At 42.6% G+C, this 115,343-nt stretch carries 91 protein-coding genes and 1 tRNA gene (1 of these 92 only partly in view); 48 read left to right on the top strand and 44 right to left on the bottom strand.

Annotated features, from left to right (window positions below):
• From GO495_RS07105 to GO495_RS07080, 6 genes are all read right to left on the bottom strand, one after another.
• Positions 1–999, bottom strand: the 5' portion of a protein-coding gene (locus GO495_RS07105) for a Na+/H+ antiporter (protein WP_157298978.1). It extends 261 nt beyond the left edge of the window; the window shows 999 of its 1,260 coding nt (coding positions 1–999); it begins with the start codon at positions 997–999; its stop codon lies off the left edge, out of view.
• Positions 1,000–1,137: 138 nt separating this feature from the next.
• On the bottom strand, positions 1,138–2,439 hold the full coding sequence (locus GO495_RS07100) for a TolC family protein (RefSeq protein ID WP_157298977.1): 1,302 nt from the start codon (positions 2,437–2,439) through the stop codon (positions 1,138–1,140).
• Positions 2,426–5,485 carry an efflux RND transporter permease subunit gene (locus GO495_RS07095; RefSeq protein WP_157298976.1) on the bottom strand — a complete coding sequence of 1,020 codons (3,060 nt, stop codon included), beginning with the start codon at positions 5,483–5,485 and terminating at the stop codon, positions 2,426–2,428. Before GO495_RS07095 ends, GO495_RS07100 begins: the two co-directional genes overlap by 14 nt.
• A gap of 3 nt (positions 5,486–5,488) precedes the next feature.
• On the bottom strand, positions 5,489–6,511 hold the full coding sequence (locus GO495_RS07090) for an efflux RND transporter periplasmic adaptor subunit (protein ID WP_157298975.1): 1,023 nt from the start codon (positions 6,509–6,511) through the stop codon (positions 5,489–5,491).
• A 535-nt stretch (positions 6,512–7,046) separates the two neighbouring features.
• Positions 7,047–9,437, bottom strand: coding sequence for a phosphoketolase family protein (locus GO495_RS07085; protein WP_157298974.1), 2,391 nt, complete (start codon positions 9,435–9,437; stop codon positions 7,047–7,049).
• 9 nt (positions 9,438–9,446) lie between these two features.
• The gene (locus GO495_RS07080) at positions 9,447–10,556 is read right to left on the bottom strand and encodes an acetate/propionate family kinase (protein ID WP_157298973.1); all 1,110 of its coding nucleotides are present in this window, start codon (positions 10,554–10,556) and stop codon (positions 9,447–9,449) included.
• Positions 10,557–10,681: 125 nt separating this feature from the next.
• On the opposite strand from GO495_RS07080, the gene GO495_RS07075 reads away from it, so the two are divergent.
• The 3 genes from GO495_RS07075 (at position 10,682) to GO495_RS07065 (ending at position 12,546) form a co-directional block, all read left to right on the top strand.
• A complete protein-coding gene (locus tag GO495_RS07075; protein ID WP_157298972.1) occupies positions 10,682–11,398 on the top strand; it encodes a DUF899 domain-containing protein in 717 nt (238 codons plus the stop codon).
• Positions 11,398–11,715: a hypothetical protein gene (locus GO495_RS07070; RefSeq protein WP_157298971.1), complete on the top strand. Its 318-nt coding sequence runs from the start codon at positions 11,398–11,400 to the stop codon at positions 11,713–11,715. The genes GO495_RS07075 and GO495_RS07070 overlap by 1 nt, the downstream gene beginning before the upstream one ends.
• Positions 11,716–12,045: 330 nt before the next feature.
• Positions 12,046–12,546 (top strand): hypothetical protein, encoded by a 501-nt coding sequence (locus GO495_RS07065; protein WP_157298970.1) that lies wholly within the window; start codon positions 12,046–12,048, stop codon positions 12,544–12,546.
• On the opposite strand, the gene GO495_RS07060 is transcribed toward GO495_RS07065, so the two are convergent.
• Entirely contained in the window at positions 12,512–12,874 is a 363-nt protein-coding gene (locus GO495_RS07060; RefSeq protein ID WP_157298969.1) for a hypothetical protein, read from the bottom strand. The genes GO495_RS07065 and GO495_RS07060 overlap by 35 nt on opposite strands.
• 244 nt (positions 12,875–13,118) lie before the next feature.
• On the opposite strand from GO495_RS07060, the gene GO495_RS07055 reads away from it, so the two are divergent.
• Complete coding sequence (locus tag GO495_RS07055; RefSeq protein ID WP_157298968.1) at positions 13,119–14,024, top strand: helix-turn-helix domain-containing protein; 906 nt, start codon at positions 13,119–13,121, stop codon at positions 14,022–14,024.
• 80 nt (positions 14,025–14,104) lie between these two features.
• On the top strand, positions 14,105–14,944 hold the full coding sequence (locus tag GO495_RS07050) for an SDR family NAD(P)-dependent oxidoreductase (protein ID WP_157298967.1): 840 nt from the start codon (positions 14,105–14,107) through the stop codon (positions 14,942–14,944).
• Between the two features lie 98 nt (positions 14,945–15,042).
• On the opposite strand, the gene GO495_RS07045 is transcribed toward GO495_RS07050, so the two are convergent.
• Positions 15,043–15,408 carry a hypothetical protein gene (locus GO495_RS07045; protein ID WP_157298966.1) on the bottom strand — a complete coding sequence of 122 codons (366 nt, stop codon included), beginning with the start codon at positions 15,406–15,408 and terminating at the stop codon, positions 15,043–15,045.
• A gap of 378 nt (positions 15,409–15,786) precedes the next feature.
• Here GO495_RS07045 and GO495_RS07040 point away from each other — a divergent pair, with 378 nt between their 5' ends.
• Positions 15,787–16,914: a TlpA disulfide reductase family protein gene (locus tag GO495_RS07040; RefSeq protein ID WP_157298965.1), complete on the top strand. Its 1,128-nt coding sequence runs from the start codon at positions 15,787–15,789 to the stop codon at positions 16,912–16,914.
• 109 nt (positions 16,915–17,023) lie between these two features.
• The gene (ligD, locus tag GO495_RS07035) at positions 17,024–19,813 is read left to right on the top strand and encodes a DNA ligase D (protein ID WP_157298964.1); all 2,790 of its coding nucleotides are present in this window, start codon (positions 17,024–17,026) and stop codon (positions 19,811–19,813) included.
• 84 nt (positions 19,814–19,897) lie between these two features.
• On the opposite strand, the gene GO495_RS07030 is transcribed toward ligD, so the two are convergent.
• Positions 19,898–20,677, bottom strand: coding sequence for an Fpg/Nei family DNA glycosylase (locus tag GO495_RS07030; RefSeq protein WP_157298963.1), 780 nt, complete (start codon positions 20,675–20,677; stop codon positions 19,898–19,900).
• Positions 20,678–20,953: 276 nt separating this feature from the next.
• Here GO495_RS07030 and GO495_RS07025 point away from each other — a divergent pair, with 276 nt between their 5' ends.
• The 4 genes from GO495_RS07025 to GO495_RS07010 are packed head-to-tail and all read left to right on the top strand — an operon-like array spanning position 20,954 to position 25,263.
• Positions 20,954–21,427 carry a Dps family protein gene (locus GO495_RS07025; protein ID WP_157298962.1) on the top strand — a complete coding sequence of 158 codons (474 nt, stop codon included), beginning with the start codon at positions 20,954–20,956 and terminating at the stop codon, positions 21,425–21,427.
• 10 nt (positions 21,428–21,437) lie between these two features.
• Positions 21,438–23,660, top strand: coding sequence for a tetratricopeptide repeat-containing sensor histidine kinase (locus GO495_RS07020; RefSeq protein ID WP_170302639.1), 2,223 nt, complete (start codon positions 21,438–21,440; stop codon positions 23,658–23,660).
• On the top strand, positions 23,629–24,963 hold the full coding sequence (locus GO495_RS07015; protein ID WP_157298960.1) for a sigma-54-dependent transcriptional regulator: 1,335 nt from the start codon (positions 23,629–23,631) through the stop codon (positions 24,961–24,963). The genes GO495_RS07020 and GO495_RS07015 overlap by 32 nt, the downstream gene beginning before the upstream one ends.
• Before the next feature lie 9 nt (positions 24,964–24,972).
• Positions 24,973–25,263 carry a GNAT family N-acetyltransferase gene (locus tag GO495_RS07010; protein WP_205691209.1) on the top strand — a complete coding sequence of 97 codons (291 nt, stop codon included), beginning with the start codon at positions 24,973–24,975 and terminating at the stop codon, positions 25,261–25,263.
• Here the strand turns inward: GO495_RS07010 and GO495_RS07005 are convergent.
• Positions 25,248–26,843: a sigma-54-dependent Fis family transcriptional regulator gene (locus tag GO495_RS07005; RefSeq protein ID WP_157298958.1), complete on the bottom strand. Its 1,596-nt coding sequence runs from the start codon at positions 26,841–26,843 to the stop codon at positions 25,248–25,250. The two genes, GO495_RS07010 and GO495_RS07005, sit on opposite strands and share 16 nt — an antisense overlap.
• A 172-nt stretch (positions 26,844–27,015) precedes the next feature.
• Between GO495_RS07005 and GO495_RS07000 the strand changes: the two genes are divergently transcribed.
• From GO495_RS07000 to GO495_RS06990, 3 genes are read left to right on the top strand one after another with little or no spacing between them, the layout of a single operon-like run.
• Entirely contained in the window at positions 27,016–28,014 is a 999-nt protein-coding gene (locus GO495_RS07000; RefSeq protein WP_157298957.1) for an alpha/beta hydrolase, read from the top strand.
• 6 nt (positions 28,015–28,020) lie between these two features.
• On the top strand, positions 28,021–28,698 hold the full coding sequence (locus GO495_RS06995) for an alpha/beta hydrolase (protein WP_157298956.1): 678 nt from the start codon (positions 28,021–28,023) through the stop codon (positions 28,696–28,698).
• A 9-nt stretch (positions 28,699–28,707) separates the two neighbouring features.
• Positions 28,708–29,634 (top strand): alpha/beta fold hydrolase, encoded by a 927-nt coding sequence (locus GO495_RS06990; RefSeq protein ID WP_157298955.1) that lies wholly within the window; start codon positions 28,708–28,710, stop codon positions 29,632–29,634.
• A gap of 108 nt (positions 29,635–29,742) precedes the next feature.
• On the opposite strand, the gene GO495_RS06985 is transcribed toward GO495_RS06990, so the two are convergent.
• Entirely contained in the window at positions 29,743–30,366 is a 624-nt protein-coding gene (locus GO495_RS06985; protein WP_240915163.1) for a DUF1349 domain-containing protein, read from the bottom strand.
• A 133-nt stretch (positions 30,367–30,499) separates the two neighbouring features.
• On the opposite strand from GO495_RS06985, the gene GO495_RS06980 reads away from it, so the two are divergent.
• Positions 30,500–31,003 (top strand): DinB family protein, encoded by a 504-nt coding sequence (locus GO495_RS06980; RefSeq protein ID WP_157298954.1) that lies wholly within the window; start codon positions 30,500–30,502, stop codon positions 31,001–31,003.
• A gap of 50 nt (positions 31,004–31,053) precedes the next feature.
• Here GO495_RS06980 and GO495_RS06975 read toward each other — a convergent pair whose 3' ends face one another.
• From GO495_RS06975 to GO495_RS06945, 7 genes are all read right to left on the bottom strand, one after another.
• Positions 31,054–32,172, bottom strand: coding sequence for an efflux RND transporter periplasmic adaptor subunit (locus GO495_RS06975; RefSeq protein WP_157298953.1), 1,119 nt, complete (start codon positions 32,170–32,172; stop codon positions 31,054–31,056).
• Positions 32,173–32,188: 16 nt separating this feature from the next.
• Positions 32,189–36,508 carry a CusA/CzcA family heavy metal efflux RND transporter gene (locus GO495_RS06970; RefSeq protein ID WP_157298952.1) on the bottom strand — a complete coding sequence of 1,440 codons (4,320 nt, stop codon included), beginning with the start codon at positions 36,506–36,508 and terminating at the stop codon, positions 32,189–32,191.
• A 73-nt stretch (positions 36,509–36,581) separates the two neighbouring features.
• Positions 36,582–36,962 carry a hypothetical protein gene (locus tag GO495_RS06965; RefSeq protein ID WP_157298951.1) on the bottom strand — a complete coding sequence of 127 codons (381 nt, stop codon included), beginning with the start codon at positions 36,960–36,962 and terminating at the stop codon, positions 36,582–36,584.
• A gap of 30 nt (positions 36,963–36,992) precedes the next feature.
• A complete protein-coding gene (locus GO495_RS06960; RefSeq protein ID WP_157298950.1) occupies positions 36,993–38,141 on the bottom strand; it encodes an MFS transporter in 1,149 nt (382 codons plus the stop codon).
• 10 nt (positions 38,142–38,151) lie between these two features.
• On the bottom strand, positions 38,152–38,835 hold the full coding sequence (locus GO495_RS06955) for an HAD family hydrolase (RefSeq protein WP_157298949.1): 684 nt from the start codon (positions 38,833–38,835) through the stop codon (positions 38,152–38,154).
• Complete coding sequence (locus GO495_RS06950; RefSeq protein ID WP_157298948.1) at positions 38,832–39,857, bottom strand: zinc-dependent alcohol dehydrogenase; 1,026 nt, start codon at positions 39,855–39,857, stop codon at positions 38,832–38,834. The genes GO495_RS06955 and GO495_RS06950 overlap by 4 nt, the downstream gene beginning before the upstream one ends.
• A 10-nt stretch (positions 39,858–39,867) precedes the next feature.
• Positions 39,868–41,103, bottom strand: coding sequence for an aspartate aminotransferase family protein (locus GO495_RS06945; protein WP_157298947.1), 1,236 nt, complete (start codon positions 41,101–41,103; stop codon positions 39,868–39,870).
• Between the two features lie 416 nt (positions 41,104–41,519).
• Between GO495_RS06945 and GO495_RS06940 the strand changes: the two genes are divergently transcribed.
• The 10 genes from GO495_RS06940 to GO495_RS06895 all read left to right on the top strand — a co-directional run bounded on the left by GO495_RS06940 (position 41,520) and on the right by GO495_RS06895 (position 56,543).
• Positions 41,520–43,904 (top strand): ABC transporter permease, encoded by a 2,385-nt coding sequence (locus GO495_RS06940; RefSeq protein WP_157298946.1) that lies wholly within the window; start codon positions 41,520–41,522, stop codon positions 43,902–43,904.
• Between the two features lie 373 nt (positions 43,905–44,277).
• The gene (locus tag GO495_RS06935; RefSeq protein ID WP_157298945.1) at positions 44,278–44,868 is read left to right on the top strand and encodes a sigma-70 family RNA polymerase sigma factor; all 591 of its coding nucleotides are present in this window, start codon (positions 44,278–44,280) and stop codon (positions 44,866–44,868) included.
• A 77-nt stretch (positions 44,869–44,945) separates the two neighbouring features.
• Positions 44,946–46,109: a FecR family protein gene (locus GO495_RS06930; protein WP_157298943.1), complete on the top strand. Its 1,164-nt coding sequence runs from the start codon at positions 44,946–44,948 to the stop codon at positions 46,107–46,109.
• A gap of 110 nt (positions 46,110–46,219) precedes the next feature.
• Positions 46,220–49,894, top strand: coding sequence for a SusC/RagA family TonB-linked outer membrane protein (locus GO495_RS06925; RefSeq protein WP_157298942.1), 3,675 nt, complete (start codon positions 46,220–46,222; stop codon positions 49,892–49,894).
• Positions 49,895–49,906: 12 nt separating this feature from the next.
• Entirely contained in the window at positions 49,907–51,490 is a 1,584-nt protein-coding gene (locus GO495_RS06920; protein WP_157298941.1) for a RagB/SusD family nutrient uptake outer membrane protein, read from the top strand.
• Positions 51,491–51,500: 10 nt separating this feature from the next.
• On the top strand, positions 51,501–52,436 hold the full coding sequence (locus GO495_RS06915) for a hypothetical protein (RefSeq protein WP_157298939.1): 936 nt from the start codon (positions 51,501–51,503) through the stop codon (positions 52,434–52,436).
• Positions 52,437–52,488: 52 nt separating this feature from the next.
• Positions 52,489–53,835: a TlpA family protein disulfide reductase gene (locus GO495_RS06910; RefSeq protein ID WP_157298937.1), complete on the top strand. Its 1,347-nt coding sequence runs from the start codon at positions 52,489–52,491 to the stop codon at positions 53,833–53,835.
• A 14-nt stretch (positions 53,836–53,849) separates the two neighbouring features.
• Positions 53,850–54,944, top strand: coding sequence for a thioredoxin family protein (locus GO495_RS06905; protein WP_157298935.1), 1,095 nt, complete (start codon positions 53,850–53,852; stop codon positions 54,942–54,944).
• 104 nt (positions 54,945–55,048) lie between these two features.
• A complete protein-coding gene (locus tag GO495_RS06900; RefSeq protein WP_157298934.1) occupies positions 55,049–55,882 on the top strand; it encodes a S1 family peptidase in 834 nt (277 codons plus the stop codon).
• Positions 55,883–56,282: 400 nt separating this feature from the next.
• Positions 56,283–56,543: a DUF4342 domain-containing protein gene (locus GO495_RS06895; RefSeq protein WP_157298933.1), complete on the top strand. Its 261-nt coding sequence runs from the start codon at positions 56,283–56,285 to the stop codon at positions 56,541–56,543.
• Between the two features lie 36 nt (positions 56,544–56,579).
• Here the strand turns inward: GO495_RS06895 and GO495_RS06890 are convergent, their stop codons facing one another.
• Together GO495_RS06890 and GO495_RS06885 are read right to left on the bottom strand one after the other, a co-directional pair.
• Positions 56,580–57,227, bottom strand: a complete 648-nt coding sequence (locus GO495_RS06890; RefSeq protein WP_157298931.1) for an isochorismatase family protein — start codon at positions 57,225–57,227, stop codon at positions 56,580–56,582.
• A gap of 141 nt (positions 57,228–57,368) precedes the next feature.
• Positions 57,369–57,671 (bottom strand): DUF3175 domain-containing protein, encoded by a 303-nt coding sequence (locus GO495_RS06885; protein WP_157298930.1) that lies wholly within the window; start codon positions 57,669–57,671, stop codon positions 57,369–57,371.
• Positions 57,672–57,795: 124 nt separating this feature from the next.
• On the opposite strand from GO495_RS06885, the gene GO495_RS06880 reads away from it, so the two are divergent.
• The 3 genes from GO495_RS06880 (at position 57,796) to GO495_RS06870 (ending at position 60,904) form a co-directional block, all read left to right on the top strand.
• Positions 57,796–58,320, top strand: a complete 525-nt coding sequence (locus GO495_RS06880; protein WP_157298929.1) for a hypothetical protein — start codon at positions 57,796–57,798, stop codon at positions 58,318–58,320.
• Between the two features lie 442 nt (positions 58,321–58,762).
• Positions 58,763–59,812 carry a PDDEXK nuclease domain-containing protein gene (locus GO495_RS06875; RefSeq protein ID WP_157298927.1) on the top strand — a complete coding sequence of 350 codons (1,050 nt, stop codon included), beginning with the start codon at positions 58,763–58,765 and terminating at the stop codon, positions 59,810–59,812.
• Positions 59,813–60,493: 681 nt separating this feature from the next.
• Entirely contained in the window at positions 60,494–60,904 is a 411-nt protein-coding gene (locus GO495_RS06870) for a nuclear transport factor 2 family protein (protein WP_157298926.1), read from the top strand.
• A gap of 37 nt (positions 60,905–60,941) precedes the next feature.
• On the opposite strand, the gene GO495_RS06865 is transcribed toward GO495_RS06870, so the two are convergent.
• Entirely contained in the window at positions 60,942–62,705 is a 1,764-nt protein-coding gene (locus GO495_RS06865) for a DUF885 domain-containing protein (RefSeq protein WP_157298925.1), read from the bottom strand.
• A 102-nt stretch (positions 62,706–62,807) separates the two neighbouring features.
• Here GO495_RS06865 and GO495_RS06860 point away from each other — a divergent pair, with 102 nt between their 5' ends.
• On the top strand, positions 62,808–63,539 hold the full coding sequence (locus GO495_RS06860; RefSeq protein ID WP_157298924.1) for a 4'-phosphopantetheinyl transferase family protein: 732 nt from the start codon (positions 62,808–62,810) through the stop codon (positions 63,537–63,539).
• A gap of 56 nt (positions 63,540–63,595) precedes the next feature.
• Positions 63,596–65,485 (top strand): asparagine synthase-related protein, encoded by a 1,890-nt coding sequence (locus GO495_RS06855; protein WP_157298922.1) that lies wholly within the window; start codon positions 63,596–63,598, stop codon positions 65,483–65,485.
• A gap of 150 nt (positions 65,486–65,635) precedes the next feature.
• Here the strand turns inward: GO495_RS06855 and GO495_RS06850 are convergent, their stop codons facing one another.
• The 3 genes from GO495_RS06850 to GO495_RS06840 are packed head-to-tail and all read right to left on the bottom strand — an operon-like array spanning position 65,636 to position 67,379.
• Entirely contained in the window at positions 65,636–66,205 is a 570-nt protein-coding gene (locus GO495_RS06850; RefSeq protein ID WP_157298921.1) for a phage tail protein, read from the bottom strand.
• A 33-nt stretch (positions 66,206–66,238) separates the two neighbouring features.
• Positions 66,239–66,784 (bottom strand): phage tail protein, encoded by a 546-nt coding sequence (locus GO495_RS06845; RefSeq protein WP_157298919.1) that lies wholly within the window; start codon positions 66,782–66,784, stop codon positions 66,239–66,241.
• 37 nt (positions 66,785–66,821) lie between these two features.
• On the bottom strand, positions 66,822–67,379 hold the full coding sequence (locus GO495_RS06840; protein ID WP_157298918.1) for a phage tail protein: 558 nt from the start codon (positions 67,377–67,379) through the stop codon (positions 66,822–66,824).
• Between the two features lie 262 nt (positions 67,380–67,641).
• Between GO495_RS06840 and GO495_RS06835 the strand changes: the two genes are divergently transcribed.
• The 5 genes from GO495_RS06835 to GO495_RS06815 all read left to right on the top strand — a co-directional run bounded on the left by GO495_RS06835 (position 67,642) and on the right by GO495_RS06815 (position 71,368).
• Entirely contained in the window at positions 67,642–68,220 is a 579-nt protein-coding gene (locus GO495_RS06835) for a phosphatase PAP2 family protein (protein ID WP_157298916.1), read from the top strand.
• Between the two features lie 113 nt (positions 68,221–68,333).
• A tRNA-Lys gene (locus GO495_RS06830) sits at positions 68,334–68,406 on the top strand.
• 235 nt (positions 68,407–68,641) lie between these two features.
• The gene (locus GO495_RS06825) at positions 68,642–70,306 is read left to right on the top strand and encodes a site-specific integrase (RefSeq protein ID WP_157298915.1); all 1,665 of its coding nucleotides are present in this window, start codon (positions 68,642–68,644) and stop codon (positions 70,304–70,306) included.
• A 134-nt stretch (positions 70,307–70,440) separates the two neighbouring features.
• Complete coding sequence (locus GO495_RS06820) at positions 70,441–70,704, top strand: hypothetical protein (RefSeq protein ID WP_157298914.1); 264 nt, start codon at positions 70,441–70,443, stop codon at positions 70,702–70,704.
• Entirely contained in the window at positions 70,691–71,368 is a 678-nt protein-coding gene (locus GO495_RS06815) for an AAA family ATPase (RefSeq protein ID WP_157298913.1), read from the top strand. The genes GO495_RS06820 and GO495_RS06815 overlap by 14 nt, the downstream gene beginning before the upstream one ends.
• Here the strand turns inward: GO495_RS06815 and GO495_RS06810 are convergent.
• The 7 genes from GO495_RS06810 to GO495_RS06780 all read right to left on the bottom strand — a co-directional run bounded on the left by GO495_RS06810 (position 71,365) and on the right by GO495_RS06780 (position 82,367).
• The gene (locus GO495_RS06810; RefSeq protein ID WP_157298912.1) at positions 71,365–73,182 is read right to left on the bottom strand and encodes an O-antigen ligase family protein; all 1,818 of its coding nucleotides are present in this window, start codon (positions 73,180–73,182) and stop codon (positions 71,365–71,367) included. The genes GO495_RS06815 and GO495_RS06810 overlap by 4 nt on opposite strands.
• Positions 73,183–73,187: 5 nt before the next feature.
• Positions 73,188–74,636 carry a TolC family protein gene (locus tag GO495_RS06805; protein WP_170302638.1) on the bottom strand — a complete coding sequence of 483 codons (1,449 nt, stop codon included), beginning with the start codon at positions 74,634–74,636 and terminating at the stop codon, positions 73,188–73,190.
• Positions 74,633–77,695 carry an efflux RND transporter permease subunit gene (locus GO495_RS06800; RefSeq protein ID WP_170302637.1) on the bottom strand — a complete coding sequence of 1,021 codons (3,063 nt, stop codon included), beginning with the start codon at positions 77,693–77,695 and terminating at the stop codon, positions 74,633–74,635. Before GO495_RS06800 ends, GO495_RS06805 begins: the two co-directional genes overlap by 4 nt.
• On the bottom strand, positions 77,664–78,746 hold the full coding sequence (locus GO495_RS06795) for an efflux RND transporter periplasmic adaptor subunit (protein WP_157298909.1): 1,083 nt from the start codon (positions 78,744–78,746) through the stop codon (positions 77,664–77,666). Before GO495_RS06795 ends, GO495_RS06800 begins: the two co-directional genes overlap by 32 nt.
• Complete coding sequence (locus GO495_RS06790; protein WP_157298908.1) at positions 78,743–79,264, bottom strand: hypothetical protein; 522 nt, start codon at positions 79,262–79,264, stop codon at positions 78,743–78,745. Before GO495_RS06790 ends, GO495_RS06795 begins: the two co-directional genes overlap by 4 nt.
• A 1-nt stretch (position 79,265) precedes the next feature.
• Positions 79,266–80,456, bottom strand: coding sequence for a DUF4221 family protein (locus GO495_RS06785; protein ID WP_157298907.1), 1,191 nt, complete (start codon positions 80,454–80,456; stop codon positions 79,266–79,268).
• Positions 80,457–80,897: 441 nt separating this feature from the next.
• The gene (locus GO495_RS06780; RefSeq protein ID WP_157298906.1) at positions 80,898–82,367 is read right to left on the bottom strand and encodes a TlpA family protein disulfide reductase; all 1,470 of its coding nucleotides are present in this window, start codon (positions 82,365–82,367) and stop codon (positions 80,898–80,900) included.
• Between the two features lie 111 nt (positions 82,368–82,478).
• Here GO495_RS06780 and GO495_RS06775 point away from each other — a divergent pair, with 111 nt between their 5' ends.
• From GO495_RS06775 to GO495_RS06765, 3 genes are all read left to right on the top strand, one after another.
• Positions 82,479–86,477 (top strand): efflux RND transporter permease subunit, encoded by a 3,999-nt coding sequence (locus GO495_RS06775; protein ID WP_157298905.1) that lies wholly within the window; start codon positions 82,479–82,481, stop codon positions 86,475–86,477.
• Positions 86,478–86,555: 78 nt separating this feature from the next.
• Positions 86,556–88,103 (top strand): S9 family peptidase, encoded by a 1,548-nt coding sequence (locus GO495_RS06770; protein ID WP_170302636.1) that lies wholly within the window; start codon positions 86,556–86,558, stop codon positions 88,101–88,103.
• Positions 88,100–89,140 carry a site-specific integrase gene (locus GO495_RS06765; protein WP_157298903.1) on the top strand — a complete coding sequence of 347 codons (1,041 nt, stop codon included), beginning with the start codon at positions 88,100–88,102 and terminating at the stop codon, positions 89,138–89,140. Before GO495_RS06770 ends, GO495_RS06765 begins: the two co-directional genes overlap by 4 nt.
• Before the next feature lie 99 nt (positions 89,141–89,239).
• Here the strand turns inward: GO495_RS06765 and GO495_RS06760 are convergent, their stop codons facing one another.
• Complete coding sequence (locus tag GO495_RS06760; protein WP_157298902.1) at positions 89,240–90,436, bottom strand: hypothetical protein; 1,197 nt, start codon at positions 90,434–90,436, stop codon at positions 89,240–89,242.
• A gap of 244 nt (positions 90,437–90,680) precedes the next feature.
• Between GO495_RS06760 and GO495_RS06755 the strand changes: the two genes are divergently transcribed.
• From GO495_RS06755 to GO495_RS06735, 5 genes are all read left to right on the top strand, one after another.
• Positions 90,681–91,010, top strand: coding sequence for a helix-turn-helix domain-containing protein (locus tag GO495_RS06755; protein ID WP_157298901.1), 330 nt, complete (start codon positions 90,681–90,683; stop codon positions 91,008–91,010).
• 183 nt (positions 91,011–91,193) lie between these two features.
• Positions 91,194–91,679 (top strand): TlpA family protein disulfide reductase, encoded by a 486-nt coding sequence (locus GO495_RS06750; RefSeq protein ID WP_157298900.1) that lies wholly within the window; start codon positions 91,194–91,196, stop codon positions 91,677–91,679.
• Positions 91,680–91,690: 11 nt separating this feature from the next.
• Positions 91,691–92,122 (top strand): MauE/DoxX family redox-associated membrane protein, encoded by a 432-nt coding sequence (locus GO495_RS06745; protein ID WP_157298899.1) that lies wholly within the window; start codon positions 91,691–91,693, stop codon positions 92,120–92,122.
• The gene (locus GO495_RS06740; protein WP_157298898.1) at positions 92,107–93,438 is read left to right on the top strand and encodes a serine/threonine protein kinase; all 1,332 of its coding nucleotides are present in this window, start codon (positions 92,107–92,109) and stop codon (positions 93,436–93,438) included. The genes GO495_RS06745 and GO495_RS06740 overlap by 16 nt, the downstream gene beginning before the upstream one ends.
• 102 nt (positions 93,439–93,540) lie before the next feature.
• Positions 93,541–93,795, top strand: a complete 255-nt coding sequence (locus GO495_RS06735; RefSeq protein WP_157298897.1) for a DUF6520 family protein — start codon at positions 93,541–93,543, stop codon at positions 93,793–93,795.
• 60 nt (positions 93,796–93,855) lie between these two features.
• Here GO495_RS06735 and GO495_RS06730 read toward each other — a convergent pair whose 3' ends face one another.
• From GO495_RS06730 to GO495_RS06710, 5 genes are all read right to left on the bottom strand, one after another.
• Entirely contained in the window at positions 93,856–95,256 is a 1,401-nt protein-coding gene (locus GO495_RS06730; protein ID WP_157298896.1) for a thioredoxin-like domain-containing protein, read from the bottom strand.
• Positions 95,257–95,278: 22 nt separating this feature from the next.
• A complete protein-coding gene (locus GO495_RS06725; protein WP_170302635.1) occupies positions 95,279–96,712 on the bottom strand; it encodes a RagB/SusD family nutrient uptake outer membrane protein in 1,434 nt (477 codons plus the stop codon).
• A gap of 20 nt (positions 96,713–96,732) precedes the next feature.
• The gene (locus GO495_RS06720) at positions 96,733–99,987 is read right to left on the bottom strand and encodes a SusC/RagA family TonB-linked outer membrane protein (RefSeq protein WP_338075369.1); all 3,255 of its coding nucleotides are present in this window, start codon (positions 99,985–99,987) and stop codon (positions 96,733–96,735) included.
• Between the two features lie 226 nt (positions 99,988–100,213).
• Positions 100,214–101,368 carry a FecR family protein gene (locus GO495_RS06715; protein ID WP_157298893.1) on the bottom strand — a complete coding sequence of 385 codons (1,155 nt, stop codon included), beginning with the start codon at positions 101,366–101,368 and terminating at the stop codon, positions 100,214–100,216.
• Between the two features lie 133 nt (positions 101,369–101,501).
• Positions 101,502–102,059, bottom strand: coding sequence for an RNA polymerase sigma factor (locus GO495_RS06710; protein ID WP_157298892.1), 558 nt, complete (start codon positions 102,057–102,059; stop codon positions 101,502–101,504).
• A gap of 382 nt (positions 102,060–102,441) precedes the next feature.
• Here GO495_RS06710 and GO495_RS06705 point away from each other — a divergent pair, with 382 nt between their 5' ends.
• Complete coding sequence (locus tag GO495_RS06705) at positions 102,442–102,864, top strand: hypothetical protein (protein WP_157298891.1); 423 nt, start codon at positions 102,442–102,444, stop codon at positions 102,862–102,864.
• Positions 102,865–102,969: 105 nt separating this feature from the next.
• Here the strand turns inward: GO495_RS06705 and GO495_RS06700 are convergent, their stop codons facing one another.
• The gene (locus tag GO495_RS06700) at positions 102,970–103,446 is read right to left on the bottom strand and encodes a PD-(D/E)XK nuclease family transposase (protein ID WP_157298890.1); all 477 of its coding nucleotides are present in this window, start codon (positions 103,444–103,446) and stop codon (positions 102,970–102,972) included.
• Between the two features lie 276 nt (positions 103,447–103,722).
• On the opposite strand from GO495_RS06700, the gene GO495_RS06695 reads away from it, so the two are divergent.
• On the top strand, positions 103,723–104,202 hold the full coding sequence (locus GO495_RS06695; RefSeq protein WP_338075368.1) for a JAB domain-containing protein: 480 nt from the start codon (positions 103,723–103,725) through the stop codon (positions 104,200–104,202).
• Positions 104,203–104,278: 76 nt separating this feature from the next.
• On the opposite strand, the gene GO495_RS06690 is transcribed toward GO495_RS06695, so the two are convergent.
• Complete coding sequence (locus GO495_RS06690; RefSeq protein WP_157298888.1) at positions 104,279–104,767, bottom strand: hypothetical protein; 489 nt, start codon at positions 104,765–104,767, stop codon at positions 104,279–104,281.
• Between the two features lie 606 nt (positions 104,768–105,373).
• Positions 105,374–105,943 (bottom strand): hypothetical protein, encoded by a 570-nt coding sequence (locus GO495_RS06685; RefSeq protein WP_157298887.1) that lies wholly within the window; start codon positions 105,941–105,943, stop codon positions 105,374–105,376.
• Positions 105,944–106,223: 280 nt separating this feature from the next.
• Between GO495_RS06685 and GO495_RS06680 the strand changes: the two genes are divergently transcribed.
• Positions 106,224–106,865 carry a DUF6266 family protein gene (locus GO495_RS06680; protein WP_157298886.1) on the top strand — a complete coding sequence of 214 codons (642 nt, stop codon included), beginning with the start codon at positions 106,224–106,226 and terminating at the stop codon, positions 106,863–106,865.
• 73 nt (positions 106,866–106,938) lie between these two features.
• The gene (locus GO495_RS06675; protein WP_157298885.1) at positions 106,939–107,574 is read left to right on the top strand and encodes a DUF6266 family protein; all 636 of its coding nucleotides are present in this window, start codon (positions 106,939–106,941) and stop codon (positions 107,572–107,574) included.
• A gap of 76 nt (positions 107,575–107,650) precedes the next feature.
• On the opposite strand, the gene GO495_RS06670 is transcribed toward GO495_RS06675, so the two are convergent.
• Both GO495_RS06670 and GO495_RS06665 read right to left on the bottom strand, forming a co-directional pair.
• Positions 107,651–109,327 carry a hypothetical protein gene (locus tag GO495_RS06670; protein ID WP_157298884.1) on the bottom strand — a complete coding sequence of 559 codons (1,677 nt, stop codon included), beginning with the start codon at positions 109,325–109,327 and terminating at the stop codon, positions 107,651–107,653.
• Between the two features lie 309 nt (positions 109,328–109,636).
• Complete coding sequence (locus tag GO495_RS06665; RefSeq protein WP_157298883.1) at positions 109,637–110,983, bottom strand: hypothetical protein; 1,347 nt, start codon at positions 110,981–110,983, stop codon at positions 109,637–109,639.
• Positions 110,984–111,596: 613 nt separating this feature from the next.
• Between GO495_RS06665 and GO495_RS06660 the strand changes: the two genes are divergently transcribed.
• Entirely contained in the window at positions 111,597–111,845 is a 249-nt protein-coding gene (locus tag GO495_RS06660; RefSeq protein WP_157298882.1) for a hypothetical protein, read from the top strand.
• A 412-nt stretch (positions 111,846–112,257) separates the two neighbouring features.
• Here GO495_RS06660 and GO495_RS06650 read toward each other — a convergent pair whose 3' ends face one another.
• Both GO495_RS06650 and GO495_RS06645 read right to left on the bottom strand, forming a co-directional pair.
• Positions 112,258–114,888 carry an alpha/beta hydrolase family protein gene (locus GO495_RS06650; RefSeq protein ID WP_157298880.1) on the bottom strand — a complete coding sequence of 877 codons (2,631 nt, stop codon included), beginning with the start codon at positions 114,886–114,888 and terminating at the stop codon, positions 112,258–112,260.
• An 11-nt stretch (positions 114,889–114,899) separates the two neighbouring features.
• Positions 114,900–115,304 carry a helix-turn-helix domain-containing protein gene (locus GO495_RS06645; protein ID WP_157298879.1) on the bottom strand — a complete coding sequence of 135 codons (405 nt, stop codon included), beginning with the start codon at positions 115,302–115,304 and terminating at the stop codon, positions 114,900–114,902.
• Positions 115,305–115,343: the final 39 nt, after the last annotated feature.

Here is a 115,343-nt window from a genome sequence, read left to right as displayed (position 1 = left end):
CTGAAACGTTTTTTCGAGGTTCACCCGCTGCAGGAAGATCCTCAGCATGCGAATAGCCAATGCCAGCAGGCAAATCAGGAAACTGTAACCTATCAGGGGCCAGATCAGTGCCGCATCTATATTCCGGATAACATAAGGGAATTCTATTCCTATCAGGACGAAGATCAGTCCGTTCAATATGAATACGATGATTTCCCAGATCGATTTATAGGATGCTCTCGTCTCTCCCGCTAAATTCTTTACTCTGCTGAGTTTGGAGATCATGAACCCGATCACCACTACTGCAATAACGCCGGATACATGTAATTCTTCTGCCAACAGGTAAGCGATGAATGGCATTAATAAAGTGAAGCTGATGGCGACAACGCTTTTACGATGGGTATGTTTTAAGAGGAAGGTTAATATCACGCCTAATAGTAGTCCTACCAGGTATCCACCAACGATTAAGAATACGAATTGCACCCCCGCTTTCCATAATACGAAGGAAGAACCGGCTATTGCCGCAACTGCCAGGCGATAGGCAATCAGGCCGGAAGCATCGTTGATGAGACTTTCTCCTTCCAGGATGGTCATGGTTTTGTGTGACAGCCCTAATCCCCTGGTGATGCTCATAGCAGCTACGGCATCTGTCGCAGACAGGATAGCACCCAGGACAAATGAGAGCGGCCATGTCATACCAGGAATGAGGTAATGCACCATCACGGCTATACCAGTGGCTGTCATGAAGACCAGCGTAAAGGCCAGGGTCATGATGGTACTGATATTATTTTTGAATTCTTTAAGAGAGATGTTGAAGGCAGCATCGTAGAGCATAGGAGGCAGGAACAGCAGGAATACGATTGCCGGGTCCAGCTCTATTTTGGGCATACCGGGGATGAAACCCACACCAATGCCTGCTGCCACCAATAATATGGGGTATGGCAGTTTTATTTTTTCAGCAATTGCTGATAACCCGAGCATGATTGCGAGGAGTAATAAAATAATACCATATTGATCCATACTATTGAATTTTAGCTAATTGCTTCCGGTGAAGATAATGAGCAATCAGGATTTCTATTACAGGTATCAATATGATTAAGAATACCCATCGGATGCCTCCTGATACAATTTTTAAAACCTCTAAAATATACAAATTATCTAATAATCTAATGTATTAGCTAATAACTTCAATTGAATCTCTGAAGCCTTTGCAGCATAGGATAAATTCACCAGTATATAACCCGCGTTCTCGAAACTCTGCTGGGCGGTTTTTACATCTACAATGGTAGCCTGTCCTAACTGGAAACGTTGTAATACCAGGTTAAGGAGTTTGGAAGAGAGCTCATAATTATTACCGGAAGTCTCTATCTGTTGCAGGTTGTTGGTATATGACTGCCACAACTTGATGACGTTGGCGGTATAATCCCTTGTATAGATATCCCTTTCGATCTTTGCATTTTTTGTGTTGATAGCAGCCACCTGCGACTGCCGGCGGTATACTGTTCCATTGAAGATAGGGATTACCAGGCCGGCGCCTATATAAGGGCCATAGTTCTGGTTGAACAGTACGTTACCCGCCCCTGCTTCAGTACGGTTGTAGTTGAAACCCGTGTTCAGTGTTAAAGAAGGATAACGCTGTGCGGCGGTTTCCCTTTCCCTCAATTCGTTGATACGTATCTGTAAGTCTGCTGCCAGTAAACGGGGGTTCTTTGTTTCCATGTTCGCTAATACGCTATCCAGGGAAATGTTCTTATCGATGATGATCGTATCACTGACATGGATACTCGAATCTGCGTTTAAAGTAAGGAGACGGAGCAGGTCCGTTTTATCCTGATCGATGATCAGTTGTTGTGCCTGTAAGGTCTGATTTTGTGTATTAATATCTACCTGTGCCTGGAAGAGGTCTGCATCATTGGATAGTCCCAGTTCTCTCTTTGCTTTTACGATGTCTAACTTTTGCTGTGATACTGCAATAGATGTTTGCAGGGTACTGGCATAACTCTGCTGACGAACGATATCGAAGTATTTGAGTTGTACGTTAGCGACCACATTGATGATCATGGAATCCAGTTCACGTTGACTGAGTTTCTCTAATGTAGCCAGGCGTTGTTTGGTCGCCACTACCCTGCGCCCGTTAAACACCAGTACACTAGCGCCCAGTCCGGAGTTTAAGGTATTGGTGGTAGTACCATTGCGCTCTATCGTAACACCGGTATTCAGGCGCTGATTCACATCTGTGCTTTGCGAAGTTTGCGTACCCGAAGCAGTGATGAGCGGCAATCCACCGGCTACACCGTAGTTGTTGTAGATGGTGTTTGCTTCCAGGTTATTCTTCGACAGCTGGATATCCAGGCTGTTTTTCAACGCCAGGTTGATCGCTGCAGGCAGATCCAGCTTTTGCTGTGCCATCGCTAAAGATGGGAACAGTAATAATATATATTTCAGGCTACTTATGGTCATATTTATGTTTGCCGGAGATGAATGTATATACAGCAGGTATTACCAGCAGCGTGAGGATCAGTGAGAATAAGATCCCACCTACTACCACGATACCTAATGGAACGCGACTGGCAGCTGCTGCACCCAGACTTAATGCGATCGGTAATGCCCCGAGAGAGGTAGCGAGGCTGGTCATTAAGATGGGGCGTAAACGCTGTTGCGCCGCTTCTATGACTGCCTCCACCTTGTCCATGCCTGACTCTCTTTTCTGATTCGCGAATTCCACTATCAGGATACCGTTTTTGGTTACCAGTCCTATGAGCATGATCATCCCTATTTCAGAGAAGATATTCAGTGTTTGCCCGAATACCCAGAGACTGAGCAAAGCCCCTGCCAGTGCCAGTGGCACGGTGAGCATAATTGTCAGCGGATCGATGAAACTTTCGAACTGTGCCGCCAGTATCAGGTAGATTAAAACAAGCGCCAGCCCGAAAGCAAAAGCAGTATTCGAAGAACTTTCTGCATAGTCTCTCGAAGAACCGGCGAGAGAGGTATGGAAAGTAGGGTCCAGTACTTTTGCAGCGATAGCCTGCATGGCATTGATACCGTCGCCGATCGTATTACCGGGCGCCAGGGAAGCAGAAATAGTAGCGGACTTATACCTGTTGTAGTGATACAGGATAGAAGGGCTGCTGCTTTCCTGTAAATGGACCACGGCATCCAGTGGGATGTTACTGCCATTGCTGCTTCTTACATAGAGCTTTTCTATGTCGGAAGGTTTGCTACGGTCTTTGTGTTCCACCTGTCCTATTACCTGGTACTGGTAACCGTTCATGATAAAATACGCGAGCCTGCCGCCGCTGAAGGCAGATTGTGCCGCACCTATTACATCAGCAGTAGAAAGTCCCAGGTCTTTTACCTTGGTCCTGTCTACAGACAGTTGTACTTCAGGTTTATTGAATTTCAGGTCCACGTCCACGTTAGAGAACGTTTTATCATTACGTGCTTCTTCGAGGAATTTAGGAATGACTTCTTTTAGTTTATTGAGATCGAGGTTCTGCAACACGAATTGTACCGGCACTGACGATTTGGAACCGGAGCCTACGGAAATGGTTTGCTCCTGGATAGCGAAGATCCTGGCCTCGTTAAAGCGGCTCAGTTTCTTTTGCAGGTCTGTTGCGATATCATTCTGATTGCGATCACGGAATTCAGGATCTACGAGGCCGATCCTTGGCTGGGCAGCATTTACCGCACCAGCAGCGCCGCTGGGCGTTCTGCTGAACACGAAGTCCCTTTCAGGGACGGAATCGTAGAGGTAGTCGGACACTTTGTCGGTGATGGATTGCATGTGACCGAAGCTGGTACCTTCTGCTGCGGTGATGTTAAAACGGATACTGCTCCTATCTTCCAGCGGAGCGATCTCACTTCTTAAGCCTCCCATTGTTAGTACGATCAACACGCCACAGGCCGCGATGATCAGCCATGCCGTCCAGCGTAGTTTCATGAATTTTTCCAGCAGGCGTCTATACCCGTTCTCCATGCCTACGAAGAAAGGTTCTGTTTTCCTGTAGAACCAGCCGTGTTCAGCGTTTTTCCTGTTGAGGACAACGTTTAGCACAGGTGTGATGGTCAGTGATACAAAAGCCGATATCAGTACGGCAGCTGCCAGCACTACCCCGAATTCGCGGAACAGCCGGCCTACGAAGCCCTGTAAGAAGATCACCGGCAGGAACACGACTGCTAATGTGATAGAGGTAGAGATAACCGCAAAGAAGATCTCTTTACTACCTTCCAGTGCCGCTTCTTTGATAGACATTCCTTCTTCTATCTTCCTGAAAATATTTTCCGTGACAACGATACCATCATCCACCACTAACCCTGTTGCCAGTACGATACCTAATAATGTTAAGATATTTACGGTGAACCCTGCCATGTACATCACGAAGAAGGTAGCCACGAGTGATATCGGGATATCTATTAACGGTCTTATTGCAATGAGCCAGTTACGGAAGAACAGGAAGATAACGAGTACTACCAGGCCGAAGGCGATCAGTAGAGTTTCCTGTACTTCTTTTAAAGAGAGGCGGATGTTGCGTGTGTTATCTACCAGTACACGGAACTGGATATCATCTTTATTGGATTTTTCTATTTCTTTTAAGCGCTTGTTAAAGTCGTTCGCTATCTGGATGTTGTTAGCGCCCGGCTGCGGGATGATGGCTAATCCTACTGCGTTAACACCGTTGTATTTCCAGCTTTGCTCGTATTGCTCAGGACCGAGTTCTATTCTTGCCACATCTGAGAGGCGCACGATGCCGCTGCTATCTTCTCTTATTATCAGGTCGCTGAATTGTTTTTCAGTAGTGAGACGGCCCAGGGTGCGGATGGTCAACTCTGTGTTGTCACCATATATTTTACCGGGGGGCAGGTCTACGTTCTCATTGTTGAGAGAGGTACGGATATCGGTGAAGGCCACGTTGTACGTACTCATTTTATCAGGGTTCAGCCAGATGCGCATGGAGTAGCGTTTCTGACCGAGGATATTGATAGAGCTTACATTGTTGATGGTCTGGAACTGTTGCTGTAATACGTTCTCTGTGTAATCACTTAATTGCAGCAGGCTTTTAGTGCGGCTTTGCACGGCCATGATCACGATAAAGTCGGCATTGGCATCTGCTTTCGTTACTACCGGCGGCGCGTCAATATCCTGTGGCAGGTTACGGGTAGCCTGGCTAACCTTATCACGAACGTCACTGGCAGCCGCTTCCAGGTCTATACCCAGGTTGAACTCTACCGTGATGGTGCTGGCGCCCAGGGAACTGGAAGAGGTGATGGTCCTGATACCGGGAATACCATTGATCTGTTTTTCCAGTGGTTCGGTAATCTGACTTTCTATGATATCTGCGTTTGCACCGGTATAAGAAGTGGAAACTGTAATAATAGGCGGATCAATAGCGGGATAATCTCTTACGGCCAGGAAGGTGAATCCCACTACACCAAAAAGGATTAAAGCCAGGTTCATTACCGTTGCAAGCACCGGTCTTTTAAGCGACAACTCCGATATATTCATCTGCTAGTTCTTAACACTTAGTACTTTAATAACCGCGTCGGGTCTTGCAAACAATACCCCGGTAATCAACACAGAATCCCCTTCACTGATACCCTTTGTAATTTCCACATTGGACGCCTGTCTGATACCGGTCTCCACGTTTACGAATTTTGCTTTGCCATTCCTCAGTATCACCACCTGGTTATTCTGATCATTAGGGATGAGTACATTGGCAGGCAGCATGATGGCATGTTTATTTTCACCGGCATCTACATATACTTTTACGAAACTGCCGGGATGTGCTTTTGTGTTTTGCAAGGTAGCCCGCACTTTGAGATTACGGGTAGTGGTGTTGGCCTGTGGTTCAACAGCGATGATAGTCGCCTTTTGTTTTACAGTATCCTCCGTATCCATTTCTATGGTGACCACGTTGCCTTTATGCACAAGCGCCCCATATGATTCGGGGAGTGTAAAGTCTATTTTCAGTGTGTTTAACTGCTGGATAGAGGCGATTACATCTGCAGGTGTAACATATGCCCCTATACTTACCAGTCGCAAGCCCACTGTACCGGAGAAAGGCGCCTTTACCACGGTTTTATCGATGAGCGCCTGATAGTAGGCGATATCTGTTTTTATACTTTGTAACTGGTTGAGAGCGGAGTCGTAATCTGCCTGGTTGATACCATTGATGGCTAACAACTTTTTCAGGCGTTCTTCTGTTTTAATGGCCAGTTCCAACTGTACTTTTGATTTGCTGAGCTGCGCCTGTAAGTCGGCATCATTGATACGGGCGATGACAGTTCCCTGGTTTACGAACACGCCTTCCGGTACATTCAGATAAGTGATGCGTCCGCTGGCTTCCGGGTGTAACTGTACGAATTCATTGGCCACAACGGTACCATTAGCTTCTACAATATTACTGACGGATTGTGGCCTGGCGATCATGATATCGGCGGTTGGCGGAGCGCCGTTACGCTTATTGGCATCCGGTTTCTTACTATGACATGCACTCAAAATAATTAAAAGAAATAGTACGCTGCGCCCCATATTACGATAAATTTTAACAAAGCCTTACATTCCGAAAACCATAATTTTATCTCTCCGTTAAAGGTACTTTTCATAAAAGGTGAGACGGTTTTTAGTAGCCGGACGGGCAAAAAGAATCGTTAAATGAATGAAAATGGTCTTTTTAGGCGGTGGAACATGTATTAAAAAAAACAACTAGATAACTATGAAGGATAATCATAAGTCACCGCATATATTGAATGCGTCATCAAATTTGTTAGGACTTTGCTTTGTGGTGCTGACCTCTTTAAAATTACTTAACATTTCACAAAAAACGGCAATCGATGAGAGTACGACTGCCGCTATTGTTTTTTTTATGTCTAGTTGTATTCTTTCTTTTCTTTCTATCAGGGGCGATATCAGGAAATATGAGAATATTGCTGACTACCTGTTTTTAGGTGGTCTGTTCATTTTATTTATAACGACTATTCTTTTTGCATTGAATATTATTTCGTAGTCTTTGGTAGTTATGACAGCATAGATTGCCAGATATAATTGAGCATAAATAAAATTCAACCTACCCTTTTGACTGTCTCCATTGCCAGTTGCGGATCTCGGGCATATCTTCCCCGTAGGTGGTGACATATGCCCTGTGATCCAGCAGTTTATTGCGGATATATTGCTTGGTGTAGGCGCCCCGTGAGCCAAGGCCGGGGACCCGGTCTATGACTTCCCCTACCAGGTGGAACCTGTCCAGTTCATTTAATACTACCATATCAAAAGGTGTGGTAGTGGTCCCTTCGCCTATATAACCTTTTACGTGCAGGTTATCGTGATTTGTTCTGCGGTAAGTGAGGCGGTGGATCAGCAACGGGAAGCCGTGAAAGGCGAAGATGACGGGTTTGTCTTTTGTGAAGAGCGCATCAAATTCTTTATCGCTGAGGCCATGCGGATGTTCAGTTTTAGGCTGCAGGGTCATCAGGTCTACTACGTTGATCACGCGCACTTTTAGTTCCGGGAATTGCTGACGGAGTATTTCTACCGCGGCAATAGTTTCCAGGGTAGGCACATCTCCGGCGCAGGCCATGACAACATCCGGTTCCTGGCCCGCGTCATTGCTGGCCCATTCCCATATACCAAGTCCGGCGGTGCAGTGTTTCACAGCGGTTTCCATATCCAGCCATTGCAGTTCGGGTTGTTCGCCGGCGACAATTACATTGATATAATTACGGCTGCGGAGGCAATGGTCTGTAACGGATAACAATGTGTTGGCGTCTGGTGGCAGATAGATCCGTACGATTTCAGCTGTTTTGTTGACAACGATATCGAGGAAGCCGGGGTCCTGGTGACTGTTACCGTTGTGATCCTGTCGCCATACATGTGAAGTAAGCAGGTAGTTGAGTGAGGATACCGGCGCCCGCCAGGATATTTTATTAGCAGCCTGCAGCCATTTAGCGTGTTGATTGAACATGGAATCCACGATGTGGATGAATGCCTCGTAACAGGAGAAGAGTCCGTGCCTGCCGGTAAGCAGGTAACCTTCCAGCCATCCCTGGCAGAGGTTTTCGCTAAGGACTTCCATCACGCGGCCATCGGGGGAGATATGATCATCTGTTTCTTCTATTTCGCCGGTGAAGGTCCTGCCGGTGAGATCGAATAAATGAGAGAGGCGGTTGGAAGCGGTTTCGTCCGGACCAAAGACCCGGAAGTTGCGTTTTTTCCAGTTGAGTTTCATGACATCCCTGACGAATGCGCCCATGATTACGGTCGCCTCGCCGGTGACTTTCCCGGGTTTAGGAACATCTATAGCATATTTCCTGAATTCGGGCATGTTGAGATCGTGCATGAGGAGACCACCGTTAGCGTTGGGGTTAGCCCCCATACGGCGTTTATCTTTGGGCGCTAATGCAGCGAGTTCTTCATTGAAAGTCCCGTTTTCATCGAAGAGTTCTTCCGGTTTGTAACTCTTCATCCACTCTTCCAGGATCTTTACATGTTCCGGTTTTTCTCTCAGTTCTGCCAGTGGAACCTGGTGTGCCCTCCAGGTGCCTTCTATTTTCAGTCCATCTACTTCTTTGGGGCCTGTCCATCCTTTGGGAGTCACCATGATGATCATGGGCCATTGAGGGCGTTCTGTGAAGCCATTGCTGCGAGCGGATTCCTGGATGTTTTTTATTTCGTTGACGATAGTGTCCAAGGTTGCAGCCATCTGCCGGTGAACTTGTTCCGGGTCTTCCCCTTCCACGAAATATGGTTTGTAGCCATAGCCGTAAAAGAGTTGTTCCAGCTCTTCTCTGGGGATACGAGCCAGGATCGTTGGGTTGGCGATCTTATAGCCGTTGAGGTGCAGGATGGGCAGTACCGCACCATCATGTACGGGGTTCAGGAATTTATTGGAGTGCCAGCTGGCGGCCAGTGATCCGGTTTCCGCTTCACCGTCTCCTATTACGCAGGCAACGATGAGGCCCGGGTTATCGAAGACGGCACCGTAGGCGTGCAGTAAGGAGTACCCGAGTTCACCGCCTTCATTGATGGAGCCGGGAGTTTCCGGAGCGGCATGACTGGGGATACCACCCGGGAAGGAGAACTGTTTGAAGAGTCTTTTCATGCCCAGTGCATCTGCGGAGATGTTGGGGAAGAATTCACTGTAAGTACCTTCCAGGTAGGTGTTGGCCACCATGCCCGGGCCACCGTGTCCCGGACCGGCAATGTAGACCATATTAAGATCATACTGATTGATGATACGGTTGAGGTGAACATAGATGAAGTTGAGGCCGGGAGTTGTGCCCCAGTGACCTAAGAGCCGGGGTTTGATATGCTCCAGCGTTAAGGGTTTTTTAAGCAGAGGGTTATCCAACAGGTATATTTGTCCTACGGACAAATAATTTGCAGCCCGCCAGTAAGCGTGCATTTTCGTGAGTGTTTCAGCGGATAATTGATTCACTTGTTGCATGTCTTTTGTTTCCATAAAAATTTATTAATCTTCAAATGAGAAATCAGAAACCATCTTTGCTATCATTAATTCTTCGTTCGTGTGAATGACATAGACATTTGTTTTACCGGTAGATATGAGTCGTTCGTTATTTTCGTTTTTATCTTTGTCTAATTTTATTCCCAGGAACTCCAGGTTTTCACAGATCATTTCTCTTACTGCTGCAGCGTTCTCTCCTATTCCGCCTGCGAATACCAATGTGTCCAATCCTCCCAGGACAGCAGCATAGGCCCCTATCCATTTTCTTGTCTGGTAACAGAAGAATGCGATGGCTTCTTTTCCTTCTGTATGTTTGCTTAATTCCCGCATATCCGGGCTGATGCCCGAGATACCCAGCAAGCCGGATTCATGATTGATGAGGTGATTGAATTGTTTGGGTGTTAATTCTTCTTTATTCATCAGGTACCAGGCAACACCGGGGTCGAGGTCGCCCGTACGGGTACTCATGGGAAGTCCGGAGGTGGGGGTAAATCCCATTGTGGTGTCCACACTTTTCCCCTCTTTTATGGCAGCGAGGCTGGCACCATTCCCCAGATGAGCGAGAATGGTTTTATCACCGGCATCTTTGTCTAACTCCTGCATTAAATAAGCATATGAGAGGCCATGAAAACCGTATCGTTGTAAATTATATTTCTTTGGAATGGGTAATAACTTTGCGATGGCGGGCATACCTGCATGAAAGGAAGTATCGAAACAGGCGATCTGTGGGAGATTCAGTTTCATAAAGACTTCTATGAGTTTGATCTCACCTGGCATATGTTCGGGGTCTAACAGGCTGCTTTTCTTTAGTTCCCCTAATAATTGCGGGGTGATCCTTTCTGCTTTGGTATGTTGCAAACCGTATACCACTCTATGTCCTATGGCTTTTACCGCGGGAAAGTCGTCCTGCTTTTCCAGCCATGTCCTAAGGTATTCCGCAGCAGCGGTAAGGTCTTTTGCCGCTATGTTGATACGCTCTGTTTTGTTCCAGCTAAGTGTTGTACCTGCGATACCGATGCGTTCTATTTCCCCGTGCAGCAGTCTCTCCTGAGATTTGTACAAGGCAAACTTGATACTGGACGAGCCTCCGTTGATAGTTAGTATGCAATCCTTCATGGTTGATAAATGGCATCAACTTTCAGGCCATCAAATGTATTATTGTCTCAACTCCCCCCTTATAATGTCTCATTTACCCTGTATTTTATTTGCTATTCTATCGGAACTTTGTGAAAACACCTGTTATGATAAACACGCCCGTTGTTTCTGAAGAAAAATGGATTGCTGCACGTAAGCAACTCCTCGTTAAAGAGAAGGAATTCACACATCTGAAAGATGAGTTAAGTCAGCTGCGCCAGCAGTTACCCAGGGTGAAAGTAGAGAAAGAATACATTTTTGATACTACGGAAGGGAAACAGTCCCTATCTGATCTTTTTAAGGGTAACAGTCAGTTGTTTTTGCAGCATTTTATGCTGGGACCGGGATGGAAAGAAGGATGCCCCGGTTGTTCCTTTATGGCAGATCATCTTGATGGCACATTACCTCATCTGGAGCATCATGATGTGTCTGTAGTTGTTGTGTCCCGGGCAACGTTACCTGAAATACTTGCTTTTAAAAAGAGAATGGGATGGACCTTCAACTGGGTATCATCCAACGAAAATGATTTTAATTTTGATTATCATGTCTCTTTTGAGAAGGCCGACCAGGTAAATTATAATTATGACACAATCAAATGGACAGGAGAAGAATTACCGGGTATCAGTACTTTTTATAAAGATGAGGATGGCACTATTTATCATACCTATTCTTCTTTTGGAAGAGGAGTAGAGCAGGTGATCGGTACTTATGGTATTCTCGATCTGATGCCGAAGGGCAGGAATGAAGAAGGAGATATGGGCAGTTGGATGAAACATCATGATAAATATGAAGCCGCTCCTGCACAATCTTCCTGTTGTCACTAATGAACGGTTGCTGTCATATTAAACAGCCTTCTACTAAACGCTGGCTATTGCCGGGGATCGTACTGGTACTTATTCCCAAGTGCCCGTTATGCCTGGCAGCCTATGTGGCATTAGGCACAGGGATCGGATTGTCTGTGCCTGTTGCCACTTATCTGAGGTTATTTTTATTAGTACTTTGTGTGTCTTCCCTGTCTTATCTCACGGCGAGGTATATCTGTCTGAAAATTTATCCTTCGGGAGATCAGCTTATTAAGGCTAACCGGTTGACTCTTTTACTCACCGCCTTCACCGGAGGTGTCGTTTTATTTTTATTCTGATAAGATATAGAGATCTTACGTTCCTTAACGAAGGATGAGGCCCTGTCTTGCTTTTCCGTCTTTAAAAAGTGCGCGGTAAGAGCGAATCTATACCGGATATTATCCGTAAATTTAGAGAGATAAGGTAGTGACTTAGCGTAGATTACCAGTTGTTATTGATTATAAATACACTGGATCTGACTGTTTAGTTCTCTGATTTAGCTTTGGAATATGGGTTCAGGATTTGTTTTTCAATTTAACTTCACCTGATATTCACGTATTTATAATCAATAACAACTGGCGCGAAGATGATGTAATCAAACTGAAGTACTACCAAAAATAAAACTGTTTATGGCAAAGTGGGTAGGGAGTACTCCTCCCCCTTTTACGGGTACAAGAGATGGCCTTACTGTATATCAATTACAGGACGGGAATTACTATGTGCGGATGCAAAGCTCTATTACCGGTAAAAGGATTAAAAAAGACCGCGCTTTTAAGGGTTTCAGGGATAGTTCGATGCGATTAAAGATCGCAGCCGGGATTGCCTCTTTTGTGTACAGGCAGCTTCCTGTGAAGGTGTTTGCGTTATACAGGGAAATGACCGGGAAGGCCATTTTATGGCTGAAACAAGGGCTTTCTGCCGAAGATGTGAGAGAGAAGCTGACTAAAGAGTATCTGAAACCACCTGCTGAAACAGTTAAGCCTTTATTTAAAATACCCCTTATACGGCAAAGTGCGCGGTTAATACGGCGCAGATACGGCGCATCTATGCTTCAGGTATGCTTCAGACACGGAGCATCCATGCTGCCACTAACAGCTACTCCCATACATCCGCAATATGGATCAGGATAGTATAACGCCCAACGTCTGGCAAATCTTCTATATTCAGTTGCTTTTCGTTGAAAGGCGTCGTTAATTTATCTGCAAACTGCTGGTATACTTCCTGTAATACAGCAATTGCTTCGGGTTTGCTCTCCACTACCCAGGATTTTGACGCCTTATTGTTATCAAACAGTTTATTGAATTCCTTCCTGCTGACTTCCGCCTTTTCGTGCGGCACTACCTTTATGGTCCATACCTCTCCTATTTTCTCCTTTGGAGCAGGTGTATCCAGGTTTATTTTAAAACGTTCCAATCCCGACGGGTCTAAGGCCCGGATAATATCCATTGCTACTGACATAGGCTGCAAATTACGTTCTTATTAGCATTTTGCAGATAGTGTGTTATGACAGAGATGTTATTGATTAGTTCTCTGATGTAGCTTTGGAATATGGGTCCGGGATTTGTTTTTCAATTTAGCTTCACCTGATATTCACGTCAGATAAGGTGTATTTACCGATCAATAACATCGGGCACGAAGATCATGTAATCAAACTGAGACACTACCACTTTGCGGGCCTGTTTGATTTTTGTAACTTTATCGTATGGAGAAAATGCAATCTATCGAGGAATTTTATCAATCCAAGATGAACTGGATGCCGGATAACCTGCAAAAGGAAATGGGGCATTTCAATGTGTTCAGGATCGAGGATTTTGCCGCGCATACGGGAAGGCCGTTACCTTATAGCCGCAAGGATTTCTTTAAAATAAGCCTGATTATCGGGAAGACGAGGATTCATTATGCAGATAAGATAGTGGAAATCAATGAACGGGCCCTATTGTTTGCCAATCCGCATATTCCATATAACTGGGAACAACTGGAAGATACACAGTCCGGCGTTTTTTGCATTTTTACGGATGCGTTCTTTAGCCAGTTTGGGAATCTGAAAGAGTACCCGGTATTTAAGCCGGGCGGCAATCCTATTTTCGATCTGCCGGAGGAAGAGGCAATGCATATCAGGGATATTTTTGAAAGGATGTTCGTGGAGATCAACTCGGATTATACCTATAAATATGATGTATTGAGGAACCTGGTGTTTGAACTGGTACATAGCGCCCAGAAGATGCAACCGGCTACTGCTACCTTGTATACAAGTTCCAATGCCTCTACGAGGGTGGCTTCATTGTTTATGGAACTACTTGAAAGACAGTTCCCTATAGAATCCCCTATGCAGCAGGTGGGCTTCCGTTCCCCCACAGAGTTTGCCGGTCAGCTGGCGGTACATGTGAACCATTTAAACCGGGCTTTGAAAGAAGTGACCGGTAAAACGACCTCCCAGCTGATAGCGGAAAGGATCGTGCAGGAAGCCAGGGCATTACTGAAGCATACCGACTGGAATATTTCAGAGATTGCCTGGTGTCTGGGATTTGAGGAACTCCCCCACTTTATTAACTTCTTTAAAAAGAACACACAGATCACTCCCAAGTCGTTCAGAATGGCTATTGTTTGATTTTTACAGTTTTTCGTTTGGTTTGTACAATGATCAGGGCTTGCTTCCCATCTACCTTTGTATCATAATATTTAAAAATTATGAGCAACAAAGTATGGTTAGTTACAGGCGCATCCAAAGGCCTCGGACTTGCAATCACAAAGAAACTCCTTGCAACGGGATATAAGGTAGCAGCTACTTCAAGGACCGCTGATGCGTTAATCAAAGCAGTAGGTATTGCCGCTTCAGATAATTTCCTTCCGCTGGAAGTGAGTCTGACAGACGAGCAGAGCGTAAAGAAAGCAATTGATGATACGCTGGCGAAATTCGGCACCATTGACGTAGTGGTGAATAATGCCGGTTACGGACAACTGGGCGCCATTGAAGAAATGAGCGATGCTGAAGTGCGCAAGAACTTTGATATCAATGTATTCGGTTTGTTGAATGTGCTCCGCAATGTGATGCCACAGCTACGTGCGCAAATGTCCGGCAGGGTGTATAATATCTCTTCTGTAGGGGGATTCATCGGGAACTTCCCGGGATGGTCCAGTTATATTTCTTCAAAATTTGCGGTAGCAGGTTTGACGGAGTCTTTTGCTGCGGAAGCATTACCTTTTAATGTATATGGAACGGCAGTGTATCCCGGTTATTTCCGTACTGATTTCTTATCTCAGGATTCTTTGCTTTTATCTGCCAAACAGCTGGATGTTTATCAGACAGCCCGGGATTCACAGGCACTGCATCAGAATGAGATTAATGGTAATCAGCCCGGAGATCCTGAAAAAGCAGCGGAGCTTCTGATAAAAGTTGCGGAAGAGCCCAACCCGCCTGTACATCTGTTCTTAGGTACGGATGCTTATAAGCTGATAGATGTAAAGATAGATGCCGTGAAGAAGGATACGGAGAGATTGAGATCTCTGGCCACCGCTACTGATTTTTAGTTCATAGTGTGAAACATACCGGATATAAAAGAAGCGGGAGTCTCTATAGAGACTCCCGCTTCTTTTATATCTTATCGTTCAGAATATCGGGTAAATGATTAAGGTAAAATTCCGCCTTCTATTAATCCTTTCAGATCTTTAGAGACCAATTTATCTCCATCATAAAATGAAACAGTCACTTTGTTGTTGATAGTAAATTTCTGGGATTTCTGGAAAAGTACCGTACCGGAGAAATCGTCCAATGTCAGCACTTTACCATTAGTAACTTTCTGCACCTGCATATAGGTGATTGGATTCGGAGAAGCCTTTGACAGATCTGCGTAAAAAGTATAAAGGTAAGAGCCATCTTTCTGATAACCGATTTCAGTAACAGTTGGTGTAGCAGGTTTTTTCTGTAAAACAGTAAATGAAAAGAGCGTACATGCGACAGCGATGACAACCAGGGATAGTAATAGTTTCTTCATAGATTCTAATTGTATATTAATAATCTGCCTTCTTCATACAATTTAACATTTATTTAAATAATTACATAAAATATTTTCTATATAAGTGGAGTTATTGCCATTTATTTTAAGCAAGAAAAATTAAGTGATGGATTTTCAGTCATTTATCTCCCTCGGTAGCAAAACGGGAACTTGAGTAGTTTTTCGTCTAACCCGCTTTAGACCACGCTGTTGCCACATTTCTTATATCCCTAATATTTATGAGTACTAAACAGCCAAAATATATATGTTAGATTTTTTTTTAAAGCTTGTACGCATATCACATGTAAAAAGTTGTCTTATATACAAAGGGATTATTTTTCGAACAGTGAACAATAGTTTTTCTAAAGAGTAAATAGAATGATTAAAAGAAGTTTAACGGTTCTGGCGGTATGTTGTATGTCTTTGTCCGCTATTGCACAGGTGCCTTTCACTATCAAGGGAAAGTTAGGTAGTCTGAAAGCACCAGCTAAAGTTTACATCGGTTACAGTGTGGATGGTAAGGCTGTATATGATTCTGCAGACATTAACAATGGTACTTTCGAAATGGTGCACTACACTAATTATCCTGTATGTGCTATCTTTTCAGTAAGTAAGGACGGAGAACCAAAAAGTTTTTTTGACGGCAATAACATCGCGCGTTTGTATGTTGAACCAGGCGCAACTATCTGGTTAACATCTAATGAAGACATTGTCAATTTTGAATCAAGCGGATCTAAATCCCAGGAAGATTACAAGGTGTACCAGGCTTATATGGCCCCTGTAGAAGCTAAGTTAAATGCTTTAGCGCTGGAAGGTTCTTCCAGCAACGCGAAGAAAGATACGGCAGCACGCAGGAACTACATGGAGCGCTTCCGTGCGGCCATGGATGAGAAGAGAAAAATGATGAAGGAGTTTGTGCTGACGTACCGTGATATGTATATCAGTCTGGATATACTGGAAGAATACGCCGGTCATTTCATTGACTATCAGGATGTGGAACCTGCTTATGCTGCGTTGAGCGATCGTACACAGCAATCTGCAAGAGGGAAGCTTTTTCTGAAAAAGATGAATCAGTTCAAGACTACAGCAGTAGGTACTACAGCTCCTGATTTTACACAAAAAGATACAGATGGTAATAAAGTGTCGCTGTCTTCTTTCAAAGGTAAGTATGTGTTGCTTGTTTTCTGGGCCAGTTGGTCTCCTACATCCAGGGCAAATAACGTGGAAATGAAAGAGACGTTCAAACAGTTCAAAGGAAAGAATTTCACAGTGATCGGTATTGGAATGGAAGAGCGTAAAGATAGCTGGCTGGAAGCGATTCAGCAGGATGGTACCACCTGGTTGCAGTTAAGTGACCTGAAATATATGAAGAATGAGGTAGCCGGATTATATGATGTGACTTCAGTACCACAGAATGTGCTGATAGATCCTGCAGGAAATATCGTTGCCCGTAACTTAAAGGGTAGTGACCTGAAGGATAAATTAATAAGTGTTCTTGCTCAATAGTACATATTTTTAAGATTGTCAAGTGAGAAAAGGCTGCCATTTTTGGCGGCCTTTTTCGTTTTAGATGATTGCGGCATGAAATTTACGCAGTTATAGTAAATGTACTGCCATGACCCTTGCAAAATATAAACAAAAGCGGTCTTTTAGCGAAACGCCCGAACCTAAAGGGGGTAAGAGTAAGGATAATGATCTACGCTTTGTGGTACAGAAGCATCATGCATCGCATCTCCATTATGATTTCAGGCTGGAAATGAAGGGCGTACTCAAGAGCTGGGCCGTGCCTAAAGGCCCTTCTACGGACCCTTCTGTCAAGCGTCTGGCGATGATGGTGGAAGATCATCCTTATGATTACCGGAATTTTGAAGGGACCATCCCCGAAGGGAATTATGGGGCAGGGACGGTGATTGTGTGGGATGAGGGGACTTATACCTCTGCGGACGTGATTTCTGATGATAAAAAGGTACAGGAGAAAGAACTGCTGCAGCAGCTTTCGGAGGGGAAGTTGAAATTCACCTTGTACGGGAAGAAGCTGAAAGGCACCTGGGCGCTGGTAAAAGCTTCCGGTCGTGGGGAAAATAGCTGGTTGCTGATGAAGCTGAAAGATAAATATGCTTCTACTGAGGATATCACTAAAAAGGATAAGTCGGTGGTTTCGGGGAAAACGGTGGAGGAGGTAGCGGCCACTTCGGGGAATGTGTGGATGAGTGGAAAAAAGGCGGCAGTGAGTAAGGCCGCGATGAAGGCCGCGGCCAGTAAAAAGGCCGTAGTAAGTGCGACAAAGGCAGTGAGAGGTAAGAAAGCGTTGAAAGCCCCTTCGGATGATATTGAAGATGCTGATGATCCAGCCCCGCCGGTGAATGATTTACTTAAGAAAGGGAAACGCGCTAAAATGCCGGAGGCTGTAAAGCCTATGTTAGCTACGCTGACGGATAAGCCTTTTGATAATGATGACTGGATATATGAGATTAAGTGGGATGGGTACAGGGCGATCAGTTATCTATCTAATGGAAAAGTAAACCTGTTATCCAGGAAACTGATTTCTTTTAATACGAAATTCCCGGTGATCGTTGATGCCCTGAAAGACTGGAAAGTAAACGCAGTCGTAGACGGAGAGATCGTTGCGATCAATGATACTGGTAATCCCGACTTTCAGGCGCTGCAGAATTATGTAAAAAACGGGAAGCAGGCGAGATTAGTATATTATGTGTTCGATTTACTCTGGTATGATGGGAAAGATTATACCGATCTGCCATTAACAGAAAGGAAACAAATATTACAAAATATACTTCCTGAAGATAGTGAGGTGATTCATTTTAGTGATCATATTACCGGTAAAGGAACCGATTTCTTCCATGCTGCTACCGACAAAGGACTGGAAGGTGTGATGGCAAAGAGAGCTGATAGTACTTATGCTATTGATACCCGGTCACAAAGCTGGTTGAAGATCAAGAATAACCAGAAAATGGAAGCCATTATATGTGGTTATACGCAAGGACGGAATAGCCGGAAACATTTTGGCGCATTGATCCTGGGGAAATATAAAGGGAGTACGCTTACTTATATCGGGCATACGGGCGGGGGATTTAATGAACAAAGTCTGAAAGACCTGTACGACAGGTTTCAGGATTTAATTACGGATGAAAGTCCTTTTAAGAAGACGCCTAAGACGAATATGCCGGTCACCTGGTTGCGGCCAGCGCTGGTTTGTGAAGTGAAATTTGCAGAAGTAACCTCAGACGGGATTTTACGCCAGCCTATCTTTTTAGGATTAAGAGAGGATAAACAGGCCGCGAATGAAAAGAATGAAAAAGTAGTAAAAGCACCCAAGAATAAGAGTGCCGGGAGCGTAAATGCTAAAAAAAAAGCGACTCCTGAAAGCAAAAAACAAACAGCAAAAGCCGAAAGTAAACTTGCTAAAAAAGTAGCCATGAAAGCGCCTGCAAAGAAAAGCGGATCTTCTTCCTCTGAAAAACTACTTTCAGAAGATCAGAAGGAAATCACTCTCACCATTAACAGTAAACAATTAAAGTTTACCAATCTCGATAAAATATACTGGCCTAAAGAAAAGATCACGAAAAGGGATATGCTGAATTATTACGCAAATATTGCCGAATTCATCCTCCCCTATCTTAAAGACAGACCGCAGTCATTAAACCGGTATCCCAATGGGATCGATGGATTGAGCTTTTATCAGAAAGATGTGGAAGGGAAAGTAGCAGACTGGGTAGAGACGTTCTCTTATGTTAGTGAATCTGATGGGGAGACCAAACATTTTCTTGTATGTAAAGACGAAGCCTCTTTGTTGTATATGGCCAATCTTGGATGTATAGAAATGCATCCCTGGCACAGCCGGGTGCAAAAGCCGGATAATCCCGACTGGTGTGTCATTGACCTTGATCCGGACCAGAACCCTTTTGATCAGGTCATTGAAACTGCGTTAGTGATCAAAGATGTACTGGATAGCGCAGGCGCTACTTCTTATGTGAAAACTTCCGGTTCTACCGGTATGCATATTTTACTACCGCTTGGCGCGAAGTATAGTTATGATCAGTCACGTATGCTGGCAGAACTGATTGTGGGGATAGTGAATAAACAATTGCCCAAAACGACCAGTGTAGAAAGAAGTCCGGCTAAAAGAAAAGGATTGATCTATCTTGATTTCTTACAGAACCGGCAGATACAGACGATCGCCGCCCCTTATTCTTTACGTCCCAAACCCGGGGCCACAGCTTCTGCGCCGCTTGATTGGAGCGAAGTAAAGAAAGGACTTAAAATGTCCGATTTTAACATCTTTAATATGAGAGACCGGATAACAGAGACCGGGGATATTTTAAAGGGTGTATTGGGTAAAGGAATTGATTTAAATAAAATCCTTCCTAAGGTACAGGGTCTGCTATAAACACGTCGCTAACGAAATTGAAATTAAATCATCCTTCAATAGGATATATTTAATGCCTTACCTGTAAAGAGCGTATTGATTTTCCTACTCAAATAGTTCCTGCTCTTCAGTAAAATAGGTTTTCCTGCCACCAATAGTTTGATGTTGTATCTCTACTCCGGTAGGGCTTTTTTCCAGATGGGGGTTGTGGATCTCCATAAAGTCCCTTATCTCACCACTGATAATATCCGGGTTCTTCTTCTGGATTTTCGCTATCGCATCTGATAATACGGAGTAGATGGTACGCGCCAGCTTTTTAATTTTTGCAGGCGGGACCTTGTTGGAAATGGAGAAGGGGGAAAGACGTGCATGCCAGAGGATTTCATCTGCATAGGCATTGCCTATACCACGGATAATATGCTGATCGAGCAATAGCTTTTTGATAGTGGTACGGGTAGCGGACATTTTCTCTTCCAGGTAAGCAGCCGTAAGATCTTCTGACATCGCATCCGGCGCTTCATTCTTTGGAGGATTTACCGTGAGGGCCGCCATACGCTGGAAGTCGGTCAATGCAAGGCCGGTACCATCTGTAAAGTGTAATTCGGCAATGGTATGTTTGGCATCGTTATCATCTTTGAACAGGTGTAATTCTCCGTGTAACATCAGATGCATCCCCAGAATATTACCATTTTTGAATTCAAAACGAAGTTCTTTACCTTCCCTGTATACTTTGTACAACTTCTGCTGTTCAAATGCTTTTCTGAAAGTAGCCGCGTTAGCCACTATATTTTTTGCATTGGAAATGGTGATATGGTCTATTGTTTTCCTGGACAGTTTCTTATCGAGGTTATTACTGAAAACTTGTAAATCCGGTAATTCAGGCATGATCTTACGCTATTAGTACTGCGAATTTAGTCTAAAAATTATGCCGGACAGGAATGGGGTATTATCTATATTTCGGGGGCGGTTCGCAAATTAACGGTATATCGTAAATTTAGTTTTAGCAGAAATCGATGTAAAATAATAATAATCAATTAGTTAACCACATGGCATCTTTATTGACTATATACCCCCTTAAACTTACCATCATCAAACTATTCATTTTCTGCCTAGTTTTATCAGCAGCAGTAACATCATTTAATAATTAATAAATCTAAACACATGGAAGCAAAAATCGGTATTAAGCAGGAGCATCTTGCTGCAGTAGCACAATCACTGAGCAAAATACTGGCAGATGAATTTGTACTGTATACCAAAACACGCAAGGCGCACTGGAATGTTGTAGGCATAGACTTCCTGGCCAAGCATAAATTCTTTGAAGAACAGTACGGACAACTGGAACAGATCGTAGATGATGTTGCTGAAAGGATCAGAAGTCTGGGTCACTATGCACCCGCTTCTTTGAAAGAATACCTGGAGCTGACACATCTTTCCGAACAATCCAGGGAAAAGAACAACAGCGCCGGATTTATCAAGGAATTACTGGCAGATCATGAAAGTATCCTGATCCACCTGCGTGAGAATATCAATAACTATGTAACCGCACTGCATGATGCAGGTACCAGCGATTACATCACTGGTTTAATGGAGACTCACGAAAAGATGGCCTGGATGCTCAGAGCTCACTTAGAATAGTATGAACCAGATGAGCAATATATTTTTAAAACCACTGTTGTTCGCGGCAGTGGTTTTAATGCATGTATGTGTACATGCGCAGCCTATAGCCGATACGAACAGGGTGAAGCAACTGCAAACTAATAGCCGGTACTACCTGATGAAAGAGGGAGAGCTGAAGCGTGACCTTGACAGTGCATTACTGCTGAATGAAGAAGCCTTAAGAATAAGCGCAGCATTACAATACCGTGAAGGGACCGCTAAAGGGCTTTTGCTGGAGACCCAGATCTACCGGGAGCAGGGGGAATGGAAAAAAGCAGCGGACCAGTTGAAAGAGGCACTTGCCCTGTATACCACTTATGATTTAAAACATTTACTGGCTGAAGGTTACATCGAATCTGCACAATATCATCACAACGAAGGGAGCGATCTTGACCAACGCATCTTTTACTATAAAAAGGCCCTTCCGCTTTTTAAGGAAACCGGCGATTTAAAACAGGTAGCTATAACATTACAGGTACTGGGAGATTTCTACCATATTAAAGGAGATCTCGGTACCTCACTGAATTATCTCGGGGAAGCCCTTGTATACTCGAAAGCAGCAGGGTATAAAGATGTACAGGGGATATATGATCTGATGGGTAATGGCTATCAGGTGAAAGGCGACTTTAATCAGGCGTTAAAATACGGACTGCTCGCTGTAAAAACAGGTGAAACATTAAAAGACAGCAGTATACAAATGGGGACTATCTACAATCATATGGGACTCATTTATTATAATTTACGGGAATATCAGTCGGCCCGTGATTACTGGAGCAAAGCCCTGGCTGTATCCATAGCACATAAGGATACCGCATCTTATCAGATTATTACAGGCAATATTGCCTCGGGCTTATTCAGGATTAAAAAATACAAGGAAGCGCTGTCTTTACTGGATAATATGGTCAAAACATATCCCCCTACCTCCCTTGAAATAAGAATTACAGTACCATATATCTATTTCAATATCTATATGGACATGAAAAATTATAATAAGGCCAACATCTATTATAAAGAAATAGTAAAATTCCACAATGAACTCGATGCCAACAGTATTGCCCAGCATCAATTATGTCAGAGTATTATCAGGTATCTCATCGAAACCAAACAATACAAAGAAACCTATAAATACCTCGAAGAACTGGATAATACCTGTAAAGCATTGGGGGATAACCTGGCAAGGTCCAGGAACCAGCTCGACTGGTTTCGCGTAGATTCTGCACTGGGTAATTACATCTCAGCGATCCAGCATCAGCAGCTCTATAAATCTTTATCTGACTCTATCTTTAATATTGAAAAAAGTAAACAGTTTTCCAGTTTGCAGCTACAGTTTGAGACTGAAAAGAAAGACAAGGATATTCAATTGTTAACCCAGCAAAGTAAGCTGCAACATAACAGTTTACAAAAAGAAAGAACGATCAGGAATGTGATCATTGCCGGGGTGATCCTGTTGTCGTTGTTTTCCGGTCTGATCTATATGAGCTACCGTTCCAAAAAACGCAGTAATATGAAACTGGAGCTGCAGCAGAAAGAGATCAATCATCAGAATGAGTTATTAAAAAAGCTGCTGGGAGAAAAGGAATGGTTATTGAAAGAGATCCATCACCGGGTAAAAAACAACCTGCAGATCGTGATCAGTTTACTGAACACTCAATCTGCCTATTTAGATAATGAAGATGCATTAACAGCTATCCGTAACAGTCAGTACAGGATGCATGCCATGTCGCTTATTCATCAGAAACTTTACCAGTCGGATAACCTGGCCTGTATTGAGATGAGCTGGTACATACGAGAGCTGGTGAGTTATATGCAGGAATGCTTTCACACGCTAAGCAGGATCGTGTTCACCCTACAGATAGAACCGGTGGAAATGGATGTGGCAAGGGCTGTTCCGCTGGGACTGATACTGAATGAAGCGATCAGTAATGCCATCAAATATGCCTTCCCAGGTAACAGTACAGGAGAGGTGATCATATCGCTGAAAAAACTGCATGGTACAACTTACCAGTTAAACATATCGGACAATGGTGTGGGATTACCGGCCGACTTCCAGCTGGAAAACACCCACTCTCTGGGCATGAGCCTGATGCGCGGATTGAGCGAACAATTAGACGGGACATTCAATATAAAAAACGATAACGGATTAAAAATAGAGATTGTTTTTAATAATCATCAGTTAGTATATGAAAGAAAAAATACTGATCGTAGAAGATGAGTTTATAGTAGCAAATGACCTCAGGATAATCCTGGTAAAAGCGGGCTATAATGTGTGTGGGACAGCCTCTTCCGTTGATGCCGCAAAACTGTTGATAGCATCTAAAAAGCCCGACTGGGTATTACTGGATATCATACTGAGAGGTGAAGAGACAGGCATTGATCTTGCCTGGGAGCTGCGTGAAAAGAAAATACCCTTCCTGTATATCTCCGCAAATACGAATCAGAGCATACTGGAAGCAGTGAAGGAAACCCAGCCCTATGGCTTTATGGTAAAGCCTTTCCGGGAAAGGGACCTGCTGGTGATGCTGGACATTGCCCGTTACAGGTATACACTTGAAAATAAAGAGCCTGATACTATTCCTGAGGTGCTTCCCAATACCGAAGGCATCATAGGGCTTAAAGATGTACTGGAAAAGATCTATGTGGTAGCGCCCTCAGAAAGCGCGGTGCTGATACTAGGGGAAAGCGGTACCGGTAAAGAAAAAACAGCACATGCCATTCATCACCTTTCGGCGCGCAGGAACATGCCGCTTGTTACCATTAACTGCGCAGCCCTGCCAGCCTCACTGATCGAGTCGGAATTATTCGGGCATGAGAAAGGCGCGTTTACCGGCGCTAATAGCAAGCGCCTCGGCAAGTTTGAACAGGCCAGCAGGAGTACCATCTTCCTGGATGAAATAGGTGAACTGCCACTGGATTCACAGGCTAAATTATTAAGGGTATTACAGGAAAAGGAAATAGAGCGGCTGGGCAGTAATCAGACCCTGAAGATAGATGTGCGGGTGATAGCCGCTACTAACCGTAACCTGGAAAAAGAAGTAGCAGACGGGCGTTTCCGTTTAGATCTCTATTACCGGTTGAATATATTCCCGATAGAACTACCTCCCTTACGTAAGCATAAAGAAGACATTGAAGAACTGGCCAATTATTTCCTGCAGAAATATGCGCAGAAAGCCGGTAAAAAGGTAAACAGTATTTCTGAACAGGCAATGAAGCAGTTAATACAGTACAACTGGCCGGGGAATGTACGGGAGCTGGAGCACCTGATAGAAAGGAATGTGCTGATGGCCACGGGGAATGAAATCAACAGGATCGAGATGCCGGAAATGACTACTGTATATGAGGATGAGAGCCGTATCAAAACGATGGAAGAAATTGAAAGGGAGCATATCATGAAGGTACTGAAGACCTGTAATGGAAAAGTCTTTGGTCCGGGTGGTGCCGCAGAAATATTAAATTTGCCTGCAACGACCCTTTATTCCAAGATGAAGAAGTTAGGCATTAAACAGGGGTACGTATAAATTATGACTATGGAAGTTGTCAATAATGAGAAGGAACAGCAATTTGAGATTGAACAGGATGGAGAAAAGGCCTCTCTCACCTACCGGTTCTATAAAAAGGATATAGCCCTGATGCATACGACCGTTCCCAAAGCGATGGAAGGCAAGGGCGTGGCCAGTACCCTGGCGATAGCCGCTTTTGATTATGCAAAGCAGCATAACAAGCCGGTGATGGTGTATTGCCCGTTCGTAGCGAAGTTTCTCACCAAACATCCGGAGTATAATCATCAGCTGGACCCTGCATATCACAAAGGATCGTGAAAATGCTCCTTTTTAATGCCCAGTTTCTGCATTTTTGATATCAGGGTGGTAGATGGCAGCCCCAGTTTAACGGCTGCCCCAAAAGGGCCTGAAATACGTCCTTTACATACCTTCAATACCTTCAGGATATAAGTACGTTCCATTTCATCCAACGTGACTATTGTAAACTCACCGGCATTTGTTTCTTTCTGGTTACCGGCAGGCAGGTACATTTGCCTGATCGTTGTGCCGGTGGTAAGCAGAACACTCCTTTCTACCAGGTGTTCCAGCTCCCGTACATTCCCGGGCCAGGAGTAAGCCAGCAGGCTTTCCATTACTTTAGGGGATACCGTATTGATCTTTTTGCCGGCGCTTCTTGCATAACGGGCAACAAAGTGGTTCGTGAGGACTGGGATATCCTCCTTACGGTTACGCAGCGGAGGTAATGTAACAGGGAAAACATTCAGCCGGTAAAAGAGATCGCTTCTGAAACGGCCGGCATCCACTTCTTTCTGCAGACTACGGTTGGTAGCCGCGATGATACGCACGTTCACTTTTATACTGCCTCTTCCCCCTATACGCTCTATCTCTTTCTCCTGTAATACCCTTAATAATTTAGACTGTAATTCCATGGGGAGCTCTCCTACTTCATCCAGGAAAAGAGTACTGTTATTGGCGAGTTCAAACTTACCTATCCGGCGTTCTGTAGCGCCGGTAAAGCTTCCTTTCTCATGGCCGAACAGTTCACTTTCTATGAGGTTGGGTGGTAAGGTGGCACAATTAACCTTCACCATCAGTTTATCTTTATGGGGAGAACCATTATGGATAGCGCGTGCTATCAGTTCTTTACCTGTACCCGTTTCTCCCATCAGCAGCACGGTAGAGTCTGAAGGGGCCACCTGCGATATCAGGCGGAAGATCTTCTGCATTTCTGTACCTGCACCTATTATTTCCGAGAAGTTATATCCTTCATTCCTTTCTTCCTGTAAGTAGAGATTTTCTTCTTCTAATTGTTGTTTATAATGGCGGATCTCATTCAGTTGTTTTTCTATCTGTTCATTTGCGATGATATTGGCAATGGTGATAGCCAGCTGGTAAGATAATCCCTGTAATAAACGGAGTGCCTGCGGGGTGAAGGTATCCGGGTTTTTCAGCAGGAGAAAAAACGTACCTACTTTCCTTTTCTGATTATGTAAGGCGATGGCTATTACTTCGCGGATACCATCATTATAATGGTACTGGATGTATTGCGGTAACTCCATTTTAGTCAGGTCAAACCTTATGATTTCTTTTGACGCCAGCACCAGGTTATAAAAGCCATCCTCTACGGGGTAGCTTCCATTGATCACACGGTCATAGAGTTCATAATCTTTAGGTTTCTCCCGGAAGAAGTGGAAGAATGTTTTATGCATTTTTTGTGCCTCATCTACTGTGCAGATAACGAAATCATCGTACACGAACAACTCGCTCAGGCGTTCGTGTATGATCCTTGACAGTTCTTCTTTATCGCGGGCAGCGGAAAGGTCATTGCTGAAGGAGAGCAATACTTCCTGCTCCTTCTCTTTTTCCTGTAAACTCTCCCAAAGGTTTTCTTTTGTCATTGTACGCAAAGTTACATTGTTCCGTCAAATGACGGAGCGTAAAACCTATCATAAAATTACGATATGCCGTTAATTAATTTTATCTAGAATTGGATATAATAACATGATTTACAATTGATTATACGAATGGTACGAGCTTTGACAACTGGTACTTACAAATAAACCCATGATTATGAGTCAACATCAACAAACAGGTGAGATCATCATTCCACCTGTAGCAGAAGATCCGGCATTGTCCGCAGACACGAAAAAGTTTTTAGCAGCGCTTAATAGTGGTGGCGGCGCCCCGCTGGAATCCTTGCCTCCGGCAGCAGCCAGGGAAGTACTGGTAGGTGCACAGAACTCTGTGAAGGTAGATTACTCAGGTGTAGATTTTTCTGAGAAGACGATCACAGCGGATGGATTCACGATCAAGCTGGATATCGTTCGTCCTGCAGGGAATAACGAAGTGTTACCTGTGTTTATTTTCATCCATGGCGGTGGCTGGGTATTAGGAGATTTCCCTACGCACAAACGTATGATACGTGATCTTACGGTATTATCCGGTGCGGTGGGTGTATTTGTGAACTACACTCCTTCTCCGGAAGCGCAGTACCCACAGGCGGTGAATGAGATCTTTGCTGCTACCAAATGGGTGGCTGAACATGGTACGGAGATTAATGTGGACGGTAAAAGACTGGCAGTAATTGGTAACAGCGTTGGTGGTAACATGGCGGCTGTAACGGCGCTTAAAGCAAAAGAGAATAAAGGTCCTGAAATTAAATTACAGGTATTGCTCTGGCCTATCGTAGATGCCAACTTTGAGCATGATTCCTATAAACGTTTCGGGAAAGACAGGTTCCTGACAACGCCATTGATGAAATGGATGTATGATAACTATACAACAGATCCTAAACAACGTGCAGAGATCTATGCATCTCCTATTAATGCAACCCTGGAGCAATTAAAGGGTCTTCCTCCGGCATCGATACATGTAGCAGAAGCGGATATCCTCCGGGATGGCGGTGAAGCATATGGCCGTAAGCTGGATGAAGCAGGTGTAACAGTGACCACAGTTCGTTATAACGGAGCCATTCATGATTTCGGTTTGTTAAATCCTCTGGCAGAAACGCCTCAGTCTAAATCGGTATTTGTTCATGCAGCAGCAGAGTTAAGAAAATACTTAAAATAATAAATTATGACTAAGAACATTGTTATCGTACACGGAGCCTTTGCGGATGCTTCCGGTTGGGAGCCAGCTTATAAGATCCTGAAGGAAAAAGGGTATAATGTTACACTTGTACAGAACCCAACGACTACGCTGGAAGAGGATGTAGCAGCTACTGTAGCGGCTATTGACAGGCAGAAAGGTCCGGTTGTACTGGTAGGCCATTCCTGGGGCGGTACTGTCATTACAGAAGCTGGTGTACATCCAAATGTAGCCAGTCTGGTGTATGTAGCGGCTTTCGTTCCGGAGGTAGGAGAATCTACACTGGCGCTGGTGCAGTCCGAAGCGATACTGGAAGTGAACGGTATCCTGGCACCGGATGAAAAGGGCAATGTATATCTTGATAAGGCATTGTTCAATTCAACGTTCGCGGTGGGCCAGTCTGCCGAGAAGTCAGCTTTTATGTATGATTCTCAGATCCCGTTAACGGTGAAGTCTTTTGTAACGCCGGTTACACAGGCCGCCTGGAAAAGCAAACCTTCATTTGCTATTTTCCCTACGGATGACGGCACTATTAATCCTGCGCTGGAGCGTACCATGTATAAACGCGCAGGTTGCATTGTTACAGAAATGACCGGTGGGCATACTTTGTTCATGACAAAGCCTGCAGAAGTAGTGGATGTGATCATTAAAGCTTCAACCATTTAATTATAAAAAATGAAACTAACAGCTATTGCACTTATTGCATCTGGTATGCTTATTTCTTCCTGCGCCAATAAAGCCCCTGAAACAAAGCAGGTTGAAACGCAGGTTGAAAAACCAGGCGCCAGGGCAGAATACATAGAAGTAGAGCCGAATGTACGATTACATGTAACGGACCTGGGAGAAGGCAAACCGGTCGTGCTGATTCACGGATACCCCTTAAGTGATGCGATGTGGGAGTACCAGTACCATGCACTGATCAAAGCCGGTTACAGGGTTATAGGTATTACATTGAGAGGATTTGGTCAGTCGGACAAGCCTTACAGTAAATATAACTATGATGAGTTTGCAGCGGACATAAAAACAGTACTGGACAAACTGGATATCAAGGATGCCGTGATTGGCGGTCATTCTATGGGAGGCGCTATAGTACTGCATTATGTAGCTAAGTATAATGCAGCGCATATCAGCAAGATGGCCTTGTTCTCCGCAGCAGCCCCCTGTCATACCAAGAAGCCTGATTACCCTTATCCGCTCTTTACCAAAGAGGAGATCACACAATGGGTAGAACTGAACAATTCAAATCGTCCTGCATTGCTGGATGCGGTTGGTTCCAAGTTTACTTTAAATGCCACGACTATCACTCCTGGTATTGGCGCATGGCTGGGAGGTATTAACATGCAATCCTCTCCTTATGCTATGGAGCAGGCGTTGATCGCGTTGCGTGATGAGGACCTGAGAGGCGATTTACCTAAAATAAAAGTACCAACTCTCATCTTCAATGCAAAAGAAGATAAGATCGTTGCTTATGCTTTAGCAGAACAAATGAATAAAGCGATCGCCGGTTCTAAACTGGTAGCGTTTGATAAAAGCGGACATGCTTCATTTGTAGAAGAGAAAGATAAATTCAATGAGGAGCTGATCAAGTTTATCAAAGAATAATTTAACCTGCAATTACAGGGGGGATGGCCAGAGGTGTTCGGGAGAACTGCTGGCCGCCCCTTATATTTATAAATCCCCCTGTATGTATGTTACAGGGGGATTTTATTATTATTTCTTTTCTACGGGTTTTACTTCAAAGTCCTCAAACACCACAGGGAAACTCTTCTTACCGGGAGCAGCAGCTACTACACCTATCTGTGCTTTTACATTTGGCGGGAAGTATGCCAGTCGTAACATATCATACTTTACACCATCAAAAGAATATTTTATCTCTACGAAGTCTCCTTTCCTCAACAATTTGAGCCAAACAGACTCCGGACTATCATGGCGGGGAACCACTGACCAGTCAGATACTTCTCTTGTTACTACCGCGCTTACATTCTGTACACCATCCACATATTCAATCCCTGTTTTAATCCAGTTCTTGTTATCGATCCTTACCATCAATCCAGCCTGGTGGAAGAGTTCCTGGTAATGTCCGGTGATCTTTACACTCGCTTCAAAGTCGCCTTCCTGTTCCTGGAAATAAAAAGGGCCGTTGTCGCGGATAAAGCCATAATGTGTTACACGCCAGTAATCGGTGGCAGGGTCAACGGTTACATCCAGTTTCTTTGCGTTGCCGGTCCATTTGCCGGGTTCATTAAACCATTTCATAACAGGAGATTGATTTTGAGCATGCAGGTTACCAATACAAAAACTAAGTACGAAAACGAATAAAAGATTTTTTCTCATAAACGATTGATTTAAAAAGTAGGGCAAATGTAACAAAATTAATGTCCCAAATCCCCCCTAAAGAAGTCGTGAATACGCCCCCGGATTGTCCATTTTAGTATAGACATTTGGTTTATTAAAAACTGAGATCGTTATGGAATTTGAAAATACTGCTGCTGAGCTGATAAAGACCTTATCTTCATTCAGCGAAACCGAAATTAATGTGGTCCCTTTTGAAGGTAGCTGGACTGCCGGACAGGTAGGCGAACATATCTATAAATCCGTATCCGGCGTGTCCCAGGTGCTACAGGGCGCCGTAACGTCTACTGAAAGGAATCCCGGAGAAAAGATCAAAATTATAGGGGACCTGTTTTTGAACTTCAACGAGAAATTTAAATCTCCGGAGTTCATTATTCCTTCTGATCAGCCACATGATAAAAATTTACTGTTAAAGTCTCTGACATTAACATTGAATGAAGTAGGCGACAATATTAAAAAACAGGACCAAAGCCTTACCTGTCTCGAATTTGCTTTACCCGGATTTGGAGAATTGACGAGGATGGAATGGAATCATTTTATTGTAGTACATACACAAAGGCATATTCATCAATTGAAGAATATTGGTGAGCATGTGAAGAAAGGTGTAATTCAAAAGTGATACAGAGAGATTAAAAAAGGCTCCTGGCGGAGCCTTTTTAATATTGTTATTTATTCGTCCTCTCCCCCATTCTTCATTTTCATCAGTAATGCATAAGCGTTGCCTGTTACAATATCCTTATCCGGAATAGCGGTCTTTATCTCGATATAACCATCATTACTACTGCCTGTTTCTACCGGTGTCATTTCAAATTTGCCGGTCCCTTCTGCGAAGAAGATGTAGGTCTTATTTTCCCATTTCACCACTGCCTCTTCCGGAACAGCCTTTACATGGGCATTGTTCAGTTCAATCTCCGCATTCATGAACATACCAGGTAATAAGCGTTTGTCATATTTATCGAAGTGGCAATGTACTTCGCTGCTATGGTTTTCGTTGATGTTCCTGGTAATGAGATGAATCCTGGCCGTATACTTTTCATTATTATTGGCATAACAGATGACCTTCTGTCCCGGTTCCAGATTGATGACGTCCTTTTCAAATACGGTGAGACTGAGATGAAGATCTGAAGGGTCGATCAGTTCGAATAATACATCGGTAGGACTTACATACTTGCCAATGTTCACGTTCACCTTTGTTACAAATCCGCTGATAGGGGCATGAATGCTGATACTGCGGGAGATATTGCTTTCATTCAGTTTATCAGGACTGATACTGATCAGTTGCAATCTTTCACCTAATGATCTGAGAATTACTTTCTGGCTTTCAAAATCACTCTTTACCTGCTGAAATAATTTATCACTGTTCGCCTGTGCTTCATTCAGTCCCTTTTGCCTGGTGTAATCTGATTCCAGGTAGGCTAATCTGCTTTTAGCCACGAGGTAATCCTGCTGTAACTGGATGTACTGAGGATCTTCCAATATGGCCAGTACCTGGCCTTTGCTTACCTGCATTCCCGGCAGCAGTCGCATACTCTTTAAGTAGCCCCCTAAAGGAATACTGACAGACACAATGTTTTGTGGAGGTACATCTATCATACCATTTACTTTGAGTATGGTATGCATGTCCCTTGTTGCAGCCTTTTCTATTTTTATACCTGCGCTCTTCATCTGCTCAGGCGTCAGTTCAATGGTGTTTGTCTGCACGACCGTCTGTTGTTCAGTCGTTGCTGGCTTTTTCTCTTTGCAGGAAAACAGACAGATGATACCTGCTGTTATTATTATATTCCGCATGATCTTCTTTTTTGATTTAGTTAATGCCACTCAGTTTCTCTACTGTAAAAGCTGATTGATTCAGCTGATCTGCTACCGCAAAGTAATTACTGCGTAATTCCAGTGCCTGGTTTACCAGGATGACCCATTCCAGGTAACCTATTTCTCCGCTGGTCAGGCGTTTAGTAACACCGCTAATGATCACCCCTGCATTTTTCAGGATAGTAGCATTGTAGGTATCTATCAGTTGCCTGTTGCGGGTATAAGAGCGTATGGCATTCTGTAATTCGGTATTCAACTGCTGGCGGGTAGCCTCTATTTCCTGCTGACGTTGCTGAATGAGCATATTGGATGCTTTGATCCTGGAACGTTGTGCCGAAGCAAACAAAGGGATACCAATGCCTACATTCACAGAAGAGAAACGGTCTCCTCCCCCATAGTACTTTTCTTCTGTACCAATGCGTTGATAACCGATAATACTGGTATTGTTATACCCAAGATTAAATGAAGGAAGTAACCTGCTCTTTTCCAGTTTGTATTCCTGGGTACTGCGGAGCAACTCCTGTTGCCGTAGTTCAATTAAGGGTGTATGTTCTACGGTATTAGGAATGGCCGGTAACAGGTAAAGAATGCTGTCGTTAGCAGGTACTGCTCCCGGTGCATTTAAGAATACCTGGAAGCGGTTCAATTCCTGTTCATAATCTGTTTGCAGTAATGTCAGCTGGTTGGCAATTTGCAGTCGCTGGTTTTCTGCGGTGGCCTTTTCCAGTGCGTCTACATCCCCTGCTTTGTATTTCAGTTCCGCCTTTTGGAGGAAAGTTGTGTAGATACTGTCTGCCTCCTTTAATAAACGTTCTTTCTGCTGCATCACCAGCAACGCATAAAAGGATTGTTTCACCGCTGCTTTCAGATCGTTCTCTTTGAGTTTTGTGGTGTGTTCACTGATGGAGATATTGGTATTGTTGATACTCCGCTGGTGTTTGTACACAGAAGGGAACTGGATGCCCTGTGAGATACTGAAGCGGTTATCGTTAGCGACGCTGTTGATCTTACCATATTCAGCTACCACAGATGTTTTATCAATATCAAGATTGCTCTTTTTCAATGACCGGTAATACTGTTCACCCAGCCTCGAAGCTTTTAACTGCAGGTTGTTCTTCATCGCCATATCCAAAGATTGCTGCAATGAGACTTTATCCTGAGCTTTCAGTGTTGCAGGTAAGATCAGTATCAACAGCATAACAGCAGGCTTAAAGAACCTGAACCCTTTTTCAAAAAGAATGTATAATACAGGTAATACGAAGAGGGTAAGCATGGTAGAAACGATCAGTCCACCGATAACTACGGTAGCTAAAGGCTTTTGTACCTCTGCCCCTGCCCCGGTACTTACCGCCATAGGGATAAAGCCGAGGGATGGCACAAGCGCGGTCATTAATACCGCTCTGAGTTTTGTTTTGGTAGCATGTATCACCACTTTCCTGATATCGTCCCAGCCTTCATTTTTCAGCTTGTTAAATTCGGAGACCAGTAAGATACCGTTGAGCACTGCAACCCCGAATAAAGCAATGAAACCTACACCGGCGGAGATACTGAACGGCAGGTCCCTGATCCATAGGGCAAAAATGCCTCCGATAGCCGATAAGGGGATAGCGGTGTAGATAAGTAATCCCTGTTTTACAGATCCGAAGGCAAAGTATAACAGTAAAAATATCATGAGCAGCGCCACGGGAACTACGATGGATAAACGTTGTTTAGCCGCCGTCAGGTTCTCAAAGGAACCACCGTATACGATGGAGTATCCGGCAGGCAGTTTTAACCGCTGTGTAACCTTTTGCTGTAGTTCTGTAACGATGGATTGTACGTCGCGCCCGCTTACATTGAAGCCCACGATAATTCTTCTACGGGTATTCTCCCTTTGTATCTGATTGGGGCCCTCTGTTTCTGTTACAGTAGCAACCTGTTCCAGGGGGATTTGTATGCCCTGCCGGGTGGGGATCAGCAGGTTACGGATGTCTGACATGTTTTTACGGGATTCACCTGCCAGGCGTACGACCATATCAAAACGTTTTTCACCTTCGTATACCATGCCGGTGCTTTGTCCTGCGAAAGCCGTGTTTACCACACGGTTGATATCGCTAACATTCAGGCCATATTTAGCCATAGCATCACGATCGTAGTGGATCACCACCTGGGGCATGCCGGTTACTGTTTCTACATACATATTGATGGTACCGTTTACTGTTTTTATTAAGTCGCCCAGCTTGTGGGAATATAAAGCCAGTGAGTCCAGGTCTTCCCCGAATATCTTACATACTATATCCTGCCTGGCCCCGGTCATCAGTTCATTAAAACGCATCTGTACGGGGAACTGGAAACCAACGTTAATACCGGGTATGACGGATAACTCTTTGGTCATTTTACCTGCAAGTTCATCGAAAGAATGTGCGGACGTCCATTCCTTTTTATCTTTCAGAATGACCATCATATCACTGGCTTCCAGTGGCATTGGATCTGTGGGAATTTCTGCACTCCCTATTTTGGTGACTACCTTCTGCACTTCCGGGAATTTTTTGAGCAGGATACCTGCCGCCTGTTGCGTAGCGTTAATGGTAGTGTGCAGATTACTACCTGTCAGCAGGCGGGTTTCCACAGCGAAATCACCTTCTTCCAACTGAGGGATGAATTCTCCACCCATTCTTCCTAATATGAATATAGCTATAACAAATAATAACAGTGTAACGGCGATGATGGTCTTAGGTAATTGCAACATTCTTTTTAATGCCGGCTGATAGCGCCTTTCTAACCAGGCCATCATTTTGTCTGCCAGTCCGCGTTTATGGCTGATCTTTTTATTCAGGCATAATGCGCTCATCATTGGCACATAAGTGATGGACAGGATAAAAGCCCCCAGGATAGCGAAAGCCACGGTAAAGGCCATCGGTTTGAACATTTTTCCTTCAATACCCTGCAGGGAGAGGATAGGGAAATATACGATGAGGATGATGATCTGACTGAATACAGCAGATTTGATCATGGTACCTGTAGAAGCGTTAACTTCCTCATCCATCATCTGTTGTGTCAGCAATCCTTTGTTGGAGTGAGAGAAGCTATGCAGGATCGCCTCTACTACTATCACGGTGCCATCTACTATCAATCCAAAATCTATTGCACCCAAACTCATTAAATTACCGCCTACTCCAAATTTGTTCATCAGGATGATAGCGAATAACATGGACAGGGGGATAACGGAAGAAACAATTAATCCAGCCCTGAGATTTCCGAGGAAGAATACCAGTACAAAGACGACTATCAGGGCCCCTTCCATGAGGTTCGTCTCTACGGTGCTGATGGCGTTGTTCACCATTTTGGTACGGTCCAGGAATGGTTCTATGACTACGCCTTCCGGTAGGGATTTTTGTATTTCCGCCACTTTCACTTTTACGCGTTTAATAACAGCAGAAGAGTTTTCTCCTTTCAGCATCATGACAACGGCCCCGGCCACTTCTCCTTTATCGTTATAACACATGGCCCCGTAACGGATAGCTGCACCATAATGTACTTCGGCAATATCGCGGATGAGTATCGGAATGCCGTTATCGAGCGTTTTTACGACTACCTTTTCTATATCTTCTATGCCAGTTGTTAAGCCTTCACTGCGGATATATAATACGGTAGGGCCTTTTTCAATGTAGGCTCCGCCGGTATTCTGGTTATTCCTTTCCAGGGCATCGAACACATCAGCGATCGTGACATTGCTGGCCTTTAGCTGCTCTGGCTTTACGGCTATTTCATATTGTTTTAATTCTCCCCCGAAACTACTCACATCTGCCACTCCGGGTGTACCTAACAGCTGGCGGCGTACTATCCAGTCCTGTATAGTGCGCAGTTCCATAGGCCCGTATTTCCCTTCGTAGCCGGGTTTGGGCCTAACTACGTACTGGTATATTTCCCCTAACCCTGTAGTAACAGGCGCCATTTCCGGAGAGCCGACCCCTTGCGGGATCTCTACCCGTTGCAGGCGTTCGCTGATTTGTTGTCTGGCCCAGTAAACATCTGTTTCATCATTGAATACGATGGTAACCAGGGATAATCCGAAACGGGAGAAGCTCCTGATCTGTTTTAATCCGGGGATGTTACTACAGGATTGTTCTATAGGGAATGTGATAAGTCGTTCCACATCGGGCGCACCCAATGCAGGAGATACGGTGATGACCTGTACCTGGTTATCGGTAATATCGGGGACTGCGTCTATTGGCAGTCGTGTTACTTCAAATGCTCCCCATCCTATCAGTGCTAATACAAATAGTCCTATTATCAGCTTATTCTTTACAGAAAAGCCAATGATCTTATTTAGCATAACCTTCTCGTTATTTCATATGAAAATGCACGGTCATTTTTCTATGGCCGCAATTAAAATATATATAGAAAGTTTAAGCCTGGGGAGGTCTGAAAAGGGCGGACAATGCCGGATCCGGCATGTAATTATTCTTCAGGAGGGGATATACGATCTCCTCCAACTGAATATCATTAAATTTTATATCTGTCGTTCTTACGAGGGGGATGAAGGAGTGTGTGATGGTATGGATATCAACTGTTTTATAGGGTAACTGCATATCCCTTTCATAGTCTTTATCCCTTATGTCTTTGCCCCAGTAGTGCATACACAGGAAATCCATGATGCTGATATCTCCATTCAATTGCTGGTGTTCATGGTAATGCGCCACTAATACCGGCAGCTTTAATATCTGGTCCAAAGCGGTATTGTGTAAGATGAAAATCAACAATAATATGTAGACTCCTGTCTTTTTCACAGGAGCAAAGATAAAAAATAAGTTGGTGGATTATTCCTTTTTAATTTTAGATGCCAGTAATGTTGTACCGAAACCCAGGATGGATATCAATGCAAAAGACCAGCGCAGGTCAAAAGCTTCTGCAATGAAGCCTATTAACGGCGGGCCTAATAAGAAGCCCAGGAAGCCTACGGTGGATACGGCCGCGATGGCGACTCCAGGGGGCAGTGTCTTGGATTTGCCCGCTAATGCCAGTACTAATGGTACTACGGAAGAGACCCCGATACCGACTAACAGGAAGCCCAGTGTAGCCGTGTATATGTTGGGGAATAGTATTGCCAGTAGCAATCCGCTGGTACTGATGATACCACTGCATTGCAGTACACGTTTCACACCGAAACGGGTCACGATGTTATCTGCAGCGAAGCGTCCTCCGGCCATTGTGCCCATGAAGGCGATGTACCCTACGGTGGTCAGTGATTCGGGGACGTTGACGATCTTCTGAAAATATACCCCGCTCCAGTCGAACATAGTACCTTCTGTTACCAGGCTGGCAAAGGCTATTAATCCCAGTTTTAAGATATGACTGTCTGGTTTTGCGAAGAGAGGCTGGGATTCTTCAGAGACCTCATCTTCCGGCAGTAAGTTTTTCCAGCATATTAATACCAATATCCAGCATATGATCCCGATAATGATGTAATGTACATGTATTGGCCATTTTAAGGCGATTGCCAGGGTCCCGATACCGATGCCGGCAAAACCTGCCAGGCTCCAGAGCCCGTGGAAGGAAGCCATAATAGAACGCTTATATAAGGATTCTATGCCTACGGCCTGGGTATTCATGGCAATTTCGAATACGTTGTTCATGAAGCCGAACAGAAATAGTACGACGACCAGTTGCCAGATTTGTGTGGTAATGCCGATCATACAAAGCATGAAAGGAAAAAAGAGACCTGCGGTGATGAGGACTCTCCTGCTGCCGATACGGGTGACCATCCAGCCCGAGATGGGTAAGCTGATCATCAGTCCTACGGGAAGAGAGAATAATACGCTGCCCAGTTCCGCATTGTTAAGGCCGAAGTGTGCTTTTATATCATGAATACGGCAGGCCCAACTTGAATAAGTCAGGCCTGCTATAAAGAAAAAGATGCTGGTAGCGATACGGTAAGACCGTTTCATATCAATGGTCAGAGGAAACATAGTGTCTATTTTAATCAATGTGCTGCATCAGGCCGATATGCTGATGCAAATCGTCATAATCAGCAATCTTTATGATATCATTCAGATGAGCGAGTCTTTTATTTTCTATACCGATGAAACGGATACCTAATTCAATAGTAGCCAGGTAATCCCAGTTGCCATCTCCTATGTACACGATATCAGAAAGGTCCTGTTCCCGGTGATGTTTTATATTCATCCTGCGGATAGTATGTCCGATGATATCATGGCGGGCCATGGCGTCCTGGGCAAAAGAAGCTGCTGTACATCCATCAATATTGATGCCGGCACAACGTAACTTGAATAAAGCGGATTCGCGCCAGCCCCCTGTAGCCAGTCCTATGCTGAGATGTTCCTGCTGACAAAGGAGTCCGATGATCCTGCCCGCTTTGCTGATCTCACGGATACAGTCAGGTTTCCTTTGATAAGCCTCTTCCAATAAGTAACAAAAATGCAGGATGAATTTGTGTTGTTCTGCTGAGTTGTAAGAACGGCCCAGTCTTTCGCGGAAGAGCTGGTCTATGATACCAGAATCAGTGGTATTCTTATAATGCCCATAGTTTGTTTCAAAGTCGTAGAAGCCAAAGGTATCTTCTATCGCCTGTGTAAAACAATGATCGTCTATTTCAGTGGTATCTGTTAAAGTACCGTCTATGTCGAAGATGATGTATTTCATGTTATTGAGATAAAAGATTTAAGACTGGAGATATTATTGTTCCGTTGTTTGCTGCCCACATCACAACCGAGGTCTTTCACTGCAGTCGTAAAATCATTCAGGCTGTAGCCATTGGTGATGATCTTTTCGAGTTCCAGTCTGCCACTGTTGATGAGGTCTACCGCATGTTTAAAAGTATCCTGTGAATCGATGGAGCCGATGATGGAGATACTTCTGTCCGCTATTTCGCGGGGGTTGATGGTCTGTTGATTATTACGCAAACCCATCAGGGATATCTTTCCGCCATCAGCGATCGCCAGCATGGATTTTTCCAGCAAGCTCCCGGTAGTATCAATGATCAGGTCGTATTGGTTTTTCTGCGGGATGAATTCCGGCGCCACCTGCCAGCCTTTAGAGAGAACATTATTCTGTTCTATCAGTTTAATCCTGTTCTTTGATGTTTCATAGATCACGCCTTCCTGGATACCATGTTGTTTCAATGCCATGTAGAACAGCAGACCTATAGGGCCGCCACCGAGTATGGCAGTCCGCATGAAAGGGTTCACCGCCAGTTTCTTTACAGCAGTTAACACACAGCTCAATGGTTCAGACATAGCGCCCTGTTCAAAGGGGATGTTATCATGTAAACCATAAATGAAGCGCTGGGTAGTTTTGAAGTAGCGGGTGAAAGTACCATCGATGGACACACCAGCTTCTGTAGTAGATTTCAGCAGGCAATGATTGCGTAATCCTTTGCGGCAGTTATCACAGTAACCGCAGTAGAATGTAGGGTCTATGATCACACGGTCGCCGACGTTACAGTTATCTACGCCTTTTCCTTTTTCCACTATCACACCCGCAGATTCATGTCCGATGATGACCTGTGGCCTGGCGAGGTATTCTCCTGAAATAATGCTGAGGTCTGTACCGCAGATACCGGTAGCGCGTATTTCCACGATTACTTCATCCGGCAGAATGATAGCCGGTTCTTCCTTTTCTTCTATCCTGATATCCCAGGGGTTGTTATATACGATTGCTTTCATGAGGGTGAGTTTATAACTGACTGAATAATTTGTCCAAACGGAGATAGATCTCTTCTATATCGTCCAGAGTAGCGGTGAGAGCTGGTCTTACTTTTACGACGTTGCCGAAGCCATAACGCGATCCTCTTAAAATCATTTTATGATCTGTGAGTGCCAGGTCGATGATCTTGTTGGAAAGATCTACATCAGGCGCACCGTCTTTATCAACGATCTCGAGTCCCCACATATAACCGATACCACGCACATCACCGATGATATGTCCATAGTCTTCTTTCAGGGTATTCAGCAGTTCCCCGAGAACCTTCCCGTTTGTGCGGACATCTTCCAGGAACCCTTCCCGGGAAACGACTTCCATCGTTTTTTGAGTGGCAGTCAGGGATAACAGGTTACCACCTGACGTGTAAGAGTGTTCGAACTTTTCGAGCACTGCATATTCCGCGCGGTACAGGATAGCAGCCGCGGGGATACCGATACCGCCCAGTCCTTTAGCCAGCGTGATGATATCTGGCTGAATATCGTAATGCTCACTGGCAAACATATGGCCAGTTCTGCCAATGCCTGTCTGTACTTCATCAGCGATGAGTACGATATCCAGTTCATCACAGATCTTCCTGATCCTTTCGAAATAACCTTCAGGCGGGATGATGTTACCACCATTGCCCAGGATAGGTTCTATGATCAGGCAGGAAACATTACCGGAGCTGGAATACTGTACATAATCGTGGATGGCCTCGGTACATAAAAAGCCGCATTCAGGCGCACCCTTGGCGGAATACGGGCAGCGGTAACAATAGGGAGCAGGAACGATACCACTCTGTGTGGAGATGGTGTTGGAGAAAGACTTACGGCGGAAAGCATTGCCGGAAATACTGGTAGCGAACAGGGTTTGTCCGTGGTGAGACATGGACAGACTGATCACTTCATTTTTACCGTTGTACTTGTTGGCAATTTTCACGGCGCCTTCATTGGCAGTAGAACCGATAATATCCCGCATCCAGCCGTCTGTGATGTGTTCCGGCGCATGATCGAGAATACTGTCTAATACGTTTTGAGCAAGTTCTCCTGTGAAGGAAGATGAGACATGGATGAGGTCTTCGACCTGTGTTTTGAGTACGTCTACTAATTCCGGGTGACTATAACCCAATGCAAGGTTAAATGTACCGGATACGGCATCGATGTACTCTTCATTCTGGGGCGTGTAGAGGCGTATGCCTTTACCTTTAGTGAAATGGACACTACTGGACATGGAAAGATGATTTTAGGATTGTGGAATTATTCTGAGGGCAATAAGTTTCCTTTAAGACATAGTCGTGTCTTTACATTTTCGGGTTTACATGAATAAAGTGACATTAAAGGTTACATAAGATAACGTTCAAATTGGCTAATGGAATTTTATATGGGTTAAATACTATCTAAAAGTAGAACCCATTCTCAATATTTTATTTTTTTTGTTTTGCTAAAATGATTTATGTGCTATAAAATGGACAAAAACCATTCATTACGTATACGGTACTACGCTTAAAATACGTGCTCATAACTGAACAGCGCATGTATCATAAGCGGACAGTTCTCTATTTTTATCAGATCATAATCAATTCATTATCAATTAATAAAAACACGGCATTTTGTTTGATATCATTCTTCCCAAAATCCACAACCCACATGCTGAAGAACTACATCATGATCGCCTGGCGGAATATCCTCAAGAGCCGTTTCTATTCTTTATTGAATATCATCGGGCTGGCAACGGGTATTGCTTTTGCGATGCTGATCATGGCTTATGTATGGAGTGAATTGCAGGTGAATGTCCATCTGAAAAATGCCGGCAATCATTATATTATCCACAGCAAATGGAAAGACCCTAATATGGGGTATGATCTGGCGACTATTGGTGCGTTGCCTAAAGCATTAAAAGAACAATATCCTTCACTGGTAAAGAATTATTATCGTTTTGACGGTATCACTACCAATGCTACTGCCGGCGAAAAGAGCTTCAGGCAGGGGTTACAGGTGGGCGACAGTACCTTACTCAACATGTACGGGTTTAAGGTATTGTATGGTGATGCGCGGACAGCATTGAATGATCCATTTTCCATAGTACTGACAGATGAACTGGCTAAAAAATATTTCGGTGTTACGGATGTGACCGGGAAAGCGATCACACTGGAAAACTTTGCAGGTTCCAAACATGACTTCCTGGTTACAGCAGTGATAAAGATACCCGGAGAGAATTCTGTATCCAGTCTGGATGATGATAATGCAAATTGTTTTTATCTTCCCCTCAGTGCACTTTCTTTTTTTGGAAGAAATATAGATAACTGGAACAATCGGTTTGTTGTAGGTTATGTAGAGTTGCAGGACGGTATTACACCTGCCAGTCTGGAAAAACCTATTGCCACTTTATTAAAAACAAATACATCTCCGGACACGCAGGAAAACCTCCATGCTTTTCTTCTTCCTTTGAAGAGTTATTATCTGGAAAAAAACAATAACCTGGTAAAACGGATGTTGTTTACACTTTCTGCCATTGCTTTATTTATCCTGTTAATGGCGGTGATCAACTTCATTAATATGTCTGTCAGCCGGTCTTCTTCGCGAATGAAGGAAATCGGTATGCGCAAGGTATTAGGAGGATTGAGACGGCAACTGATATGGCAGTTCCTGATAGAATCCACTATACTGGTTTGTTTTTCTGCATTGCTGGCGCTTGTAATCTATCAACTGGCGAGTCCTGCTTTCGGGCAGATGCTGAATAAGAAACTCCCTGGTTCTTTTCCTTTATATTTTATTGCTTTCCCATTGTTGTTGATCCTTGCTACCGGCCTCGCAGCAGGACTGTATCCGGCCTTTGTGTTATCTTCCTTAAAATCTGTGGATTCCCTGAAAGGAAGATTAAAGACCGTGAAGGAAAATGTATTGTTACGGAAATCGCTGGTAGCCTTTCAGTTCTTTACAGCAGCGATTGTGCTGATAGGCGCATTTATCATTACCAAACAGGTACAGTTATTCTTCAGTAAAGACCTGGGGTATAATAAAGAGTATATCGTTTCTGCACAGGTACCGAGAGACTGGACACCTGCAGGTGTCAACCGTATGCGGGGAATACGCAATCAGTTTGCGGATATGCCGGAAGTCAGGAATGTAACATTATCATATGAAGTTCCTGATGGCGCTAACTCTGGCAGTTTGAGCATTCACCGGGCAGAAGCCGATTCTAATACGTCCGTTGCATCTTATCTGCTGACTACAGACGCATATTATGCAGACACCTATAGTATTCCCATGGAGAGCGGCCGTTTTTTCAATGACCCGGTCGATAGCAGTAAGGTGGTGATCAATGCTACCATGTCGAAAGCATTAGGGTTTGCTAATCCTACAGAGGCAATAGGCAGGCAGTTGAAAGACAAATCTTCGGGCACGATATTTACAATAGCGGGTGTGACCAAAGATTTCCATTTTACCACTATGCAACAGGCGGTACAGCCGATGCTTATCGTCCATCTGAAGCTCAATACTATCTTCCGGTATTTTTCCTTTAAGCTCAAAGGCACCAGCTCTATAGCTGCGGTACAAAAGAAATGGGCGGCATTGATGCCAGGTACCCCTTTTGAATATAAATTCATGGACGACCGCCTTGCCAGGATGTATAAGACGGAAATACAGCTTAAACAGGCCGCCTATACAGCTACCCTCCTCTCCTTCATTATTGTGCTTTTAGGTGTGATGGGCATGATCTCTCTAAGTATCCAGAAACGTACTAAAGAGATCGGTATCCGGAAAGTACTGGGAGCTTCCATCAGCAGTATTGTCACATTGTTTGTGAAAGAGTTTATGCTGGTGATTGCAATAGCAGGTGTAATTGCCTGTCCCGTAGCTTATCTGATCATGAAACGATGGCTGGATGACTATGTGTACAGGGTAGATATTACGGCCACACCATTTGTCCTTACGCTTATATTACTGGCTGCGATAACCGGGGTGCTGATCGTTTTGCAAACGATAAAGGCGGCGTTGGGGAACCCGGTGAAGAGTTTGAAAATAGAGTGAAATAGAGAATACTTTAATAAAGAGATCTGTAGCTTTAATACCTAAAGACTCACCACAACCATCCCGTCTATTGTTTATAATTTTGAATAAATAAATAAAATATGAGCAGTTTAAAAGGGAAAGTTATTCTTATTACCGGTGCTTCAGGAGGAATCGGCGCAGATAAACTTTAGTTCCCTGAGAAACGAAAACTTTCCTATAGAGACCCAAAGATTGTTGATCCGAGAAATACTTACCACCTAAGAATAAAATTACCGTATCTGTAGAAATTTATATTTTTTTTGAAAAACCGGCTCTTTCTTTCGAGTCTTCATAAAAATTTAGCTTTTTATTTTTTACTTTTTATAATTTCAAGGAAATATTACTTAGAAAAGTGAACATCATACACATCAGAGATGAGAAGGAGCTATTGCGCAGGCTGCGGGATGGGGATGAATTTGCTTTTAAAGGGCTCTATGAGACCTATGCCCCGCGGCTGGCTGCGAGGCTTATACAATTGCTACGGTCAGAAGAACTGGCAGAGGATGTGCTGCAGGATCTGTTTATTAAGATATGGGAAATCCGGCAGACAATCAATCCTGAACTTAGTTTTGGGGCTTTATTATATAAAATTGCAGCCAATCTTTCCAAGAACGTATATAGAAGAAACGTATATGACCAGCTGATGCGCAGGCAGATCAACCCGGATGAAAGTCATAACCCGATAGAGGAATCTTTTAATCAATCCGAAGCTAAAGAATTATTGCAGGCAGCATTAAATAAACTAACTCCAAGGCAACGGGAGGTATATATCATGCATAAAATAGATGGCCTAAGCTACCAGCAAATAAGCAGCCAGTTAAATATCAGTTCATCAGCCATCAATCATCACATACAAGAGGCTAATAAACAGTTAAAAAAGATATTAAAATATAAAAACATGTATATCCTTGCCGTACTAATTCCACTTTTTTTTGAAAAATAATTTTTCCGGGGGGTGCTATTTTTTATTTCTCGTGTGTATCTATTTGTAATTAGGCACTAACAGGACTGTTTGCGAAGATGGAAAACAATAATATAGAGGAACTATTCAAAAAATATATTGAAGAGACAATTACCGAGCAGGAATTGTCCCATCTGTATGATTTTTTCCAGGATCAGCAAAACCAGGAAAAGCAGGATGTCTTACTCACAACCTATCTTTCAGAAGAGTCAGTTGTGTCTTCACCGCTGGCAACAAGAGCCGCAGTAGTTAAAGATATGGCGTGGCGGGGAATTGAGCGGCGAATGGGCATGACGACACCTGCGCAAAAATATAAACGGATGTCCTGGTGGAAAGGCGCTGCTGCGGCAGCTGGATTACTGCTGGTATTGTCATCCGGGTTTTATATATACCGTCAAATTGCGGGGCAACACCCTGCTACCTCGCAATATGCAAATCTTGATATACCACCGGGTACCAATCGTGCCACACTCACCACATCAAATGGAGTGGTGTATCAACTGAACAACGGGCAGGAAGAGATCGTGGTAAACAAGGATAGTATTCGCTATAAAGATGGTGATATACTGCCTGTAAATGAGGTCATCCGGCAAGTAACATTAAGTACTCCAAGAGGGGGACAATACCGGGTAACACTAAGTGATGGTACAAGAATATGGCTGAACGCAGCCTCTTCAATATCCTATCCCACCACATTTAATGGGAAAGACCGTGAAGTAACGCTACATGGTGAAGCATATTTTGAAGTAGCGCAAAATGCGTCCCAACCATTTATCGTACATACACCCAAACAGGATATTCAGGTACTGGGTACTGAATTTAATATTAACTGCTACCAGGACGAGGGCAGAACAGTGACCACATTGGTAACCGGAAGTGTGAAAGTAGACACCAGGAAAGGAGAGCCACCGTTACAACTGCATCCTGGTGAACAGGCGGTATTGGATAAAGCAAATTTTGATGTGGCAGTGGTAGATGTTTCATTGTACACCGCCTGGAAAGATGGAGACTTCCGGTTCAGGGCTACTCCATTGGTAGAGGTACTTCGCCAGATAGAACGGTGGTATGACCTGGATGTGGACTACACAGGAGTGCCTGCAGATATTAAAATTCATGCATCTATAAGAAGAGATAAAAAATTGTCAACGGTGCTGCATGCACTTGAAAAAATAGGGGATATAAAATTTGAAGTAAAGGAGAGGAATGTTAGCGTAATGCATTAGTAAGATCACCAAAATCATTTATTGGCTTTTCACTGGAAGCTGCGTGTGTATACCACGTCAGCCATAGGGAACCTTATACTTATAATCAACCAAAAACCAACTATTTATTTATGGGCTATTTCCTTTCTCTTAAGGACAAAGGAAGGTATGTGCTGTACTGTGAGCATTCGACAAAGAACTATGATGGTAGCACATTATCTTTTCCGCAAAAATTTCTTGCTATCCTGATCCCTTTTCTTATCCTACAACTGTTTGCGTCTTTAAAGGCGCAGACAGTCACTTTGAATGTAAAGAACGCTCCTTTTGTACAGGTGGCAGAAGAGATCAGCAAACAGACCAGGTACGATTTTTCCTACAATGACCGTATTTTGAAAAAGACCCGGCCGGTCACGCTGAAACTGGTAAAAGAGCCACTTTCCAGTGCCCTGCAAAAGTTCCTGTCAGAACAACCACTGAGCTACGAGATCAGGGATGGTCTGATCATCATCACGGAAAAAAATGCGGCAGTCAGTGACCAGGATCCGGCCTTACAGTCGGATGTAAATGGCCGTATCACCAACGAAGCCGGCATACCACTGGAAGCGGTAGCTATTAAGGTTAAGAATGCCAATTTTGGTACCAGGACAAACAAGAACGGGGAATTCACCATTCCGGGTAAGTATGCAAATGATAAGCTGCAGATACATCTGCTGGGGTATGCGGATATGGAGATTGGTGCCCAGCGGGCCAGGGTAGTCACACTGGCGCTTGCAACTGCGGATCTTAATGAGGTGAATGTGGTGGTCAACACAGGTTACCTGAAAATAGACAGGCGCCATCTCACCAGTGCAGTCACCACGATCAAGATGGATGATATCAGGACGCCGGGTATAAATACCATCGACAAAATGCTCGAAGGCAGGGTACCCGGTATGATGTTCATGCAGAATTCCGGCCAGGTGGGCGCTGCTCCCAAACTGAGGATCAGGGGTACCTCCACCATTCTTGGTAACCGGGAACCACTCTGGGTGCTTGATGGAATCGTGCTGACCGATCCTGTCAATGTAGATCCGCAGCAGATCAATGACCTCGATTTTGTGAACCTGCTGGGTAATGCCATTGCAGGGTTGAACCCGGAAGATATTGAGCAGATAGATGTGCTCAAAGATGCCTCTGCGACTGCCCTGTATGGTGCAAAAGCTGGTAATGGTGTGATCGTGATCACTACCAAAAAAGGGAAACCTGGTAAACCTATGATATCTTATAACCTGTCAACCGGCTATTCCAGGCGCCCAAGATATTCAGACAGGAGCATGTATATGATGACCTCCCGGGAACGCATGGATGTGTCTAAAGAAATGGTGGAGCGTGGCATGCAGTATAACAATATCACCCAGTGGTCAGGTTATGAAAGAGCCCTGCAGGATTACTACGAAGGCAAGATCGATTATAACGAATTCAAACGCTTAAGTGATTATTATGCCAATGTGAACACCGACTGGATGGGATTGCTTACACAGGATGCCTTTACACAGAACCATACTTTAAACCTCTCCGGGGGATCCAGTGATATAAAATATTACTCCTCCATCGGCTACCTCAACGAAAATGGTGTGATCAAAGGAGAAAGCAACAAGCGCTACTCCTCCATGCTGAATGTTACTGCTGACTATAAGAAGTTTATGGCACAGATCGCATTCAACGGTAGCTACCAGGTAAAGAATTATACCCCTTCTGACGTGGGCATCATGAACTATGCCTACAATACCAGCCGTACTATTCCGGCTTATAATGATGATGGCAGCCTGTTCTATTATCCGCAGACAAATGGATTGCTCAAGTATAATTACAATATCCTGAATGAGCGTGACAACAGTAATGATCATACCGATCTCATTTCTGCCAATATCAGGGCCTTATTGAGATGGCGGGTGATGAAAGGATTAGATGTGGAAGGTACCTTCGCCGTTGGTGTGAGCAGCAACGCCAGGGAAATGTACTATACCAAAAATACCTATTATATCTTCAAACTGCGTGCGGATCAGACAACCAGGTGGGACCTGGCTCCTGTAGGAGGAGAAATGCAAAAGGAAGATACGCGCAACAGGAATTATACCGGCCGCTTGCAGGTGAATTACCTGACCACATTAGGACAATCAGGCAAACATTCCTTAACAGCTACCGGTGGTGTCGAAGTTAAATCCAATGCCTACAATGGATTCAACATTACCAGGAGAGGCTATTTCCCTGAAATGGGTGGGTACTTTGATATTGTCCCTACTACCTACTCAGGATATTATCAGCAGTGGATGTCCTCTAAACCTGCTTTGGGTTACTTTAACCGCCAGCTTGCAAATGACTTTGCCTGGTTTGGTACAGCAGGTTATTCTTATGATAACAGGTATATGCTGAATGTACATATCAGGGGTGAACAATCAAATCTATTTGGTTCCAGGACCAATAACCGCTTCCTGCCTATCTGGGCAGTGTCTGGCCGCTGGAATATGAAAGAGGATGTACTCAGTCATGTAGCCTGGATCAATGACATGGCCCTAAAGGGTTCATGGGGCTGGCAAGGGAATATGTTGCCAGGTCAGTCTGCCAACATGGTGATCCGGCAAAACCTGAGTACGAATCCATACTATAATGAAACCTATGCCAACATTGTAAATTACCCTAATCCTGATCTTAAATGGGAAAAGACATCATCATTTAATGCGGGTGTGGAATTTTCGATCCTGAAAGGTAAACTGAACGGTTCATTTGCTTATTTCTATAAGAGAACAAAAGATGCATTCCTGGACAAAACAGTGTCTGAGATCAATGGTGTAGAAAAATATGTTATCAACAGCGGTACTCTTGAAAACAAAGGTATAGAAGTATCCCTGTCTATAAAGGCAATTGACAATACAGCGCTGGGTAGTTCAAAACGTGGTTTTGTCTGGCGTATAGACCCTCAGTTGGGCCAGGTGCTGAACAAGGTATTGAACAGGGCTATCAATAACAGGAACAATGTGCTGGTGGACAATATCACCTACAATAACTTCCTGGATGGTTCAATACAGCTGTCGGGCAAACCGATCAATACCTTTTACTCTTATAAATTTAAAGGCCTGAGCCCTGTGGATGGTTCCCCGATCTTTTATGGTGCAGAACCCGAATTGGCAGATGAGTACAATAAGAAGTATTCCCAGATGAAAAAGGAGGATGTATACCTGTCAGTCATGAGCGAGTCTGGCCGCAGGGAGCCTTTTATACAGGGTGGCATCTCCAACTACTTTGGCTGGCGTAATTTTGGTCTGTCCTGCAATGTCACCTATTCCCTGGGTAACAAGATCAGGATGCTGAAAATAGCTTCCGGGTATGCTTCTACTATAGCCTATCCACAACAGAACCTGCGTAAAGAATTTGTACGCAGATGGCGCCGCCCGGGTGATGAAAATTACACCAACATACCTGGTCTGCAGGCTACCAACAACCTGAACACTCCCTGGTGGAACATTTATCCGGCAAGTGCCTACTCATTTGCCGGCAGTGTATACGACATGTATGACAACTCGGATGTAAGGCTGGTAAGTGCCAACTATCTGAAGCTGCAGTCAGCGTCTTTCAAATACAACTTTGAGGAAAAAATGATCCGGAAGTTAGGTTTCGCATCTGCCTATATCAGCATCACGGGTACTAACCTGTTCACGATCACCAACCACTTATTGAAAGGACAGGATCCGGCACAATCAGGCCAATCTCCGAACATAAATTTATCAGTAAGACCTACCTACACTGGTAGTATCAATTTATCATTTTAAAATATAAGCACCATGAAAAATGTAATTGCGCTGCTTACGTGCTTACTGTCGCTGTCATCATGCAGCAAATTCCTGGAGGAATATACTACAGATCAAAAATATGCTTCTACCACAGCAGACCTGGAAAGCCTGATGATAGGAGAAGCCTTTTTTCCAAACGTTCAGCTCTCTATCTATAGTCAGGCTACCCTGTCGGATCTGTCGTCAGACCAGGCTGTATTCGCACCATGGCTGCATGTGATGGATGATGACAGTGAGACATTTTTAGCTGATTATGTGGAAACCAGCCAGGCCACCCCGCTTTACAAATTATCCGGTTTTCATAACTGGAGCCAGGCGCCTGCTATTGATATTCTGAATGCCACATGGGAGGAAACCGCCTGGAGAAAATTATACAAACGTATCGGGGCCCTGAATGCGATCCTGTTCCAGGCCGCTAAACTGGCGGCCACCACAGCACCCGATGAACAATTGAAACACATACGCGGAGAAGCTTACTTTCTCAGGGGATACTATTATTTTATGTTGCAGAACATCTATGGATCTCCTTATCGCAAAAGCACTGCTGCAACAGATGAAGGTGTGCCTGTAAAGATCTCTGAAAAGATAGACGACCAATATTTCACCCGTGATAACAATGAGAAGGTTTACAACCAGATCATTGCAGATCTGAATGAAGCAGCCACCTACCTGCAGGATTATAATCCTGACAATAGGATCAGGGTGGGGATAGCAACTGTAAAAGCGTTGCAAAGCCGGGTATACCTGTATACGGAGCAATATGACAAGGTGGTGGAAGTACTGAAGGACTTTGAATCGATGGGCTACAGTCTGACTGACCTTAACCAATATGTAGCAGGTACCAGCTTTAGCTATCGCGGCTCCAGTGAAGCCATTTTCACTATGAGCTCCTATGTGATTCCCGGTGTTTTTATGAACGACTCCCTTTCTGCCTGGAGCGGCAATGATAACAGGGCTTCTGCCTTCAAAGCTTCTGATGATCTGATGAGCACTTACGACACGGCTGACCTGAGACGGGATGCTTTCTTCATCAGGGCAACCAAAAGCAAGGCCTGGTTACCAGCCAAATACCGTGATTATAATAAATATAATGATCCGGCCCAGGTATCCTGTATCTTCTATATCCGCTATGCTGAAGTAGTATTGAACCGTGCAGAGGCACTGGCCATGATGGGGTCAGATGGAGAAGCACGGGTGGAACTGGAGAACCTGCGGATGAAACGGTTCAGGAATGCCAGTGCAGACCAGATCCCTTCCTCCAATGAGGCACTGGTTGACTTCATCCGTGCAGAGCGCCGCAGGGAACTATGTTTTGAAGGGCAACGCTGGTTTGATCTCAGGCGCTATACAGTGAATTCAAAATATCCCCTGCCGTCCACCTTCACCATCAGGCATCCTGCATATAGCTATGATGCCCAATCCAATACGCACACGCAGGTGGGCAACTATATACTGAAATCTATCACGGAAGATGGCCCGGCCTGGCAGGTACCGATACCTGACTATGCTATAGAATTCAACCGTGGTTCCTTAAAAAATCCAATTCGTTCTGTTCGTCAGATCCAACCATTATAATCCAGTGCAAATGAAGATCAACATATATCTGTTCGCCTTTGCCTTATTTGCTATGGCGACATCATGCAGGAAAGAAGAAGAAACCGTTTTCCCTGATTATGACAAGAACTGGCTCGTGGTAGAGGATAATCCGAATGATGCGACGATCCATGCCAACTACCTGTTCTTCCAGGAAACGGGCATACCAATATACTTCAATGATACTATCGGCTCCCAGCAGCGTGTAGATGTATTCGGGCATGATTATACCTATTATGAGGTACTGTCCATGAATTACTCTTTAGGAGGTGTACAGGCTGGTGCAACAGCCGGTGCGCCACCAAGTGTCCAGACCTTTACATATTGCTCCACAGCAGATGTACCGGCGGCCCTGGCATTTCTGAGAGAAGAAATTATGCCGATGCTGCCTAAAGAGGTGCACGTACCCAGTATCCTGCTCGTGGATACACTGAGAAGCTTTGGATTTGGGAATTATGCCTTTAAGGGATTCAATACGGTCGTAATAGGTGCTGTACCGCAGATACCGGAGATGGATGCAACCACCAGGGCTGCCTACAAAGGGGCTATCCTGCGGGCGCTTCTTACCAATGCTGTACTGGACGAAAAGTATGACGATATCCTGGAGAAATTTTATAACACTACCAGGAAGTATGTGACCTCACGTGATGCCTATAATATGTATTCATTCCAGCTTTCCAGCTATGTGACCGGGCTGCCGCCAGGGGTAACAGCTACACCACAGGCGATTGGGTTCCTGGGTACAGATCCGAGGAATGTCTATTACACGCCGATGTCGACCTGGATGGATGTGTGTATGTACCTGGAGGCGACGTTAGGCAATACAGAGGAGCAGTTCAAACAGCTGTATGGTAACCAGAACAATATCATGATCAAGTATGGGTATATCAGGCAGATATTGGCTGATATGGGTGTACCGGTTCAATAACAACAAAATCAAAAGCGCTATTGCGTATTATAAATTCAAACTAAACATTAATATGAAGAAAACGGTTTTATCTATGTTGCTGCTGGCTTGTTCAGCTGCAGGATGGGCACAGCATGCAATGATCCAGGGCAAGTTTTTAAAAGAGAATACCAGTACCATTAATACGGGTCAGATATACCTTTTTAAGGCAGAAAATGGCGGTATGGTACCACTGACCATGATCCCCCTGGCCAGGCATGACCACTCTTTCCAGGCACAGGTGGCAGACAGTGATCTGAATGTGATCCGGTATATCGGTTTTCCCGACGAAGTATACCCGGTATACATGCGGAAGGGTGATACCCTCACCATCGATGCAGGTTTTGGTGAGATCAGTTATTCAGGTAAGGTGAATGCACAAAATAAAGTTTTCGCTGACTGGTGCAAAATGGTTACCCCTCTCAGGAAATACAGCTACACCAAGGATGGTTGGAAATTGGCACCCACGTTTTATGATGGAACGCTTGATTCTCTTGTAAAGCCAGCAGAAACATTTGTGAGCAGTATCAAAACGGATAATGCGAAATTTGACAAGGATCTAAAATTCATGCTTCCGTACAGTTTGAGGTATGATGCACTGGGCCCTTTTTTACAAGGTTTAGGATATGCCAAAAAGGAAGAATTCCCGGCCTTTATTGCCAACATATTAAAAACCGAGAATTATTCAAATCAGCAGATATGGACGCTCCCATTTGCCTACAATTACATCCAGGGCTATTCATTTGTTAAGCACTTTACTTACAATATGGAGAATGGATTACTGGAGGATGTCATTGCAGCTGATATCACTAATCCAAACATGAAAGCTGACTATTTGCTTACGTTGTTAGATCGTAAAGAATACCAGAACATGTCAAAATTTGTTAACAGTAACAAACAGTACATGATCACCGCTGCGCAAAAGAACAAGATGAAGATCTTTGAAAAGCAGGCGAATTTGAAGGAAGTTGGAGGTGAGACAGTTGATTTTTCCTATCCTGATATGACCGGAAAAGTACATCATCTGAAAGATTTCCGTGGCAAAGTTGTGTTGGTAGATCTTTGGGCTACCTGGTGTAAGCCTTGCCTGGCAGAACAGCCGGCACTGGAGACGCTTGAAAAATCTTTCGAAGGTAAGGATGTTGTTTTCATCAGCATTTCAATAGATACCGAGAAGGAAAAATGGAAGAATATGGTAGAGGAGAAAAAACTGTCAGGATTGCATTTATACTCCAACAACCAGGGAAGTATGATCGCGGATTACGAAGTGACTCAAATACCACGTTTCATCCTGATCGACAAAAATGGTAAAATGGTAAGTTATGACGCTATCAGGCCTTCTGACCCGAAGTTAAAAGAGTTAATCCAGTCAAAAATCTAACGCTTAAAACGGACATGAGAGTATTCATCGTTTCCATATTCCTGACAATAGGTGTTTTGTGTAATCAAAATGCCATCGCACAGGGTATTATATTCCAGGACCTGACGATAAAACAGGCCATTGCAAAAGCTGCTGACCCGGCAGATCCAAAGTTGATCTTTGTCGATTGCTATACCAGCTGGTGCGGCCCATGTATTGAAATGGCCAAACAGGAATTTCCCAAAAAAGTATCCGGTGATTATTTCAATCCCAGGTTTGTATCTGTAAAATTCGACATTGAAAAAGGAGAAGGCATCGATATAGGTAAGAGATATGATGTTAGGATATTTCCCACATTCCTGATCCTGGATGCAAAAGGCGAGGAAATCAACCGGGTGGTAGGAAAAGCAGGTGCAGAAGAGTTCATTGAAAAAGTGAAGGGGGCTATGAAACCTGATAATTCAATGGCAAGTCTGAAAGCTGCTTATGAGCAGCAAAAGAATATGCTCACGGCATTGCCATATGCAAAGGCACTTGCTGACAATGGAAGAGATCCGTCTGCTGTGCTGAGCGAGGTATTTGACAGGGCGCAGGACTTTGAGCGGTTCAGTGTAGATTACCTGCAACTGGCACTGGGAACAGCGGAATTTGGCAGCCCATTTTTCAGGAAGTTACTTTTGGACAAAAGACGTATCGACCTGGCATTGGGTGAAGAAGTGGCCAACCAGATCATCTTTGATAAGGTGCGCAAGCACATGTACCTGATCGCCAATGAAACGGGGGCTAAATACAATGTTTTCTACACGCCCCGGCAGGTGGAGGATATCGCCTACACTATTTCATTGCTGAAAATGGATCCCATGAAGTATGAGCTGCATCTGTGCAGGATTGCGCTGTATGTGGTCAACAAGGACCTGGATGGTATGATCAATTACTATAAACGATATATCGTGAATTTGCCGGAAGACGATGTGTTTAAAGGCATAATGGATGGTATACTTTCAAGCAAAATCCCGAAGGCTACTGCTGCACAAAAAGCTGCTATCAAGGAGTATTATGAGCTTGGTCTGAAGAATTTTGAAAGGCAGGCAAAGCACTTCCAGCAACAATTGGACATTATGAGCAAATAATTAGTTAGCATGATGCGGATACTTCAAATAACAGACAAATGAGGTTTTATTCAAAAGCAAATACGATCAAATTAACCGTTCTGTTAGCTATAACCGTTTTGTTTATGGCTGGCAGGACGGTTGGCCAGGGGTTCACAGATGATGCTAAGATAGCTGCCGCATTCCTGCATTCCTTCGACTCCTTATCTGCAAAAGGCGGGAGCATCACTGCTGAAGATGTACAAAAAGCGCTGCTTACAGAACAGCATGGTGTAGCACTCGACCTGGCGAAGCCGGCTTCAAAGGAATTGACGGGGCATGAGTTATATGAAAAGACAAAAAGTGCTACAGTGATAACCGGGGTGGCTTATCTGTGCCCCAGGTGTGACAATGTACATTTGAGCGAATCTACAGGTTATGTGATCGATCCGAAAGGGATTATTGTCACCAACTACCATGTTACGGCTACGTATGCATTTATGAAAGACGGTAATAAACCCAAAGGGTTTGTAGTCCGCATGGCAAATGGACGTACATATGCAGTCAGGGCTGTCCTTGCATCATCTAAGAAAAACGACCTGGCTGTACTTCAGTTAGATACCCATGGCGATGTGTTACCAGCTCTTTCCCTTGCAGATTCAGCTCAGATTGGTGATAAGATCTGTATACTTGGTCATCCGAAAGGGATTCACTTTTTCTTCTCACAGGGAAATGTGAATAATAAGTATATGGAAGAAGTGGGGGAAGGCGATAATAAGTTTTTCCGGGAAATGATGTCTGTATCAGCTGACTATGCCACCGGTTCCAGTGGAGGTCCGGTAATTGATATTTACGGCAATGTGGTGGGCACAGTGGCCAATACGCGTATGTTCCTGCATAGTGATATGAATGCAGGTGTGCAGATGGTGTTGAAAAATACGGTACCTGTCGAGTCACTCTGGAAGCTGATCCGGAAATAGTTGTCAACATCTTTTATGAAATAACAGCCTTCAGATCGAAAGATCCGGAGGCTGTTTGATCTGTGGGAATAAATTAATTGCTGTTTATTGTATTCTCCTTTTTTCGCTTCCAGCTGGGTAGTTAGATCATAGATGATTACAGAGATCGGTTTGCGGCTGCTGTCAGTTATGCTCAGGATATTAACAATGATCCGGTTAAGAAGGCGGCATACCCGGTACCCAAAGGGAAAACCGTTTATCAGACTGCTCTTAAAGACTATCTAAAGGCACATTAAAGGCAACAAAAGAGCAATATCCTCTTTATAGAGTATTCTGTTTACGGGCATGTCGTACATTTTGCATATTTTCGTGGTAATTTGTTGAACCTGAAACAGATTCCTTATACACAATAACATTATTTATGACCACAAAAGAATCTTTCATCACACACGGAGAAAACCTGGTTAAGAGGGTAAAAGAGCTGATTGCAGAAGGTAACGTCAGGAAAATCACTATTACGGATAAAGCCGGGAAAGAGATCATGTCCTTCCCTTTAACTTTTGGCGTAGTAGGAGCATTATTAGCCCCTGTCTTTGCAGCTATAGGCGCTGCGGCGGCTTTACTCGGAGAATGTACGATCACTGTGGAAAGAGATGAGGACGAGCCTAAAAAAGAAGCGTAAATTATCAGATTTGGCCGGTTGTTTACGGCCAAATCTTTAATGATAACAATCTTCCAGTTTCCGGGAGAATAAGTAATTGCGTAGCTGTCCGCCCCAGCGGAAGCCTGTTCCCAAAGGATCATATTCTTCTAACAGCTTTGTCAACGCTCCGGTTGTATCTTCTTTGTCCCAGTTACGCTGTAATTCGTTGATGTAAGACCAGGTAGTCAGTGGTTTTGCCCCTGCTTCTGCCATGCATTCTATTGCTTTCTGATGTTCTTCCAGAGAGGCACCACCGGAAGCATCCGTAATGACATATACTTCGTAACCCGCCTCCAGGGCTTTTAACACGGATAATTGCAGGCAGACTTCTGTCCATAATCCCGCCATCACTACTTTCTTCTTTCCACTTCTTTCTACCCATTCCGCCACAGACGGGTCTTCCATGGCATTCATGGTATTTCTGTCCAGCGGGACCTGTTCGGGGAACACCTGTGCGATGTCCCCGAGAAGGTCCTGTTGTTCCGCAAAGGCGGTCGTCAGTAATGCAGGAGAGCCGAATATCCTGCTGGCTTTAGAAAGGGCGATCACATGACTGATCACTGCAGCAGTAGCATGCGAACGTATAGTGAGCAACTGTAAATATTGGTAATCTATAAGTAACAGGGAATGATTTCCAGGGCTTAATGACAAATGCCTATCCATATGGTATACGTTTATAATTTTGTTTTAATCGCTTCAAAGTCAAAATTATAAAACGTATCCGGACCATAGTTGCATTAATCAGGGCATTGGTTGGACATATCAACTAATATCGGGGGGGGCTATTCACGTTAAATAACATGATCATACTATTTGTTTTCTATGAAATAATATCCGTAGTTTATTCTTTGCCTTTTCCAATGGCACTCTTTGTGCTTTAGTCAGGTTCTTCCCTGCCCTGTTGATATAGAAATTCAACATAGACATAGCAGACTGGAAAGGAGTCCCTTTCCTGCGCTTGCTCTTTTCCGCCGATCTTTTCAAAGAGGCCGCTATCCTCCGGGGGTCTTTGGATTTGAATATTTTAGCCTTCAGGTCCAGCGCGTCGCTTGTCTGCGTTACATGAGCTGACCATTTCTTTTTGCTTTTTGCAGTTGAGGTAGCCATATCATTGTGTTTTTCTTAAGTATCACAAACACTGTGCTATTTCTATAACACAGAATTGCCGTTTTATCACTTTCGTTTAATTATCCGGCAGAGTTCCTCTAACCTTGCAGTAATTATTTAAATCATGAAGGCACTTACTTTTATTCTATTGATGCTTATTACATTTTTTCCGGTACATGCACAGTGTTGTACAGATAGTATATATCCTGCATTACATGCTATTGTTCAGAATGACTATAAAGATGAAGTACGTGCGGCAGCGTTATGGGCTATCAGTAAGGCCGACCCTGCAGAAGCCATGATACTGGCACAGGCATGCGAGAAAGATTGTAAGCGTGAATTATCCAATGTGATATTTTGTATTTATACAACCAGTGGCGGAGATCCCCAATGGCCTTTTGTATATAGCTATTTCACCACTTCCAGAGAGCCCTTCTATTTAAGCGAGAAGCTGGGTGATATGGTGGGACATCTGAGGAACCCTGTGTATGTGCAACAGGGTATTGAAGCGCTTAAAAAACTGGGAGTAACCAGTAAGGAATACCAGGATAAGATAGCTGCGATCTTATTATTGATTAAAAGCAACAGGTTGTTATTGCATGATGCTATTTCTGCGGATGCAGCAGAGAAAGCGATTACTGCGCTTTAGGCCTCCAAGGTACTTCCTTGATGGTATCGCAAAATATAGTGCCTGGGGAAAACCGTTAAATGTCCGACCTGGCTCCGCCTGAATCACGTGCCGTTTCCCCTCTTTGTCAGTTAATGCTAACCGGGTGAATAACGGGGACGAACCCAGATGCTCATGTTCTTCCTTTATCGCCAACTTAACTTCTACTATATCTACATGCGCCATCGCGAAGCGATTATCGCCCTTAACAGATATTACTCTTACTTACTGAGATTACTCTCAAGAAGTCGGGTTCTGCGGGCTGTAAGGGAAAAGTTTCCAACCGAATCTTAAATAATCTTAATGAAATTCGGTTTCTTATGAAGAAACGATCTCTTTAATGAGATTTTGTTAATCATCCGGCGATGTAATAATTTTATGTAAAATACGTCCTAAAAGCCTTCACATTTAAATAATTTCTGGAATGAAGAATGAGATAGTAAAAGAAGAACAAATGTTACTGGACGAATTAAAGCGTCTTATTGAAAGTAGCAAGCAGAAGGTATTGGTGAAGGTAAATACAGAACTAGTACTTTTATATTGGAGTGTAGGCGCAAGATTAAATGAGCATGTTTTAGGTAATCAAAGGGCTGGATATGGCAAAGAAATAGTAAAGAGGTTGTCTCACAAACTAGTAGAAACCTTTGGCAAAGGATGGAATGATAAGACGTTATGGCATTGTCTCCGCTGTGCAGAGACTTTTTCTGAAGAACAGATTGTCTCCGCAGTGCAGAGACAATTAAGCTGGACACATATAAAAACTATTGCATACCTGAAAAATGAGCTGCAGCGTGAATTTTATTTAACAATGGCTACGAATGAACGATGGAGTAGTCGTCAATTACAGGAACGTATAAACTCTATGCTGTATGAGCGTACTGCTATTAGTAAGAAGCCAGAACTTGTAATTCAAAATGATCTTGAACTTTTACGGAACAGCAAAGAGATGACTACGGATCTTACATTTAAAGATCCTTATATTCTCGATTTTCTAGGATTACAAGATACATACAGTGAAAGAGATCTGGAGCAGAGTATTATATATCAACTGCAGTTATTCATTTTGGAGTTAGGTAATGATTTTGCTTTTCTGGCTCGGCAAAAAAGAATTTCCATAGATGATACTGATTATTATATTGATCTGTTATTTTATCATCGTAAACTTAGACGTTTAGTTGCAATAGATTTAAAACTTGGTAAGTTCGAGCATAGCCATAAAAGTCAAATGGAATTATATCTCCGCTGGCTAGCTAAATATGAGCAACAACCACATGAATTGTCGCCAATTGGGCTGATACTTTGTGCCGATAAGAATGATGAGTTAGTGGAATTATTAGAACTTGATGCAGCGGGTATACATGTTGCACAATATCTTCTTGAATTGCCTCCAAAAGAAGTATTGCAACAGAAATTACATTTGGCTATACATTTGGCTAAACAACGAATAGAGATGAAAAATATGGAGACGAATTAATAGTCATTTATACCGTTTGTAACGTACCTGGAGGATTTCCCATTTCATAACAAAGATAAATCGGTTTGGTATTTTCTTATTGATTGGACAAACCGGACTCAAACTGACTTTTATAATATTGCGGAGAAAAAAGATTTAGTGAAGGCTTTAAAGCTTGCGAACTATGAGTGACAATGTTCGAATCTGTTTGTAAATTTATTGAAAATCAATAATTTCATGATTAAAATATAACCCCAAATAAACGCTTGTTCTTAAAAGTATTACCGGGCAGGTAGCTGAAATAATGATAATTTTACGCATCTTTGGAATGCTAAAGAGTTTTGAGTCTACATATCTCATCCCATGATGGGTGTTGCCAGTACTGGCGCGGGGGCAAAATGATTTTTTAGCTTTTTTATTTTCTTCATTGTTGTACAAGTTCAACACGGTATCATATTTGGACCATAATGCATCAAAATAACGGCATTCCCCCGTTAACAATTTTCTCTGAACCACCCTCATCAAATAGTCTATTACACATAGTTCAGGCATCTCCTTACCCGGCGCGATTTCAAGCTTATATCTGAAGATTAATGTACAGCATTGCTTTTTAATGTATTAATACCGGATTAATTCTATACAACCGGTAAATTGTACCATTCAACAATATACATCAGTTGTACCTTTGCAAAAATAATTAACATGGAACAAAAATTGCCGTTACCGCCGTTCACGCTTGAAACTGCGATCAAGAAGGTTCAGCTGGCCGAAGATGCCTGGAATAGCCAGGACCCCGAACGTGTTTCGCTGGCTTATACCATCGATACGGAATGGCGTAACAGATCGGAGTTTGTGAATGGGCGGGAAGAAGTAGTCAAATTCTTAACAGGTAAATGGCAGAAGGAACTGGACTATAAACTAAAGAAAGAGCTGTGGGCATTTATGGACAACCGTATTGCGGTGAGATTTGAATATGAGTATCATAATAAGGAAGGGCAATGGTTCCGTGCTTATGGTAATGAAAACTGGGAGTTTGATGAGAATGGGCTGATGCGAAAAAGGTATGCGAGTATTAATGATCTGGCGATTAAAGAAGAAGACCGCCGTTTATAATATTGAAAAAGCCCCTGTTGTTGCAGGGGCTTTTGTCTTATAGTTTCTTTTCCTGGGGGACAAAATCCTTCATCACCGCATCTCTGATCAATACGGGCGGGAGTAAACCCTGAGAGAGGATAAAGTCGTGGAAACGTAATGCATTGAATTTCTTTCCCAGCGCCTGTTCTGTATCTTTCCTCAAATCGATCATTTTTGTGAAGCCATAGAAGTAGCTGTTTGCCTGTCCGGGTGCCTGGATGCTGTAGCGTTCCATTTCCTGCTGGGCCATCGCCTGTGATTGTACCACATCTTCCGTTAATACTTTTATGACGTCTTTCTGTGTGATCTTACCTGCCTGTAATTCCGGGTCCAGGAAGGCACGTGCAGCTCTTAACAGCAGGTAATCCAGGGATACCAGTTGTCCTTCCAGCGGCATGTAGGGACGCGTGATGTATTCGGAGTATAAGCCCCATCCTTCTGCGTTCGTTGAATTGAAAGCATATAAAGAGCGTGCCTGGGAAACGCCTTCCTCTACCATCTTATCGAATTGCAATTCATGACCCGGACGCGCTTCGTGCGCGATGATAGTCCAGGAAGCAGCATCGAAGGTGAAGTCGTCGTATTTGTTCGCCATTTTTTCTCCGGGAGGCGGAGGCATGTTCAATGGCAGTACGAATACCCCTCTCTGGCCGGTGTTATTCAGGAATGGTGGCGGTACCATATGCGGAGCCGGAGTACGTGCTGTTTCAGCAGCGGTAGCCAGGCGTATGATAGCAGGACGATCGGGCAAGGTCACCAGCTGATGATCGCGGATGATCCCTTCTATATCTTTTAAGTGTTGTTCGTAAAGAGGGATGATAGAGTCGCCGTGGACCTGGTCTTTCTTCAGTTCTTTTATTACCGAGCGGTAATCTGAAAACTTCCAGTTATGTTGTCTGGCTATCTTCTCAGCGATCGGCTTCATCTGGTTCTGTACGTCTGTGAAGGCTTTGTGTGCCATCAGGGCCAACTGTGCAGACGGGATGTCGACACCATATTGCTCCAGTTGCAGGGCGTATTCTTCAGGTACGAGCCTGAAATCCGCCCTTGCTTTGACAAGCACGTTTTCTTTTGTCCACTGGTCGTAGTCTTCCAGTTGCTTTTTAAGTACCGCGTAAGGCTCTTCCCAGCCTGTTAGCTGGTATTTCCTGCATAAGTCGGCTATCCCATCGATGATACTCGCGTTCCTCGATAAATCCACTTCCATTTGCTGTTTGGAAGGGTATACCATGTTTGCCCCCTTCTTCATCTGTAGTTCTACACGTTCTTTATAGATAGTGGTAAGGGGTTTTAATTTACCATCCAGACCCGCATATTTCCTGATACGTGCGACTGCTGCCGGCCTTCTTGCCACGGGAGTCTGATCATCCAGTAATGATTCCAGTCCGCCGTAAACGAATGAAGCCGCGTTCAGGAAAGGCACCTGCCTTTGCTGACTGAAGTCCTGTTGGCGGAAGCCCAGTTTCAAATGGGTGATGAGAATGTTGAGGTCCTGTTTTACCGCCATGTCCTTTTCTGTGGGGACCAGGGCAGCGTATTTTTTTGCCAGGGCTTCCTCGTCCTTTCTTTCCGCCAGTAAGTTGGCGAGCGTAGGGACAGTGATAAGCGTATCATAAGCAGCAAGGCCCTGGGAAGAACCATATTCAGGAGAATATTTCTTATCAAGATCGATCAGCTGTTGTGTGTACTGGTTGGATTTCACGATCCATGCTTTGTTCGGTGTCTGCGCATTGACAACCAGCGGGAATATGCATGAAAGCAGTATGAGTCTTTTGGTCATATTTACAGTGGGTTTAGGCTAATATATCACATTTTTCAATCCTTTTAAAGGTTAAAATTCAGATACCCCTATCATCTGCATCATAATCTTTATCTTTCAGATATGAATATCGAAACGCTAATTTTAAACAGAACAGGTGGTGCCTTTGCTGCTTACATCGCTACATCCTGTGCAACATTCACTGAGCTGTTATCATTGAAAGACAGTATCCTTCATCCTGATGAACATACATATTTCAATACGCTTGCTGCCCCTAAACGACAGCATAGTTATCTTCACGGGAGATATACCGCCAAGCAGGCAGCAGCAGCGTTCTGTCATGAGCCGGCCAAGATAAAAATAACAGCAGGTATTTTCCAGCAGCCTGTTTTAGAGATTCCCGGTGTGTCCAATGTTCAGGTGAGTCTTTCGCATACGGATAACTGGTGCGGGGTAGTCGTATTTCCGGAGGCACATCCTATGGGAATCGATGTGGAGATGATCACTCCTGAGATCCATGAAACCATTGACGGGATCATTACGGAAGGCGAAAGGCGGTTGTTACCGGCCTTACAGGAAGCAATTACACAACCTATGTTACCCGGTGCTGATCTGGCGCTTTTATGGACGATGAAAGAAGCGTTGTCTAAAACGCTCAGAACAGGTTTAATGACTCCTTTACAGGTATATGAGGTAAGTTATATCATTCATATAGATGGGTTGATAGAAGCCCATTTTACCAACTTTGGGCAGTATAAAGCATTGTCATGGCTTTCCGGCGATCATGCCTGGTCTATCGTATTACCGAAGAATAGTACACCCGATGCCGCTGTGCTGGCGAAAGTCCGTTTATGATCTGAAATATTATTGTTTGCGTAACGATCGCTAAACATTTAAAACAATCTGTTGTTATGATTGTATTAAACGCCAATACCATGAGCGCCATTTTTGGTATCATACATAAAAAGAAGAAGCCGGCAGAGCAGATCACCATTGACCGTATCACTACATCATTAGCACACAGGGCTACCGACGGGATGAATATATGGCAGGACGCACATGTTGTGATCGGGCATTGTAAACTGGCAATGGTAGCAGCAGAACGGCAGCAAAAGATGCCATTGGTGACCGGAGAACTTGTTATTTCAGCAGATATACGCATTGATAACAGGGAATATATTCTGAAACAGACCGGCACCACAAAGGAGCTGACGGATATTGTATTGTTGTGGCATGCTTATCTTAAATGGGGAGAACAATGTGTACAACACCTGGAAGGAGAATATGCCTTTTGTATATGGGATATCCCGGCACAAAAATGTTTTATCGCAACCGATCATATTGGTTTCAGGTCCTTATATTATTATGATTCTCCCGATATTTTTATTTTCTGCAGCGAGCAAAAAGGAGTGGCCGCTATAAAGCCCGCTCCTTATCAGTTTAATGAAATCAGCCTGATGGAATACTATTTCCGCCAGTCAGATCCCTCCGCAACTTATGATGCTGATATATTTGCCTTATGCGGTGGAAATACGCTGGTATTAAAAGACAATAATATCTCCATCAAAAAATACTGGTATCCCGCAGGAGGAAAATATAATTTCAGGAAGGATGAAGAATGGACAGCCTGTCTGAGGGAACTCGTATCTGATGCCGTGAGGAACAGGATGGTCACAGATAAGCCGGTAGGTATAACCTTAAGCGGCGGACTTGACTCTTCCGCCATTACATGTATCCTTTCAGGGTTGCTGGCACGCATGAATAAACCATTATATGCTTTTTCGTCTGTATTGCCTGATGACCATAGCAATGGAGAAGAGGATGAAAAGAAATATATTGATATCATTGGTAAACATTGCCCTAACCTGATACAGACCTATGTAACTGCAAAGGAATATGGGCCCTTTGATAATATTGTAACAGCCTTTGAAAATGATGAAACATTCCCGAATGTTTTTTATTACATGGACTATGCCATTCTTGAAGCAGCAAGGGATAAGCAGATAGGCATGCTTTATACGGGATATGGCGGAGATCATTGGATATCCTGGAAAGGGAATCCTGTTATTCACCGTATGATCAGTAAAGGCCATATCATTGATGCATGGAAACTGATGAAAAGTTTTTCGCAGACGGAAGGAAAGGGATTGGGGAAAATCATTGCAAGAGAGTACACGGTACATACTGCTTTATACAAAGCGCTTAAAAGGAAGAAAAAGGATACAATAAGCGCAGCAGGTACCTGGCTGCAGGAGAATTTTTTCAGCAAATATAAAGAGGCCCTTGATTTTAACAGCGTAAAGGATATTACTTCCTTTATGTGTAATAAGATCCGGAATGGCAGGACCGGCCTGTTCCCTGCAATGCTGGCCAAACGGAATGAAAGATATGGGATGCAATCTGCAGTACCTCTTTTTGATAAGCGTGTACTGGAATTCATGATGGATGTTCCGCCGCAATTATTTGTCCGGGGAGGGTATAAAAGAAGTCTGCTCAGGCATATGATGGAAGGAATGATGCCTCCGGAAATACTGTGGCGGTATGATAAAGGGATGTATTCACCGGACTACGTGTCCCGTACTACGAAACACAGCAGTTTTATTAAAGAAGTGGTAACGTCCGAAAAGTATGCTATCGGTTTTGAGCACTATTTATCCAGAGATGCCTATGTCAGTGATTATGCCGGGATGGACGTTCATGATATTATACGTGCCACCCAAGGAGTAATTGCCAGTACTGTACTTTCCGAATTACATACAAAAGGGTATAAATTTTCTAATTCTTCATCACACCAAAAATAAATTTTATGAAAAACAAACAATCTGTACATGTTATCACCCCGGGAAACGGAGGAGGAGGAACTGATTTCGGTTCTGAACTGGTTGATTAATGCTATTGCAGAAAGGGCCCCGCATTGTACGGGGCCCTTTCTATTATACAGATATCGTTTACTACTGGAAAGATGGAAAAATACCGGTGAGCGCGATGATGTAGTTGATACATACATACGGCATCATATTGTCATGTGGCTGCGTTCCTCCCGTCATGCTTAACGCATTAGGATCGAGTGTTACGTTTGGGCTGCTGGGGCCTGATGGCAGTGGCAATGTAGTATACAGTTTTACATCCGGATAAGGGGGTTGTACGGTGCTGTTATCACCGTTTGTCTGAGCCAGCAGATTATTGGTAGGATCACCGGTGGTAGCCGCTGTATCGGTTGCGATCAGCGAATGCGTATGGGTGGGCAGATTACTTTGCAAAAGTGTAACATTTTGTACTCCCCCGATCTCTCCAATAACATAACTTTGTCCTCCGGGAAGCTGACCCTGATTAAGCGGTATTCTAACGCGAAGGTCCGGTAGTCCGAAAGTGGTAACCCCATCACCACCATAAATAGTACCGATTAATGCAAAAAGTGCAGATTCCTGGCTGATGCTTAACAATGCACCGTTACAAAACGCCCAGCCAACAGGAGCATAATTGCCCGCAAAGATTCTTATTTCTCCAAGGAAATTATCCATATAAATTAATTAAACATTTTTGTGTAAATGATTTTACTGCCTGGAAGGAAAGATGCCGCTAGTTGCAATACAATAGTTCATCACAAGGAATGGCATCCTGTTCTCATGTGGCATGTTGCCACCGGAGGGTGTAATAGCAGGCGCAAGCGGAACAAGGGGGCTGCCTGCCGGCGCATACAGATTAACGGTAGCCTTGTTGTGAATCGCAACATTGGTAGGGGTATTGGAATTAGCGAAAAAATTCGTGGACGGGCTACCAAGATCGTATGAAATATTCGCCTGTACCAGGTGAGTATGAACAGGCATGTTGGTAATGTTCAGTGTTACACTCTCTGTACCTGCCATACTACCAATGGGATAGCTTGTTCCGTAAGAACTGACACCTTGTCCCAGCATAGCCCGTCCATTTAAATTAGGCAAGGCAAAAGTTACCCTGCCATCTCCGCCATAATATATACCCAGCAATGCAAACAATGCTGAATTCTGGCTGATAGGTAAAAGCTGTCCGCTGCATGCTAACCATCCCCGTGGAATATTACCAAAACTAAAGAGACGGATTTCTCCTAAATAATTCTCCATAAGATATAAATAAGATAAGGTTAAGAAAATACAGATATTACTGACGTGGCGGAAATATGCCCTCCACACAAATGGAATACGTTAATGCCAGATAAGGCGACATATTCGCGTGTGGTATACTCCCCCCGGCAGCCGATATTGACTGCGGATTCAGTGCTGTACCATTGTTCGCCGTATTCGAATAAACGACAATACCCTGGGAGAGGCCCGAAGAAAAGGCATTGGACAGATACACATTACTTCCCGGTTGTGCCGTAGCAAGTGTTGTCTGTTGCAGGCTGGAGCGCGTAACAGCCTGAATATTGTGATTATGGGCCGGCATCGTATTAACCGTCAGCGCTACTTCTGCACTGCCGCCACTGGCCCCCGGCACGTTAAAACCGGAAACGGCAGGATTAACACCTGTTAATACGACTCCGCGGAGATCAGGGACCTTAAAGTTCGTAGTTCCATTACCTCCGAATTGAATACCGATGATAGCAAAAAGGGCCTGGAAATTAGAGATGCTATAAGTACTCCCATCACATGCTAACCAGCCGCTGGGCGTAAAGTCAAATCCAAATGCTCTGATCTCGCCAATGAAACCATCTGCCATAAGTGTATGTTTTTGAAGTGAAGAATCAGGTTATAAATGAGGAATGAGTTCCTTGTATTAGTCCATAAGATAAGCTTGCGTTACGTGGATTTTTAAATGGTAATTAGTTAACAGCAAAGGCAAAAAAAAGTTTAAACAAATATATTCCCAGGATGATGTTGGGGCTTATTCCGGGCGCAGGCGGTGCTTCATGACGTCTGTCTGGCCGGAATAAGATAGAATAATTGCCTAGATTTACTTCTTTAGTAAACTTTCAGGGGAAATGAGGATTCAATTCTTAATGGTTTTGCTGGTGGTAACATCCGCAACCTATGGCCAATCGGAGATTCAAAAATGGGATGACTATACATTGGAATACCTGGAGGCGCATCGAACTCCGGGACAGACCAGAACGATGCTCTTTATTTCTAATACTAACGACTATGTGAACCTCGCGATTCCTGCGGGACTACTTGTTGCCGGTATTATCGATCATAACCCTGATATGCGTCAGAATGCCCTGTATGTGGCAAGTAGTACGGCGACGACTGCGTTGCTGAATATCCTTATTAAAAAGATCGTGAAACGACCCAGACCTTTTATTACGAATGCACACCTTACCGCTGTGTATCAACCCTCCTCCTATTCCTTTCCTTCGGGACATACGTCTGCGGCGGTCAGTTCTGCGACTGCCTTAATTCGTGCATATCCCAAGTGGTATGTGATCGTACCGTCTGTGTTGTGGTCCGGTGCTGTCGGTTATTCCCGCATGTATCTGGGGGTGCATAATCCTTCGGACGTGATAGCGGGGGCTGCGCTGGGCGCGGGAACTGCTTTCGGTTTGGGCTTTTTAAGGCCCTGATTTAGTAACGGAGACGCAACAACGGGATGCCTATTTTAAAAAGTTTTTTACAAAGATTTGGTAGTGATAAAATATTTCCTATCTTTGCACTCCCAATTACAAAAAGAGGGAATGATTCCGTAGCTCAGTTGGTAGAGCAATACACTTTTAATGTATGGGTCCTGGGTCCGAGTCCCAGCGGGATCACAAGTTATAAAAAGACTTTCGGTTTGAAAGTCTTTTTTTGTTATCTCCCTTATCCACTATCACTTTCCTATTTCAAAAAACACAGCCCTTTCGAAAATTTCGGCCAAATTCCCGCAAAAGGATGGCCGAAAAGGTGGCCCAGTTCCAAACCACAAAAAACTGGGCCACCCCGCGCCAGCACACACTTTACAGCAAATCAAAGGTCGATTTACATCACCTTTAATTTGTTATTACGATGCTTAACACGCAAGTTCTCCACATCAATTACAGACTGAGGGAAAGCAAAGTATCTAAAAAAACCGGTTGCGCACCCTTAGACTGCCGTCTAACCATTTCAGGGCAGGACATGGACATGTCCTCTGAATTAAAAATCCCATTCAAACATTGGGATCAGAAAAACAAAGAACTAAAACCCACCTGCCCAGACTACGAAAAACTACAGGCAAACATCCTCAATTTCACAAACAGGATTAACCTGTATTTCCAGATCCTGCAATTAGAACACGATTACATTACCCCGATAATGGTCAAAGAACTGTATCTCTCCAAAAAAGACATATCCAATGAAAAACCCCCAATCAAAACCGACAGCACAACCCTAATACAAGCAGCAGACGCATTAATCAAAGACTTTGAACTAAGAGTAAAGAAAAGAGCCGAAACCGGAGAAAAAAGCGAAGAAGGCGATTCCGAAGAAACCCTAAAACAATGGAAATCAACAAAACTAAAACTCATTGAATACCTGGCCTATGTAAAAACAAAAAAGATACCCAAGCTCGACCGAAGATACCGGCTCACCCCCGAACAAAGAGACGAATACCTCAACGAAAGCGAAAAGTACGACATCCCATTGACCACCGTCCGGCCAACATTCGAAACCCAATTTCGTACATACCTTACCGTAACCAGGGCCGGCGTACTGCAAGGATTAGCAGCAGATAAGCAATTGAAAAACACCAAGCAAATATTTACATACGCGGTCGCTAGAGAATGGCTAGACAGAAACCCTTTAGCAAGTTTCTCCTGTAAAACAAAGGAAAAAGACGTAATACCGCTAAGTTTTTTACAGATAGAAGCCCTTGAACAAAAAACAGGGTTAGTAGAACGATTAGAGCGGATACGCGACTGTTTTATCTTTATAATATACACCGGGTTTGCCTTTCAAGACATTGAAGAATTAACCGAAGATCACATCTATTGCGACCCCCTATCAGGCATCCTGTATATCTCCAAAGAAAGAGGTAAAACCAATATCGAAGAAATGGTTCCGATCCTGCCCCCCATCGCAAGGCTCCTGGCAAAATACAAGAACCATCCTTACTGTATACAGAAGAATGTACTCATGCCAGTGCCTTCAAACACCTGTTTCAATGCATATTTGAAAGAACTGTCCGTACTGTGTAATATACCCTTAAAACTAGAACTGCACACCCATCTAGGGAGGCATACCTTCGCCTTTATCATGTTGAGTTTTGGCGTACCATTAGAAATACTTAGCAAAATGATGGGACATAAAGACATACGCAGCACACAAAAGTATGTAAAGGTGAACATCCAGATGATTATAGACAAAGTATTACCCATCACCTCAAAAATGTTCGACGAGCTAGGACAACTCAATTTTTACCGAAAATACAGTTCACCAGAATACATTAACATGTATAAAAATTATACAGCCAAATTTAATGTGCTGACACCAGACCTACTACAACAACCAACAGCCGCAGTCCAACAACAAACCGCACTACAAACAGAGCTACACCCACAAGCAACACAACAACAACAAGCAGCCGCAGAACAACAAGCACTGCAACTTATGCAAGCCCTACAAGTATTGCAAGCTATACAGCAACAAGCCCTACAACAAGCACAGCTACAACTGCAACAACAAGCCGCCTAAAACCAACAAGGGAATGCAACACGCATTCCCTTTACAATCAAACCAATGCACCACAAAAAAATTGCTTACAACTTGTAAAAATCTTATATTCGTATTTACAGTTTTAAATCGATTAAACAATTAAAACTAACAAAATGACAACAGCAGAAAGAGAGAGACAAGCGGAGAGATTAACTGCTACCTACAACAACCTCAGACAAAGCAAATTTAAGAAAGGGCAACCCTTTCTGATCCTTTCTAAAAAACTTCCCGCAGGGCAGGCATATCTTGAACATGCCGACGGCAAAATTGAAATCATTTACACGACTACAAAGGACAATCAGCTTGTTCAAACCGTTGTAAGAGAATTAAACCCAGTGGAAGCATTTCGAGTAAGGGCAGAAAATGGATTACAGTAAACCCACCCTAATTTTAATCTCCGGGCCACCCGGAGCCGGAAAATCAACATTTGGCAAAACACTACTCCCCGACGCATTCGAAGGCATTAGCCCCTTCGATAGAGACGCTACTATGACCAAATATGAGCAAGAACTTATCGGCTCGTATGATGATCCAGACGAAATAGCGAATAGGGCATTCATCAAAATGGAACGCCAATTGATCGATGAAATGGCCACCGCCATACAGCACAAAGCACACTATGCGCTGGAAACCCCCTTACACTTTCCCGACTATTGGGAAGAATATATAAACCCATTTCTTAACAACGGTTACCAGATCCAGCTTTCCTATATATGCCTCGACAACCTGAGCGACTGCGAAGCCAGGGTACACCACCGCGCAAACACCGGAGGGCATTGGCTTCCCCTCGACACCATTGAAGAAGTCTATAAAAACAGCTTACCACTCCTAGAGGCCAATGCACATTTACTAACAGCCATTAACCTGTACGACGGAATGAAAACCCCTACCTTATTAGCCAATATCGAAAACGGCCTGGTCGTCCATGCAGAACCAGAAGCATTGACAAAGAACTGGATTACTCATGGCCTTCCCACACTTGCAGCAAAGATCAGCAAGCACCTGCCACCACCCAAAATAAGCAACCGGATTAAACTTTAATTCTTCCCATCCAAATACAATTGCACATCCCTTTTTATATCCATCACCGCCGTAGAGTGCAACTTCACCGGCATAGCCATGATATACCTGGCCATCCTGTCCGCATCCGCCACATCACCCAAAGCCCTGTACACAGAAAACAATCCAAACTTAGGAGCAAACTTAGAAGGAATATAAAAAGACAAAAACCTATACGCCCTTAATGCATTCACATCCTGACCATAACACCGGGCCAGCTCAAAATAATTCTCATAACCTGAATAATAAACCTTACTCAATTCCAGATAATTAACCGCCCTGTCCCTATGAGAATATTCTACCATCAAAATGCCCAGGCGCGTTAAAAATTTGCCATCAGAAGCTAAAACCGGATAAATATCACGCTCCACATGTTGCAATTCCCCTTCACTCAAATCATGCTTCAAACACAAAACATTAAACTCGTCCATCGCATACGCCCTAACACCAGACCTATAAACCGACAACAAGACCACCAAAGCCACCACCACATACAAAGGCCACCTCACCGCAAAAGCCATAACACGGAACGTATCTTTCCTAGGCCGGTACACCAACGAAAACAAAATCACCACAAACAAATACCCAACCGCCGTACAATGAAAGGTATAAAAACTAAAAGCAGAACAACAACAACCCAGCAAAAACACCTTCACATACAACAACCTCTTCCTACCGACAAAAGTAAAATCAGCACAAAACCCAGCCCCCAATAAAAGCAACAAAACCACCAGGCCAATCATCCCCGATTCACACCACACCTGCACATACTCATTAAAAGCAACCATCGTTTCCCCCGCAGATAAAAAATAAGCCGTAGGCACCCTGCCATGCGAAGCAAAATAATCAGACTGCCACAAAGGATACTGAAAAGCAAAAGAACCGAAACCATAACCAAACAAAGGAGACTGCTTAATCCAAGACCAGCACACTTCCCAAATCAATAAACGCCCCTGAGCAGAACGTAACTTCACCAGAAACAAAAAACGGAACAAAAAAAACACCACTCCCAAAAACACCAATACCACAAAAACAAACAACCCTTTAAACCGGCGATACCAGCTCAAAAACCGCTCCCCAAACAGCCCAAAAACCAACACCACATTTTCCAGTACAAAACATAAAATAGAAGTCCTCGACAAAGTTAAACACAACACCCCAGCAAGCACCAACACCACCACAGCACCCAGCAACCGCTTCCATATCCCCCCAAAACGGGCAAACCCCAAAAACAACAAAGGATAAGCCACCACCAAATAAACCGACAAAGCACCAGAGTTGCCAAAATACCCCACCACAGCCAAAGGATCAAAAGAACCAAAACGAACCTGAGTACACGCCTTCACCAACTGCAAAAGCGTAACCAAATTCACAAAATTGAAAAAGGCATCAAACTCCAAAATACTCAGATGAAATAAAAACACATAAGCAGCCACCAAAAAAGAAAACAAGCACAACACCTGTTCATGGCCCAAACTAAAAAAACCAACATCACAATAATAAGCCAAACACAACAAGCCAATCAACAAGACACACCCTATCTTAAAATCCGTAAAATTCACCCAGTCAAAAAAAACATTCATAGAAAAAAAGAACAAGAACACCACCAAGCACACCGGAACCAGCAGGTAATACCCCGTAACATCCAGTTCCAGGTTAGCAGAATACTTGTAACCAAAAACACAATAAGAAAACAGCAAACAATTAAACAACAAAGCCAAAAAACTCAGCACACGCTTATGAAAACCAAAGCACTTCACATACCGCTGTTGAACCCTAAAATCAGAAGCAGACATAACAATCATTTTGTAGGAACCAATAAAGACCTGTTCAATACCGGATCAAAACCCGTCATTTTCCTAAAAGAATAATGCGCATTCCAGAATACCTTCAACGCCTCTATATAGCCCTTCCTAGCATTATCCTTCTGCATCTGCGCCGTAATCAATTCCGTAACCGTATACTTGCCCATCCTATATAACCCCTGCGCCAGATCATAACGCTTACCCGCCAACGCCTGCACCTTCTCCGCATCCCTCACATTATTTTGCAATAAAACCAAATTCTCCACCAAGGTGGTCACCTCTTGTACAATCGTCGCTTCATCCAAACTGTTTTGATACAACTGAAGTTTCAACGAAGCCTTCGCCATATGGATACGCGCATTCCTACGCCCCCAGTCCAGCAAAGGCACATCAAACACTAAGCCCAGTGTTTGTTGCGTTTTAAGCTCCCCATAAGCCCCCTTCAACCGTACATCACTATTGTTCAATCCATACGTCGCCGAAAGATTAACCGCATACTTCTCCGCCTTCGCCTTCGCCAGTTCAGCCTTCGCCTCTAACAACCTACGTTCAAAAGCCACATACTCCGGCCTGTTCCTTTTCGCAAAAGCAATAGCCTCACTCACATCAGGATAATACACCCTAGACAAGACCGGCAGTTCCAGCGTAAAATCCTCAGCATCCAACAAACCGACAAACACCCTCAAATTCAACTTCGCCACCCTTAACCGGTACTCCGAACGCCGCAACCCACTTTCCGCATCCAAAATTTGCAACTCCAACTGCGTGAGCTTATCTTCCGTAGTCGTACCCAAATTCACCCGGCCCTTTTCCACCTCATAATTCCCCCTATAATCCGCAAGGTTCTGTACACCTACCTGCACCTCATTCTGCGCCTCAACAACCCCGAAATACAAATCACTAACCTGAACATTCATATTCTCCAGCTCCAAAAAGTACGACCGCCGCGCTTCCGTAAAACGCAACGGCTCTATCTTAGAAGCCCATTTAAAGGCATTATACCCCATAAAAGGCTGAGACAAAGCCATGAATACCGGCGTAGCATTATATTGCCTGTAATCCCCCTTAAAATCATCAAACCGGTTTAAACCCGTATTCAAAGAAACCCGGCCACCCGTTTGCGGGATCACCTGGCTCAAACTAAAACCAGCAGAACTATAATTTTGCTCCACTGCGATAAATTGGACCGAACCATCCGGCTGGGTAACCGGTGTAAAAGCCTTGCTATACATCGGCAAATTGCCCGAAAAACTCACCTGTGGCCTCAAATCACTCCGGTAAGACTGGAACACATAACGCGCCAGCTCTTGTTGAGATTCAATCAACCTAGCATGGATAGACGAAGCAGCAGTAAGCCCCAAAACATCCGGTAACGACAACCTTTTCTGCCCCAATAAAACACCAGGCACCAAGCCCAAAAACAACAACCTAAAAACAAACCTCATAACCCGAACCATTTTTGAGAATACCAATACGCTAAAGGCACAAACCAGGTCGTAAAAAAAGTACCAATGCTCAAACCCCCGATCATCACAACCGCCATAGGAGCCTGCAAATCATTCCCGATCCCACTAAAAAACAACACCGGCAACACCGCAATACTCGTTGTCAAAGACACCAACAGCAAAGGTTTCAAACATTCATCCCCCGCCTCGTGGATCATCCTGTACAGCAAATCCTCATTCCATGTCTCCCCCTTACTTAAATACCCCTTCTTCAACCGGTTCAAGGTCTCTATTTTGAGCAGCGGATCATCCACCACCAAACCCAAAACCACCACAAAACCAATAGCCGCCATCACATTCAGCGAACCACCAGACACGCACAACAAAAACATCGCCCCCGTAACCCCTATCGGAATCGTCAACATCACAATCACCGGCTGCAAAAAACTTTCAAACTGAATGGCCAATACCGTATACAACAAAGCAACCACCAACAAAAAGATCCAGACCATTTGCATCATCAAAACCTCATTCTCAAAATAACGACCAGAAAAACTAACCGCATAGCCCCTCAGAGCAGCAACCTTCCTAACCCCCGCCATCAAATCCTTAAGCCCCTTTTGCTCCCTAAAAACAATAGACTGATACGGCCCATCCCGATCTGCACACACATGGCTAAACTGATGCGAAGCCTCAAACCGAATAAAACTATTCAAAGGATACTCCACACCCGCCACATTACGGACAGGCATATTTAACTTATCCTGCAAGTCCAGATCCCCAGCCTCCATCACAATCGGCTTAAGCCCATCCATAGTAGCCATATCCGCCAAAGGCAAACGGCCAAACAACACCTGTAATTGCTGGTCAATATCCTGCCTGCGCACACTATACAAATTCATCCTATCCACATCCAACACCCCCGTCATTGCAGGCTCCCGGACCAAGGAGGGACCATCAGAAAAAACATACCGTCCCCTCAAAGCAGCCAGTAAACCCTCAAAATCACCACCCGCACCCAAAGGCGTAAACTTCGCCTCTAAAAAAGGCGTATGGTTCACGAAAAGTTGCGTAAAGGCATTCGGCGCATCCACAATACTCAAACTAGCCCTAGGGTACGCCCTCAACAACACCGCTAAACGCGCATCCGTCAGCAACTTATCCCGCTCAGACCTACACGAAAAATAAAGCTGGGAACCATACAGATTATTGTTCTCCTGCTGAAAAAGAAATTGCGTAGCCCCTATATCCGTTTCCGTAGTCAATACCGAACTGCCCAAACCATCCAACAACAAAGATGTACGCCTCAAATTCTCCTCAGCAGAAACCGGCTCATTCCAATCAATTTGCGCCAAGCTCTCCCTCTTTTCAATATAAGGCAAGCTCTCAAAGCGCGTAAAATAAGCCAGAATAAAACCAAGAGGCATTAAGCAAAGCGTAAACACAAAAAACACCCTACGGTGCAATAAAATAAAAGAAATCATCCTGTGATAACCCCGCTGCACCCAGGTATAAAAAACTGTATCTTCCTTTAAACTTTCCGGCGGAGCCTTCAGCAACAAAGCATACAAAGTAGGCGTTAACACAAAAGCCACCAACAAAGAAACACCGAGCGAAATGGTCAGCGCGATACACTGGTCCTTAATCAAAGCCCCTGCAAGGCCACTCAACAAGACCAATGGCTCATATACCACAACAGTAGTAATCACACTCCCCAATACCGGGGCCGTCATTTCATTAGTACCCTGCACACAACTGTCCAACATAGACAAACCAGCAATCCGTTTTCTGGTGATATGCCCCACAATCACAATAGAATTATCAATCAACATCCCAACCCCCAAAGCAAGACCAGAAAGAGAAATGATATTGAACGACAAGCCAAAAACATAAAAGAAAATAAAAGTGATCACCAGCGAAACCGGGATACTGATACTCATGAGCAAAGCCGCCGCATAATTGCCCAAAAACAAAAACAACAATACAATCGTTAACAAACCACCAACCACGATATCCTGTTCCAAATTAGAAATCCCAGCATCTAACAAAAAACTCTGGTCCTGTGAAAGCTCAAAACCCACAGAAGGATACTCCTTGCGGAAATCAGCCACCGCCCCCTTAATCAAAGGCACCAGGTCATTCATCCTACTTTGCGCCTGCGCCTGTACCGTCACCACCAGCCCAGGCTTACCATTAAACAAATGGAAACCCTCTGCCTGTTCAGGAGCAGACCTCAAAACCGCCACCTGGTCCAAAGCAACCAGATCACCAGACAAAGTTTTAACCGCCACCTTAGCCAAATCCTCAATCCCTTTAATCCGGTTCTGCAAACGCACAAAAAACTGATATTGCCCCCGCTTTAAATTCAGCCCCCCTAAATCCTGGTTCGCCAGCTCCACCGCCTCAACAATCGCATCAGGATGCACCTTAAAAGCAGACATACGCGCCACATCAGGCGTTAAACTGATCATAGAACTTTGCTGCCCACTCACATCTACCACAGACACCCCCGGTAATTGCTCCAAACGCCGTTTTAGAATCCGTTCCGTCAACTCAGAAACCCGCTCAAAATCAGCAGCAGCAGGCAAGACCTGCACCCTAAGCACCGGAATATCCGTTGTATTTAAGCGGATCACCTGCGGACGCTCCATACCCGGCGGAAAAAAACCAGACAGCAGATCAATCTTCTCATTCACCTCTATATACGCCAGCGCCATATCCGCCCTATAATCAAAACCCAGCCGTATTAGCCCCGCATGGTTCGAAGCCTGAGTTTCCATAGACACCAAACTACCCATCACCCCTAAACGCTCCCGAATAGGCTTTAAAACCCTATTTTCAATCTCCTGAGCAGAAGCATTCGGATCATTGACCCGCACCACCATAAACGGCACATCAATATTGGGCAATAAGGACACCGGCACCTTAAACACCAAGAAAACACCCACAAGAATTAAAGTAAAAAAGATGGACAGAATAGCCACCGGACGAGTAACAAAATACCTGATCATAAAATGAAAAGCATTTTTACTGAGTAACCTCAGTAACAGGCGAGCCATGAGTAAGCTGCGCATTATTAGAAACGATCACCCGGTCACCCGCCTTCAAACCATTTAGGATTTCCAATTCCCGGCCATTATCACGGCCCAGCACCACATCATGCCAAAACGCTTTACCATCCACCACCGTAAAAACCACATTCTTACCATTCCTCAGCACCAAAGCCGCACTAGGCACCACCAGACCATTGCCCGTACCCGTGTCAATCTCCGCAACACCATGCATGCCCGGAAAAAGAGGCACCTTAGATGCCCCGCCCACAATACGCAACATCAACCGCACCATACCCTTATCGCTTACATAAGGATTGATATTATCTACCACCGCATTAAAAGTAGAAGCCGGATAAGAAAGCGCAGAAACCCTAGCCTTTAAACCCTTAGCCATAGAAATCATAGACGTTTCCAACACCTCAGTTTCCAGGTACAAATCCCGGTCAGCATACAACCTGAACAACACATCCCCCGCATTAAAATGCATCCCCGGTTTAATCCGCACATCCGCAATAACACCATCAAAACCCGCCTTTAACCCCGTCCTGTCCAGCAACTCATCCGTTTCCTTAATATCCTGTTCAGCCAAAGCCAGACCACTGGCAATAGACAACTTCTTTTTTATCGAATCCACCAGCCCCGCAGATTTCCCCTTTAGCAAATCACCATAAGCCAACAACTGACTTTTATACTCCTGATCTGCATTATACCTCATCAAAACCGCACGTTCCAACTTTAAAGCCAGCAAAGAACCATCCAACACCGCCACCGTTTCCCCCCGCCTATACCTACGCCCATTAACCCCGTCAAAAGACTGCACCACACCCGCCGCCTCAGCCACAAACACCTGTTCCTGAAACGCTTTGACCAAACCCTCACACTTCACCACAGAACGAAAAGGCTGCACCTTGCAAACCAAAGTCTGCACAGCAGTTACCCCAATCTCCGTAACCGAAGAATCCGCAGTTCCAACAAGGCCAGAACCACCCACACCAGCAGATCCCGAAGAACAAGACCATAGCCAAAAACAGCCCATCACCACTATACCCAGCCTCACCGTAACCTATTTTCTAACCAAGCCAAATTCTCCGCAATATCATCATACATCAAAGAGGTCATACTCACCAAATGCCCACCGTCTACCGTCATTAAACACATTAAACCACTGCAAAACTTCTTCCTGATAAAAGCAGATTCCCCATCCAGCACCAAATTATTAGCCTTAAGCTGATCATCTGAATACTTATCCTTAAACACCTTTATTCCCCCCATCTCACTGGTCAGGATAAACGTAATTTTATCACTGTTCAGATGATGCAAAGAAAACGCCACCGTCGTATCCACACAATGACTACAACCATCCACCTGAATGATGAGATAATAGCCATCCTTTACCCGCTTCCCCTTATTTCCCATCAACGTATCAAACTCCAAGGCCAAAGAACTGTCCCCAACCAATTTTAATTGCACCGGTTTAACCTGCTTCACATCAACAAGCCCCTGTTTAACCACACTGCGTTGCCTGCAAGACAGCCCAACAACAGCAATTAAAAACAAGAAGATATACTTAAACATGCTACTTAGAAATTTTAAAATGCGTGTAAGAAATAAAATCCTCGTTCCTGTCCTTTCTGGCCGGATGATTATTAGAAATGTACAGACCATCATCCCCAACAAAAGTATCTTGGAAATAAAACTGTTTCGATTTCAACCTCGTTTCCCCCTTCACAGAAAAATCCTTCGCATCAATAATCTGCACCACCACCGGCTTATCCGCCATTGCCCTATAAAAATCCGTATAGTTCAAATCTTCCTCTAAAGGCAGGAAAACAAAACGATAAAAAACATCCTGGTAAGGATCATATCTCAGTAAATAATTCAAATAAGCAGACTTCGCCAATTTCACCGTCATACCATCATGCCATTCCGCCGTAGAAGCCTCTACCGGAACAAAACCCTCAACAGAAGGCACCCCATGCGCCACCACCTTTTGCGTATTCAAGTCGTACACATAAATCGAATCCAAAGCCGGAAAACCATAAGCAATTTTCCCCTTAAAATCACAAAAAGTAGGCTCCCAAGAAATACAAGCCCATCTTGTCCCATCCTGCCTAAAAAATTTCGGAAACTGGACAGCCCTAACCAATTTACGGCCAGCATTGCCCAACAAATCATAGGTATAAAAAGGTAAATCCGTTAACCTGTGCCTGTTCTCATCCACACTAACACTAGGCAACAACACCCCAAACAACCGGCTGCCCATCAGCAAAGGCTTACCATTAGGTGTAAAATACAACTCCCTGATCCGGTCCATTCCCTCAAACCTCAAATCCAGCGTCCTCTTCACCAAACCCGCGCTATCCATCAAATACAATTTATGATCATCCTTACCCCTCACCAGAATAGAATCATAATTGATAAAATGAGCAACAAACAAAGACCCGATACCATTAGGCCCATCTTTGCTAAACACAATCCGCTTACTTAACTTTTTAGAAGTCAAGTTATAGATATTCAGCGTGTTCATTTGCTGATGGACCACCGCCAAAAAAGAAGAATCACCCAGCTTAAAAAAATCATTCAACATATACGTTGTACTCCGGGAATGCTGATCAATAGCAATACTCAATGTATCACTGCCAACCAAATGCCAAGTACCAATATGATTTCGTGGTGTAGGAACAACCTTAAACAAAGGATCATGGCAACTGAGGCAAACAACAAGCAAGGCGAGGGCAGCGCGAGCTTTACAACTGCGATAACACATGACAGAAACAAAATTTAATGAGGCAAAAAAGCAGGAGAGAGAAAAAGCAGGCCAGATTGCTCTAGCCTGCCGAAATAGTACGACCAGTACTCGTTTTCTTTTTTTATTTATTTACTTAGAAAGTACATTGACAGCTACTTTCATTTGAATGAAAACAGGAGCCTCCCGGAGGCCATAAACATTTACCATTTCCCATGTCCGGGCCTGTTGCTTTAGCAGAGAAGCTGTACGCTACACCGCTGCAAATTGCGACAACTGCAATTGCAAGGATTAAAAACTTCTTTTTCATTTTTTGGATTTTTATTAGAGTTATACAATGATCCGGTGGCCACCAGGATTTGGCGCAATTTAAAAGAATTTTTAATTACCAGAACGTTAATACGAAGTTAACAAAATGAAAAACAAGCCATTACAACGAAACAAAAGGCCCCAAAAAAAATTCTACTTTAACAAACCTTGCAAGGTTTCTTTCACCTGTGCAGGTCCGGCCATTTCATTCTCAAACACGCTGCCATCGGGCTTGATCAACACATAATGCGGAAAACCATACACCTGATAAGCATCAACGATTTTAGAAGTTTGCTCCGCATTCACAAACCAGTTCAAACCATCCGGTTTTTCTTTTTTCAAAAAAGACAACCAATGATCCTGCTTACTCTGCATACACACATTCAACACCACCAGACCCTTACCCAAACTTTCAAACTCTAAAACCTTCTTTAATTTTAAGCCCTGTAAACAAGGCGTACACCAAGTTGCCCACAAATCCACATACACCCATTTACCTTTTAAATCAGCCGTAGAAACCCGCTTACCGTCCATATCAAAGCCCTCAATAACCGGAGCCACGCTACCCGCCTTAAGCACATGAAGCCCCTGTAATGCATCCGTCTTTTCCCTCAGCAAACGATCTACCAAACGCTCGTTCCACAAGGTCCGAAACCCAGGCCGCAACTCATTCCACAACAATTGATAATCATTTAAAGCCGCAACATTCCCCGTATACGGGATCATAAAAGACAACCAATAGGTATTAAACAATTCCAAAACATCCGGCTCCGCACCATCCAATTTTAATGCCGTCAATACCTTACGATAACGCAAGGTATAAGGCTCCGTATTCACATCAGCCACCTTTTTAAAATAGCCATAGCATAACAAATTATAAAAACCTCTTTCCCTTTTATTCAAAGCACTCCGGGGTTCTAACACCAGCCGCTTTAAAGAAGAATCCGCCGCCACCAACTCCGTATAAGGAATCTGTTTAGCCGAAGCAAACATAAACTTAGCCGTTTGCGCATTCATTAAAATCAATTCCCGTTCTTTCGTTACAAACCAAGCAGGCAACAGCTTTTCCTTAAGCAGCAAAAAAGACATTTCCCGGACATAGTGATGATCAATAGCCGCTAAAGCCTCTTGCAACGTAAACTGAGGATTAAGTCTATAAGTACGTTCAGTTGCAGAATAAAAATATAAAGCCAGCTTCTTTGCCTGATAGTAAGCATTGATTGCTAAAGATGTTCCCTCAAACTCCAAATGATTGCCCATGAAAGCAACCGTTAAAGTATCCTTTGGAGATAAAAAAACCTTATATTCCTTAACACTGTCCACCACCAAGCTAACCAATTGCGGCCTATCAATTGTCAGTACTATAGACGCATCCTTAGCCACGCTAAAAGCCGTATCCACCGTCTGATTAGCAGGTAAAAAAGGATTAAAAGCAACACTCACTTTTAACCCCTTCTGCGTTTCATTTTTAAAATTTAACACAGTACTATCCGCTGGCAAGTGCGAAATTTTTTCAACCGGAGGGGCCACATCCACCTGAGCAAAAACAGAAAAACAAGGAAAAAAAATAAAACACCCTACAGACCTCAAAAAGCAAGGAAAGCGAAAATTAATTTTTGTCATTTTTAAAATTTAGGTTTAATATTATTTTTTTTATCTCACGGAAAAATAAAGAAACCTCAGTATTCAAAAATCAAATCAACAAATAAAAACATATAAACAGGTGTAGCCATTATGACGTTTTTAACACCAGTAAGACTAATCCTCTTGTTCGCGGTGGCCACGTTTCTAGGGATTGTTTTATTACCATTTGTTAAAATCGATTTATTACCAACAAACACATCAAACACCTTATCTGTAAAGTTTCAGACCAACAAAAGTACACCGAAACTTAACGAAGCACAGTATACCTCTGCTTTCGAAAATGTCTTTTCACAACTGGCACAGATCAGGGACATACAATCTACCACAGACCAAAACGGTGGAGAAATCTTAGTACAATTTGACCGCAGTTCCAATTTGGAAAACAAGCGGTTTGAAATTTCTATGCTGGTCCGCAGACTATACCCGCACCTCGCCGCAGGCATACAATACCCCAGCATAGAAACCGCCTCAGCACTCAATAAAAGAGAAGGGCAGGCCATCCGCGTGTACATGCTCAAAGCCCCAAACCAAGGCGCAGACCTCAGCACCATAGCCCAGCAAAAAGTGGTCAAAGAATTTTACAAGCTCACAGACCTCAAAGAAGTAGAACTCAATGGCACAGCATCATTAGAAATTGCGATAGATTACGATGAGCAAAAATGCAAACTCTATCACATCAGCCCCCAAGAACTCAGTAACTCCCTACAAAACACCTTTAAAAACACCTATCCAGGCAGCATAAAATCCCCTAACGGACACCAGCTCTTTATCAAAGTAGGCAGTGAAAACACCAGCATAGCAGAACTGCAAAACCTCATCATCACCAGCCCCCAAAACCCAAACCTACACCTCAAAGACCTGGCAAGCCTACAAATAGCCCCACAAGAAAACACCAGCTACCTACGCATAGACGGACAAAACGGAATTAACGTGAGCCTATACCCCAAAGCAAACATCAACTCCCTACAACTCTCCACACAGCTAGACCAAATGGCCGAAAAGATCAACCAAAAATTACCAGCAGGTTACAGCCTGCAACTCATTTACGATAAAACCGAATACCTACAAAAAGAACTCCATAAAAACTACCAGCGCACCGCGCTATCCATCGGCATATTGCTACTCTTCATCTTAATTGCCTATAGAAGCCTCAGCGCAAGCATCATCCTAACCAGTAGCTTATTCGTTAACCTCAGCCTCACCCTGTTGCTGGTCATCATCTGTAGGGTAAACATCAACCTCTACGCCATCGGCGGGGTAACCATCGCCTTCGGGCTGATGGTAGATAACGCCATCGTCATGTTAGACCATTACCGCAAACGCCGTAATAGGAACATCATACCCGCACTGACCGGAGCCACCCTAAATATTGTCATGGCCCTCTCCCTGGTCTACCTCTTGCCAGCAAGTGAAAAAGCCATTTACCAAGACTTTGCCGCCATCATTATACTCTCCCTACTCAGCTCTATCCTGGTTGCTTTAGGCTTTACACCCGCCATAGCCAGCCTGTTCAAAAGCCCCGGCAACAACAACAGTTTTGAACAAAAGAAAACCCAGTGGCGCAACTATAAACGCTACCTCAACTGTATACAAACCCTAAGCAAATACAAATACCTACTGATCACCTTTTTCATATTACTTTTTGGCGGCGGCTTAAAACTCTTCCTAAAAAACCTCAATGAACATGCAGGCATCCGCAACCCAGGTCAGGTAAAACTATACATCACCTGCAATATGGGCGACGGTCACACCACCGCACAAATGAATGCCCTGTTTATACAAATAGACCAATACCTCAAACAACAAAAAGGCATAGAAAAATTCATCACCTATATAGAGAGCGGAAATTATGGAGGCATAGAAATCTTCTTAAAAAAACAATATAGCCACAACGGCTACCCCAGCCAGCTCAAAGCGCAGCTCATGGAACTTGGCGACAATATGCAAGGCGTAAAATGGTCGGTCTTTGGATTAGGGCCAGATTACAACTCCAACAACACAGAAACCAGGGCCAGTTACAGCATCCTATTAACCGGCTACAACATAGACCAGTTACAAGAACAGGCAACACACCTACAACAAAAATTAGAACAAAACCAACGCGTAAACAACATCAATTTAAACGAACACTACGACTATAGAGACAGAAGCTATACCGTACACACCTATACCCAAAACGCAGAACAACTCCGCAATTGGGGCATAGACCCCAGCAAATTACAATACCTGCTGCACCACCTCAGCGCACAAAGCTACCCCGTAGCACAAAGCACCATAAACGGATATACCTATCCCATTTACATCAGAAACACAGACTGGCAAAACCGCAACGAACAGGATTTTTTACAAGCCGCACAGCAAAGCGATAGCGGCCAACAAATCCAGCTCCGCCAATTCGGCCAGTTAGAAAGCCATACCGGCAGCAATACCCTCTATAAAAAGAACAGGCAATACCTACAAGTTATCAGTTACGATTATTCTGGCGAACCCGAATTTGCCGCTGCACAACAACAAAGCCTCATAGAAGAAATGAACAAAACAATGCCCGTAGGCTATACCGCCAGCAAACACGCCTATAACTTTGACGAACAATCTGAGGAAGGCCACCCGCTGTTACTGCCTCTGCTGCTGTTTATCACCTTCCTGATCGGAAGCATTCTCTTTGAAAACTTAAAGCAACCCTTTCTCATCCTCACCCTGGTCCCCATATCCTTTATCGGTTTATTCTTCACCTTCGGATTAGGCGGCTTTACCATAGACCAAGGCGGCTACGCCTCATTTATGATGCTGGCCGCACTCACCGCCAATGCAAGCATCTTTTTAATTAACGACTACAACCAGATTTTAAAACATAAAAAACAAAGCATCAATGCCAGCCTAGCCAAAGCCTTTTATGCAAGGAGCAGGCCCATAGTCCTCACGGTACTATCTTGCTGTTGCAGTCTATTGCCCTTTCTATTCGAAGGCAAAGACGAAGTATTTTGGTATGCCTTTGCCATAGGTACAATGGGTGGCCTACTGTTCTCCTTTATCTCACTTTTTATCTTTTTACCCAGCATGATGTCAAAAAAAATCATCACCCTCTCTCTGGCCAGTCTGGTGTTCCTGCAAAGCTGCGACCAAGCCAAAAGAGAAGCAGAAAAAAAATATCTAGGCCAAGACAATGCCATCTGGACAGAAAGCCTTTTTTTTAGAGGCCATAACCCCAATACCGGAGATCCACTGACCGATGATTCCATTGTCCACTACGCCAAAATCCTAAAAGAGCAGCACATCAAATACGCCTTTTTCTTTTCTGGCCCTTTCAGTAAAGACGGGCATTTACCCAGTTACGCCTTTTCAGATACCGCGCTCCATAGCGTACAACTCTTTACCAAGTATTACCCTGAGCTGATCATTTTACCCTGGGTTGGCGGCATACAAAACAAAACCGTATTCTTAGCAGACAGTGCATGGGTAAACCATGCCACCAGCGATTGCAAAAAATTAGTCAACTACCTAGGCGTAAAAGGCGTACACATAGACTTTGAACACCTCTTACCACAATACGCCAGTGTAGACACCAGCGTTATACAAAAAGGACCGGAAGAACTGGCCCAATATCCAGGCTATGTGAATGCCTTTCACAAACGCCTAAGAGATAGCCTGCCACACGCCTTTATCAGCGCAGTAGTGACCTCTACACCACCACAAAGCCAACACTGGAAACGCAAAACCAGTGTAGAAGAACTTTGGCCCCTATTGCGAAACATAGACCAACTCGTATTTCTATTTTACGACACCTCTATAAGCGACACCGATACCTTTAGGCTGGCCGCAGAACAACAGATCAAAGACATACAACGCCTTAAAAATAGCTGGAACATCCCGATGTTACTGGCCGTAGGCACCTTTGTCAATCCAGAACCTATACAAGTATTCCGTCACCTCAACGTAGAAAACCTGCCCAACAGCTTAGAAACCATCAAAGCCGCCGCACTAAAAATAAGCCCTGAGCAAAAAATCTTAGACGGCATAGGCATCTATGGCAACTGGACCACCGACAGTACAAAATGGCAATTCATTTCTAAACACTATACAAACCTTTAAAAGATGCGTTTTTTAATTTTCCTAGTTTGCAGCTTTACCCTCACAAGCTGCTGCCATACAAAAAAAGAATCCTTTGCCATGTACACCGACTATCCAGAAGTAGACCAAAACTTTATGATACAAGGCGATTCTATACTCTACTTTGTCCAGAACCGGCATGAAGAAAGCCATATCTTTAGAATAAAAAACAACGGTATCGATACCCTCTTTACACAAAACCCCATACTCAACAATATTTACCTGTCCAATGGCTCTATTACTGGCCTACGTGACAGTTGCGGCAATGAACAGTACAACAGTGCCGAAAAAGAAATTAACCAGGCATTGGGCCAAGAAAAAATAGAACGCTTATACTCCGGCCATACCGGTAAATACCTCATTTACAAAACCACCACCACACAAAACGTTTACCTCTATAGCTGGAAAACCAAGACCCAAAAACTGTTGCTCCCAGGCACCATAAACTTTCAGCACGTTTGCTTTTCAGCAAACGATTCACTGGCCCTGTTTTGTGAGCAAGGCAAAATGTACAAGCTCTATTTAGCAGAAGGCCGGATACAGGAAGTTGTTACCCAGCTCCAGGCCGAAATACTTAACCCATCCTTTGCAGAAAACGAGATCTACTTTTGCAGCAGGGATACCGGTAACTATACCGCCATTTACCGCATCAGTTTAAGCGGCAGCAGCAGCAAAGCACAACTCGTTTACCGCGAAGCAAAAAACGATCTGCGCATGCCGTTAAAACAAGGCAATGACCTGTATTATATAGAAGTCAGCAACAGTAATTACCTACTCAGCAGGCTCAATTTAAAAACAGACAGTGCCATTACCATAAATACCAGTGGTGTAGTGTATACCTACCAGGCTTTCGGAAAAAACATCTTATTTACCTATTCCAATATCCGCTGTCCTAAAATCTTAGTGGATTACGCCACCGATTTGAACCAATGCTTTTATGTATTGCCACTCCCCGCAAGGGACACCACACTATCCGCCGCCCTGAACACTAAAGAAAGTACAGACAGCAACACTTATAACATCGGCACCCAGCACAGTTATGGTAAGGCCGTTGTCCTGTACATCCATCCAGGTATACACAATGACTTTTCACCGCGTTACGACCCCATTCTAGCCAGTTTAGCGCACAAAGGCTACCAGATTATTGCACCAAACTATCCAGGCTCCACAGGCTACGGATGGAGCTATGCCATGCAAAGCCAAGACAGCGCGGTAGAATACCTCAATAAGCTCAAACTGAAAATTAAAGCCCTGCACCCCAATAAACAGATCTTAGTACTCAGCCAAAGCTCCGGGAATGCCCTAGCAGAAAAACTAATCAGCAAATACCCGGATCACATCACCGCCGCTGCCTCACTCTTTGGCGTATCTACTGGCAACACACCAAATTTCAAAGTTCCCTACGTGTACATTTTAGGAATCAATGATCCCATAGTGAAATGGACACAGCGCATAGAAGAACTACGGCATTCACCTTATTATAACCGTTCTATAAGAGTTTATAATTACCCAGCAGAAGGCCACTGGTTCAGGAACCCCGAACATTTGGAAACTGCGATCCATAGAATAGAAGAATTTTTTTCCACTCAACAACCCAAACATATATGATCCAATTACCCAATGCCCATTTTGGAAGGTTAGATATCCGTTTTTTAAAATTTCTAGGCCACCTGATCAATAAAGTAAACTGGGCCAGTTTCACAGTAAACAATTACAAGCACTTTGGGAAAAGATGGAGGGCATTCGAAAGATATACCAATCATATTTATAGAACATCCCAGCTCACCCGCGATACCCTGGCGGCTTACAAAGAATTTCTCAAATCAGAGCGTAACTACGCACCCAGCTCTATTAAATCAGATTTCAGAAAATTGCATGCCGCCATAACCCTGTCTGATAAGGTTGGCTACAACACCTGTGCAGACCATTACTTTTACAGGATTACGGATAAGGAGGAACCTTATACCGTATACCTAAATGAATTTGAAATACTCTCCTTATTAAAGCTCAAAATAGACGGAGCAAGAGAACATATCCGTGATCAATTTGTCATCGGCTGCTATACTGCACTCCGCTTTGGAGATTATAGTTTGTTAGATGAACACAACATCATTGACGACCGGTTTTTTACACGCAGAACCAATAAAACCGGTGAAAGGGTACTCATTCCACTACATCCAGTTGTCAAATTCATTTTGGAGAAATACGATTACAGGTTACCGCCATCGTATTCAATTCAATACTTTAACCGCATTATAAAATTACTTGCAAAAGCAGCGGGAATTAAAGATCCCATTTTTATAGAGAAACTAAAAGGCAATGATGTTATCCGCCGTTTCGCCCCAAAATGGTCGTTAATAGGTACACATACTGCACGGCGGAGTGGAGCCACCAACATGTACCTTGCCGGAATCCCGGTAGGCAGGATCATGTTATTAACCGGGCATTTAACCGAAACCGCATTTTTCCGTTACATCAAAATCGATAAAATTGAAAATGCACTTTACCTTGAAAAACATTCCTTTTTTCAACCCAGGTATGATTTGTATAAGATCTTGCATTCTGACAGCCTAGAACTTGATTCATCTTTACTTTTAGCCGAAAAGGAAGAAAGTCTTTTGGCTGAAATGGTGCATGTAGGATAAACTGATGTGTGGTAACATTCGGGTTGATGTACGATAGAACAAATAAAAAGGCCATTCCTTAACATCATATTAAGAAATGGCCATTAAAAAATCTAATACTTAATATTGTTTTACCGTTTCGATAATTTTTTCCAATGCCTCTATCAGAATATCCTTATCCCTTTGCTCTCCCTGGTAGGATTTGATCCTTACACTATCGGGCGAAAGGTCGGTTTCTTTTTGCGTAGAAATAAAAGGAACCATGTTGTTAAACACCGCCGTAACAGAACGTGAAATGATCAAATTCCTGTCTTTAGCGGCCCTTAAAAAAAGTGCAATCTGATCGGCACTCAGCGCACAGGTAATTTTGTAAGGAGCAGTCTTGTTCTTTTCGGCGTTGTAGGCTTCATTGGGTTGAAAACCGATTTTCTTTTTCTCCAGGTATTCGATTTCACGCACAATATAATCACCAAAGTACGCCTTCATGGAGGGGTAGGTCGGATCGTAGATAAAATCGGGCATCATGGGCAGCGTATGGATGTTCTTCAATTGAAGCCGCATAAAATCCAGTTGATCATCCACCGATTCACTACTCTTCATAATGGCTTCCATGCCCAACGAAAAATACCGGATACAGGCCCGTGAGTTTAAATTCCAGTACACTAATAATTCATGCAACGAGGGGCAATTAGACAAAGCGGTTTCTTGGCCCTTGTAGTTTTCAATGTCTTTAATGATGGACTGGTGGTAGATCGTTTCGCGTTCAGAGATTGCATCACCTGCACTGATCCGCAGCGTAAAATCATCCAGAGCATCCATCACAATACTGCTTACTTCATCACCGTTACCGGTGGCATGTAGCTTGTCTAAGATGCTTTGCCTTTTTTCGATAATCTCATGACGTACTTTCATTAAATCTACAAGGGGTAAGGCTTGCTCTGTACTGAGGTATTTGGCATAATTGGTTTTGAAAAAGTTCCTCAGTTCTTGCAAACCGGTCATGACGGTTTGGAGTACTTGAATAATGTTTGCCTTTTCAATGTTCTCATGATGCATGTGCTGGTAAGTCTTGTTCATCATCACCGTAATGGCATCATAGTTTTTTACAATGAGCATTTCGCTGCTGCCTTCTCCTTTTTCAGAGAAATATTGTTGGCGAATTTCATTTTGTAAGAGTTGCATTTCTCTTTTCACTTTTTCAATCATGGCCCCAACAGTAGCCCCCGGCATAGGGCTAGGATAAGAAAAAGCAGGGTTGAGTTCAAAGTTGATCAGGTTGTCTAGCCATTCAAAGACATAGACGTTCGGATTTCCCATAGAATTACATAGGTTAGGTAGGTCAGTTTTTACTTAGGTTAATTAGGTCAACAATAAACAATGCACATAAAGAACTACCGGGGTTAATGCAATTGATCAAACGTTTTACTTTAAAAAGGGAATTTAAAAAAGATTAAATGCAAACCATATCATATTAGCGTCATAATTACATTTATTTTCATGTAAACCACTGCTGCACAGCGTACAGCCAATCATCTTATATTGTATTTATCTTAACCAAAAGATGATGCAGCTTACAGCATACGAAATACAGATCCTCAACGAAATCTACATTGAGATAGAATCTAATTTTAAAAAGCGTGTTCCTATTGCAGATGTTATAGGTAAATACCACATATCAGTAAGCACTCTTAGCAAGGCGTTCAAAATCTTATTTCAAAAGACAATTGATCAGCACAGATTAGAAGTCACTATCAATTACGCAAAAAAAAGATTGCAAGAAGGCGCACAAGTGAAAATCGTTGCCTCAGAACTAGGTTATGCCAACACCAGCAGCTTTTGCCGGACCTATAAAAAAGTAACCAAGCACTCCCCTTTAAAACAAATTCCATAGCCCTTTAAAGGCCAACACTGCAACACCAGTGCAGCCGTTTACGATTTAAGTATGCAAATTTAACTTTGTCAAATCAAAAACCTGCTATAGTTTTACATCCAGAAACAGCAATACGAATTACGAAAGGAAGTTTAACTGCATTAACCCAAAAGTCGTTAACGCCAAAGCCCATAATCTCAGCTCATGAAACTACGTACCCTCTGTATGGCCATGTTATGCCTGTTTTACCTGTGCGCCTGTAAAACTGATCCCTTAGCAAAACTACCAAACTTTAGCTTCCGGCTTTCTGATAGTACAACAATCATCAACAGTAAAGAAATACCTACAGATAAGCCCATTATATTGATCAGCTTTGAAGCCGATTGTACTGGATGCCAGCAAATGACAGATTCATTATTGCAAAACATCAATGCCGTAAAGGATGTACGGTTCTACTTTCTCAGCATGGAAAGTTTTGATAAAGTAAGGCTGTTCAGAGATTATTACCATTTGGATCAATATCCGAACATTATCGTTGGACAAGACTATCAGCGCATAGCAGCCTACCACTATAAAGTACGCGGTACGCCTTATATTGCCCTGTATAACTCTAATAAAGACCTGGTAGGCATTTACGCAGGCAAACCCAATATTAAAAATCTGATTGCCTCTATAAAGGATTTAAACTAATACAACAGGTTATGAAAAGAAAAGTAATCACCTTAGAGATCATCTGCTATGCTGTCATTTTGCTTTTTGCCTATGCAGCCCTTAGTAAACTGTTCCTGTATAACATTTATGTAAAAGATCTTGAACGCTCCCCTTTCATTGGCCCTTATGCAGCTTATCTTTCTTTAACGCTACCCGTTGCGGAACTGGCCCTATCGGCCCTACTTTTCTTTGAAAGTACCCGGCGCATAGGCTTATGGGGATCACTGGTACTGATGATACTTTTTACAGGTTATGTAGGCTTAATATTGGGTGCAGTAGATAGCCGCCCCTGTACCTGCGGGGGACTGATCAGGAACTTAACTTGGCAACAGCATTTTGCTCTAAATGTGACGTATACACTGCTTATAGCACTAGGCATATGGTTACAAAAATCAATCACACCATCATGGCAGAAGAATTAATTTGCTCAGACTATACACAGATCGTTGAATCTTATGGCATCGGCTTTAGCACAAACGATTATTACCTTATTGCTGATGGCGTACCAGAAACAACAGATTGGCTAATAGAACTCTCTATCGTTTTGCCTCAAATAGAAGAGCTTTTAAAAGTGGTATTGCCAATGGCCAAAAGCCTAGGTGTTCCCTTTAGCATGGCCAAAAACGACGAATCTGCTGTCCATATCCTGTATGGAAATATGGGCTATCAAAACCTAAATAAAGTAATTACCTTTTATCCTTCTGGCAAGGAACAGACCATCCAATTCTCCCAAAAGCTGGTTGCAGTGACCGCTGGTTTTAATGGCCCAAAAATACCTACTGCTGCACCACTTGGAAGCATTGTATATACAGAATATATAGGCAGTGTCCCTTTTGAAAAAAGTATGTGGCCTTTTCCAATTAAAATGCCTGTACCCAAAAGCGAGTTTAAGAAAATATTCTCTGGCAAATACATGATTGTAGATGTATTGAAACAGGACATTAAAGGCGACGTGTTTAAAGGAATATATATCAAAGGCTTTTTGAAAGTAGGCAAATGCGTAATTAAACAAGGCAGACAATACATGTGGACTGATTTCGGAAACCGGGACATGAGCCACCGGCTCCAGTGGCAAAAAAAAGTGCAGGAAGATTTATATGATAGCTTAAACATACCGAAGGTTATAGATTTGTTTACTACCGATGGGAACAACTACCTGGTGATGGAGTTCATTGAGGGGCAGCACTTAGAAAAAGTATTGACGGAAACCTATAAAAAAGATAAGCTGTGGAAAGATTTAAGCATGGAGCAGCGAAATAAGCTCTTAAATGCCTTAATTCAGATCATAGAAAGCATTGAGGTGTTACACAAAAAGGGATATGTACACCGGGATATTAAACCCGCTAATTTTATACTCGATAACAAAGGCCGCCTATTTCTCATTGATCTTGAAATCACCTATCATAAACCCACTGATTATCCTAACCCAGCGTTTGGCGATGGAACATTAGGTTTTATGTCTCCCGAACAATTGGAAAGAATAACCCCAACGGAACATGAAGATATTTATGGTTTTGGTGGATTGATGGTGTACTTTTTTACCGGACAACCACCTGCGGACTTTGATTACAAGCATCTCGATAAACTAAAAAAAGAACTCAGCAGGCATATAGAAAATCAACAGATCAGGAACATCATTATGGAATGTTATCAGGTGGAGCTGGGTCAACGGCCCAGCCTTCAAAAGATAAAAAGCGTAGTTCAGAACTTCCAAAAAGCAATGTTAAATACCAGATAGGAAATTGATCATTTTCAAATAAAATCTTTGCGCAATAAAACAGCCTTAGCATGTAAAGGCAGATTCTAAACAAGTATTCAAAAATCTTAAAAAATTAAAATTATGAAAATTTCAAAAATCGTTATGGGCGTTGGTGCATTGACATTAGCTGCTGTAGGTGCATTTGCAAGTAATGCAAATTTCCGGTTAAATACCTATTGGTATCACCCTACTACTACAACCTGTGCTTCAACACTGATCAGCTTCACTTGTAATACAACTGCTACAGCAGCATGTATTGGACCAGTTGACGCGCCATCAGAAAACAAACAATTGTTCTTAACCAGCGGATGTCTTACAGCGCTGAAAAGACCATAAAACGAAAACAAATAGGGCCGGGTTAATAACCCAGCCCTATTTGTTCTTTTTATTCTTTGCTTACTTTTTAACAAAAATTGAAGGCGTTGAGATCAGTTCATCATCGTCACTGAGTACAATCACTTCCATATCTTTAGTCGTTTTCACCAATTTAAAGCCGTACACTTCCAAGTTCTTTTGAATATCATCAGGATCTAACAAATTTGCCTTAAAATCAATATCAATTGGACCAGACATTCCGGTACTGTTGATGACAGGAATGTCCAAGTGCATTCTCACCGTTAGGTGTTTAATAAAATCACCAATAGGGAAATTAACCAGATGAAGATGATCATAGGTGGTTTTCTTTAGTGCCGGATTCTTATTCTTTGATATTAAAGCGCGTACTTTAGCACTATCTGAAATGACAAAAGCATAAACCGGCATTTTCCTGATTTCTTTTGTCGCCTTATACCCAAAGAACTTATTTAAGTCCAATTGCATAGCCTTCATGATCAATTCGGGGCTGGACCTATCCTTTGGCACACTTAAACTATACGCAAAAGTCATTGGACGGTTTGATTTAAAATACGTAGAATCCCTGATGTTCAAATACAAGGAACGGTATCTTTTGTTGTAATTCTCGTCGTCCCAAACATCCCAATCGTCAATACCAAAATAGGCAATCCGGTACAAACCTTCCATCAAGTTATTAAACACCTCTAACTTTCCATTTTTAACACTCTTCATGTGCTGGTCAAACAAGCTCACCACCTGAGCAAGCGGCATAGATACTGTCCATTGCCTTAGCGTTGACCTAAATAAATAACTGCTGTCATTCGCTTCTTTCTGAGTTGCCAGCAAAGGAACGCTGTTGTTATAGGTATTTGCATGATCGTTCTCTTTCTCCCTTGGCTCAGATCTGGAAAATGAGCGGTCAAAACTAGGGCTTTTCCCGGCCAATAAATCCACAATCTGATTTTCGAACAACTGGTAAGTTTTTACCCTGATCACCCCTTGCGGATCAATGATAAGGATATGAGGCAAAGAACCCACATCATATTTTAAATACAATACACTATCAAAAGCAACGGTGAGCTTTAAATGATATTTGGCATCTAAATGTTGATATAAGTCTTTAGTGATTTTTTCTATCCTTTTCCGGTCATCCTTCGGGCTGCTTTTTGTAGCACCGACCATAACAATCTGCAACTGATCTTTAAATTTTTCGGCGTAGTGGTCCATTTTAGGAAAACTGGCTACACAAGCTGAACAGGAATAACCCCAAAAATCCAAGATCAACCATTTTCCCCTAAAATCATTTAGTGATGCCGTGCTTTTGGGATAATTGACCAGATCCGTAAATGTATAATTGGCTAATTTTTCTCCCACATTGGGGTAGGGTGTCTTTTTCATTTGCTGGGCATGACTATAACTAAAGGCAATGCCCAGCATGCACATGACAATTAAAATCTTTCTCATTTCTTTATTTTTGAAGCACCAACTAATTGTATCCTGGGTTCTGCGCCAGGTTTTTATCGTTTAGAATTTCCTTTTGCGGAATTGGCCATAATTGTTGGTTGCTATTCCAAACTGTTCCCTTTGAGGCTGCTATAGCATTCATCGCCGCATCAATATTCCCGGTACGTTTTAAATCTATCCAACGGTGGCCCCATTCGGTAAACAGCTCTTTTTGACGTTCCTTTAAGATCACATTGAGCAGGTCTGTTTTACCAATGCCTGGGTTAATGTCCTTAATCAAAGCAATACCCGCACGGTTGCGTATGGCATCCGTATCATTAATTCCACCTGCAAGGTTACCCAATTGTACCCTTGCTTCGGCACGGATCAAATATTGTTCAGCAACCCGGAAAACAAGCGAATACTCCGACACCGAAGCAGAAGTCAAGACTTTGTATTTAAAAGGATAATAGTAATCAACATTGGGCGTTACCCCCATATCGGTAAACTTTCCAATCCAGTTGATTTTCCGTTTATCACCATCATCAAAAGCAGACAATAAAGTAGGCGTAATTTCAGCAGAATTTTGAAAACTGGTTTTTGGTGCCGAAGTCAAAATAAAATAATTTCCTTCCCAGGTATTGATGCTATTTGCTGGTGTAGGTTTCATTAAGGCCCAAATGGTTTCATTGCTGTTTTTCAGGAATACTTTTGTTACATCCACCAGATCGTAATTAGGTTTACTGTTGATCACTACTGTAGCCTGAGCTTCGGCATCACTGTAGTTTTTATTAAATAAGTACACCCTGGCCAATAATGCCGTTGCCGTCATTTTATTAGGGCGTACTCGGTCAGTTGTAGTTGCAATGCTGTTACTGCCAACATAATTTTCATTTAAACCTGCCTGTGCATTCTTCAAATCCGTAATGATTTGCTGGTACACCAGGTCTTTAGCACTTCTGGCTAAAGTTGAATTGACTAGATAATCTGTAGTGGTTGCCAGTGGAACATCACCATATAAATTGACCAAATAAAAATGCCAGAAGGCCCGTATAAAAAGTGCTTCGGCCATTAACTGTTTCTTAACGGCTGGACTTAATGTAGTAGATGCTGCACAACCTTCATAAATTGCATTCGCTTCATAAATATAATTATAACCTGCCGTCCAAATGGCATTGGTTACCGCATCAACTGCCTGTAATGAATTTTCATAGGCATTAGTAAATAAAGCAGAATGGTTGATCAGTTCATCGCCCCCAATGCCTGTACAAAAAGGTAAGCGGTAGGGCATAAACTCTCTGTCACTCATTTGTGAATAGATACCGGTAAGCTGTGCAATTGCTGTTTCATCACTTGCAAAAACATTTTTAGTGACCAATAATGTTTTAGGTGCATCCAGTTCTACAAATTTTTTACAGTTTGTAAAAGTGGTCAGGATCAAGATGCAAAGCAGTATATAAGGTTTAAAGTATTTCATGTGATTTGGATTAAGGTTCATTAAAGCGATATCTGAATGCCCAGTGTAATCATTTTTAAAGGAGGTAATACCAATTGTGATGCTCCTCTAAACGGGATTTCCGGGTCCAGACCGTTGAAATTGGTAATGGTCAATAAGTTCTGTGCTTGCAGGTACACCCGTGCATTTTGCAATTTCAACGCATGCTGATATTTTTCAGGCAATGTCCAAGACAGGGAAACATTTTTAAGGCGAATAAATGAAGCATCCCCAACCACTGCATCACTATTGGTAAAAACAGTATAGGCTTGACCTGCAACTGAACTGCCCCTAGAGGTAAATTGTTGTACGCTAGATGCTGCCCCCTTATTCACTTCATCCAAAAGATAAGCCTGTTGATTGGACCCAACTGCATTAAATCGCCCTGGTGCTACCCCCAATAAGTTAAAGCCATTTTGTTTTACATATTGGAAAAACACATCCAGTTGCAAACCTTTATAACTAAAACTGTTGTTTAGCCCACCAAAAAATTTCTGGCTAACATTTACCGGGCGGGTATCATTGGAAAGGGTAATTTGCCCATCCTTATCAAAATCTTGGAAAGTATATGCTTTGGTTGTTGGATCTATACCGGTGTAATGGTATAGGAACTGGACCGTTAGCGGCTGCCCTTCAACATAAGTTTGAGCATAACTAGAAGCCGCTAGGTTTGGATAAGAAACCAGTTCATTTTTGGGAACGGTCAAATTTCCTGAGACGGTCCATGAAAACCGGTTTCCTTTAAAGATTCTGCCAGTTAATTCTAGTTCTGTACCTGTATTTTGGATCACCGCAGGTAAATTTGCCTGAATGCTAGGAAACCCCGTAATATCTGGCAGCGCATAGCCCACCAACTGGTTACCGGTCCTGTTCCTGTACCAACTTCCATTCAATAAAATCCGGTTGTCCAAAAAGCCCAAGTCCAAACCAAATTCCAGTTTTTTCACCGTTTCCCATCCAAATTTAGAATTGGTTAAGGAGGTAGGGTACAGACCCGTTACCCCTTGATAAGCCATATTGTTAGAAGCCGAAGTACTTAAAAAGGCATAATCTCCAAGCTGGTCATTCCCTGTTAAACCATAACTGGCCCTTAACTTGGCAAAAGACACCGCAGGCAATATATTTTTCATCCAATCCATATGCGACACGATCCAGGCTGCCCCAATGGCACCAAGATTGGCAAATTGCTTTCCAGGTCCAAAACGGCTGCTGGCATCACGGCGGCCTGTTAAATTGATCAGGTATTTGTCCTGATAATTGTAACCTATTCTTGCATATATTGCATTATATCTGTACCGGGTATCGGTATATCTGGCAATCCTTGTGGTGGTGGCAGAAGAAATATCATTAATTAAAGCAGCCGAAGAAAACCCACTGGCTGTTTGATAAAGGCTTACCTGGTCCGATTGCTGAAAAGTAGCCCCGATTAAGGATTCTAATTTTCCTTTACCCAAATCCATTGAATAATTGATCCCCGGCTCGATAATCCAAGATTTAATTTCATTTGTTCCAAAGGTATTGGTCCGGTAACTTGGATCTATAAAAACAGCGGGATCATAGTTAACAAATGGATTTATGGTACTGGCATTTGTTTTAATGTCATTATAGCCCATTCTGGCACTAATAGAAAGCCCTTTGATGATTTCGTAACTTAAATTCGTAGCTGCATTGAGGTTGGTAGAAACAGCTCCAGCTTTTTGACTGGTTACCCATAAAGGGTTTTCCCATATGGAGTTTTGCCAGTTTAAACTTCCATCTGCATTATACAAAGCTGGTGTATTTGGGGCTAGTAAAATCTGTGAAGTAAAATCTGTAGTTGGCAATTGATTGTTATCATTCGTATAACTGACCATTACGTTACTGTTGAAACGCTTGTTTTCACTTTGGTGCGTAACATTGAGGTGGGCAGCAATTTTTTTGTCGTTATAAGAACCCGGAAAAACCGTAGTTTCTTTATGATAACTGCCCCCAAATAAAAACTGGGTTTGTGCAGAGCCACCCGAAATAGATGCTTGTGCATCGGTTACCTGTGCAGTTCCACCAATCAATACCTTTTGCCAGTCTGTATAATGGTTTACATCGCCATAGTTCCCATTCAAATCATTTGCCGAACCCGGAATCGTTGTAACGCCATCATTTGCAAGGGCAGCACGTCGCATAGTCAGGTATTGATCTGTGTTCATCAAATCGAGCTTGCTTGCCACCTTTCCGGCTCCTTTGTACACATTTACATCAAACCTGGTTTTACCCGCTTTACCTTTTTTGGTGGTGATCAGGATCACTCCGTTGGCCCCACGGGAGCCATAAATGGCCGTTGCATCGGCATCCTTTAAAACATCAATGCTTTCAATATCGCTGATATTGATATTAGCGAAGGGACTTAAATTACCAGTCGCACCGCCCAATATAGTACCGGAGGTTAAACTTTTGGAAGGAAAAGGGATGCCATCTAAAATATACAATGGGCTATTGCCATTGGCAATACTGTTTTGACCTCTCAATTTTACCACCATATCTCCCCCTGCAATACCAGAGGTTTGCGCCACATAAAGCCCAGGTACACGTCCTTCCAGGGCCATTACCGGATCACTCACCGGATTTTTAGCCAGGTCAGCCGATTTAACTGAACTTACATTACCTGTATTTAAAACTTTTGTAGTGTTGTAATAACCCTTGATAACGGTTTCGTTCAGTTCACCAGCTTGTTTTTGTAAGCGGGCCGTGATAAAGTCTTTGGCTGCTTTTAAGGTCAATGTTTTGTAACCGATATAGGAAATTTCTACATTGGCACCTTCTTCTACACCGGCCAAACTAAACTCCCCGCTGCCATTAGATATGGTGGCCTTTCCGCTCGCTTTTATGGAAGCTCCAGGCAAAGGACTACCGTCCTCGTCCACTACTTTTCCAGCGATGGTAATGGAAAGAAAAAAATCTTTTACCCTTTGCAGTATGGAACTGTCTTTTTGCGTTCTGGATTTGATCACAATCACTTTATCATCAATCCGGTAGTTTAGGGGCTGGTCTGAAAAAATGATCTGTAAGGTTTTTTCAATATCTACCTGGTCCAGTTTCACCGTTACCGGTTTGGCAACGTCCAGTACAGAGCTTGTGAATAAAAAGCTATACCCGCTCTGTTTACGGATGCTTTGAAGCACTTCCCGCAATGAAGCATCCTTATACGATAAGCTAACCTTCTGCGAGTACACACTTGCAGAAACGTTAAAACTTAAAATCAATATCGCTAAAAACAGCTTCATCGCAATACAATATTTTAATAATTTAAATGATGTCTTTACCTTTTTATGGGGTATAGACATGCCTTTGACATGAATAGTATTATTCATAGCTTTGTGGTTGGTTGGTTTAAAAAATGGTTTCTTACACGATTTCATTACAGGGCCGACTTTAACCGGGGTGTTGCATCATCCCGGTTATATCTTTTAGCCTGTATGTTCATTCTGAGCGTTTTGTTTGTCTGCTTGATTATTCCCTTATAATAATTCTCCTTTCTTTAACGATGAGTTTTATGTCACTGCCTTGCTCAATTGCGCGTAGCACTTGCATCAAGCTGACGTTTCTAGATATTTCCCCTTCAAAGGTTTGATTGGGAACAGCAGAATAATCTACATCTACATCGTACCATCTGCTGAGTTGTACGAGTACTGCTTTCAAATTGGTCTGATTGAACACAAATACACCATCTTTCCAGGCAATCGCGTTTGCTGGGTTAACCTGGTTAACTTTTATCCCGTTTGGGTTAACTGTAGACTGTTCTCCGGGTTTTAACGTGGTTATTTGAGTGGTAGAAGGTGAAGAGACTTGTACAATACCTTCTGCTAGTGTAGTTTTAATTGGCTCGTTGGCGTAGGAACTTACGTTAAAGTGTGTTCCTAATACTTTTACAGTCTGGTTGTAGGAGTTTACAATAAAGGGTTTTTGAGGGTTTTTAGCAATTTCAAAATAGCCTTCTCCCGTTAAATATACCTGACGTGCCGAATTTGCGAATTGTACAGGGAATTTAAGGCTGCTTGCAGCGTTTAGCCACACATGGCTGCCATCGGGGAGAACCACTTGAAATTGGCCCCCTTTTGGCGTAGAAATGGTATTAAAAACGGTCTGGTTAGATGTTTCATGGCTATGCGCCATCGAAATGACGTTGTAAATGATTTGTCCGCTATTGGTCTTTGTAATCTTGATGCCGTTCTGTGAGGCGATTTCTCCGTTCTCCTGATCGTCCAGGTTGAGTGTTGTTCCATTGGCTAAAGTAAGTACTGCCCGGTTACCCCCGGCAGGTACATCTTCTACGTGATGTGCAATGGAATTTGTTTTTTGAGAGGGAAAATAATTAAAATAGGTAATGCTGGCAGTAATAAGAATAGTCACTGTGGCCGCTACAGACCAGTATATGAATTTAGTTCTACGGAACAGTTTAGGGGTATCGGTATGCTTTTCATGCAGTTCGGCAGCAACATTGCCCCAAACTCTTTGCTGCGCTTGTTCCAGCTCAGGTGCAGGATCATCCTTAGCAGTTAATACATGCATCTGATCGGTCCAGCTATGGAGCAAAAGCTGTTCTTCTGGCGTACATTGCCCTGCATGGTATTTCTTTAGTAATTCTTCTGCTTCCTGAGTTGTCATTGTATTTGCCGATATACAAACAAGACAGCTAAATTGGACAACATCACTACAAGTATCTAAAATATTTTTTATCTATGCCGCCGCTCGTCATTCTGAACTCGTTTCAGCATCCCGGAATCGCTAGGTCTTTACATTAAAAAAACAAGCCTAATACGTTTTTCAATATCTTCAAGGCCCGGTTGATATGCGTATCAACCGTACTTTCGGTTACCTTTGCCGCTTTGGCTACTTCACGTCTCGACAAAAACTGCTTACGGCTCAACTCAAAGACTTCCTTCATTTTTGGGGGGAATGTAGCAATGGCTGCTTCAATCCTTTGGGTCATTTCCTTTTCCAAGATCAGTTCATCGGTAGCGGATACGCCATTCTCCATAAACTCCTTTAAAGATTCAATGTACTTTTGTCTGTTTTTATCTTTATGAAACTGGTTAATGACCGCATTACGGATAGATCGGTACAAGTAAGATTGCAAGGAAGTATGCCCAATTTGCAGGCTTTCTTTATTAGAAAGCAGCTTGATAAAAAGATCTTGAGTTAAATCTTCAGCGGCAGGGCCATCTTTTAACATCCGATAGGCATAATCATATAATCCCGGCCAATAGCGTAAATACACCTCTTCCAGCGCAGCCATGTCATGCTGGTTCAACCGGGTAACCAGTTCGCTATCGGCCAGAGATCGATAAACATTCATCAGTTCAATATTAGACAATCACATTAGCATGCCATAAAGAATACATCAAATTTAGATGTTATATGTGCTAAAAACAAGAGGTAGTATAAAGTTAATATTAAAGCAGTCCCTTATAAATAAACATATCATCCAACCTATAAGTTTTGACCAAGGAATAAAAAAAGGGCCGCCTTTTTGGGCAGCCCAATTGTTCATTTGAAAGCAAGAACTATGGATCATAACTTAAATTGGGGAAATACAACCCATATCAGAGTGAATATAAACCATCTTTTACTGAAATAAGTTAATACCAGGTTAAACCAAAAAAATAGGCTAAAATCGGATTTCCGTTTCCATTTCTGATATAAATTGCGGCCCAACCATCATTAAATTATTTAGATCAATGAGAATACAATTTAATCCATCCGTTTATTTTGACCGTAGCGTTGAGGGCTGGACAGTAGAAGTTACTGGACTGGAAACCGCATTTACAACCGAAGAAAGCATTAAGGGTAAGATTATAGCAAGTGACAAAAAAGGTTGGTTCGATACCGACAAATTATATTTAGACTGCAAAATTAGAACTGGACAAATACCAGAGAAGGTGTACACCTTGTTTACTTTAAACCCAAATGGCACCGCAACATCTTTGGAAGTGGTTGAACATAGTCAAAAATGGGCAATAGATTTTTGGGATGAAATCAAAGCCTTTTTTGCAAAAAATGAGTTTGCAGATGATGAGCTGATAGACAGTAACCATCCTATTTATCGGTTCTCTGATTTTGAACTGATCAATGAAGTGAACCGGAGGGGGATATTTTTATAAGTTGTTTTTTCATTTACTCCGCTATAATTTATAAAGAGCCTGTGTCATTAAACATGACCAGGCTTTTTATATGACTGAAAAACTTCCTATCGCCTATTAAAAACTCTACAGCTTTTCTATCTGTTCTAGTGTAAGATCAGTTGCCTCAACTATGATATCGTAACTTACTCCTTTCTGTTTTAGCCTAAATGCTACTTCAGTAGCTTTTTCATCATTTGCTGCTTCAACTGCTGCTTCAACTGCTGCACCAACCGCTGCTTCAATGCCCTGTTCAATGGCATATTCTCTAGTATTATGCTCGTCTCTAAGCATTTTTAAATCGTGTTCGTATGCGGTCATTTCTTCCGGGGTTAAATTACTAACTTCTGCTATCTCTAATAATTTTACAAATTCTGGTTTGTCACTCCACGCTAGTGGAATATGATCTAAGTTCTCTAAATTCTTTAACATATACAACCAGCGGTCCTGATCTGTTTGTAATTCTGTTTTGGGGTCAATGTACCTGGTCTTTCTAGCTGTAGGTTCTACAAGCACTATCTCCTGATGGCCTTGTTGTAATGTTGTTTTTGGTTTTTCTTCCATTTATTTTTCTCTAATACCGCCAATGTATATATAGAAATATGAAAGATCAAAATTTACACAATAATTAATAAAAAATTCAACAAGAATAAATTAAAGTGGTTCTATAGGTCAGTTTTTTTTATCAATTATTACACAAAGTTCGAAAAAAGGGTTCTGAGCGGCCAAAAAATTCCGCAATGAACGCTGTCAGAAAAGACAGCATTAATTTGCGTTGCTTTTTGGCCTGGGTCCCCTTTTTCCGAAACGCCTTCCATAATTCATTAAAAAAATAAAACAATGATTATGGAATGCACAATGAACCTGAATGATCTGAATACCATTTGCGAAATTAAACTCAGTTACCACAACAAAGTAAAGCCATCTATGAGGCCATTACTAACAAATTCTCAAAATGCATACGAACTTTTGTTAAAGATATGGGATATGGATACCATAGAATTATCCGAAAAAATTGTAGTGATTTTAATGAACCAAGGCAGCAGGGTTTTGGGGGTAATACACCTAACATCAGGTTCTGCCACCAGTTGTACAATGGATTTTAGAACCTTATTTGCTGCTGCTTTGAAAGCTAATGCAACCCGCATCATTTTAGCCCACAATCACCCTTCTGGCAATACAATCCCAAGTGCCAGTGATATTGCAATGACTAAAAAAATGATCGATGCAGGTAAACTCTTAGATATCACTGTCGTCGATCACCTTATTATTACTACCGAAAGATATTGTTCCCTTGTAGAAGAAGGATATGTAATTTAATCACCTATGCGGTGCAGTGTAAGTATTGCACCGCATTTTATTTCCATACGCTAACATTACATAAAAATATTCAGCCCTACCGCACATCATGAAACGGAACCCTTATAATTTCCGCTCCTGTATAAATATCAACAAACAATATCCCCTGAACAAACTCCGGTATACCTCTCAGCTCATCTTTATTAGCCTGAATATTTCTGGCCTGTAAATATTTGTACATTTTCTCTTCAAAATTTGTGGGTGGCGTCCAGGTATCAGGATCAAGTAAGGAGGTGAAAACCGCGTAACCTTCCGGCTGTGCAGACATAGCATAAAGGTTTTGCAGGTCAGTATCGTTATTCGTATCATATAGCTTACGGTGATCTATCCCCTGTATGTCAACCAGGTGCTGTAAGGCTTCCTTTTTATCCTTATAATGCGTAAGGATCAGTACCGCTTTCATATAGCCAATGAAATAGCCCCGCCCACCAGACATCTTTTGACGGATAAAATACTGGTAACCGCTGCTGATCATGCGGTCCAACAACTCCTTATTTAACAAATGAATAGGCTTGTAAATTTCCATACCGCAATTGCAAATAAATATACCTCAAAACTAACTCAACACCTCATATTTTGCTAATTTTTTTTAGTATTTAAATTACCTTATGCCTTTGTATTTCTATTAAGGCCCAGCACTTTAATGGCTAAAAAAAATAATTGGTGATATTAAATTCCTAATGTACATTTGAAAAACAAGGAAGAAAGTTCCTTTCAAAAACAACGATAGCTATTAATCGTACCATCAGGGAATTGAAAATCAAAGTGCTGATTTTAGCTCTTTACACTAACTATCGTTGATAATTAATTGCACCCTCTAGGGAATTGAAACAACATAGTCGTATTTGTGACAACAACGTAGTCATATCTGTGACAAATTGTATCAAAAATTTAATTGTACCATTATGGAACGTCCTGAGTTTAAGTATATTTATTGCTCTAAACTCAGGACATTTTTTAAATCCAGGACAAGAAGGATTGAAGAAATGATCATTGAGCTTTAGGTTCCATTAAAAGAAGGATTGAAGCTATTGCTGTTTCAAAAGGCTGGTCTGGTTGCTTAAACTTTTAAGCAATTTCCAATAAAAGAAGGATTGAACAGCACCTTTTAAACCCTATTCTAATTTCCCCTCTAATAAACGGCCGTTTCGGCCAGAAAAACAAGCATACAAGTCATCAGTTCTTCCTTTACCTCAAGAGGAAAAGTTTCCCGCTTGTTGTTCTTCCAACTCCGGAACTTATCATACAGTTTTTGATCAGTGTTAAAAAAACGTAACCAGTTGACCTCTTTACGGGTAAACAGCTCTTTAAGCGCTGTTAATGTCTTTAAATTAGGCTCTTCATATTGCTCTAAATTCAATAGAGAACGCTTTAATTCCATACGGATCGTGTTTACCGCCTTTTTTAGACTGATGAAATCTTCTCTGCTCAATGGCCCTCCCTGACAGGCATAGTCGCGAAACATGTAATATTTGACATTGGCCAAGGCGCAAATATGGGTACATTTTAGTTTTTTATCTGCCAGGATTTTCTTTAACGATGCAGCTCCCTGTATTTCGTTTGGCTTTTCAATTTTATGCTTTACAATACCACTATTGTACTTTACAGGGATGTTGCCCCTATGGCGCCAGGTCTTAATCGTTTGTTCAGCTAAATTAAAGTCCTTTATAACCTTGTTCGCTTTTTTTTCTGAGAATACCATGAACGAAAATTGAATATCTGATGTTGAAGGTAATCATCGTTGCGGTAAATGCACAAAGGTAACACTCCAGCCCTTATTTCTATGTTGTAACATTTAGTGTTCCTACTCCGTTTTACAATCGTAACCCGGTCATACCAGAACAATTCAGCGGCTAAACACCATCAATCTACGATCAACCCACGTTCAACCTATGATCAACCTAGCCCCAAGAAAGGGTGTTATTGGCATTCCCTGTAATGCTAAGGGCTACTTATTTGTAACCTTTTAAAAAAAATATGTTATGGGAACTCAATTTAAAGGCCCGTTTTCAGGCTTTTCCGGTAAAACCGGAGGCTTAGTAGGGCGCTATGTAAAAGGACAGTTTGTAATTACCTCCAGACCAATACCCTCTAAAAAACCACCCACCCAGAAGCAGTTAGACCAGCGGAGCAAGTTTGCCCTGATCGTTAATTTTTGCAGCTATATAGGCGATTTACTCGACATAGGCTTTGCCGCACATACAATGAAGCTCAGTGCAATGAATGCAGCAATTGCTTACAACTTAGATCATGCCATTACAGGTGTATCACCTTTATTTTCTATTGATTACCCTCATTTTTCTTATAGCAGAGGTAAACTGTACGGCGTTTCTGACGTAGAAGTAGAAGCCTTGGCAGGGGCCAAACTTAAATTTACCTGGACAGTGAGCCAAAACACAACAAAACTGAACAAGCCCACAGATCAGTTGTCCATTTTGGTGTACAATCCTACAAAGCAGCAATACGTGGTGTTAACCCAAGCTGCCCTGCGTTCCACACTCACTTTTACGCTGCAATTGCCAGCAAATTTTGCACCTGACGATGTTTATTGTTTCCTGGCCCTGGCTTCTGTCACCGGCGTAGTGAGCAACAGCCAATACGCAGGCAGCGTCGCGGTGATTTAATGAATAGATCCACTGTAGGTTAAACAGGGTTAATGTGCAGTGGTTCTTTTTATAACCAACAAAACCCAAACACATGGCAAGGTTAATAAACGGCATCCTAGGCTCTTTTTCGGGCGCCATCGGCCCCGTAGAGGGTTACATGCTCAAGGGCGCCTTAATCATCCGTTCCCGTAAGCAAATGACCCATAAGCCACCTTCTATCAAACAACTCTCCTGCAGAGAGAAAATAACCAGGATCAATGAATTTCTGTCTGCCTGTATAGAATTTGTAAAAGTAGGCTTTGCCTGGGTTGCAAAAGACAAACGGTACTCCGCCTATAACGCAGCAGTAGCCTATCAAATAAAGCATGCGTTTACAGGTACATATCCTGACCTGGAAATTGATTACAGCCAGGTACGGGTGAGCGCAGGGCCGTTAAGCACTGACGGTATTCACCCAAACGTGGTAAAGCAAGGCAATGAGCTGCGCTTTACCTGGACACCTGATCTGAGTTATGAACACAGTACAGACCATGTTATGCTACTGGCTTATTCACCATTCCTACAGCGTTCGGTGTATAACCTGTGCGGCGCGAAGCGCAATACAGGCAATGAAACATTGGTTTTGCCTGTGGAGTTTATAGAAGCTGGAGAGATAGAAACGTATCTCAGTTTTAAAACGGAGAACGGGATTACCTGTACGGATAGTTTGTATTTAGGAAGGCTGTAATAAATTACAGCCTGTCCAATCAGAATAAACTTTCTTTAAGAAAAATGCACCTACTTTTGATAAGCCATTTTTCGGTTTAAAGAAACATGATTTTGCCGTGATAAGGTTTACCGGTATACAAACTTTTGAACAACTTAGCATCCCAGTATATCACCTGGGCTTTTTCAAAATTCCAAAAGCAAAGGTGCGTTTTGCCCCTTACAACAAAATGTGACCAACCAGCCCTTAACCGGTAACGTGCAAGTTTACTAATGTCTGTAGCCGTTAAAAAATCATCTGCTTCATTGAAATGCGAATGAATACCCAGTAAAGTATCAGCAGAAATGTTGTTGCTCTGCGTTAAAAATTCAGCGGTATTGTGAAGAGGTATAATTTTAAGGTAGTCTTTATTTTTGGCAAATTCTATATAAAAGTCATTTCCAAAGATCAGCTTTCCAGGATCATTGGATTCTGTGGTTACATATACTTTTTTACTTGATCCAGAAATTACAGGTTGAATGATAAAATGTACGGAAGTATCTCTTTTTTGCAGATTATAATCCTTGATCACATCAATTGCACTCACATACATTTGGTACAGTTTCCTTTCATATGGTGTAAAATTTCTGCTTTGATATTCGGTTTTCAAATAAGATGAATCATATCTTTCATCAAAGCTTACCGTTGCAAATGCTTTTCCAAAATTAGCTTCCTTAAAAAAGACCAGCTTACAAATATGCCCTTCCATATAAGCAACAGCGTGCAGGTTTTGATTGGTCAATTTTCCTTGCTTAGCGGAGTGATGGGTTGCAAAAATTGTAATGGTAGATAAATTGGCTAAATACAGGCCGTCTGTTGCGATTTGCTGCATTTCGGTGGTCAAGGGAATTTGGCCGCTATCCTGTCTTTCTGTTTGAACAAGAACCAGATGTTTTCCATGGTAAGGCTTATTTGTATAATAATCCACAAATTCGTCCTTGTCATATCTTACCGCCCTGTCCTTCTTATAATCCCAGAAGGTTAAAAAATGGTTCCCCTCAACAACAAAATTATTCCATCCGGCTATGGTTTGATAATATAGGATTTTACAAATATCCGTTGCGGTAAAATCATCGTTATCCTCCTGCGTATGCGAATGATATCCAAATACAGTGTCGGGCAAATTTCTGTCGTGTAACCCGTAATCGTAGACATACTTATGAAGCTGTTTTCTAGCCATCAGGCGATTGTCCTTGTCAAACTCTAACACAAAATCGTCACCAAAGTAAAGTTTATCATGCTTAACGGGGTCTGCATACAAGTAAAGTTTATGCCCAAAGGGTGTAATGATGGGTCTGAATTTAGCATATGCATTTTCTGGAAAATGAAAAAATGAATCTCTTTTAGCTTCAAGTACTGTACGCTCAATCATGGTATAAAGCTCACGCTCTGTTGAAGTGAAGTCTCTAACCTGATGGCTTGTAATCACATTAGCAGTTTTAGTCATTTCGGTAAAAGCTACGGAGTATACTACCTTTGGCTCAGCAGCACTGGTGCATACAATGACCCTGTTGCTGTCGCCATCCACATAAGGTATATATATCGTAGGCTTATTATTGTACATGGACATTTTACCAAAATATGGATAGGCAAAAGCATGGATATAATCTAAACGGGCAAGTAACCTTCCCTCTGTTTCAGCTTCAAGTGCATTTTTGGCTAAAGGTTCTTCTTTTTGCGCTAATGCCGCAAATGCGGTTAACATGGCGGCAAAGAGCATAGCAATACATTTCATGATCTAATGAATTAAGATAAGCAACCATCTAAAGTTTCTGGCTACAGAAAATTGAAATTCCGGCCCGCAATTTAGTTGCTTTGGCAAATAATTAAGTTAATACGAAGTTAATTTGGGCAGAATAAATAAGCATAGCTCTGTGTAAGGTTAGCCCTTCAAATGGGTTACGACCTGTTTTTTCTCACTGCCGTGCAGTGTAAGTACTGCAACGTAACTTCATGTCAATGATTTAAAATATTGTGAATTACTTTTTTAGCAAATTAGAAAAGATGCATTAAGGGATGGTTTTTACCGCCCCTTTTTTTAGGGCTACTTTACAAATCTTCTGGTGGCACGGACAATGTTGTAAATGCAATAGGCAGAGATAATTCTCATCATCAACTCTATGACGTAAGGCCCACCGGTTAACCCAAGTTCATATTTATGTACTGGATTTGCAAATTCGAGCATGTAGGGAATAGTAGATATCATACCGCGTAAGTTTGGCTGGCAGGTAATGTAAAGATCTGAGAAGGTTCCCAAAGCTACCAGCCAGGTAAATAGTATAATCCCTACAACTAATAAAGTAACCAGAGGTCTAAGAAAACTTTGGCCATAGTTACTGGTGAGTTTACTCAACCGCAGCACAATTGCATTCTCTACACCCTTCCAATTATAGGCTTCGCCATTGGCCATCAAATAATCATTGTAAGTATCCATTTCCAAACCATGAAATTTGTATTCGGCAACAACGTCGCCTTGTTTCCAATAGGCATATTTCAACTGCCTATAGGTTTCCTTTTTATCTAAAAGGTTTATTTCACCTCTCGCTTCTTTTGATATGTTTAGGTTGTCTGGCCAAATTACGTTTACAAAAGAACATTCCAACAAAAAGGATGAGGTAATGACAATGGTATTAACCTGACGAAGATCTACATTGCAAAATTCCGTTTTAGCCAGATTAGACCGGATTATAGTAAGAGACGCCCCCTTTTCTGATGTTATCCTGGTATCCAGGTCAAAGATTCTGATTTTGCCATTGTTAAAAAGATTCTCCATCTGGATATCGGTAAAAGAAACGTCCCTGATTAAAAGTTCCGTTTCTTTATGCACTAGGCCTGTGTATCGGGTTGTTGCTATAAAGTATTCCTGAATATCCATAATTGCCTTTACGTAGTTAAAGTTGATAAACAGGTATATTATTGTTAGTCTTTTTCTATTATATGGATCATGGCCACAGAAATGAAGTTCAGTAAATTCCCCCCTTTCAATTTCGACGGTATTGCCATTTGATGCAAAGTAGAAGTTTGCAAATTTACCATTGAGGATACTTAATTTTTCTTTTAGCCGGCCACCATAGAATTGTACAATTTTTTTGAACTCACCCCCATGAAAAACAACATTCTTTTCAAAGATACAGCGCTCGAACGTATAAGATCTATCATATTCGCTTACAGTGAAAGATACTTCATGGGTAAATATGCACTCGATAAAATGAATATTTGGGTTAATTGATCCCTGTTGTATTGGCATAAGTTCTAAATAGTCAATAATCTTTTTTTTGCGGAAAGTAACCGTGTTTGTACCCAGATTATAGTGGGCCATCTGGAGATTTGTGTTGTGATAAAAGCTATAAAACTCCGCTGCCGGCATTTCTGTCAAAATGTTATTGATCATCTTTCCAGTTTTTAATGATTAAATATTTGCTCAAATTAAGCCATTTTTACATGTGATTCAACTATCTAACTGCGGTATAATGTAAGCCTGTTTTACGACCTTTAAGCATATTTCATTTGAAGGAAAGACAAACGTAAAAGAAACAGAGCTGTTTTTTAACAACAATGTATTAAGGGGCGTTCTTTACCGCCCCTTTTATGCCACCGATTATTCCAATTGCAAAAGAATTAATCTGTATCTCCAAAGTTTTTTTCTCTAACTACTATATACACTGCAATAATAGGAAAGTAAGTCTGTTTACCTTTACAATAGAATAAATTGTAACCCAAAAAATTAAAGGAGTATATTTTTCTGATCAGCATATTTTGCTTTCTTCATATTTGGTGTAGGTAATCTTGCAATTGCCTGCGCCAAATATAAAAACATAATCCGCAAGCTGAATTTGCACGTGAATTAATAAGAACCTGGGGAATATGAGGAATGGCCTGGGTCATTTCTTACCGTTCCTATATCACCCTGGGGATAAATCCACAAGGAATTAAAATTAGCTAATGGCAAATTACTACATGCTTTAACCCAATCTTAGTTTAATTAAAGACTTAAAACTTACCATATGAAACGTGCTAAACTATTTCTAGTTACTATTAGTATTTTCAGCGTAATTGGTGGAATATATGCTCATAAAGTACAGCGTATTGGTGACGTTATTTACATAAGAACAACTCATAATACTACTCTATGTTATAGCACATTTTCAAATGCAACATTTGATCAATTTGGCGCTTCAGTAACAGTTACTTTTGCAACCCTTCAATATGGTGCTGTTTGTACGGTTCTTCATACGATTTATATTGGTGAGTAGTCAATAATCAATATATAATAAACTCATTCTCGCGAGGAAAACGGGCGTAGCCGAAAACCCGATGTAACAGAGTAGGCACATTCTCGAATTAATCACAAAATTATTTACTATGAAACGCGCAAAAATCATGCTCGCCGCTATCGCAGTACTAGCAATAGCCGGTGGAGTTTATGCATCTAAGGCAAAAAGGGAAGGAGACGTTATATTTACAAAGACAAACCTAACAAGTACTCTTTGTACTATTTCATTACCTCTGTACACCTTAACTAAAGATGAAGGTGCCTTCTACACAACTACGTACGCCGCGACTACAACAACCGCGCCTTGTACAATTTTGACTTCTGTTTATCACGGAGAATAATTAAATATTGAGGGGGCATTTTATGCTCCCTCAATATTTCCTATCTGCTATTTATTCGATATGAGTTGGCCTTATATAGTTAGACATCCAATCAGGCATTTGCTGACTCTTCAGAAAATAATCAAAATAACTTTTTATCCTATCTTGAAAATCAATCTCATCTTCAGTATTTGTAAGGATATGATTTCCATCTTTATATTGTAAAAGCCATGCTGGCTTTTGTAATTTTCTTAGTTGAACAAATAAACTCACACTATGTACTACCGGAACAGTAATATCCATTTTGTTATGTAATAGCAACACCGGTGTTTTAATATTCCTTGCAAAGAAAATCGGAGAATTTTCAACATATTTGTCAGTTGCGTTTTCAAAATCTTCCCCCATAAGGTATGCGGCATTCTTCAAATAACTCTGTTTGGAATCATCCTTATCACTCCACAATTCATTATAACTAACCACTAAATTAGAGGGGCCAGCACCAACCAAGGCCGCTTTAAATTTATTTGTTTTTGCAATAATATAGTTCGCTTCATACCCACCGAAACTATGTCCTGTAATTGCCATATTTGAGCTATCCACCCAGGTATAGCTTGCTAAATAATTGACTGCGGCCAATACACTGTTTAATGCTGCTTCACCTGGTTTACCTTTAATACGATAAATGTTAGGTTTGACAAAAAGATAATTATTACTAACCAGCAAGGGTACATTCAATCCAGTTCTGGAAGGCTCAGGAGACAAATAATTATTCAAAGAATTAGTTTGATCCAAATAAATGCTAAAAATGACAGGATACTTTTTATGAGGATCAAAATTTTCAGGTTTATAAAGTATACTTTCACACAAGTTCCCATCCTTATCTTTATATGTCAAAAGTTCTGAATTTATCCAATTATATGCCTTTTCTGGACGATTATTTGATAAATAAACTATTTCTTTAAAGTCTTTTGTATATATATAGTTTAAAGACTGGTTTACTTTTACTTCCGAAATCAAATATGCATTTGATTGTTCAGCTTTTTGAAACCCAGCATAATTATCGTACGGATTACCTAGAAATGTAGGTGAAACAATAAGTTCCTCCAATTTTTTCTTTCCTAAGTTTAAATTATAGATTCCACAATCTTTATTCTTCAAGTTAAAGCCAAGAACCAAAATACTCGCTTTCTCAGAAACAGGAGTAAATTTACCAATGTTTAAAGGGCTGAATATAATTGTATGATTGCTTTTTCCCTCTGTTAAATTCAATGGTTTGGTTCTTCCTTCAAGATCCACACTCCAAATATCAAATGTGCCTTGAATCAAAACACGCTTACTTTTAATCAACCATCCAACTATTCCCCCTAACCCGTTTTGCACATTTGGCACACCTCTATCTGGAAGAAAAAAACAGTGAAGCCCTCCCGGAATATCTTCACTTATTATAGCTGATTTGTTTGTGTGAATGTTTATGCTGATGTATTTGGAAAATTCTGAATCATAGTAAACCAAGTACGAATTATCTGGAGATAATATAATGTTATTTATTTGGAAGCTACTGTGTTCTTTTATAATTCTTAATTCGCCAGTCTTAACATTACATAAATAATAAGAGAAATTTGCGTATTTGTTCCAATCACGGTCATCCGCCCTAGCAAATGAAGATTCTACGAGTAGATACTCATTATGCAAATCAGGTATTATACCGTCTTTAACTTTCTGTAACCCACTGAGTAATTTTCTGATTTTCTTTTTTTGAATATCTAGTAAACTTAAATTTGTTCCAGATAAAATTCCAGCTTTATAATTATTATAATAGGATCGTAAATAGGCATCCTGGTAACTCCAAATTGTTAAATTTGGTGAGGGATCGCTTTCTTGTACCGGATTCTGCGTAAAGAATATACCCTCTCCGTCGGAACTAAATTTCCAAGAGTTATCAATAGAAATCTTACACCCTTTAACGATACCTTCTGATGAATCGCTGGCAATCATTTGCGAAAAAAGACTGCTATTGTCATAAACCCATATTTGGGTACTATTATCGGAAGATGTAGTAAAAGCCGTTTTAGATCCAGTTAAATCAAAAATTTGATTCGTGGTTTCCTTACCTCTATAAATGGTCTTAGAACGGCCAGAAGATAAATCTGTCCATTGCATCACTTCTGGGAAAAGCGTATCTCCTTTTAACTTGGTGATGATGGCATTACCAGCCTTGTTTATGATATATTCAAATGAATTTGATATTACGCGTTGCTTTTGAGTTTTAAGATTTTTTATAATCAGATCACTTGAAGGATTGTCTAACCTATAAATTATATAATCTTCCTTACTAATGCTGCACAGAGTATATCCCTTACAATGTGGGATGAATGAAAACTCTTTTGTTTGCAGATTAAGTTGCACCAATGTATCCTGGTTTTTAACAGCAAAAAGATACCTACTGTCTTTAGAGAAATTCGAATCCGAAAAACTTGCTGTTTCATATTGCCAGGATTTATTTGTCGCGGTTATCACGACGGTATTCTGTCCTATTGGTTTATTGTTTATGATATAAGAAACAAACCAACCATTACCGCTAATCTTTCCATTATTAACGGTAGTCCATGTTTTATAAGATGTATCTGTGATCGGTGGCTTTTGTGCAGAACTGTGCAAAGCCGCCAGTGCCAACAAATGAATACAAAGAAATAGTCTTTTCATCCGAGTGAATATTAAAATATGTGATGACTGTTGTAATTGATTTGTTTAAAGTTTTTAGGTTTCATTCCGGTTATTCTTTTAAAACGTCTGGAAAAGTATGCCGGATCAGATAATCCTAAAGCAAAAGAAATTTCTTTCATAGTCATGCGTGTGTTTAATATCAGGTGTGCCGCCTGAGTATAGATCCGATATTGTATTAATCCATGTAATGTCAATCCTCTACGACGTTTTGCAATTGCATTTAAGACTTTTAAACTCAAATTCATTTCCTCTGTATAAAAACTAGCCGGTTTATTTTCCTTATAATTTTGCTCAATCAAAAGATTCAATTTTTCCATAATGATGCAATCCGGTGGTATGAAACCTTTTTCAAAAAAAGGAATCTCAATGATGTTGGGTAATGGTGGAACAAACATGGTGTTATTAAAATTTAAGATATACAAATACACCGCAGC

It is taken from the genome of Chitinophaga oryziterrae (assembly GCF_009758125.1).
GTDB classification, from domain to species: domain Bacteria; phylum Bacteroidota; class Bacteroidia; order Chitinophagales; family Chitinophagaceae; genus Chitinophaga; species Chitinophaga oryziterrae.
The sequence above is the reverse complement of the archived record's forward strand: the minus strand, read 5'-3'. Positions and strand labels throughout refer to the sequence as shown.

Excerpts from the sequence above, each read along its gene's own strand:
- GO495_RS07080 (WP_157298973.1), bottom strand. The coding sequence starts at position 10,556 with ATGAAGGATTGCATACTAACTATCAACGGAGGCTCGTCCAGTATCAAG.
- GO495_RS06945 (WP_157298947.1), bottom strand. The coding sequence starts at position 41,103 with ATGTCCAGTAGTGTCCATTTCACTAAAGGTAAAGGCATACGCCTCTAC.
- GO495_RS06875 (WP_157298927.1), top strand. The coding sequence starts at position 58,763 with ATGAAGAATGAGATAGTAAAAGAAGAACAAATGTTACTGGACGAATTA.
- GO495_RS06755 (WP_157298901.1), top strand. The coding sequence starts at position 90,681 with ATGATGCAGCTTACAGCATACGAAATACAGATCCTCAACGAAATCTAC.
- GO495_RS06880 (WP_157298929.1), top strand. The coding sequence starts at position 57,796 with ATGAAGGCACTTACTTTTATTCTATTGATGCTTATTACATTTTTTCCG.
- ligD (WP_157298964.1), top strand. The coding sequence starts at position 17,024 with ATGACCCTTGCAAAATATAAACAAAAGCGGTCTTTTAGCGAAACGCCC.
- GO495_RS06695 (WP_338075368.1), top strand. The coding sequence starts at position 103,723 with ATGATTATGGAATGCACAATGAACCTGAATGATCTGAATACCATTTGC.
- GO495_RS06980 (WP_157298954.1), top strand. The coding sequence starts at position 30,500 with ATGGAATTTGAAAATACTGCTGCTGAGCTGATAAAGACCTTATCTTCA.
- GO495_RS06860 (WP_157298924.1), top strand. The coding sequence starts at position 62,808 with ATGAATATCGAAACGCTAATTTTAAACAGAACAGGTGGTGCCTTTGCT.
- GO495_RS07015 (WP_157298960.1), top strand. The coding sequence starts at position 23,629 with ATGAAAGAAAAAATACTGATCGTAGAAGATGAGTTTATAGTAGCAAAT.
- GO495_RS06925 (WP_157298942.1), top strand. The coding sequence starts at position 46,220 with ATGGGCTATTTCCTTTCTCTTAAGGACAAAGGAAGGTATGTGCTGTAC.
- GO495_RS06865 (WP_157298925.1), bottom strand. The coding sequence starts at position 62,705 with ATGACCAAAAGACTCATACTGCTTTCATGCATATTCCCGCTGGTTGTC.
- GO495_RS06770 (WP_170302636.1), top strand. The coding sequence starts at position 86,556 with ATGTACACCGACTATCCAGAAGTAGACCAAAACTTTATGATACAAGGC.
- GO495_RS07020 (WP_170302639.1), top strand. The coding sequence starts at position 21,438 with ATGAGCAATATATTTTTAAAACCACTGTTGTTCGCGGCAGTGGTTTTA.
- GO495_RS07005 (WP_157298958.1), bottom strand. The coding sequence starts at position 26,843 with ATGACAAAAGAAAACCTTTGGGAGAGTTTACAGGAAAAAGAGAAGGAG.
- GO495_RS06895 (WP_157298933.1), top strand. The coding sequence starts at position 56,283 with ATGACCACAAAAGAATCTTTCATCACACACGGAGAAAACCTGGTTAAG.
- GO495_RS06970 (WP_157298952.1), bottom strand. The coding sequence starts at position 36,508 with ATGCTAAATAAGATCATTGGCTTTTCTGTAAAGAATAAGCTGATAATA.
- GO495_RS07075 (WP_157298972.1), top strand. The coding sequence starts at position 10,682 with ATGATAAACACGCCCGTTGTTTCTGAAGAAAAATGGATTGCTGCACGT.
- GO495_RS06940 (WP_157298946.1), top strand. The coding sequence starts at position 41,520 with ATGCTGAAGAACTACATCATGATCGCCTGGCGGAATATCCTCAAGAGC.
- GO495_RS06735 (WP_157298897.1), top strand. The coding sequence starts at position 93,541 with ATGAAAATTTCAAAAATCGTTATGGGCGTTGGTGCATTGACATTAGCT.
- GO495_RS06955 (WP_157298949.1), bottom strand. The coding sequence starts at position 38,835 with ATGAAATACATCATCTTCGACATAGACGGTACTTTAACAGATACCACT.
- GO495_RS06775 (WP_157298905.1), top strand. The coding sequence starts at position 82,479 with ATGACGTTTTTAACACCAGTAAGACTAATCCTCTTGTTCGCGGTGGCC.
- GO495_RS06680 (WP_157298886.1), top strand. The coding sequence starts at position 106,224 with ATGGGAACTCAATTTAAAGGCCCGTTTTCAGGCTTTTCCGGTAAAACC.
- GO495_RS06845 (WP_157298919.1), bottom strand. The coding sequence starts at position 66,784 with ATGGAGAATTATTTAGGAGAAATCCGTCTCTTTAGTTTTGGTAATATT.
- GO495_RS07070 (WP_157298971.1), top strand. The coding sequence starts at position 11,398 with ATGAACGGTTGCTGTCATATTAAACAGCCTTCTACTAAACGCTGGCTA.
- GO495_RS06670 (WP_157298884.1), bottom strand. The coding sequence starts at position 109,327 with ATGAAATGTATTGCTATGCTCTTTGCCGCCATGTTAACCGCATTTGCG.
- GO495_RS07060 (WP_157298969.1), bottom strand. The coding sequence starts at position 12,874 with ATGTCAGTAGCAATGGATATTATCCGGGCCTTAGACCCGTCGGGATTG.
- GO495_RS07095 (WP_157298976.1), bottom strand. The coding sequence starts at position 5,485 with ATGAATATATCGGAGTTGTCGCTTAAAAGACCGGTGCTTGCAACGGTA.
- GO495_RS06915 (WP_157298939.1), top strand. The coding sequence starts at position 51,501 with ATGAAGATCAACATATATCTGTTCGCCTTTGCCTTATTTGCTATGGCG.
- GO495_RS06810 (WP_157298912.1), bottom strand. The coding sequence starts at position 73,182 with ATGTCTGCTTCTGATTTTAGGGTTCAACAGCGGTATGTGAAGTGCTTT.
- GO495_RS06805 (WP_170302638.1), bottom strand. The coding sequence starts at position 74,636 with ATGAGGTTTGTTTTTAGGTTGTTGTTTTTGGGCTTGGTGCCTGGTGTT.
- GO495_RS07100 (WP_157298977.1), bottom strand. The coding sequence starts at position 2,439 with ATGACCATAAGTAGCCTGAAATATATATTATTACTGTTCCCATCTTTA.
- GO495_RS06800 (WP_170302637.1), bottom strand. The coding sequence starts at position 77,695 with ATGGCTCGCCTGTTACTGAGGTTACTCAGTAAAAATGCTTTTCATTTT.
- GO495_RS06900 (WP_157298934.1), top strand. The coding sequence starts at position 55,049 with ATGGCTGGCAGGACGGTTGGCCAGGGGTTCACAGATGATGCTAAGATA.
- GO495_RS07025 (WP_157298962.1), top strand. The coding sequence starts at position 20,954 with ATGGAAGCAAAAATCGGTATTAAGCAGGAGCATCTTGCTGCAGTAGCA.
- GO495_RS06975 (WP_157298953.1), bottom strand. The coding sequence starts at position 32,172 with ATGCGGAATATAATAATAACAGCAGGTATCATCTGTCTGTTTTCCTGC.
- GO495_RS06850 (WP_157298921.1), bottom strand. The coding sequence starts at position 66,205 with ATGGATAATTTCCTTGGAGAAATAAGAATCTTTGCGGGCAATTATGCT.
- GO495_RS07085 (WP_157298974.1), bottom strand. The coding sequence starts at position 9,437 with ATGGAAACAAAAGACATGCAACAAGTGAATCAATTATCCGCTGAAACA.
- GO495_RS06730 (WP_157298896.1), bottom strand. The coding sequence starts at position 95,256 with ATGAGAAAGATTTTAATTGTCATGTGCATGCTGGGCATTGCCTTTAGT.
- GO495_RS06645 (WP_157298879.1), bottom strand. The coding sequence starts at position 115,304 with ATGTTTGTTCCACCATTACCCAACATCATTGAGATTCCTTTTTTTGAA.
- GO495_RS07040 (WP_157298965.1), top strand. The coding sequence starts at position 15,787 with ATGATTAAAAGAAGTTTAACGGTTCTGGCGGTATGTTGTATGTCTTTG.
- GO495_RS06720 (WP_338075369.1), bottom strand. The coding sequence starts at position 99,987 with ATGAAGCTGTTTTTAGCGATATTGATTTTAAGTTTTAACGTTTCTGCA.
- GO495_RS06760 (WP_157298902.1), bottom strand. The coding sequence starts at position 90,436 with ATGGGAAATCCGAACGTCTATGTCTTTGAATGGCTAGACAACCTGATC.
- GO495_RS06995 (WP_157298956.1), top strand. The coding sequence starts at position 28,021 with ATGACTAAGAACATTGTTATCGTACACGGAGCCTTTGCGGATGCTTCC.
- GO495_RS06920 (WP_157298941.1), top strand. The coding sequence starts at position 49,907 with ATGAAAAATGTAATTGCGCTGCTTACGTGCTTACTGTCGCTGTCATCA.
- GO495_RS06820 (WP_157298914.1), top strand. The coding sequence starts at position 70,441 with ATGACAACAGCAGAAAGAGAGAGACAAGCGGAGAGATTAACTGCTACC.
- GO495_RS06840 (WP_157298918.1), bottom strand. The coding sequence starts at position 67,379 with ATGGCAGATGGTTTCATTGGCGAGATCAGAGCATTTGGATTTGACTTT.
- GO495_RS06745 (WP_157298899.1), top strand. The coding sequence starts at position 91,691 with ATGAAAAGAAAAGTAATCACCTTAGAGATCATCTGCTATGCTGTCATT.
- GO495_RS06660 (WP_157298882.1), top strand. The coding sequence starts at position 111,597 with ATGAAACGTGCTAAACTATTTCTAGTTACTATTAGTATTTTCAGCGTA.
- GO495_RS06675 (WP_157298885.1), top strand. The coding sequence starts at position 106,939 with ATGGCAAGGTTAATAAACGGCATCCTAGGCTCTTTTTCGGGCGCCATC.
- GO495_RS06835 (WP_157298916.1), top strand. The coding sequence starts at position 67,642 with ATGAGGATTCAATTCTTAATGGTTTTGCTGGTGGTAACATCCGCAACC.
- GO495_RS07065 (WP_157298970.1), top strand. The coding sequence starts at position 12,046 with ATGGCAAAGTGGGTAGGGAGTACTCCTCCCCCTTTTACGGGTACAAGA.
- GO495_RS06780 (WP_157298906.1), bottom strand. The coding sequence starts at position 82,367 with ATGACAAAAATTAATTTTCGCTTTCCTTGCTTTTTGAGGTCTGTAGGG.
- GO495_RS06750 (WP_157298900.1), top strand. The coding sequence starts at position 91,194 with ATGAAACTACGTACCCTCTGTATGGCCATGTTATGCCTGTTTTACCTG.
- GO495_RS06650 (WP_157298880.1), bottom strand. The coding sequence starts at position 114,888 with ATGAAAAGACTATTTCTTTGTATTCATTTGTTGGCACTGGCGGCTTTG.
- GO495_RS06785 (WP_157298907.1), bottom strand. The coding sequence starts at position 80,456 with ATGTGTTATCGCAGTTGTAAAGCTCGCGCTGCCCTCGCCTTGCTTGTT.
- GO495_RS06765 (WP_157298903.1), top strand. The coding sequence starts at position 88,100 with ATGATCCAATTACCCAATGCCCATTTTGGAAGGTTAGATATCCGTTTT.
- GO495_RS07045 (WP_157298966.1), bottom strand. The coding sequence starts at position 15,408 with ATGAAGAAACTATTACTATCCCTGGTTGTCATCGCTGTCGCATGTACG.
- GO495_RS06960 (WP_157298950.1), bottom strand. The coding sequence starts at position 38,141 with ATGTTTCCTCTGACCATTGATATGAAACGGTCTTACCGTATCGCTACC.
- GO495_RS07000 (WP_157298957.1), top strand. The coding sequence starts at position 27,016 with ATGAGTCAACATCAACAAACAGGTGAGATCATCATTCCACCTGTAGCA.
- GO495_RS06905 (WP_157298935.1), top strand. The coding sequence starts at position 53,850 with ATGAGAGTATTCATCGTTTCCATATTCCTGACAATAGGTGTTTTGTGT.
- GO495_RS06890 (WP_157298931.1), bottom strand. The coding sequence starts at position 57,227 with ATGGATAGGCATTTGTCATTAAGCCCTGGAAATCATTCCCTGTTACTT.
- GO495_RS06825 (WP_157298915.1), top strand. The coding sequence starts at position 68,642 with ATGCTTAACACGCAAGTTCTCCACATCAATTACAGACTGAGGGAAAGC.
- GO495_RS06885 (WP_157298930.1), bottom strand. The coding sequence starts at position 57,671 with ATGGCTACCTCAACTGCAAAAAGCAAAAAGAAATGGTCAGCTCATGTA.
- GO495_RS06790 (WP_157298908.1), bottom strand. The coding sequence starts at position 79,264 with ATGTTTAAGTATATCTTCTTGTTTTTAATTGCTGTTGTTGGGCTGTCT.
- GO495_RS07050 (WP_157298967.1), top strand. The coding sequence starts at position 14,105 with ATGAGCAACAAAGTATGGTTAGTTACAGGCGCATCCAAAGGCCTCGGA.
- GO495_RS06710 (WP_157298892.1), bottom strand. The coding sequence starts at position 102,059 with ATGAATGTTTATCGATCTCTGGCCGATAGCGAACTGGTTACCCGGTTG.
- GO495_RS07055 (WP_157298968.1), top strand. The coding sequence starts at position 13,119 with ATGGAGAAAATGCAATCTATCGAGGAATTTTATCAATCCAAGATGAAC.
- GO495_RS06950 (WP_157298948.1), bottom strand. The coding sequence starts at position 39,857 with ATGAAAGCAATCGTATATAACAACCCCTGGGATATCAGGATAGAAGAA.
- GO495_RS06715 (WP_157298893.1), bottom strand. The coding sequence starts at position 101,368 with ATGACAACTCAGGAAGCAGAAGAATTACTAAAGAAATACCATGCAGGG.
- GO495_RS06870 (WP_157298926.1), top strand. The coding sequence starts at position 60,494 with ATGGAACAAAAATTGCCGTTACCGCCGTTCACGCTTGAAACTGCGATC.
- GO495_RS06685 (WP_157298887.1), bottom strand. The coding sequence starts at position 105,943 with ATGGTATTCTCAGAAAAAAAAGCGAACAAGGTTATAAAGGACTTTAAT.
- GO495_RS06700 (WP_157298890.1), bottom strand. The coding sequence starts at position 103,446 with ATGGAAGAAAAACCAAAAACAACATTACAACAAGGCCATCAGGAGATA.
- GO495_RS06990 (WP_157298955.1), top strand. The coding sequence starts at position 28,708 with ATGAAACTAACAGCTATTGCACTTATTGCATCTGGTATGCTTATTTCT.
- GO495_RS06705 (WP_157298891.1), top strand. The coding sequence starts at position 102,442 with ATGAGAATACAATTTAATCCATCCGTTTATTTTGACCGTAGCGTTGAG.
- GO495_RS06725 (WP_170302635.1), bottom strand. The coding sequence starts at position 96,712 with ATGAAATACTTTAAACCTTATATACTGCTTTGCATCTTGATCCTGACC.
- GO495_RS06930 (WP_157298943.1), top strand. The coding sequence starts at position 44,946 with ATGGAAAACAATAATATAGAGGAACTATTCAAAAAATATATTGAAGAG.
- GO495_RS06815 (WP_157298913.1), top strand. The coding sequence starts at position 70,691 with ATGGATTACAGTAAACCCACCCTAATTTTAATCTCCGGGCCACCCGGA.
- GO495_RS07030 (WP_157298963.1), bottom strand. The coding sequence starts at position 20,677 with ATGCCTGAATTACCGGATTTACAAGTTTTCAGTAATAACCTCGATAAG.
- GO495_RS06910 (WP_157298937.1), top strand. The coding sequence starts at position 52,489 with ATGAAGAAAACGGTTTTATCTATGTTGCTGCTGGCTTGTTCAGCTGCA.
- GO495_RS06690 (WP_157298888.1), bottom strand. The coding sequence starts at position 104,767 with ATGGAAATTTACAAGCCTATTCATTTGTTAAATAAGGAGTTGTTGGAC.
- GO495_RS06855 (WP_157298922.1), top strand. The coding sequence starts at position 63,596 with ATGATTGTATTAAACGCCAATACCATGAGCGCCATTTTTGGTATCATA.
- GO495_RS06985 (WP_240915163.1), bottom strand. The coding sequence starts at position 30,366 with ATGAGAAAAAATCTTTTATTCGTTTTCGTACTTAGTTTTTGTATTGGT.
- GO495_RS07090 (WP_157298975.1), bottom strand. The coding sequence starts at position 6,511 with ATGGGGCGCAGCGTACTATTTCTTTTAATTATTTTGAGTGCATGTCAT.
- GO495_RS06740 (WP_157298898.1), top strand. The coding sequence starts at position 92,107 with ATGGCAGAAGAATTAATTTGCTCAGACTATACACAGATCGTTGAATCT.
- GO495_RS06665 (WP_157298883.1), bottom strand. The coding sequence starts at position 110,983 with ATGATCAATAACATTTTGACAGAAATGCCGGCAGCGGAGTTTTATAGC.
- GO495_RS07010 (WP_205691209.1), top strand. The coding sequence starts at position 24,973 with ATGGAAGTTGTCAATAATGAGAAGGAACAGCAATTTGAGATTGAACAG.